The sequence below is a fragment of the Halorubrum pallidum genome, assembly GCF_055380345.1.
The window spans coordinates 999,743-1,108,343 of sequence record NZ_AP043945.1 but is presented as its reverse complement, the minus strand read 5'-3'; the positions used below and the strand labels follow the sequence as shown (position 1 = coordinate 1,108,343).

Annotated in this window: 113 protein-coding genes and 1 tRNA gene (2 of these 114 cut by a window edge); 48 read left to right on the top strand and 66 right to left on the bottom strand. The window is 68.1% G+C overall.

Going from position 1 to position 108,601, the window contains the following annotated elements; genetic code table 11:
• Positions 1-821, bottom strand: the 5' portion of a protein-coding gene (locus tag ACZ45C_RS07310; protein WP_460559729.1) for an MFS transporter. Its footprint begins 517 nt before the window's first position; only the first 821 of its 1,338 coding nucleotides appear in the window; the start codon lies at positions 819-821; its stop codon lies beyond the left edge, outside the window.
• 334 nt (positions 822-1,155) lie between these two features.
• Here ACZ45C_RS07310 and ACZ45C_RS07305 point away from each other — a divergent pair, with 334 nt between their 5' ends.
• From ACZ45C_RS07305 to ACZ45C_RS07285, 5 genes are all read left to right on the top strand, one after another.
• Entirely contained in the window at positions 1,156-1,668 is a 513-nt protein-coding gene (locus ACZ45C_RS07305) for a universal stress protein (RefSeq protein ID WP_460559731.1), read from the top strand.
• A gap of 103 nt (positions 1,669-1,771) precedes the next feature.
• Positions 1,772-2,842 carry an NAD(P)/FAD-dependent oxidoreductase gene (locus ACZ45C_RS07300; RefSeq protein ID WP_460559733.1) on the top strand — a complete coding sequence of 357 codons (1,071 nt, stop codon included), beginning with the start codon at positions 1,772-1,774 and terminating at the stop codon, positions 2,840-2,842.
• 106 nt (positions 2,843-2,948) lie between these two features.
• The gene (locus tag ACZ45C_RS07295) at positions 2,949-3,869 is read left to right on the top strand and encodes a DNA adenine methylase (protein ID WP_460559735.1); all 921 of its coding nucleotides are present in this window, start codon (positions 2,949-2,951) and stop codon (positions 3,867-3,869) included.
• Positions 3,870-3,930: 61 nt separating this feature from the next.
• A complete protein-coding gene (locus ACZ45C_RS07290) occupies positions 3,931-4,380 on the top strand; it encodes a universal stress protein (protein ID WP_460559738.1) in 450 nt (149 codons plus the stop codon).
• Positions 4,380-5,192, top strand: coding sequence for a DUF63 family protein (locus ACZ45C_RS07285; RefSeq protein WP_460559740.1), 813 nt, complete (start codon positions 4,380-4,382; stop codon positions 5,190-5,192). The genes ACZ45C_RS07290 and ACZ45C_RS07285 overlap by 1 nt, the downstream gene beginning before the upstream one ends.
• A gap of 135 nt (positions 5,193-5,327) precedes the next feature.
• Here the strand turns inward: ACZ45C_RS07285 and ACZ45C_RS07280 are convergent, their stop codons facing one another.
• From ACZ45C_RS07280 to ACZ45C_RS07270, 3 genes are all read right to left on the bottom strand, one after another.
• Entirely contained in the window at positions 5,328-5,909 is a 582-nt protein-coding gene (locus ACZ45C_RS07280; RefSeq protein WP_460559742.1) for a DUF2150 family protein, read from the bottom strand.
• A 93-nt stretch (positions 5,910-6,002) separates the two neighbouring features.
• A complete protein-coding gene (locus ACZ45C_RS07275) occupies positions 6,003-6,851 on the bottom strand; it encodes a TatD family hydrolase (protein WP_460559744.1) in 849 nt (282 codons plus the stop codon).
• Between the two features lie 212 nt (positions 6,852-7,063).
• Positions 7,064-7,993, bottom strand: coding sequence for a PLP-dependent cysteine synthase family protein (locus ACZ45C_RS07270; RefSeq protein WP_460559746.1), 930 nt, complete (start codon positions 7,991-7,993; stop codon positions 7,064-7,066).
• A 110-nt stretch (positions 7,994-8,103) separates the two neighbouring features.
• On the opposite strand from ACZ45C_RS07270, the gene ACZ45C_RS07265 reads away from it, so the two are divergent.
• The 4 genes from ACZ45C_RS07265 (at position 8,104) to ACZ45C_RS07250 (ending at position 10,519) form a co-directional block, all read left to right on the top strand.
• Positions 8,104-8,487, top strand: coding sequence for a TlpA family protein disulfide reductase (locus ACZ45C_RS07265; protein WP_460559748.1), 384 nt, complete (start codon positions 8,104-8,106; stop codon positions 8,485-8,487).
• 45 nt (positions 8,488-8,532) lie between these two features.
• Positions 8,533-9,810: an amidohydrolase gene (locus ACZ45C_RS07260; protein ID WP_460559750.1), complete on the top strand. Its 1,278-nt coding sequence runs from the start codon at positions 8,533-8,535 to the stop codon at positions 9,808-9,810.
• Between the two features lie 81 nt (positions 9,811-9,891).
• Positions 9,892-10,170: a winged helix-turn-helix domain-containing protein gene (locus ACZ45C_RS07255; protein ID WP_460559752.1), complete on the top strand. Its 279-nt coding sequence runs from the start codon at positions 9,892-9,894 to the stop codon at positions 10,168-10,170.
• A gap of 46 nt (positions 10,171-10,216) precedes the next feature.
• Positions 10,217-10,519, top strand: a complete 303-nt coding sequence (locus ACZ45C_RS07250; RefSeq protein WP_460559754.1) for a DUF8036 family membrane protein — start codon at positions 10,217-10,219, stop codon at positions 10,517-10,519.
• Positions 10,520-10,544: 25 nt separating this feature from the next.
• Here the strand turns inward: ACZ45C_RS07250 and ACZ45C_RS07245 are convergent, their stop codons facing one another.
• From ACZ45C_RS07245 to ACZ45C_RS07230, 4 genes are all read right to left on the bottom strand, one after another.
• A complete protein-coding gene (locus ACZ45C_RS07245; RefSeq protein WP_460559756.1) occupies positions 10,545-11,915 on the bottom strand; it encodes a geranylgeranyl reductase family protein in 1,371 nt (456 codons plus the stop codon).
• A 295-nt stretch (positions 11,916-12,210) separates the two neighbouring features.
• A complete protein-coding gene (locus ACZ45C_RS07240) occupies positions 12,211-12,669 on the bottom strand; it encodes a hypothetical protein (protein ID WP_460559758.1) in 459 nt (152 codons plus the stop codon).
• Positions 12,670-12,752: 83 nt separating this feature from the next.
• Positions 12,753-14,627 (bottom strand): DEAD/DEAH box helicase, encoded by a 1,875-nt coding sequence (locus tag ACZ45C_RS07235; RefSeq protein WP_460559760.1) that lies wholly within the window; start codon positions 14,625-14,627, stop codon positions 12,753-12,755.
• An 89-nt stretch (positions 14,628-14,716) separates the two neighbouring features.
• Positions 14,717-15,472 carry a hypothetical protein gene (locus tag ACZ45C_RS07230; RefSeq protein ID WP_460559762.1) on the bottom strand — a complete coding sequence of 252 codons (756 nt, stop codon included), beginning with the start codon at positions 15,470-15,472 and terminating at the stop codon, positions 14,717-14,719.
• Between the two features lie 144 nt (positions 15,473-15,616).
• On the opposite strand from ACZ45C_RS07230, the gene ACZ45C_RS07225 reads away from it, so the two are divergent.
• Positions 15,617-15,967: a DUF5518 domain-containing protein gene (locus ACZ45C_RS07225; RefSeq protein ID WP_460559764.1), complete on the top strand. Its 351-nt coding sequence runs from the start codon at positions 15,617-15,619 to the stop codon at positions 15,965-15,967.
• A 68-nt stretch (positions 15,968-16,035) separates the two neighbouring features.
• Entirely contained in the window at positions 16,036-16,986 is a 951-nt protein-coding gene (locus tag ACZ45C_RS07220) for an aminopeptidase (protein ID WP_460559766.1), read from the top strand.
• Positions 16,987-17,023: 37 nt separating this feature from the next.
• Here the strand turns inward: ACZ45C_RS07220 and ACZ45C_RS07215 are convergent, their stop codons facing one another.
• Positions 17,024-18,016, bottom strand: coding sequence for an HVO_0234 family beta-propeller protein (locus tag ACZ45C_RS07215; protein WP_460559768.1), 993 nt, complete (start codon positions 18,014-18,016; stop codon positions 17,024-17,026).
• Positions 18,017-18,135: 119 nt separating this feature from the next.
• Between ACZ45C_RS07215 and ACZ45C_RS07210 the strand changes: the two genes are divergently transcribed.
• A complete protein-coding gene (locus tag ACZ45C_RS07210) occupies positions 18,136-19,119 on the top strand; it encodes a nucleoside recognition protein (protein WP_460559770.1) in 984 nt (327 codons plus the stop codon).
• Between the two features lie 43 nt (positions 19,120-19,162).
• Here ACZ45C_RS07210 and ACZ45C_RS07205 read toward each other — a convergent pair whose 3' ends face one another.
• Both ACZ45C_RS07205 and ACZ45C_RS07200 read right to left on the bottom strand, forming a co-directional pair.
• Complete coding sequence (locus ACZ45C_RS07205) at positions 19,163-20,383, bottom strand: DUF418 domain-containing protein (protein WP_460559772.1); 1,221 nt, start codon at positions 20,381-20,383, stop codon at positions 19,163-19,165.
• Between the two features lie 501 nt (positions 20,384-20,884).
• Positions 20,885-21,415, bottom strand: coding sequence for a DUF192 domain-containing protein (locus ACZ45C_RS07200; RefSeq protein WP_460559774.1), 531 nt, complete (start codon positions 21,413-21,415; stop codon positions 20,885-20,887).
• Positions 21,416-21,566: 151 nt separating this feature from the next.
• On the opposite strand from ACZ45C_RS07200, the gene ACZ45C_RS07195 reads away from it, so the two are divergent.
• Genes ACZ45C_RS07195 through ACZ45C_RS07180 form a run of 4 tightly spaced genes read left to right on the top strand, consistent with a single transcriptional unit; the run spans position 21,567 to position 24,092 of the window.
• Complete coding sequence (locus tag ACZ45C_RS07195) at positions 21,567-22,154, top strand: hypothetical protein (protein WP_460559776.1); 588 nt, start codon at positions 21,567-21,569, stop codon at positions 22,152-22,154.
• On the top strand, positions 22,151-23,035 hold the full coding sequence (locus ACZ45C_RS07190; RefSeq protein ID WP_460559778.1) for an RNA methyltransferase: 885 nt from the start codon (positions 22,151-22,153) through the stop codon (positions 23,033-23,035). The genes ACZ45C_RS07195 and ACZ45C_RS07190 overlap by 4 nt, the downstream gene beginning before the upstream one ends.
• 5 nt (positions 23,036-23,040) lie before the next feature.
• Positions 23,041-23,724, top strand: a complete 684-nt coding sequence (locus tag ACZ45C_RS07185; RefSeq protein ID WP_460559780.1) for an AzlC family ABC transporter permease — start codon at positions 23,041-23,043, stop codon at positions 23,722-23,724.
• Positions 23,721-24,092: an AzlD domain-containing protein gene (locus ACZ45C_RS07180; protein WP_460559782.1), complete on the top strand. Its 372-nt coding sequence runs from the start codon at positions 23,721-23,723 to the stop codon at positions 24,090-24,092. Before ACZ45C_RS07185 ends, ACZ45C_RS07180 begins: the two co-directional genes overlap by 4 nt.
• Before the next feature lie 19 nt (positions 24,093-24,111).
• On the opposite strand, the gene ACZ45C_RS07175 is transcribed toward ACZ45C_RS07180, so the two are convergent.
• From ACZ45C_RS07175 to ACZ45C_RS07165, 3 genes are all read right to left on the bottom strand, one after another.
• Positions 24,112-24,480 carry a DUF8147 domain-containing protein gene (locus ACZ45C_RS07175; protein ID WP_460559784.1) on the bottom strand — a complete coding sequence of 123 codons (369 nt, stop codon included), beginning with the start codon at positions 24,478-24,480 and terminating at the stop codon, positions 24,112-24,114.
• A gap of 120 nt (positions 24,481-24,600) precedes the next feature.
• Complete coding sequence (locus ACZ45C_RS07170) at positions 24,601-24,933, bottom strand: DUF8066 domain-containing protein (RefSeq protein ID WP_460559786.1); 333 nt, start codon at positions 24,931-24,933, stop codon at positions 24,601-24,603.
• Positions 24,934-24,999: 66 nt separating this feature from the next.
• Entirely contained in the window at positions 25,000-26,931 is a 1,932-nt protein-coding gene (locus ACZ45C_RS07165) for an aldehyde ferredoxin oxidoreductase family protein (RefSeq protein ID WP_460560658.1), read from the bottom strand.
• A gap of 206 nt (positions 26,932-27,137) precedes the next feature.
• Between ACZ45C_RS07165 and ACZ45C_RS07160 the strand changes: the two genes are divergently transcribed.
• The 3 genes from ACZ45C_RS07160 (at position 27,138) to ACZ45C_RS07150 (ending at position 29,127) form a co-directional block, all read left to right on the top strand.
• Positions 27,138-27,614, top strand: coding sequence for a VanZ family protein (locus ACZ45C_RS07160; RefSeq protein WP_460560660.1), 477 nt, complete (start codon positions 27,138-27,140; stop codon positions 27,612-27,614).
• A 37-nt stretch (positions 27,615-27,651) separates the two neighbouring features.
• Entirely contained in the window at positions 27,652-28,746 is a 1,095-nt protein-coding gene (locus ACZ45C_RS07155) for an archaeosine biosynthesis radical SAM protein RaSEA (RefSeq protein WP_460559788.1), read from the top strand.
• Positions 28,747-28,923: 177 nt separating this feature from the next.
• Positions 28,924-29,127: a DUF8106 domain-containing protein gene (locus ACZ45C_RS07150; RefSeq protein ID WP_464374335.1), complete on the top strand. Its 204-nt coding sequence runs from the start codon at positions 28,924-28,926 to the stop codon at positions 29,125-29,127.
• 30 nt (positions 29,128-29,157) lie between these two features.
• On the opposite strand, the gene ACZ45C_RS07145 is transcribed toward ACZ45C_RS07150, so the two are convergent.
• Positions 29,158-29,970, bottom strand: a complete 813-nt coding sequence (locus tag ACZ45C_RS07145; protein WP_460559792.1) for a 5-formyltetrahydrofolate cyclo-ligase — start codon at positions 29,968-29,970, stop codon at positions 29,158-29,160.
• Between the two features lie 283 nt (positions 29,971-30,253).
• Between ACZ45C_RS07145 and ACZ45C_RS07140 the strand changes: the two genes are divergently transcribed.
• From ACZ45C_RS07140 to ACZ45C_RS07130, 3 genes are all read left to right on the top strand, one after another.
• Positions 30,254-30,871 carry a GNAT family N-acetyltransferase gene (locus tag ACZ45C_RS07140; protein WP_460559794.1) on the top strand — a complete coding sequence of 206 codons (618 nt, stop codon included), beginning with the start codon at positions 30,254-30,256 and terminating at the stop codon, positions 30,869-30,871.
• Between the two features lie 72 nt (positions 30,872-30,943).
• Positions 30,944-33,349, top strand: coding sequence for a DEAD/DEAH box helicase (locus tag ACZ45C_RS07135; RefSeq protein ID WP_460559796.1), 2,406 nt, complete (start codon positions 30,944-30,946; stop codon positions 33,347-33,349).
• Positions 33,350-33,469: 120 nt separating this feature from the next.
• Positions 33,470-34,981: a cryptochrome/photolyase family protein gene (locus tag ACZ45C_RS07130; RefSeq protein WP_460559798.1), complete on the top strand. Its 1,512-nt coding sequence runs from the start codon at positions 33,470-33,472 to the stop codon at positions 34,979-34,981.
• Between the two features lie 53 nt (positions 34,982-35,034).
• Here the strand turns inward: ACZ45C_RS07130 and ACZ45C_RS07125 are convergent, their stop codons facing one another.
• Positions 35,035-35,196: a hypothetical protein gene (locus ACZ45C_RS07125; protein ID WP_460559800.1), complete on the bottom strand. Its 162-nt coding sequence runs from the start codon at positions 35,194-35,196 to the stop codon at positions 35,035-35,037.
• Positions 35,197-35,371: 175 nt separating this feature from the next.
• Between ACZ45C_RS07125 and ACZ45C_RS07120 the strand changes: the two genes are divergently transcribed.
• A complete protein-coding gene (locus ACZ45C_RS07120; protein WP_460559802.1) occupies positions 35,372-36,472 on the top strand; it encodes an NADH:flavin oxidoreductase/NADH oxidase in 1,101 nt (366 codons plus the stop codon).
• 148 nt (positions 36,473-36,620) lie between these two features.
• Positions 36,621-37,514, top strand: coding sequence for a DUF7547 family protein (locus tag ACZ45C_RS07115; protein ID WP_460559804.1), 894 nt, complete (start codon positions 36,621-36,623; stop codon positions 37,512-37,514).
• A 31-nt stretch (positions 37,515-37,545) separates the two neighbouring features.
• Here ACZ45C_RS07115 and ACZ45C_RS07110 read toward each other — a convergent pair whose 3' ends face one another.
• The 3 genes from ACZ45C_RS07110 to ACZ45C_RS07100 form a co-directional block, all read right to left on the bottom strand.
• Positions 37,546-38,295, bottom strand: a complete 750-nt coding sequence (locus ACZ45C_RS07110; RefSeq protein WP_460559806.1) for a sugar phosphate isomerase/epimerase family protein — start codon at positions 38,293-38,295, stop codon at positions 37,546-37,548.
• 85 nt (positions 38,296-38,380) lie between these two features.
• Positions 38,381-39,454: a methionine synthase gene (locus ACZ45C_RS07105; RefSeq protein ID WP_460559808.1), complete on the bottom strand. Its 1,074-nt coding sequence runs from the start codon at positions 39,452-39,454 to the stop codon at positions 38,381-38,383.
• A complete protein-coding gene (locus tag ACZ45C_RS07100) occupies positions 39,454-40,470 on the bottom strand; it encodes a 5-methyltetrahydropteroyltriglutamate--homocysteine methyltransferase (protein ID WP_460559810.1) in 1,017 nt (338 codons plus the stop codon). Before ACZ45C_RS07100 ends, ACZ45C_RS07105 begins: the two co-directional genes overlap by 1 nt.
• A gap of 111 nt (positions 40,471-40,581) precedes the next feature.
• Between ACZ45C_RS07100 and ACZ45C_RS07095 the strand changes: the two genes are divergently transcribed.
• Entirely contained in the window at positions 40,582-41,496 is a 915-nt protein-coding gene (locus tag ACZ45C_RS07095) for an ABC transporter substrate-binding protein (RefSeq protein ID WP_460559812.1), read from the top strand.
• Between the two features lie 7 nt (positions 41,497-41,503).
• On the opposite strand, the gene ACZ45C_RS07090 is transcribed toward ACZ45C_RS07095, so the two are convergent.
• The 8 genes from ACZ45C_RS07090 to ACZ45C_RS07055 form a co-directional block, all read right to left on the bottom strand.
• Entirely contained in the window at positions 41,504-42,088 is a 585-nt protein-coding gene (locus ACZ45C_RS07090; RefSeq protein WP_460560661.1) for a HemK2/MTQ2 family protein methyltransferase, read from the bottom strand.
• A complete protein-coding gene (locus ACZ45C_RS07085; protein WP_460559814.1) occupies positions 42,076-43,308 on the bottom strand; it encodes a mechanosensitive ion channel family protein in 1,233 nt (410 codons plus the stop codon). Before ACZ45C_RS07085 ends, ACZ45C_RS07090 begins: the two co-directional genes overlap by 13 nt.
• A 6-nt stretch (positions 43,309-43,314) precedes the next feature.
• Complete coding sequence (locus ACZ45C_RS07080; RefSeq protein WP_460559816.1) at positions 43,315-44,220, bottom strand: 16S ribosomal RNA methyltransferase A; 906 nt, start codon at positions 44,218-44,220, stop codon at positions 43,315-43,317.
• Positions 44,221-44,315: 95 nt separating this feature from the next.
• A complete protein-coding gene (locus ACZ45C_RS07075; RefSeq protein ID WP_460559818.1) occupies positions 44,316-44,903 on the bottom strand; it encodes a DUF655 domain-containing protein in 588 nt (195 codons plus the stop codon).
• A 144-nt stretch (positions 44,904-45,047) separates the two neighbouring features.
• The gene (locus tag ACZ45C_RS07070; protein ID WP_460559820.1) at positions 45,048-46,106 is read right to left on the bottom strand and encodes a deoxyhypusine synthase; all 1,059 of its coding nucleotides are present in this window, start codon (positions 46,104-46,106) and stop codon (positions 45,048-45,050) included.
• 42 nt (positions 46,107-46,148) lie between these two features.
• Positions 46,149-46,430: a ubiquitin-like small modifier protein 1 gene (locus ACZ45C_RS07065; RefSeq protein ID WP_460559822.1), complete on the bottom strand. Its 282-nt coding sequence runs from the start codon at positions 46,428-46,430 to the stop codon at positions 46,149-46,151.
• 23 nt (positions 46,431-46,453) lie between these two features.
• Positions 46,454-47,722: a cation:proton antiporter regulatory subunit gene (locus tag ACZ45C_RS07060; protein WP_460559824.1), complete on the bottom strand. Its 1,269-nt coding sequence runs from the start codon at positions 47,720-47,722 to the stop codon at positions 46,454-46,456.
• Positions 47,719-48,990 (bottom strand): potassium channel family protein, encoded by a 1,272-nt coding sequence (locus tag ACZ45C_RS07055; RefSeq protein ID WP_460559826.1) that lies wholly within the window; start codon positions 48,988-48,990, stop codon positions 47,719-47,721. Before ACZ45C_RS07055 ends, ACZ45C_RS07060 begins: the two co-directional genes overlap by 4 nt.
• A 130-nt stretch (positions 48,991-49,120) precedes the next feature.
• On the opposite strand from ACZ45C_RS07055, the gene ACZ45C_RS07050 reads away from it, so the two are divergent.
• A complete protein-coding gene (locus ACZ45C_RS07050) occupies positions 49,121-50,320 on the top strand; it encodes an NAD-binding protein (protein WP_460559828.1) in 1,200 nt (399 codons plus the stop codon).
• A gap of 24 nt (positions 50,321-50,344) precedes the next feature.
• On the opposite strand, the gene ACZ45C_RS07045 is transcribed toward ACZ45C_RS07050, so the two are convergent.
• The 6 genes from ACZ45C_RS07045 to sdhC form a co-directional block, all read right to left on the bottom strand.
• Complete coding sequence (locus ACZ45C_RS07045; RefSeq protein ID WP_460559830.1) at positions 50,345-50,980, bottom strand: uracil-DNA glycosylase; 636 nt, start codon at positions 50,978-50,980, stop codon at positions 50,345-50,347.
• A gap of 75 nt (positions 50,981-51,055) precedes the next feature.
• Complete coding sequence (locus ACZ45C_RS07040) at positions 51,056-51,280, bottom strand: TrmB family transcriptional regulator (protein WP_460559832.1); 225 nt, start codon at positions 51,278-51,280, stop codon at positions 51,056-51,058.
• Between the two features lie 213 nt (positions 51,281-51,493).
• The gene (locus ACZ45C_RS07035; protein ID WP_460559834.1) at positions 51,494-53,323 is read right to left on the bottom strand and encodes an FAD-binding protein; all 1,830 of its coding nucleotides are present in this window, start codon (positions 53,321-53,323) and stop codon (positions 51,494-51,496) included.
• Positions 53,324-53,376: 53 nt separating this feature from the next.
• Positions 53,377-54,267 (bottom strand): succinate dehydrogenase/fumarate reductase iron-sulfur subunit, encoded by an 891-nt coding sequence (locus tag ACZ45C_RS07030; protein WP_460559836.1) that lies wholly within the window; start codon positions 54,265-54,267, stop codon positions 53,377-53,379.
• Between the two features lie 4 nt (positions 54,268-54,271).
• On the bottom strand, positions 54,272-54,646 hold the full coding sequence (locus ACZ45C_RS07025) for a succinate dehydrogenase/fumarate reductase transmembrane subunit (RefSeq protein WP_460559838.1): 375 nt from the start codon (positions 54,644-54,646) through the stop codon (positions 54,272-54,274).
• Position 54,647: 1 nt separating this feature from the next.
• Entirely contained in the window at positions 54,648-55,073 is a 426-nt protein-coding gene (sdhC, locus tag ACZ45C_RS07020; RefSeq protein WP_460559840.1) for a succinate dehydrogenase, cytochrome b556 subunit, read from the bottom strand.
• A gap of 147 nt (positions 55,074-55,220) precedes the next feature.
• On the opposite strand from sdhC, the gene ACZ45C_RS07015 reads away from it, so the two are divergent.
• From ACZ45C_RS07015 to ACZ45C_RS07005, 3 genes are all read left to right on the top strand, one after another.
• Positions 55,221-55,415 carry a cold-shock protein gene (locus ACZ45C_RS07015; RefSeq protein WP_004046659.1) on the top strand — a complete coding sequence of 65 codons (195 nt, stop codon included), beginning with the start codon at positions 55,221-55,223 and terminating at the stop codon, positions 55,413-55,415.
• Positions 55,416-55,649: 234 nt separating this feature from the next.
• The gene (locus ACZ45C_RS07010) at positions 55,650-56,126 is read left to right on the top strand and encodes a 50S ribosomal protein L11 (RefSeq protein WP_460559842.1); all 477 of its coding nucleotides are present in this window, start codon (positions 55,650-55,652) and stop codon (positions 56,124-56,126) included.
• Between the two features lie 164 nt (positions 56,127-56,290).
• Positions 56,291-56,578 carry a transcriptional regulator gene (locus ACZ45C_RS07005; protein ID WP_460559844.1) on the top strand — a complete coding sequence of 96 codons (288 nt, stop codon included), beginning with the start codon at positions 56,291-56,293 and terminating at the stop codon, positions 56,576-56,578.
• Between the two features lie 28 nt (positions 56,579-56,606).
• Here ACZ45C_RS07005 and ACZ45C_RS07000 read toward each other — a convergent pair whose 3' ends face one another.
• Positions 56,607-57,056, bottom strand: a complete 450-nt coding sequence (locus ACZ45C_RS07000) for a universal stress protein (RefSeq protein ID WP_460559846.1) — start codon at positions 57,054-57,056, stop codon at positions 56,607-56,609.
• Positions 57,057-57,189: 133 nt separating this feature from the next.
• Positions 57,190-59,058 (bottom strand): ATP-binding protein, encoded by a 1,869-nt coding sequence (locus tag ACZ45C_RS06995; RefSeq protein WP_460559848.1) that lies wholly within the window; start codon positions 59,056-59,058, stop codon positions 57,190-57,192.
• A 106-nt stretch (positions 59,059-59,164) separates the two neighbouring features.
• Here ACZ45C_RS06995 and ACZ45C_RS06990 point away from each other — a divergent pair, with 106 nt between their 5' ends.
• Positions 59,165-59,500 carry a DUF7113 family protein gene (locus ACZ45C_RS06990; protein WP_460559850.1) on the top strand — a complete coding sequence of 112 codons (336 nt, stop codon included), beginning with the start codon at positions 59,165-59,167 and terminating at the stop codon, positions 59,498-59,500.
• Between the two features lie 497 nt (positions 59,501-59,997).
• Here the strand turns inward: ACZ45C_RS06990 and ACZ45C_RS06985 are convergent, their stop codons facing one another.
• The 5 genes from ACZ45C_RS06985 to ACZ45C_RS06965 form a co-directional block, all read right to left on the bottom strand.
• On the bottom strand, positions 59,998-60,231 hold the full coding sequence (locus ACZ45C_RS06985) for a YgaP family membrane protein (RefSeq protein ID WP_460559852.1): 234 nt from the start codon (positions 60,229-60,231) through the stop codon (positions 59,998-60,000).
• Between the two features lie 135 nt (positions 60,232-60,366).
• Positions 60,367-61,239 carry a sulfurtransferase gene (locus ACZ45C_RS06980; RefSeq protein ID WP_460559854.1) on the bottom strand — a complete coding sequence of 291 codons (873 nt, stop codon included), beginning with the start codon at positions 61,237-61,239 and terminating at the stop codon, positions 60,367-60,369.
• A gap of 140 nt (positions 61,240-61,379) precedes the next feature.
• Entirely contained in the window at positions 61,380-61,805 is a 426-nt protein-coding gene (locus ACZ45C_RS06975) for a universal stress protein (RefSeq protein WP_460559856.1), read from the bottom strand.
• A gap of 139 nt (positions 61,806-61,944) precedes the next feature.
• Positions 61,945-63,240, bottom strand: a complete 1,296-nt coding sequence (locus tag ACZ45C_RS06970) for an ornithine cyclodeaminase, nickel-pincer nucleotide-dependent (protein ID WP_460559858.1) — start codon at positions 63,238-63,240, stop codon at positions 61,945-61,947.
• Between the two features lie 80 nt (positions 63,241-63,320).
• Positions 63,321-65,153 (bottom strand): site-2 protease family protein, encoded by a 1,833-nt coding sequence (locus tag ACZ45C_RS06965; RefSeq protein ID WP_460559860.1) that lies wholly within the window; start codon positions 65,151-65,153, stop codon positions 63,321-63,323.
• A gap of 169 nt (positions 65,154-65,322) precedes the next feature.
• Here ACZ45C_RS06965 and ACZ45C_RS06960 point away from each other — a divergent pair, with 169 nt between their 5' ends.
• Positions 65,323-65,562: a hypothetical protein gene (locus tag ACZ45C_RS06960; RefSeq protein ID WP_460559862.1), complete on the top strand. Its 240-nt coding sequence runs from the start codon at positions 65,323-65,325 to the stop codon at positions 65,560-65,562.
• A gap of 10 nt (positions 65,563-65,572) precedes the next feature.
• Here the strand turns inward: ACZ45C_RS06960 and ACZ45C_RS06955 are convergent, their stop codons facing one another.
• The 4 genes from ACZ45C_RS06955 to ACZ45C_RS06940 form a co-directional block, all read right to left on the bottom strand.
• Positions 65,573-67,270, bottom strand: coding sequence for a methyl-accepting chemotaxis protein (locus ACZ45C_RS06955; RefSeq protein ID WP_460560663.1), 1,698 nt, complete (start codon positions 67,268-67,270; stop codon positions 65,573-65,575).
• A gap of 288 nt (positions 67,271-67,558) precedes the next feature.
• The gene (locus tag ACZ45C_RS06950; RefSeq protein ID WP_460559864.1) at positions 67,559-68,542 is read right to left on the bottom strand and encodes a 5,10-methylenetetrahydromethanopterin reductase; all 984 of its coding nucleotides are present in this window, start codon (positions 68,540-68,542) and stop codon (positions 67,559-67,561) included.
• A gap of 3 nt (positions 68,543-68,545) precedes the next feature.
• Positions 68,546-69,301 (bottom strand): coenzyme F420-0:L-glutamate ligase, encoded by a 756-nt coding sequence (locus tag ACZ45C_RS06945; RefSeq protein ID WP_460559866.1) that lies wholly within the window; start codon positions 69,299-69,301, stop codon positions 68,546-68,548.
• Positions 69,302-69,404: 103 nt separating this feature from the next.
• Entirely contained in the window at positions 69,405-71,690 is a 2,286-nt protein-coding gene (locus tag ACZ45C_RS06940; RefSeq protein WP_460559868.1) for an AAA family ATPase, read from the bottom strand.
• Positions 71,691-71,802: 112 nt separating this feature from the next.
• Between ACZ45C_RS06940 and endA the strand changes: the two genes are divergently transcribed.
• From endA to ACZ45C_RS06915, 5 genes are all read left to right on the top strand, one after another.
• Positions 71,803-72,999 carry a tRNA-intron lyase gene (endA, locus tag ACZ45C_RS06935; RefSeq protein ID WP_460559870.1) on the top strand — a complete coding sequence of 399 codons (1,197 nt, stop codon included), beginning with the start codon at positions 71,803-71,805 and terminating at the stop codon, positions 72,997-72,999.
• Between the two features lie 76 nt (positions 73,000-73,075).
• A complete protein-coding gene (locus ACZ45C_RS06930) occupies positions 73,076-73,678 on the top strand; it encodes an LURP-one-related/scramblase family protein (protein ID WP_460559872.1) in 603 nt (200 codons plus the stop codon).
• Between the two features lie 94 nt (positions 73,679-73,772).
• On the top strand, positions 73,773-73,982 hold the full coding sequence (locus ACZ45C_RS06925) for a hypothetical protein (protein WP_460559874.1): 210 nt from the start codon (positions 73,773-73,775) through the stop codon (positions 73,980-73,982).
• A gap of 96 nt (positions 73,983-74,078) precedes the next feature.
• Complete coding sequence (locus tag ACZ45C_RS06920; protein ID WP_460559876.1) at positions 74,079-74,528, top strand: universal stress protein; 450 nt, start codon at positions 74,079-74,081, stop codon at positions 74,526-74,528.
• Positions 74,529-74,631: 103 nt separating this feature from the next.
• Positions 74,632-76,011: a DEAD/DEAH box helicase gene (locus ACZ45C_RS06915; protein WP_460559878.1), complete on the top strand. Its 1,380-nt coding sequence runs from the start codon at positions 74,632-74,634 to the stop codon at positions 76,009-76,011.
• 33 nt (positions 76,012-76,044) lie between these two features.
• Here the strand turns inward: ACZ45C_RS06915 and udk are convergent, their stop codons facing one another.
• On the bottom strand, positions 76,045-76,743 hold the full coding sequence (udk, locus tag ACZ45C_RS06910; protein ID WP_460559880.1) for a uridine kinase: 699 nt from the start codon (positions 76,741-76,743) through the stop codon (positions 76,045-76,047).
• Positions 76,744-76,869: 126 nt separating this feature from the next.
• Between udk and ACZ45C_RS06905 the strand changes: the two genes are divergently transcribed.
• The 3 genes from ACZ45C_RS06905 to ACZ45C_RS06895 all read left to right on the top strand — a co-directional run bounded on the left by ACZ45C_RS06905 (position 76,870) and on the right by ACZ45C_RS06895 (position 78,401).
• Positions 76,870-77,505 (top strand): CBS domain-containing protein, encoded by a 636-nt coding sequence (locus ACZ45C_RS06905; protein ID WP_460559882.1) that lies wholly within the window; start codon positions 76,870-76,872, stop codon positions 77,503-77,505.
• An 87-nt stretch (positions 77,506-77,592) separates the two neighbouring features.
• A complete protein-coding gene (locus ACZ45C_RS06900; RefSeq protein WP_460559884.1) occupies positions 77,593-78,147 on the top strand; it encodes a GNAT family N-acetyltransferase in 555 nt (184 codons plus the stop codon).
• Between the two features lie 180 nt (positions 78,148-78,327).
• A tRNA-Thr gene (locus ACZ45C_RS06895) sits at positions 78,328-78,401 on the top strand.
• Positions 78,402-78,429: 28 nt separating this feature from the next.
• Here the strand turns inward: ACZ45C_RS06895 and ACZ45C_RS06890 are convergent.
• The 3 genes from ACZ45C_RS06890 to ACZ45C_RS06880 all read right to left on the bottom strand — a co-directional run bounded on the left by ACZ45C_RS06890 (position 78,430) and on the right by ACZ45C_RS06880 (position 79,907).
• On the bottom strand, positions 78,430-79,131 hold the full coding sequence (locus ACZ45C_RS06890; RefSeq protein WP_460559886.1) for a helix-turn-helix domain-containing protein: 702 nt from the start codon (positions 79,129-79,131) through the stop codon (positions 78,430-78,432).
• A 99-nt stretch (positions 79,132-79,230) separates the two neighbouring features.
• Entirely contained in the window at positions 79,231-79,509 is a 279-nt protein-coding gene (locus tag ACZ45C_RS06885) for a DUF7521 family protein (protein WP_460559887.1), read from the bottom strand.
• Positions 79,506-79,907, bottom strand: a complete 402-nt coding sequence (locus ACZ45C_RS06880) for an ArsR/SmtB family transcription factor (RefSeq protein WP_460559888.1) — start codon at positions 79,905-79,907, stop codon at positions 79,506-79,508. The genes ACZ45C_RS06885 and ACZ45C_RS06880 overlap by 4 nt, the downstream gene beginning before the upstream one ends.
• A 106-nt stretch (positions 79,908-80,013) precedes the next feature.
• On the opposite strand from ACZ45C_RS06880, the gene ACZ45C_RS06875 reads away from it, so the two are divergent.
• The 3 genes from ACZ45C_RS06875 (at position 80,014) to rnhB (ending at position 82,893) form a co-directional block, all read left to right on the top strand.
• Positions 80,014-81,648, top strand: coding sequence for a potassium channel family protein (locus tag ACZ45C_RS06875; protein WP_460559889.1), 1,635 nt, complete (start codon positions 80,014-80,016; stop codon positions 81,646-81,648).
• 95 nt (positions 81,649-81,743) lie between these two features.
• Positions 81,744-82,115 carry a 30S ribosomal protein S8e gene (locus ACZ45C_RS06870; protein WP_460559890.1) on the top strand — a complete coding sequence of 124 codons (372 nt, stop codon included), beginning with the start codon at positions 81,744-81,746 and terminating at the stop codon, positions 82,113-82,115.
• Between the two features lie 61 nt (positions 82,116-82,176).
• The gene (gene rnhB, locus ACZ45C_RS06865) at positions 82,177-82,893 is read left to right on the top strand and encodes a ribonuclease HII (RefSeq protein ID WP_460559891.1); all 717 of its coding nucleotides are present in this window, start codon (positions 82,177-82,179) and stop codon (positions 82,891-82,893) included.
• Between the two features lie 12 nt (positions 82,894-82,905).
• Here rnhB and ACZ45C_RS06860 read toward each other — a convergent pair whose 3' ends face one another.
• From ACZ45C_RS06860 to ACZ45C_RS06835, 6 genes are all read right to left on the bottom strand, one after another.
• Complete coding sequence (locus tag ACZ45C_RS06860; protein ID WP_460559892.1) at positions 82,906-83,610, bottom strand: TMEM165/GDT1 family protein; 705 nt, start codon at positions 83,608-83,610, stop codon at positions 82,906-82,908.
• Positions 83,607-84,305, bottom strand: a complete 699-nt coding sequence (locus ACZ45C_RS06855; protein WP_460559893.1) for a metal-dependent transcriptional regulator — start codon at positions 84,303-84,305, stop codon at positions 83,607-83,609. Before ACZ45C_RS06855 ends, ACZ45C_RS06860 begins: the two co-directional genes overlap by 4 nt.
• A 326-nt stretch (positions 84,306-84,631) precedes the next feature.
• Positions 84,632-86,233, bottom strand: coding sequence for a preprotein translocase subunit SecD (locus tag ACZ45C_RS06850; protein ID WP_460559894.1), 1,602 nt, complete (start codon positions 86,231-86,233; stop codon positions 84,632-84,634).
• On the bottom strand, positions 86,233-87,114 hold the full coding sequence (gene secF, locus ACZ45C_RS06845; protein ID WP_460559895.1) for a protein translocase subunit SecF: 882 nt from the start codon (positions 87,112-87,114) through the stop codon (positions 86,233-86,235). The genes ACZ45C_RS06850 and secF overlap by 1 nt, the downstream gene beginning before the upstream one ends.
• 100 nt (positions 87,115-87,214) lie before the next feature.
• Entirely contained in the window at positions 87,215-87,739 is a 525-nt protein-coding gene (locus tag ACZ45C_RS06840) for a DUF5812 family protein (protein ID WP_460559896.1), read from the bottom strand.
• Between the two features lie 60 nt (positions 87,740-87,799).
• Positions 87,800-88,354 carry a hypothetical protein gene (locus ACZ45C_RS06835; protein ID WP_460559897.1) on the bottom strand — a complete coding sequence of 185 codons (555 nt, stop codon included), beginning with the start codon at positions 88,352-88,354 and terminating at the stop codon, positions 87,800-87,802.
• A 124-nt stretch (positions 88,355-88,478) separates the two neighbouring features.
• On the opposite strand from ACZ45C_RS06835, the gene ACZ45C_RS06830 reads away from it, so the two are divergent.
• Positions 88,479-89,135: an undecaprenyl diphosphate synthase family protein gene (locus ACZ45C_RS06830; protein WP_460559898.1), complete on the top strand. Its 657-nt coding sequence runs from the start codon at positions 88,479-88,481 to the stop codon at positions 89,133-89,135.
• 48 nt (positions 89,136-89,183) lie between these two features.
• On the opposite strand, the gene ACZ45C_RS06825 is transcribed toward ACZ45C_RS06830, so the two are convergent.
• The 6 genes from ACZ45C_RS06825 to ACZ45C_RS06800 all read right to left on the bottom strand — a co-directional run bounded on the left by ACZ45C_RS06825 (position 89,184) and on the right by ACZ45C_RS06800 (position 94,598).
• Positions 89,184-90,350, bottom strand: a complete 1,167-nt coding sequence (locus tag ACZ45C_RS06825) for an inorganic phosphate transporter (RefSeq protein ID WP_460559900.1) — start codon at positions 90,348-90,350, stop codon at positions 89,184-89,186.
• Between the two features lie 71 nt (positions 90,351-90,421).
• Positions 90,422-91,552 carry an ATP-NAD kinase family protein gene (locus tag ACZ45C_RS06820; protein WP_460559902.1) on the bottom strand — a complete coding sequence of 377 codons (1,131 nt, stop codon included), beginning with the start codon at positions 91,550-91,552 and terminating at the stop codon, positions 90,422-90,424.
• A gap of 292 nt (positions 91,553-91,844) precedes the next feature.
• Positions 91,845-92,537 carry a competence/damage-inducible protein A gene (locus ACZ45C_RS06815; protein ID WP_460559904.1) on the bottom strand — a complete coding sequence of 231 codons (693 nt, stop codon included), beginning with the start codon at positions 92,535-92,537 and terminating at the stop codon, positions 91,845-91,847.
• 62 nt (positions 92,538-92,599) lie between these two features.
• Positions 92,600-93,364: a DUF5803 family protein gene (locus ACZ45C_RS06810; RefSeq protein WP_460559906.1), complete on the bottom strand. Its 765-nt coding sequence runs from the start codon at positions 93,362-93,364 to the stop codon at positions 92,600-92,602.
• Between the two features lie 14 nt (positions 93,365-93,378).
• Positions 93,379-94,074, bottom strand: coding sequence for a DUF2110 family protein (locus ACZ45C_RS06805; RefSeq protein WP_460559908.1), 696 nt, complete (start codon positions 94,072-94,074; stop codon positions 93,379-93,381).
• Positions 94,074-94,598 carry a transcription factor gene (locus ACZ45C_RS06800; protein ID WP_460559910.1) on the bottom strand — a complete coding sequence of 175 codons (525 nt, stop codon included), beginning with the start codon at positions 94,596-94,598 and terminating at the stop codon, positions 94,074-94,076. Before ACZ45C_RS06800 ends, ACZ45C_RS06805 begins: the two co-directional genes overlap by 1 nt.
• A gap of 183 nt (positions 94,599-94,781) precedes the next feature.
• On the opposite strand from ACZ45C_RS06800, the gene ACZ45C_RS06795 reads away from it, so the two are divergent.
• Positions 94,782-95,759, top strand: coding sequence for a hypothetical protein (locus ACZ45C_RS06795; protein ID WP_460559912.1), 978 nt, complete (start codon positions 94,782-94,784; stop codon positions 95,757-95,759).
• An 82-nt stretch (positions 95,760-95,841) separates the two neighbouring features.
• On the opposite strand, the gene ACZ45C_RS06790 is transcribed toward ACZ45C_RS06795, so the two are convergent.
• Positions 95,842-97,386: a PAS domain-containing protein gene (locus tag ACZ45C_RS06790; protein WP_460559914.1), complete on the bottom strand. Its 1,545-nt coding sequence runs from the start codon at positions 97,384-97,386 to the stop codon at positions 95,842-95,844.
• A 74-nt stretch (positions 97,387-97,460) separates the two neighbouring features.
• Between ACZ45C_RS06790 and ACZ45C_RS06785 the strand changes: the two genes are divergently transcribed.
• A complete protein-coding gene (locus ACZ45C_RS06785) occupies positions 97,461-98,942 on the top strand; it encodes an ATPase domain-containing protein (RefSeq protein ID WP_460559916.1) in 1,482 nt (493 codons plus the stop codon).
• 9 nt (positions 98,943-98,951) lie between these two features.
• Here ACZ45C_RS06785 and ACZ45C_RS06780 read toward each other — a convergent pair whose 3' ends face one another.
• A complete protein-coding gene (locus ACZ45C_RS06780; protein ID WP_460559918.1) occupies positions 98,952-99,617 on the bottom strand; it encodes a tRNA (cytidine(56)-2'-O)-methyltransferase in 666 nt (221 codons plus the stop codon).
• Positions 99,618-99,838: 221 nt separating this feature from the next.
• Between ACZ45C_RS06780 and ACZ45C_RS06775 the strand changes: the two genes are divergently transcribed.
• Entirely contained in the window at positions 99,839-100,930 is a 1,092-nt protein-coding gene (locus ACZ45C_RS06775) for a phosphoribosylaminoimidazolesuccinocarboxamide synthase (protein WP_460559920.1), read from the top strand.
• A gap of 283 nt (positions 100,931-101,213) precedes the next feature.
• Here the strand turns inward: ACZ45C_RS06775 and ACZ45C_RS06770 are convergent, their stop codons facing one another.
• Positions 101,214-101,660, bottom strand: coding sequence for an FKBP-type peptidyl-prolyl cis-trans isomerase (locus ACZ45C_RS06770; protein WP_460560665.1), 447 nt, complete (start codon positions 101,658-101,660; stop codon positions 101,214-101,216).
• 279 nt (positions 101,661-101,939) lie between these two features.
• Here ACZ45C_RS06770 and ACZ45C_RS06765 point away from each other — a divergent pair, with 279 nt between their 5' ends.
• Positions 101,940-102,560 (top strand): class I SAM-dependent methyltransferase, encoded by a 621-nt coding sequence (locus tag ACZ45C_RS06765; protein ID WP_460559922.1) that lies wholly within the window; start codon positions 101,940-101,942, stop codon positions 102,558-102,560.
• 277 nt (positions 102,561-102,837) lie between these two features.
• Here the strand turns inward: ACZ45C_RS06765 and ACZ45C_RS06760 are convergent, their stop codons facing one another.
• From ACZ45C_RS06760 to ACZ45C_RS06750, 3 genes are all read right to left on the bottom strand, one after another.
• Positions 102,838-103,272, bottom strand: a complete 435-nt coding sequence (locus tag ACZ45C_RS06760; protein WP_460559924.1) for a helix-turn-helix domain-containing protein — start codon at positions 103,270-103,272, stop codon at positions 102,838-102,840.
• A 1,146-nt stretch (positions 103,273-104,418) separates the two neighbouring features.
• Complete coding sequence (locus ACZ45C_RS06755; RefSeq protein WP_460559926.1) at positions 104,419-107,112, bottom strand: AAA domain-containing protein; 2,694 nt, start codon at positions 107,110-107,112, stop codon at positions 104,419-104,421.
• A gap of 116 nt (positions 107,113-107,228) precedes the next feature.
• Complete coding sequence (locus ACZ45C_RS06750) at positions 107,229-108,140, bottom strand: 1,4-dihydroxy-2-naphthoyl-CoA synthase (RefSeq protein ID WP_460559928.1); 912 nt, start codon at positions 108,138-108,140, stop codon at positions 107,229-107,231.
• 226 nt (positions 108,141-108,366) lie between these two features.
• Here ACZ45C_RS06750 and ACZ45C_RS06745 point away from each other — a divergent pair, with 226 nt between their 5' ends.
• Positions 108,367-108,601, top strand: the start of a protein-coding gene (locus tag ACZ45C_RS06745; RefSeq protein ID WP_460559930.1) for an ABC transporter substrate-binding protein. 794 nt of this gene lie beyond the right edge of the window; the window shows 235 of its 1,029 coding nt (coding positions 1-235); its start codon is at positions 108,367-108,369; the stop codon falls past the right edge of the window.

Sequence of the window (108,601 nt, the reverse complement as noted above, 5' to 3'; positions counted from 1 at the left end):
TTGGCGGTGACGATGAGGTCGGCTCCGGCGGTCGCGATGAACATCGCGTACAGGAGCCAGAACTGCCACGTCGAGAGCATCTCTCGGGTGCCGTAGTCGCGCCCGCGGAGCGACGCCGCCAGCCCGCTGTCGTCGTCCGCCTCTGCGGCCGGCTCGTCGGAGGCTCTCTCTTCCGGGATATCGGCCTCGTCGTCGTCCAACCAGTCGTCCGGCGGGTCTCGCAGGAGGTACGCGCCGACGAGCGTCACGAGGAGGATAGCGATTCCGATGTTCCGGAGCACGTCGGCGTAGGCTCCCATGGTCGCGTTCGCGCGGACGTACGGGACCACGAGCGCGCTCCCGCCCGCGAACGCCATCGTCCCGATGCCGGTCGTGAGCCCGGTGCGGTCGGGGAACCACTTGACGGCGGTGTTGACCGCGACCGTGTAGACGATTCCGACGCCGACGGCTCCGATCGAGTACAGCAGGTACAGCTGCCAGACCGCGGTCGCGTACGCGAGTCCGAGGTACCCGCCTCCGGCGAGCACCGCGGCGAGGAACGTCAACGCGCCCGGCCCGTGGCGATCGCGCCACTTCCCCGCCGGGAACTGCGAGAGCGACTGGAAGACGACGTAAAACGAGAACACCGCCCCGAGCGCCGGCAGCGCGATGTCGAGATTCGCCGCCAGCGGCTGTTCGATCGACGACCACACGTACTGATACGGGCTCACCGCGGCCATCATCCCCGCCGCGGCGAGGATCTGCCACCACCGCGAGAAGCCGAGCGTGTCGGCCGCGCGACGCGCGTAGTCGACGCCCCCGTCGGTCTCTTCGTCAGCCATCGGTTCGGTCCGTCGCGTCGGTGGTGTGTGTCGATGTCATGTGACTCCTCGTGCGATGATCCGCGTCGTACCAGTACAAACCGACTCGCCAGTTAAAACGCGCCGTTGCAGTCGTTCTTGCCGTCGCGGTCACGATCGGGGTTCCGTTCACCGAATCGCGCGTATCTCTCGCAATCGTCGAATAATATCTGTGAGGAGTTCCGCACAAGCACCGGTTAGGACATAGATAATGATAATCGTTTATCCTGTCGAAAATCGTTAAGAGGCGTCCGATCGTACGCGTATTCGAGAGAAACCGGCGCTCGCGGATCGGCGAGGCCGGCATTGAGAACCCATGTCAGCCGACACAGATGCGTCCGATTCGACGAACAGCTCTTCGACCGTCACGCGCTCGTCCGTACCCGCGCCGTCCGGATCGGGAGCGGCCGGGCCGCTCTTCGAGCGCGTTCTCGTCGTCACCACAGACACCGACGCCGGTCGTGCCGCGGTCGACGCAGGCGTCGAGATCGCGGCCGCCCACGGCGCGAACGTCGACGCGTTGTACGTCGTCGACACCACCGAGCACTGGGACATGGCGGTCGAGCGATACGAGCGTGAGGGGGAGACGCTCGTCGAGGACGCCGAGTCCCGCGGCGCGGACGCCGGCGTCGACGTGGAGAAGTGGTTCCGGTACGGGACCGCACATCGGGAGGTGCTCGATTTCGCCGCCGCACACGACGCCGATCTGATCGTCGTCGGCTCCGCGCGTCGGACCGGCTTCGATCGGCTCGTCCATCCGGAGACGCTCCCGGTGCGAGTACAGCGCGGGGCGTCCGCGCCCGTGCTGATCGTGGGTGCGGACGACTGAGACGGTCCGAAATCGAGACGACACCGTTTGCTCGCGAGACCACGACATCGCGGATGCGCGCGCCGACGCCACCGATTAAGTGAGTGTGTCACGTACTGAAGGCGTGACCGAAATCGGTATCGTCGGAGCGGGAGCGGGCGCGGCGGCCGCGGCGTTCGTCTTGGCGGACGGGGCCCCCGACGCCGACGTGACGGTGATCGAGAAGTCAGGCGGACTCTGCGGCCGCGCGGCTACCCGCCGACACGGGGAACTGACCTACGACTACGGCGCGAACTACCTGAAGGCCGACGACGAGCGCGTCGTCGATTTGGTCACGGAGACGCTCGACGACGAGGGGCTCGTCGACGTCGACGAGCCGGTGTACACCTTCGACGCCGACGGTGCGGTGTCGCCCGGACGCGACGCCGACGAGCGGAAGTGGAGCTACCGACGGGGGCTCACCCAGATCGCCAAGCGGCTGTTCGCGCGGACGGACGCGACCGTTCACCGACGCACCCGCGTGGAGACGGTTCGACGAGTCGGAGGCGACAACACGGCCGCCGCCGGCGACGCCGGCGGGCGCTGGGAACTGGTCGACGCGGCCGGAGAGACGTGGGGGCCGTTCGACCGGCTCCTGTTGAACCCTCCGGCACCGCAGACCGCGGATCTCCTGCGGACCGCGGAGTGGGAGTCGTCGATCCGCGAGTCGCTCCTCGACGCCGTTTCCGCCGTCGAGTACAGGACGATATGGACCGCGGTGGCGCGCTACCCGTTCGAGATCGACGCGCCCTACTACGGGCTGGTCAACGTCGACAAGGATCACGCCGTCGGCTGGATCTCACGCGAGGAGTGCAAGGCGGGGCACGTCCCCGACGGCGAGACGCTGCTCGTCGTGCAGGCGAACGACGACTGGTCTCGCGCACACTACGACCGCGATCCGGAGGAAAACGCCTCCGCGCTCGCTGAACACGCGGCCGCGATCGTCGGCGACGACCGACTCGCCGACCCCGACTGGACGGACACGCAGGGGTGGCGCTACGCGCTGCCCGAGTCCGGGGTCGACACCGATCCGGTCGACGCGGCGCGCGAAACGGGACTGTACCTCCTCGGCGACTGGGTCGCGGGCGAAGCGCGGCTACACGCGGCGATCGCGAACGGGCTCGACGTCGGCGAGCGCGTCGCCACCGATCTGTGACCCGCTGTCGACGGTCGGTGACCCGATTCGCGGCGTCGGTCACTCGCGAGACGCGTCGGCTCGCCCGAGACGTTTATCCGCGCCCGTCGGCGATTCCCGACATCGCATGGCCGAGCCGATTCTGAAGTGGGCGGGCGGCAAGCGGCAGCTGCTCGACGAGCTGTACGCTCGGTTTCCGTCCGACTTCGGCCGCTACCACGAGCCGTTTCTCGGCGGCGGCGCGGTCTTCTTCGATCTCGAATCCGGGGACGCGACCGTCAACGACGCGAATCCGCGGCTCGTGAACTTCTACGAACAGGTCCGCGACCGACCGGACGCGCTCGTCGAGCGGCTGACGTCGTTCGACGACCCCGAGAGCGACCCGGACCCCGACCTCCCGTACGCCGAGGAGACGGCGCGGGGTCGCTCCGTCGAGAGCTACTACTACCAGCAGCGCGCGCGGTTCAACCGAAGGCCGTACGAGGGCGAGTTCGACCCGCTTTCGGAGGCCGCACTCCTGTTGTACCTCAATCGGACCTGCTACAACGGGCTCTACCGCGAGAACGCGGACGGCGGGTTCAACGTACCCGTGGGCCGGTACGCGAATCCGAACTGGGTGCAACGCGACCGGATCCGAGAAGCGAGCCGCGTGCTGGCGGACGCGTCGCTCCGCAACGACGACTTCGCGTACGTCCTCGACGTCGCCGACGCGGGAGATCTGGTTTATTTCGATCCGCCCTACGAGCCGATGAGCGCGACCGCGAACTTCAACGAGTACAGCGCAGAGGGGTTCGACCGCGCGGACCAGACGCGACTGCTCGACGTCGCGAGCGAACTCGACGCCGCCGGGGTGTCGGTCGTGGTGAGCAACAGCGGCGTGATGTACGATCCGTACGCCGAGGCGGGGTTCCACGTCGACGTCGAAGACGCCACCCGCGCCATCAACAGCGACGGGGAGAACCGCGACGCGGTCGACGAGATCGTCGCGACGAACGTGCCGGAAAGCGACCGTCAGCCGGACGGACAGCGCGGACTGTCCGAGTTCTGATCCGCGGAGCAGTCGACCGCATGGGGCGGGCTTTTTCACCACCCGTGACGACGACTCGGGTATGACCGATCTCGACATCGACCTCGTCCTCGTGCCGGTGGACGGCAGCGAGGAGTCACACGAGGCGGTCGACTACGCGATCGCGGTCGCCGCCGAGTACGGCGCGAGCGTCCACGCCCTGTACGTGCTCGACGAGGACGTGGTCCGCGCGATAGACCACGGCGTCGTCGACGAGGCCGACGTGGCCGACGACACGGAGGCGTTCACGGACTCCGTCGCCCGCCGGGCCGAGTCCGCCGGCGTTCCTCACAGCAACTCCATCGCGTACGGGTTCTCGATGAGCATGAAGACCGTCCACCCGGGCAGCGTCGTCCTCGACACCGCCGAGGAACTCGACTCCGACTTCATCGTCGTCCCGCGGGAACCGGTCTCCGGCGACCCCGGCGAGGTGCTCGGGAAGGCGGCCGAGTACGTCCTCCTGTACGCGAGCCAGCCCGTCCTCTCCGTCTGATGGACGGCCTTCCGTTCGTACCCGCGGGGACGACGCTCCCGCCGCTACCGCACCTGTTCGCCGTCTCGCTCGCGGTCGTCGCGGTCCTGATCGGACTCCGCCGTCGCCGCCCGGGGGTCACGGACCGACACGTGCTCGCGCTCGCCCCGTGGATGGCGCTCGGTTCCGCCGCACACGTGTTGTACGTCGTCGACGCGCTCCCGTCCGCCCTCGCTCCGTTCGCCGGATCGCCGACCGTCTACCTCACCGTGGGCGCGCTCGCGGGCGCGACGTGGCTCGCGAGCGCCGCGATCCGCCCGAACCGCGTGCCGACCGCCCTCGCCGCGAGCGGCGCGTGCCTCCTCGTCCCGATCGTCGCGGTCGCGCTCGCGACCGGCGTGTCGCCCGACGGCGCGTTCTGGTCCGGCGCGTCGCTGGCGCTGACGCTCCCGATCGCGGGCGCCGCGTGGGTCGGACTGATCCGCCTCCGGCCCGAGGCGGCGATCACCGGGAGCGTCGGCGCGTTCGCGGTGTTCGGCCACGCGCTCGACGGCGTCTCGACCGCGATCGGCACGACGCAACTCGGCTTCGGGGAACGGACGCCCGTCTCGCGGCTCCTGCTCGAACTCGGCGGGATCCCACCGGTGCCCGTCCTCGGCGAGGGGTGGCTGTTCCTGCTCGTCAAACTCGTCGTCGCGAGCGTCGTGACGTGGCTGTTCGCGGCGTACATCCGTGAGACGCCGGCCGAGGGGTATCTGCTCTTGGGGTTCGTTGCGTCCGTGGGACTCGGTCCCGCGGCGCACAACCTGCTGTTGTTCGCAGTCGCGGCGTGACGCGGCGACTCGGGCATCTGGGGAAGAATATCGGTAGCAAACGGCGCAGCGAGAATCGTAACGCGGTCGGAGACTGATGTGTGCGGCCCGTCCGAGGGCGCGGCGTCGCCGTGACGGCCCGGTCGAATGAGCGACTCAGTCCTCTTCTTCGACGACTTCCGGGTCCTCGATGGCCGACTGCAGCGAGTCGAGCCCGTTGACCCACTCGGAGACGAGCCCGTACTCCAGGTCCTCGACGAGATCGATGTCGAGCGACTCGCCGTCGACGATCCGGGTGCCGGCCTGCACGACGTAGCCGAGGGCGGCGTCGATGTCCTCTTCGGCCTCGGCGTCGGCGGCCGCGCGAACGAACTCGCTCACGTCGCCCTCGACGACGCCGCCGACGACGTACTCCTCGGCCGCGTAGAAGACGGGGACGAGCGAGGTCTGGACGCCGTCGATCAGCATGACCTTGTCCTCGTCGTCGAACGAGACCTCCGCGAGGACGATCTCGCGGATGTCGTGGATCTCGGAGACTGCACGGTCCTCGTCGATGCGGCCGTCGTCGTACGCCGCGAGCACCTTCACGACGGCGATCGCCGCGTCGTCTTGCAGGTTCAAGAGGAGTCGCGCCGAGTCCTCGTTTTCGGGGTCGAGTTCCTCCTCTTCGAGCCTGTCGAGCCAGTTCTGCCAGCGTTCGTCGGTATAGAACGTTTCGACGGCGTCATCGTCGGTCATACCCCGTACGTTGCCCGGATTACTCAAATGCCTTTCCTATCGATCGCCGCGCGAGATGGCGTCACACCCGCTTGACGGCGGAATTTCGGATGCTCACTCCAGCGCGGCTTCGGTGTCGATCCCGTACACTGCGGCGGGGGTCTCGACATGCGCGCGCCGGACTGCCCCGTCGTATCCCCGGTCGAGGAGCCACCGGACGCGGCGCGGGACGGTCTTCGGCCCGAGCACCATTCCGGGGCGGTCGGGGTCGTCGACGAAGTCAGTCTCCATCAGGAAGGGCTCGCCCGACTCCGCGGCCCGTTCGAGGCGGTCCTTGTCGCTCATCACGCTCGGTGTCGGCCCCGCGAGACGTCCCGCGGCGTAGTGTTTCACGACGCGTCCGGGGTCCATTCCCGCCGCCTCCGCGACGTTGGCGAGATCGGTCAAGTCCTCCGCGGCTTCGGTGTGGAGCTGCACGGCGCAGTCGCGCTCGGCCCCCAGCTCGAACGCGCGTCTCGTCACCGCGTTCGAGGCCTCCCAGATCGCGTCGCTCACGTCGTAGTGCGGTCGCCCGGACTTGAGCGCGAGCGCCTCGCCGTCGGCGACGAACTCGCTCGCGACCTCCAGCCCGCCCTGCATGAGATCGCGGGCCTCCGCGGGCGTGAACCCCCGCTCGTCGACGAGTCGGTCGATCAGTCCGGGGTGGACGCCGAGGATGGGCCACGCCCGGCCCGGAAGCGCGTCGGTCGCACGATCCACCGCGTCGATCGTCTCCTCGAAGACGGGTCGGAAGTCGTCGGGCTCGTCGGGCTCGACGCCGAGGAGCCACGAGGGCTTGTTCACCACGAGCAGGTGAGTGCCGCCGAGTCGGGCGAACTCCTCGACGGCGTCGATCCCGCGGCCGTGACGCGGGTCGAGGTGGAGGTGATTGTCGAGAACCGGAGTGTCCAAGTCGTCGGGCATGTGCGGGAGTCGGACCTGGTGGGAGTTATATACACCGGCCCCGAGCGCGGCCGAGACGACCGAAGAGACTGGTGTCGCTACAGCGGGACAGAGAGGGGCGCGGCGTCGTCCAGATTCGGCCACTCGCCCACCGAAAGTGGCCGACCGCCGTCGACGGAACCACTACCGCGACGAGCGCGTACGGTCACGTGGGGAACCGACCGTCGCGGGCGTCACTCCGCCGACGGCTCGTCGAAGGTGCCGGCCGTGAGGTACCGTTCGCCGCTGTCCCAGAAGACGGTGACGACGAGCGGTTCCTCTCCGGCGAACGCGCCGGACTCGCGGAGTTCGGCGGCGACGGCTTTGGCCGCGAGGTTCGAGGCCCCGGAAGACTGTCCGACGAGTATCCCTTCCTCGCGCGCGATCCGCCGGCACTCGGCTTCAGCGTCCTCGATATCGACCGTGTGGACCTCGTCGAGGAGGTCGGTGTCGAGGTTCGGCGAGACGAATCCGGGACCCATCCCCTGAAAGTCGTCGACGCCCGGCTCTCCGCCGGAGAGGACGGCGTTGTCGCTCGGCTCGACCGCGTCGATCCGCACGTCGGGGACCGCCTCGCGGAGGCGTCGACCGATCCCCGATATCGTGCCGCCGGTGCCGACGCCGGCGACGAACGCGTCGACGGTGCGTTCGTCGACCTGATCGAGAATCTCCGGACCGGTAGTCTCGTAGTGGGAGCGGGGGTTAGCGGGGTTCTCGAACTGTCGGAGCTGGACCATCCCCGCCTCTTGCTCCAGTTCGTCGGCTCGATCCTTCGCCGCGGAAATGTCGCCGTCGACGAGTTCGACGCTTGCGCCATACGCGCGCATGAGTCGGCGGCGTTCGATCGACTTCCCCTCGGGGATGACGAGCGTCACGTCGTATCCCTTCACCGCACCGACCACCGCCAGCCCGATCCCGGTGTTGCCGGAGGTGGGCTCGACGATGCCGTCGCCCGGCTTCAGTTCGCCGGCCTCCTCGGCCGCCTCCACCATGTACAGCGCGGGGCGGTCCTTCGCGGAGCCGCCCGGGTTGCGCGATTCGAGCTTCGCGGCGACAGTCGTCTCCGGCGGTGAGTCGACTCGCACGAGCGGCGACCCGAGCCCGTCGAGAACGTCGTCGTTCATTACTCGATCGAAGGCGGCCGACGCTCAAATGCCCGGCGGACTCCGGCAAGCGACGCGCCGTGGTTGCCACCGGCGCGTCGTTTACAAGCGACGGCGACGTACCGAGGGACATGACGCTCGAAACGCTCTCGCCCGGTGACGCGGACGTCGAGGAGATCGACCGATCAGTACTAGACGCGCTCGCGGCCGACGACTACCGGTTCAAGGTGTGGGGCGGCGACTGGTGTGGCGACTGTCAGCGACAGCTTCCGGCGTTCGCCGCGGCGCTCGACGCCGCCGGCGTCCCCGCCGACCGGATCGAGGACTTCCCGGTGACGAAGGGGCCGGACGGGAAGGAGGGCCCGCAGGTGGAGGCGTACGGTATCGACCGTATTCCGACGGTCGTCGTCGAGACCGCAGGCGGCGAGGAGGTCGCCCGGTTTATCGAGGAGGCCGAGGGGTCGATCGCCGAGGAACTCGCGAGACAGATCACCGACGCGACCGCCTCGCAGTAACGTGTCTCACTCGCGTTGCACGTCGATCGGTGGCGTCCGACCCGTATGAGCCCCCTCGACGATGCGTATCGCGCGTTTCGCCGCGACCTCCACCGCCGTCCCGAGCCCGCGTGGTGCGAGTTCTACACGACGGCGCGAATCGTCTCGGCGCTGCGTGAACGCGACCTGACCGACCTGCACGTCGGCCCTGACGCCCTCTCTATCGACGACCGGATGAACGTCCCCGACGCCGACGAACTCGCGGACTGGGAAGCGCGTGCCCGCGAAGCGGGGGCGGACCCGACGGTCGTCGATCGGCTGTCGGGCGGGTACACCGGCTGCGTCGCCGTCGCAGAGCGCGGCGACGGACCCGTGGTCGGACTCCGCGTCGACATCGACGCGCTCCCGATCGACGAGTCCGCCGATCCCGGCCACGCCCCCGCGAACGAGGGGTTCCGATCGGAGAACGAGGGGTACATGCACGCGTGCGGCCACGACGCCCACGCGACGATGGGGCTCGCGACGCTCGACGCCGTCCTCGAGTCCGACTTCGCGGGCACCCTGAAGGTGTTCTTCCAGCCCGGCGAAGAACAGGTCGCCGGCGGCCGCCCGATGGCCGAGTCCGGCCACCTCGATGACGTCGACTACCTCTTCGCGGTCCACGTCGGCCTCGACCACCCGTCCGGCGAGGTCGTCTGCGGGATCGACGGGTTCCTCGCGGTGCGTCACTTCCTCGCGGAGTTCACGGGCGAGTCGGCGCACGCCGGCGCGCGCCCCGAGACGGGCCGAAACGCGGTACAGGCCATGGCGGCGGCGGTCCAGAACCTCTACGCGATCCCCCGGCACGCGGACGGCCCGACACGGGTGAACGCCGGACTGGTCGGCGGCGGTACGGCGACGAACGTCATTCCGGAGGAGTCGTACATCGAAGGCGAAGTCCGCGGGGCGACGACGGAACTGGCCGAGTACGCGTCCGAACGCGCCGACCGAATCCTCACGTCGGCCGCCGCGATGCACGACTGCGACGTCGAGGTCGCCACGAAGGGCGAGGCTCCGAGCGCGAAAAGCGACGACGCGCTCGCGGACGTGGTAGGGGCGGTCGCCGCCGACGTCGACGGCGTCACGTCGGTCCTCGACCGCGACCGTCTCGGCGGCTCCGAGGACGCAACCTACCTCATGCAGCGGGTGCAAGGCCGCGGCGGACTCGCCTGTTACGTCGGCGTCGGGACGGACCATCCGGGTGGACATCACACGGGCACGTTCGACGTGGTCGAAGACGACATCGCGGTCGGCGTCGACGTGCTCTCCGGTGCGATACGTCGGGCCGCAGAGACGCGCCCCTGATCCGGCGTACCGGCGTGTTCCGACGTCGACTCATCCGCTCCGTCGGTAGGTTTAGGCGTCGCGAGCCCCTTTCGTTCGGGCATGGAGGCCGTCCTCTGGTACGTGCTCACCGGGACTCGCGGCGGCCCGAATCGGGTCCGGATTCTTCGGGCGATCGACGAGCGCCCGCGGAACGCGAACCAGCTGGCAGACCGGCTCGATTTGGACTACACGACGGTGCGACACCACTTGGACGTGCTTCGCGATCACGACGTGGTGAAACGCACCGGCGACGGCTATGGAACGGTGTACTACCCCACCGAAAGAACCCAGCGCCACTGGGACTTAGTCGAGGAGATCGCGGAGGGGCGACCGCTATGAGCGACCCCGCTGCGATCGATCTGTCGCGTCGGAGGCGAGCATCTCGATGCCCTGGATAGACGTCGCGCGGGTCAGCGTCGCTCTCAACGTCGCGATGCTGTTCGCGCTCACGTGGATCTGGGCACGCAACTACCTCGCGATCCGCTCGAAACACGCCGCCGGTCTGGCGGTGTTCGGCGCGCTCCTGCTCGCGCAGAACGCGATCTCCGTGTACATCTACTCGTTTCACCCGGTGTTGGCCGGTTGGTTCGCCACCGACATGCCGTCGCTCGCGTGGCGGGCGAACATCGTCGTCCACGTGCTTCAGACGCTCGCGCTCGCGTTCCTGTTGTGGGTGACGTGGGACTGACGACGCCACCCGGACCGACCGTTTGCTAGTACTTCGCGTCCGCGCCTGTCGTCTCGTACACGCGGTCCATGATCGCGTCGCGCTCGCTCGTCCAGTTCGCCATCGCGGCGGGGCTCGTCGGGTAGGAGTCGTACTGATCGAGCAGCTCGTCCGCGAGCGACTTCGTCTGATAGAAGTTCCGAATGGTCCCCCAGTAGCCGAAGCTCCGAACCGCGGCCTTCACTTTCAGCCCGAACGACATGGACGTCGACCCCTCGTACAGCGCCTCCGCGAGCTTCTCGCCCGGAAGCGCCGCGAGCAGCCCCATCAGGTCGTCGACATCGACCGCGGTCGAGAGCACGTTGTACACGTCGAGACCGGCGTACCGGCCGCCGAAGTGGTCCATGACGCGCGTGTTGTACCGCCAGAGGTTCTCCTCGCTCACGTCTCCGTCGGAAACCGCTTTCACCGCCTGTTCGCCGGCGTACTTGCCCGCGTACGCCGCGCCGGCGATGCCGCCGCCGGTCGTCGGGTTGACGTGCCCCGCGGCGTCGCCGACCGCCATGTATCCCGGTGCGACCGCGGAGTCGTACGGGCGGCGAGTCGGGAGCGCCGCGCCGAGCTTGTCTCGGACCTCCGCGCCCTCGAACTCGGGACGGTTCCGGAGGTCGCGTTTCAGCGCCTCGACCAGCTGCATCGGCTCCTCGTTCATCTGGAAGCCGAGTCCGACGTTGATCTCGGTCGCGGTCCGCGGGAAGTACCAGAGGTAGCCCGCCGCGCGGTCGGTCGCCTTGAACACCAAGGCGTCGTCCCACTCCACCGGCTCCGGCACCTCGACGATCTCGCGGTAGGCCGAACAGAACTGCGAGTACCGCACGTTCGTGTCGAACGTCGTCTCCTCGAAGTCGGCTTTGTCCTGTAGCAGCGACAGCGACCCGGCACCGTCGATGACGATGTCCGCCTCGTACGTCCGCTGATCGCCGTTCCGGTTGGCTCGCAGACCGGTGACGCGACCGCTCTCGGTCTGGATCACGTCGTTGATCACGGTGTCGTAGTGGAAGTCGACGCCCGCGTTCCCCGCGCCATCGATGATCCGCCGGCCGTACTCCCAGCGATCGATGACGGCGAGTTCGCCGGGGACGGGGATCTCGAGGACCGTGTCCTCCTGTGGGATCTCGAAGCGCCCGTGGTCGACCCCCGTGTTGGTGAACGCCGGTTCGAGCTGCGATTTCGGGATCGCTTCCGGGAAGGCGTCCGCGCCCTTCAGCGCGTCGCCGCAGGCGATGTGTCCCGCCTCCTCGGCGTCTTTCCGCTCGACGATCACGACGTCGAGCCCCTCGTTCGCGATCGTCGCGGCGGCATAACAGCCGGCGGTACCGGCACCGGCCACGACGACGTCGTACTCGTCGATGCTCATACCACGTGCGTGGTCGCCCCGGTGGCAAAACTCTTTGTTCCCGATTCGGTCGCTTCGACAGCGACAGTGGACTCCGTCGGCGTCGCTCTCTCGCTCTCTGTGTTGTCTCACGCCCCCGATCTGTGACTCCTCGCTGGCCGACCTCTCCTCGCTGGCCGACCTCTCCTCGCTGGCCGACCTCTCCTCGCTGGCCGACCTCTCCTCGCTGGCCGACCTCTCCTCGCTGGCCGACCTCTCCTCGCTGGCCGACCTCTCCTCACTGGCCGACCTCTCACCGCGAGCGGTTCCGATCGACTCACAAGATTCCGACCAGACCGAACAGCGCGTCGAGCAGATCGATCAGCCGCCCGGTCGACGCTCCCGCGACGCCGGTCGCATCCGAGCCGCCGAGGGGCTCACCGGTCGCCGCGAACCGCTCGATCCGTCTCGCCTCTCGCTGCCACACGAACCGCCCGAGCGCCCAACTCGATCCGGCGAACGCGAGCATTGCGAGCAGCCGCGAGATCGTGAGGAGCTTCAACAACAGGGGGACGAGGAGCACGAACGCCGCTCCCGCGACGAGGGCCGTGACGGCCGTCTGCAGTTCCGCCCCGTCGGTCCCGATGTCGACGACCCCGCCGGCCGAGAGGACCACGAACCCGCCGACTGCGGCCGCGAGCACTCCCCAGACGCCCACCGCCAGGAGTCGAACGTTGCCGTCGTAGCCGCTGTTGGCCGCGTCCGACACGTCGTCGTGGACCCACGGATTGCGCATGGGTCGTCTCTGTCTCCCCGACATATAGAGTTCGTTACAGGTATTTGAAATGCGAGCCGCGCGTGTGAGATTCGGTGTTCGGTCTACTCCGCGACGTTCGTCTCCCGAACGCGAACGCCCTTGCGCGCGAGGTGTCGCATCTGCCGCTGGGCGAACTCCTCCTCGCTCGACCCGCGAGTCGCGAGCACGTAGACGAGCGCAGATCCCGAGGGTCGCATGGTGCGTCCGGCGCGCTGTGAGCCCTGTCGCCGGGAGCCGCCCAGCCCGCTGGCGACGACCGCCAGTCCGGCGTTCGGAAGGTCGATGCCCTCGTCGCCGACGCGGGAGACGACGAGCGCGTCGAGGTCGTCGTCGCCGTCCCCTCGGAACCGCCGGAACAGTTCCCGCCGTTCGCGGTGAGGCGTCTCGCCGCTGACGAAGGGGACGCCGAGCGCGTCGGCGATCGCCTCGCCCTGGTCGAGATACTCGACGAAGACGAGAGCGTTCGCGTCGCGATGCGTCGCGAGCAGCGACCGGATCTCGTCGATCTTCGACGGGTTCTCGGCGGCGAGACGACGGCGCTCGCGACCGTCGGCGGCGGCGTACTCGTCTTGTGCGAAACCGTCGCGCCACGGGACGTATCGGATCTCGACTTCGGGCTCCTGCACGAAACCGGCGTCGAAGAGCGCGTCCCAGTCCGCGCCGATCGGCTGACCGATCAGGGTGTAGATCTCCTCTTCGCTGCCGGATTCGCGAACCGGAGTCGCCGAGAGCCCGAGCCGGTGTTTGCTCTGGAGTTCGGCCGATCGCGAGAACACCGGAGCGGTGACGTGGTGCGCTTCGTCGAAGCAGATCAACCCCCACTTCCGGGAGTCGAACAGGCTCCGGTGCCGGTCCATCCCGGCGATCTGATAGGTCGCGATCGTGATCGGTCGGATCTCCTTCGTCCCCCCGTGGTACACCCCCACGTCGTCGGGGTCGACGGTGGAGTGTGTCAAAAGCTCCTCGCGCCACTGACTCGCCAGTTCGCGGGACGGAACCAGTATCAGCGTCTCGCCACCGACGGCGGCGATCGTCGCGATGGCGGCGACGGTCTTGCCGGAGCCCGGGGGTCCGACGTACACGCCCGATCGGCGGTCGAGAAACGTCTCTACCCACGTCTCTTGGTAGTCCCTGAGGTCGGTCGTGAGATCGATGTCAACCGGGTCTCCGGTCTCCAAGTCCCGGTCGTCCTCGACGGGGTAGCCGGCGTCGTAGAGGGTTCGTTTCACCGCGGCGACGGCGTCCTCGTTGACCCACGCCTCCGTCTCGGAAATCGGCGCGCGAAGGTGGTCGTCGGCGAGGTGCTGATCGGCCACGTTTCCCATCAGGTTCTCGTTCGCGGCCGCCAGGACGACGTAGCCGTCCTCGTGGGTGTACAGCCGGAAGCGGTGTGCTCGCCGCCACTGGTCGCGAATCCAGTCTTCGAGGTGCTCGTACCGCCGGGGAAGCACGGACCGGAGGCTCGCGATCAGCGCGTCGGCGTCCTCGAACGGCGCGGCCCACACGTCCTCCTGTCGGATCCGATAGAGGTACCCGCGGGTGCCGGGTTCGGTGCCCGTCGTGTCGACGAGGTACGCGAACTGCGAGAGTCGCGCGCGAGTGAGCTGCGTCGGGCGGTCGACGACGACCTCCCGGCGGCTCGGAAAGACGACCACGCGCTCGCGGGACGCCAACGCGCCCCAGTCACTCGGGTAGAACACGACCGGGTCCGCCTCGACGTCGATCCGGTCGACGTCCCCGTGGTCGACGAGCGCGGCGAGGGCGTCGCGGGCGGCCGCCTGCGTGGTACCCAGCCGTCGCGAGACCTCGCTCGCGGTCGCGATCGGTCGCTCCTCGGCTTCGAGCGCCTCGTGGAACCGATCGAGCGAGAGGCCGTCGGAGGTGTCGTCACTGGTGGGTGAATCGTCGCCGGCGTCGTCGCCGGTGTCGTCGGTCATCGCCGCCGCTTCGGCCGCGAGGCGGAAAGGGGTAGCGTCACCGGCCGGGTCGGAGACGGGTCGGGCGTGCACGGCGGCGGCTCTCCCGCCTACTGTCCCGACGTCCCGTCTCGACACCGACGAGACGTGATCGCCTCCTTCGAACGGAACCGACAGCCGCAGGCGGTACAGCGGACGAACGGGTCGCCGGGATCGGTTTCGAGGCGGTGGTCGCCGACCTCGAAGGGACGCGTCACGACGCGCGGGCGGATCCGGTCCGGAATGGGCGACTCGGCTGACTCGCTCAGTGCGGCCCGCACGGCGATGGTGTCGACGTCGACCGCGTCCCAGCGGGGAGCGGCGAGGGCTGCCTCGCGGTCCGCCACCTCGGTCCAACCGGTGACGACGACCGGGGAGTTCGTCTCGGTGTCTCCCACGACGACCACGAACCGGATCCCGCCGTCGACGAGCGCGAACCGCCAGCCGTCGGTGCGGTTCCAGCGAAGCTGTCCGCGGCGGATCGCGTCGCTCACGGTTCGCGTCGACACGTACCGGCCCGGCTGTTCGAGCCGCTCGCGAAAGTGATCGGTCAACGCGTACAGCCCCGGGTCCCGCAGCGGCGGGTCCTCGGGAGTCCGAGCGACGGTGTCTCCGGCTGCCTCGCCGGTCTCGGCCAGTCGGTGATCGCCGGGATACGGGTAAGAACGAGACCGACGCCGCTCGGATGCGCCCGGCCGCGAGCGCGACTTCGAGTCGCCGTGCCGCGAGTCGGGAGTCGCGGGAGCGGCCGTGGATGCGGTCCACCGATCCGTCGATCCGGGCTCGAGGGGCTCTGCGTCCCCCGACCCGCCCTGTCGGGATGCCACTGAGTGTCCGTACAGAGCGTGCTCTTAAGTGTGTTACGGCGACGCACGAACTTCGCTCCGTCGCCGCGGAGGCGGCGCGCTCCGATGTCGTCCCGCGACCGCCCGCCCGCAAGACGTATCCCGTCGCCGCGAGTCCGGAGGGACATGGACACGGACAACACCCTCCTCAACGCGGTCATCGGCGCTGTCGCGACGATCGGCCTCTCATTTCTCGGCGTCTCGCCCGTGATCGGCGGCGCGCTCGCAGCGTACCTCGAAGGCGGCGAGACCGGCGACGGGATCCGGATCGGTGCGCTCTCCGGGCTGATCGCCTCGCTCCCGGTTGCCGTGATTCTCGCCGTCGCGCTCGTCTTCCTCCCGCTGACCGGCGATATCGGCGTCGCCATCGGCGGCTTCGTCCTCGTGCTCGCGATCGTCGCGATCGCCGTCGGGTACACCGTCGCGCTGAGCGCGCTCGGCGGTCTCCTCGGTGCGTATCTGAAAACGAACACGTAGTCGCGCGCAGTCGACGACACCGCATACCGATGGCAAGGACTAACGCCGACGGTCACCGAATCGGGCGTATGCCAGCGGATCTCTCAGACGCCGCGGAGACCGCCGTCGAACAGTGTCTGAACGTCGCCGCAGACGAGTCCGTCGTCGTGGTCACCGACGACCGACGCGAGGCGATCGGCGAGGCGCTGTACGCGGCCGCGGCCGCCGTCACCGACGACGCGACGATCCTCCGGTATCCCCCAGCCGATCAGCACGGGACCGAACCGCCCGCGCCGGTCGCGGCCGCGATGGCCGAAAGCGACGTCTTCCTCGCACCCACCACGAAGAGCCTCAGTCACACGCGCGCTCGGGGCGCGGCCTGTGACGCCGGCTCGCGCGGAGCGACGCTCCCCGGCATCACGGAGGACGTGTTCACGACCGGACTCGACGCCGACTACGCCGCTATCGACGCCGCCTGCGACGAGATGCTGGCGCAGGTCGCCGACGCCGCGGAGGTTCGGGTCACCTCACCCGCGGGCACCGACATCACCTTCGGCATCGGAGACCGCGAGTGGCTCGCCGATACCGGGATCGTCCACGAGCCCGGCGACTTCTCGAACCTCCCGGCCGGAGAGGTGTTCGTCGCCCCCGAGACGGCGACCGGGACGTTCGTCGTGGACGGGACGATGATGCCGCACGGTCTGCTCGACGCGGAGCAAGAACTGCGATTCGAGGTGGAAGACGGTCTCGTCACGGCGATCGACGACGACGCGGTCCGGGCCGACGTCGAGGCCGCCGCCGAGTCGGTCGGCGACGCCGCCTACACCGTCGCGGAACTCGGAATCGGCACCAACGTCGGCGTCGAAGCGCTGGTCGGCTCGGTCCTCCTAGACGAGAAGGCTGGCGGCACCGTCCACATCGCGATCGGCGACAACGCGGGGATCGGCGGCGGCACCGACGCGCCGATTCACCTCGACGGGATCCTCCGCGATCCGACCGTCTACGCCGACGGCGACGAGGTCGACCTACCGACCGCCTGATCGGACCGCTGTCACGACGCCGTGCGAGCGATTCCCGTCACTCCCGTATCGCGAGCGCGACGCCCGCCGCGTCGCGGACGCCGATCACCTGGTGTCGCCAGCCGTCGCCGGCGTCGACGCAGAGCGTGCCGGCCGCCGTGACCGCGACGGCGACGCCGGGGCCGTATCCGAGCTCGACCGCCTCCTCGTCGACCGGGAGGGCGGCCTCGTGCCACGCGTCTCGGTCCCAGCTGTCGCCCTCGGCGGACCCCGCGGAACCGCGTGACCCGTCGGCGTCGGAGTCGCCACGGTCGCGAACGAGCAGGTCGCCGTCGACGACAGCGGTGGCGTGTCCGTCGCCGTCGGCCGCGACAGCCGTCGCGTCGCCCGTCTCGACCGTCATCCAGCCGTTTCCGAGCCAGTAGAGCCCGGCCGCGGTCGCGGCGAGCGGCATCCCCGTCCCCGCCACGTCGCGGGCGTCGTCGAGCCCGACCGACGCGAGCGAGTACCCCGCGGCGGCGGAGTCGCCGGTGACGCGATACACCCCGTCCGCGGCCGCGACGAGCGGCCCGTCGATCGCGCGCGGCTCGGGGACCTCACCGATCCGCGTCGCGGTCGCGGTGACCGCCGCGTCGGAACCGCCGTCTCCGGCGCCTGCGTCCGCCGGAACCTCGACCGCGACGCGGTCGATACCGCCGTCCGCCGCGGCGACGAGGAACGCGTCGTCACCGCCGAGCGCACTCTCGTCGACGCCGAGGGCGACCGCCGACTCGTCGGTGACGGTGTCGAAATCGATCTCGTCGCCGACGGGGGAGACGCGGAGCCCCTCGGGAGACGCGACGCCGAGGAGGGTCGGAGCGTCCTCCCGCAGGAGGACGGCGACGTCGGCGGCGGACTCGCGTGCGACCATGTCGAACGCGCCGATCTTGTCGGCCGAGAACGCGACCCTGACGACCCCGGTCGCGGTCGCGACGTACGCGTCCGTTCGCTCCGCGTTCCCGGCGTACACGCGCTTTTCTTCGATCGAGATGTCGTCTTCCGCGGGCGCCATTGCCGAGGGGTTCGGCGGGGGGATGCATAAGCCCCGCGCGGGCGGCCTCTCGCCGCGCTTCCGGCAGGCGATTCGAACGTTCCGATGCCCATTTGACCGGCGACCGCGTGGGTTCGCCCGTGCAATCGGTCGTCGCCGAACTCATCGCCCTCCTCGTCGAGACCGCCCCGCGAGTGGCGCGGATCTCGGTGTTCATCGCCGCGGGCGTCTTCGCCGCGAACGTCGCCGTCGCGTTCGGCCTCGTCCGGTACGTCGCCGGGCTCTCCGGGCGTCTCACCCGCCCCGCGAACCTCCCGAACGAGGTCGGTACCGCGATCTTGACCACCGCGGTGTCGACGACGGCGGGCTACGCGACGCTCGCGGAGTACCGCGAGTCGGGGCTGCTCGACGACCGCGCGACGCTCGTGGCCGTGGTCATCAACACGTTCTTCGGGTTCGTCCAGCACGTGTTCACCTACTACGTTCCGGTGTTGATCCCGATCCTCGGCACCGAAGTCGGTGCGGTGTACGTCTCCGCGCGCGCCGGGATCGCGCTCGCTATCACGGTCACCGGGGTGCTGCTGGGCGGCCTGTTGCTCTCCGAGCGTAACGTGGATCGCGCGGCGCTCGCGGACGTCGACGCCAGCGGGCCCGAGGCGGACGACCGCGGCGCGCGCGAGCGCGTCAGCGCCGCGGCCGAGAAGTCGTGGTCGACGCTCCGCCGGATCGTGCCGCGGCTCGCGGTCGTGTACGTCCTCGTGATCGGGCTCGTCACCCACTACGACGTCGAGGCGCTGACGAGCGTCGCCGAGCCGATCACCGGCGTGCTCGGCCTTCCCGGCGAAGCCGTTCCCGTCATCGCCGTCTACACGCTCGATACGACTGCCGGTGCCGTGACGCTGACCGGGACGGATCCGGGGACGTTCACGACTCGAACCGCGGTGGCGACGCTGCTCATCGGCGGAATCCTGTCGTTCGCCGTCTCGACGTTCCGGCGGTCGATCCCCTTCCAGTACGGGATCTGGGGCGCCGAGTTCGGCACGAAGGTGATCGTCGTCAACACCGCGTTGAAGCTGCTTTTCATCTCGCTCACCGTCGCGCTGCTGCTCGCTCCGGTGTGGTGACCGCCGGTCGGCGCGGTGTGACACGCCGCCCGTGGTCGACTACCTACTCCGACTTCCGGATCGGCTGTCTCTCGCCGTAGGTGAGCGTCCGCCAGACCCACTCGACGGGACCGAACCGATAGCGGCGCAGCCACAACACGGAGAGGGCGATCTGGACCGCCCACACGACGAGCACGAGCGCGTACTGCTCGACGCGGTTCACGGAGCCGAACAGCCCGAGTCCGTGCCCGTAGAATAGTGTGGTCGCGATCACGGTCTGGAGCAGGTAGTTCGTGAACGCGGTCCGGCCGACCGCGGCGAGCGCGTTCGTCACCGGGCCGTCTGGCCGTCGCCGGACGTAGAGGGTGACTGCTCCGAGGTAGCCGCCCGCGAGGAGGAGGCTCCCGACGTAGTTGAACTGCCGCCAGTACAGCGCCGCGTCGGCGCTCCAGTTGTTGGCCTCGACGTAGGCGACGCCGGCGACGACGAGGGCGACGCCGCCGACGCCGAGGCCGACGAGCCGGCGATAGAGCCGGTCGGACCGCTCGCCGGTCAACACGCCGTTCCGATACAGCGCCATGCCGAGCAGCATGACGCCGCCGATCCGCCAGAAGCTCGATCCGATGAAGCCGGTGGTCTGTCGCTGGAATGTAGAGGAGACGCGGTGGCTCATCTGCTCGATCCAGCCGCTCCGGTACGTCGCGACCTCCTGTCTGATCGCCGCCTCGGGCGGTGTCCACTGTCCGGCGATCGCCTCGCCGCCGACGGTGACCGCGGCGAAAAGCTCTAAGAGGGGAACGAACGCGAGGAAGACCGCGGCGAGCCCGGCGAGCCGCTTCGCGTCCCAGTCGCGGAGCGTGACGATGAACAGTCCGGTGAGCCCGTACGCGACGAGGATGTCGCCGTACCAGAGGAGATACGCGTGCGCGAGTCCGATCGCGACGAGGATCGCGGTCCGGCGGTAGTGGAGCCGCACCGCGTCTTGTCCCTTCTCTTGTTTGCTCTCGACGAACAGCAGGACGCCCGCGCCGAACAGCGCCGAGAAGAGCGTGATGAACTTCGACTGGGCGAACACGTGGCCGACGAACCACGCCCAGTAGTTCGCGCCGGTGAACTCGCCGTAGACGGTCGAATCGGCGTAGATGTTCGGGTTGAGGAGCGTCTGCTCCGGCATCGCGAACACCCAGACGTTGATGAGGAAGATGCCGAGCAGGGCGAAGCCTCTGAGCGCGTCGAGGCTGACGATCCGTTCGGAGGGTGGCGTCGGTCCGGCGTCGCGTGTCACGGGTTGGCTCGGAGGAGGACCCACAGGACCGAATAGGTTCTGGTAGCAGGGACGGGATCGTCTGTCGGCCGATCCGTCGAACAACAGCTCTCCGATGAGATCACACGAACCGCCGATCACAGAGGAACAAGGGGGAAGCCCACGATTTCAGTCGTGGGCTACTGACGAGCGCGACCTCCCTCGACCAGCAATCGCATAAATGACATTGCCTGTCATGCAGCAGTGGTCTGGTGCCGGAACGCGACGGTGGTCTCGTGAGCAACCGTATCGGCGGCGAGCCGAGGGGTGTACGCGATCGGAGGGATCGGCGCCGATGACGCGCGAGTGCCCCGAGTGCGGCCGCCTCGTCGACGACTTCGTGAACGGGAATCGGTGTCCGAACTGCCGCGCGGTCACGTTCTCCGATGTGAACCCGGAGGTGTGAGATTACGATGGGGTGCGGTCCCGAAGTGAGCCGAGCGAGTCCGCGCGGCGACGACACGCCGTGTCGAACCCGCGTCCCTACAGATCGAACGCCAGCGAGTCCCCGGTCTCGACGCCGTTCCGTTCCGTCCACTCGTAGGGAACTTCGAGCACGTACTGCCCCGATCCGGGATACCGCTGATCGTTCCCGTCTTCGTTCGGTCCCGGCTCGGGCGCGTTATGGATCCGAATCACCTCCCGGTCGCCGTCGACGTAGACGATGTCGATCCCGAAGTCCATCTCGCGCATGACGTACGTCAGGCTCTCGCGGGGGGCGTCGTAGACGAACAGCATTCCGGCGTTCTCGGGGAGCGAGTCGGCGTCGCTGAGGCCCAGACGCCGCTTGTCGCTCGTGACCGCGATCGCGGCCGTCACCGTTCCGCGCGCGTCGCCCTCGGAGCCGGTCACCGACACGCGCGTCGCCTCGTAGTCGGCGTACGGACCGACGGGCCAGTCGGGTGCCTCGTCGCTCTCGGCGGTCTCGTCTCTCGCCGGAGGCGTTCCGGCACATCCCGCGAGCCCGCCGAGCGAGGCGGCACCGACCGCGGTCAGGTATCCCCGGCGTCGCATTGGCCTGACCGACGCGTCGCGCGCGTAAATGTCTCACGAGGATATCTCACACGCCGCGAGGTACGAGAGCGAGGCGTGGCTCTCGCACGCGAACCCGGTCGTCCGTTCCCGGAAGGACGCGCTTTTATCGCCGCCTCGCGTACGTTCACGCATGGCGAAAGTGAGCATCGGCCTCCGCGGATGGCGGTTCGATGAAGACGAGATATTCTCCGGCGACGAGGAGCTGAAGCCCCTCGACGAGATCCCCGAGGAGCCCCGCGAGCGGCTCCTCAGGCTCGTCGCCCTCGTCGAAGAGCCGTGCGACGTCTGTTATCTCGACTACGGCGAAGAGGAGGTTCACCGGTGTAACCAAGCCGAGATCGTGTACGGCGAGCCCAAAGGCGAGGTGCTGTTGTGTCCCGAACACGAGCCGGACTTCATCTACTGGTTCCGCGAGGCGGACGGGAGCGAGCACGCCGGCGACCTGGAGTTCGGCGACCGGTTCCACGAGTGGGTCGCCGCCGGCAACGAGGCTCCCGAGGGATACGGGTCCGTCGAGCACGTGGAGGAGGACCCGGACGGCCTCCCGGATCTGCCCGACCAACAGGACATCCAAGAACGCGTCGAGCAGGGGTTCGAGGGCGAACGGATCGACATCCGCGAACTCGCCGGCGAGACCGACGACGAGGACGAACTGAACGAAGACGAACTCGCCGACTCGGACGTCGATCTCTCGACCGACTACCCGTCAAACCGATGAGCGGGTCGGAAGCGGACCGCAACGGGGCTGACGAGGGTGAAAGCGGTGGGGGGACCGAGACGGATCACAGCGGGAGCGACGACGCCGCGACGGGCCGAGACGACACGCCCGCGCGTCGAAAGCCCGTCGTGGTCGTCGTCGAACCGGAGACGCCGGGCAACGTCGGCACCATCGCCCGGGCGATGAAGAACTTCGGCCTCGACGACCTCAAGCTCGTGAACTCTCCGGAGTTGCGCGAGGACGGCGAGGCCTACGGGTTCGCGGGCCACGCCCGCGAGGACGTGCTTCCGAACGCCGACGAGGTGACCTTCGATGAGGTCGTCGCGAACTACCACACCGTCGGCACCACGGCGATCACCGGCGAGGACGACCGGAGCCACGAGCGGTTCCCGTTCAAGACGCCGGTCGAACTCAGGGAGTCGCTGAAGACCGTCGACGCTCCAACCGCGATCGTGTTCGGTCGGGAGGGCCGCGGGCTCAACAACGAGGAACTGTCGCGGCTCGACGAGGTGTGCTCGATCCCCGCGGACGACGACTATCCGGTCCTCAACCTCGGGCAGGCCGCGACGGTGCTGTTGTACGAGCTTCGCGAACTCACCGTCGCGGAGACGCAGTTGCCCGACGCCGACGTGGTCCGCGCGCCGGAGGCCGACGTGGAGCGCTTCCACGGCTACTTCGACGAGTTCCTCGCGTCGACCGGCCAGCGCGAGCACGTGCGCGAGCGGAACGCGCTCCTGATGCGCCGGCTGCTCGGTCGGGCACACCCCACCGAACGGGAGATCCACTCGCTGCTCGGCACGTTCCGCAAGGCGAACACGAAACTGGAGCACGCGGACCACCTCGCCGCGAAGTACGACGAGCCGGTGTATCCGAGGGAGTGAGACAGATGGACCCGCTTCACGACGACCTCCTCGCGGGCGTGCGAGACGTCTCGCCGCTCATGCTCGGGATCGTTCCCTTCGCGCTCGTCGCCGGAATCGCCGCCGTCGATGCGGGACTCGGGCTCGCAGAGGCGATGGGGATGTCCGTGATAGTGTTCGCCGGCGCGTCACAGCTGGCCGCCCTCGATCTCATCGGCTCGGGCGCGCCGCTCGCGGTCGTGATCGGTACGGCGGTAGTGATCAACCTCCGGATGGTGATGTATTCGGCGTCGATCGCCCCCCATTTCGCCCGGTACGCCCGCCGGACGCGGGCGTTCCTCGCGTACCTCCTCACCGATCAGGCGTACGCGCTCTCCGTCGCGGAGTTCGGTGAGAACGACGAGCGGAGCCGGTCCCGGTACTACCTCGGCGCGGCCGCGTCTCTGTGGGTCGTGTGGCAGATCGGAACGATCGTCGGCGTCGTGGTCGGAGCGGGCGTCCCCGACGCGTGGGGGCTCACCTTCGCGGTTCCGCTGGTGTTCCTCGCGCTGCTCGTTCCGGCGATGAAGGACCGACCGACCACCGCCGCGGGCGCGGCCGGCGGCGCGGTCGCCGTCGTCGCGGCCGGCCTCCCGCTCAACCTCGGACTGCTCGCGGGAGCCGTCACCGGCATCGTCGCCGGGCTGCTGACGGAGGTGCGAGAGCGATGACGGGAGCCGGTGTCGCGCTCGCGCAGAGCGTCTTCGGCGGCTCCTCCGGCGTGTGGCTCGCGATCGTGGTCATCGGCGTCGCAACGTACGGCTTCCGGCTCTCATTTATCCACCTGTTCGGTCGGATCGACGAGGTGCCGCCGTCGGTGAAGCGCCCGCTTCGGTACGTCCCGCCGGCGGTGCTCGCGGCGCTCGTGTTGCCCGACTTCGTGACGCTGGAGTCGTCGCTCGTCGAGACGCTCGTCGACGAGCAGCTGATCGCGGGTGCGGTCGCCGGCGCGGTCGCGTGGCGCACGGAGAACGTGTTCGCGACGATCACGGTCGGAATGGTCGTGTTGTGGCTGTTCCGCTTCGTCGTGTTCGCGTAGGACCGCCAGAGCGCCTCACTCAATCGAACCGGTCCGGATACCGCACGGCAACGGCGAAGACGACGAGGCCACAGACCCCGGCGACGACGACTGCCCGCCGGACCGAGACGAGCCCGCGGGCCGGCGGCACCGCGTACGACACCGCGGCGACGGTGAGGAGCGCGTAGCCGACAGACGACCAGCCGAGCAGCGCGGGTCGGACGGGTGGCGCGTTCCAAAGCCAGACCCACGCGGCGACGCCCGCAGCGACGCCGACGGCGATTCCGACGGGGAGTCCGACGAGCGCGGAGAACTCGATCCGAGACGCGAGCGCGGTCGTGAGGACGGCGCTCACGAGGAGGAACGTCGTCAGTGCGGTGCCGATCGCCGCGACGGGTCGGGCGTTCATGTGCGAGCCGTCGACGGGCAAAGACTTAAAAATCGAACCGGATCGGCGACGCTGCGGGGAGCGTCTATCGCCTCGCAACGGCGTAGGAGGCGGTGAGCCGCCGAGTGAGCGGCCGACCGGCTATCGCTCGCGTTCGGTCGCTCGGTCCGCCGACCGCTCCCGCGTTCGCGAAGCCGCTCGATCGACGGGTCGGTCGGACCGCGACGGCTCCTCGACGGCGCGCTCCCGCGCCGCGGCGATTCGCTGGGCGGCGTCGGCGATCGAGTCGAGGGCGGCGAACGTCCGGTACGTCAGGTACAGTCCGACGGTGAGCCCGAGTCCGACGATCACGCCGAAGAGGAACTGCGAGACGATCACGAGGAAGTAGACGACGACGAGCGCGGCGACGGCGGCGACGGTCGCGCCGGCCGGCGTCCGGAGGGCTTCGGAGGGTGACAGCGGATCGTGCGTCATACGCGGCGCTATCGACGGAACGAACCTAAAAATGGTGGAACGAGCGGTCGAGCGCGACGGGACGGCTCAGTCGTCGGCGGGGGCCGCGGAGTCGCCGGCAGAGACGCCGGTGCCGGGACCGACGTCGATGTCGAGGTCCGCGAGCTTCTCGTCGGGAACGACGCCGTCGACCCAGCCGCGGGTGTCGTAGTACTCCGCTTTCATCTGGTCGAGTTCGACCAGTTCGCCCTCGCTGGCACCCGTTCCGGGGATGGCGTCCGGGTGCCCCTCGACGAAGCGGTTCGGAAGCGTGTCGTCCGCGCCGTCGAAGCCGGCGAGGTTGTTGAAGTACCGTTCGAGGTTGTACACGCGCTCGCCGGCCTCGAACAGTTCGTCTTCGGTGACGTCGCGGCCGGTCATGCCGTTGTACTGGAGCACGTACTCCTCGATCCCCTCCGCGAACGCGCTGAACTTGCAGATGTCGAATGAGTCGGAGACAGCGTGCAGGTTCTGGAAGGTGGCGGTGAGTTCGCCCTTCCCCTCCCACTCGTACGGATCGACCTTCTCCGGGATCCCGAGGATCTCGGCCGCCGGCGTGTACCCGCGCAGGTGACACGCGCCCCGATTGGAGGTCGCGTACGCGATCCCCATCCCCTTCATGCAGCGCGGGTCGTAGGCGGCTATCGTCTGGCCCTTGACCGAGAGCTTGTTGCCGTGGGCGTCTTTCGCGTCGGCGACGCGCTCCGGTCCCTCCGCGAGGAGGTCGCCGAGGTCCGACGAGCGGTTGCCGATCTCGTCGAGCAGGTCGATCATCGCCTCGGAGTCGCCCCAGTCGATGTGACCGACGCCGTCGAGTTTGCCCTCCTCGCTCATCTCCATCGCCATCGCCATCATGTTGCCCGACTCGATCGTGTCGATACCCAGATCGTTACACCGCTGGAGCATCAGCGCGATCTCGTCGCGGTCGGAGTGGCCGGAGTTTGGACCGAGCGCCCACGCGGACTCGTACTCGTACGACTCCGTGCGGACGTTCATGTCCTGCCCTTTGTGCGTGACGTCGACCTCGACTTCCTTCTTACACGCGACCGGACAGGAGTGACACGTCGGCTCGTCGACGAGGATGTTCTCGCGGACGTTCTCCCCAGAAACGCGCTCGGCGTCGATGTCGGCTCCCTCGGCGTCGTGGTACTCGCCCGTCGAGGTGTACCTCGCGTTCTTCGTCGGCAGCCCGTCCATCTCGTCGGTCGCGTTCATCAGGACGTTGGTGCCGTACATCGAGAGCCCGCCCTCGTTGGGGGCGGTCACGTCCGACTCCCGGATGACCTCCATCGCCTGCTGATACCCCTCCTGGAACGTCTCCGGATCGGCGGGCTTCGGCATGTCGGTACCTCCCTTCACGACGACCGCTTTCACGTTCTTCGCGCCCATCACGGCACCCGTACCGCCGCGGCCAGACGCGCGATCGTCCTCGTTCATCACGCAGGCGTAGCGGACGCCGTTCTCGCCGCCCTGTCCGATCGTCATCACGGAGAGGTTCTTGCCGATCGACCCGTCGACCTCCTCGCCGAGTGCGTCGACCGTGTCGTGGACCCCCTGTCCCCAGAGGTGAGAAGCGTCGCGTACCTCGACTTCCCCGTCCTCGACGAAGAGGTAGACGGGGTCGTCGCTCTCGCCGTCCAGCAAGATGCCGTCGAGCCCGGCCCACTTGAGCCGCGCGCCGGACCAGCCGCCGTGGTGAGAGTCGGTGACAGTCCCGGTCAGCGGGGACTTCGTCACCAACGCGATGCGGCCGCTCATCACTGTCTGGGTCCCCGTGAGCGGACCCGTCATGAACGCGAGCCGGTTGTCCGGGCCCATCGGGTCGACGTCCGGACCCGCCTCGAAGACGTACTTCACGCCGAGCCCGCGCGCGCCGATGTATTTTTCCGCGTCCTCGTCGTCGATCCCCTGATAGTTGACCTCGTCAGCACCGAGGTCGACCTGTGCCACTCGGTCGCGGTAGCCGCCCATTTCAGTCATGTAATGTTCTACCATTATATTAGGGCCGTATCGTGTTAGGTGTTGATTCGCAAAAGTAACCGGAACCTATTACGCATCCAGATCCGTTATCGGGTGGATTCGCTCCGAACCGGGTGGCCGCGTCCAGCGATTTTGACGGGTCGGCGCGTGTGGCACGGGAGATACCGAGAGTTAACCCGATCCGGATCGAGACGTGACACGTGTGGATGAACGGTCGCGATCCTTGGGCCCTCGTCGCCGCGGCCGCGGCGGCCATCCTCCTCGTATCGCTCCTCCCAGTGCCGGATCTCGCGTTCGGCGGCGCACCGGGTGGTGGCGGCACTGCCGACCCGCTCCCGACGTGGGTGAGCCTCACCACGCCGTTCCACCTCGTTGGATACGCGGTACTCGGTGCGCTCGCGGCTCGCGCGGCGCGGTCGTCGCCGGCGATCGGCCGGCTCCGACGGGCGGACGCCGACGGGACCGGCCACAGACGCACTGGCGGGTCGGCCGGAACCGTCGTCGCAGCCGCGGTCGGAATCGCCGTCGCGACCGCGGTCGGGTTCGGCGTGGAACTCGCGCAGTCGACGATCCCGTGGCGATCGTTCGCGTGGATCGACGCCGGCGTAAACGCGATCGGCGCGGTCGGCGGTGCGAGCGGCTACGCGATCCGGCAGGCCGTGTCGAGAGTCGGACGGCCATGACGACACCGATTTACGCGGCGGGATGCTGTTGTCGATAATGAGTCAGCCGAGCCCCGGTGCCTACGAGCAGGGGCGCGGGATGGACGCGCACAACGCCGTGATGCGCGACATCCGCGCCGAGCGCTCGGAGACGTACGACCCGACGGAGCCGACCCGCGTGTGGATCGACGAGGACAACACCCCCGACGGGGTCGTGAACTCTCTCACGATCATCTTGAACACCGGCGGCTGTCGCTGGGCCCGCGCCGGCGGCTGCACGATGTGCGGCTACGTCGCAGAGTCGGTCGAGGGCGGCAGCGTCGCCCACGAGGACCTGATGACCCAGATCGACGCGTGCCTCGACCACGAGGGCGAGGAGGCCGACGAGCCGGCCGAGCTAATCAAGATCTACACCTCCGGCTCCTTCCTCGACGAGCGCGAGGTGCCGGCGGAGACTCGACGAGCGATCGCGGAGACGTTCGCGGACCGCGAGCGCATCGTCGTCGAGTCGCTTCCGGACTTCGTCGACCGCGAGAAGATCGCCGACTTCGCCGAGCACGGGATCGCGACCGACGTGGCGGTCGGGCTGGAGACCGCGACCGACCGCGTCCGTCACGACTGCGTGAACAAGTACTTCGCGTTCGCCGACTTCGAGGACGCATGCGCCGAGGCGGTCGCAGCCGACGCGGACTTCTCGGCCGACGTGGGGATCAAGGCGTACCTCCTCATGAAGCCGCCGTTCCTCGCGGAGCCGGAGGCCGCCGCCGACATGATCGACTCGATCCGGCGCTGTGCCGACGTCGACGGGTGTCACACCGTCTCGATGAACCCGACCAACGTCCAGCGGTACACGATGGTCGACGAACTGTTCTTCGAGGGCGGCTACCGGCCGCCGTGGCTCTGGTCGGTCGCGCACGTCCTCGACGAGACCGCCGACGTCGACGCCATCGTCGTCTCCGACCCGGTCGGACACGGCTCCGATCGGGGCGCGCACAACTGCGGCGAGTGCGACGACCGCGTCCAGACCGCGATCAAGGATTTCGACCGCAGACAGGACCCGAGCGTCTTCGAACAGGTCTCCTGCGAGTGCGAAGCGACGTGGGATCTGGTGATGGACGAAGAGACCAGCTATAACATGCCGCTCGCGCGCTGAGACGGCGACGCGGCGTTCTCGGCTCGGACGCACCCGCCGTCGCCCTTCGGCGATCGTGTTGTTTCATATCTGATCAATTATATCCGTGTTCGAGGAGTATGTGATCTATATATACCGATATATGCGGATCGATCAGGTCGGACAAGACCCTTATACGTCGGGATACTCCGTCTAGACATGAATGCAGTCGCCAGCGGTCACCGGTCGTCCCGCCGGAAGTCGGTCCTCTTCTGTGCGGAGTGCAGCTTCGAGAGCGCCCTGAGCGAGGGTTGGCTCGTCGTCAGCGACGGCGACGAGCGAACGATCGTCTGCCCGGAGTGCGGTCACGTCGCCGACCACCGGCCCGCGCGGTCCGCGCCGGTATCACAGTGCGCAGACTGAGTTCCGCCGGGTAGCGGGTCGGCAGTCCTCTTATTTGGTGTCCGTCGGTGAACGCTCCGCCAGCACCGGTATCGCGTCGATCGTCTCCTCGTCCAGCGCGTTCCAGTCGATCCCGACCGGTCGGGAGTGGGGCGTCTCCGTCCGGATCGTTCGCTTCGGCGTCGCGATCAGGTCGAGCGGTACGTCGTGTGCGTCCGGCTCCGGAAGGCCGTCGTTGTTCTCTCTCCCGTCGACGGTGCCTGCGACCGCCGATTCGGGACCGTCGAGAACCGACAGCTCGTGGACCGTCGTCGCGACCGTCGTGTCGTCGCCGACGGCGTCCAGTTCGCTGAGGACGCCCCACTCCAAGTCGCTGTACCCCTCACCCTTCCCGATCCGCGCGCCGTCGGTCGTGACGCCGACGGACCCCGAGACCACGAGGTCGACGCGGGGGACCGCCCCGGGCGCGACGGGCGTCCCGTGCGTCGAGATGCCGGAAACGGTCGTGGCGTCGTCGACGGTGGGTGCACCCCCCTTCGCATCCGCCGTATCGCCGTCGCTCTCGACGGCGAGGTCCGCGGGATCGATCCGGAGGAACGGGTCGGCGTCGCACAGCCGCGGCTGTGCGACGTAGAGCGTCTTCCCGGCTCGGAGCGCGGCCCGCCGCACGGGCAGTTGCGGCGCGTCGGGGTTGCACTTCAGCGTCTCGGCGGCCGCCCACTCCGATGTCGCGGTCAGTCGCTCGCACGCCGCGTCCGCCCCGGCGAAGTTCGGGATCCGATCGTGTGGGGGAAACGGGAACCGGCCCTGATCGCCCTCGTCGAACGCGTCCCAGACGGCCTCGCGGACGGCCTGTTTGTCCATGTCCGGGGATGCGCCGGAAGCGACATATACGCGGCGTTGCCGGGCTCCGCTCTCGCAGTTTCCCCTCCCGAGTTCCGTGTCGCACCGTCCTCACGCCTCCCCAGCCTCGCGGTTCGGGGCCCCCTCCGGTCGCCCTCTCACCGTGTCCAGCGAGAACGGAGATTCTCTGGCAGCCGGCGGCTCCGTCGCCGGCGACGCCACCGCACCGACTCTCCCGGAGCGTGTTCTCACGACCTGAAAGACGGTTCGGTCCTATACCTTCCTGGGGCGTGAACGCACGGCCATGACCGCCGAATCCACCGACGCCGTCTGTGGGGGCTGGGACGGGAGCGAGTGCGAGGGGACGGTCCACTGTCCGCCGCGCTGCCCGCGATTCGTGGACAAACGCGGCGCGCGTTGGACAGTTCGCCCGGCCGTGCCCGAGGACCTCGCACCGCTCGCCGAGATGTACGAGGGGTTCGACCGCGAGGACCGCGCACAGGGGCTGCCCCCGGTCGTCCGCCGCCAGCGGGCAGAGTGGATCGAGTCGATGCTGGCGGAGGGGACCAATGTCGTCGCCGAGCGCGACGGCGCGGTGCTCGGCCACGCGCTGTACACGCCGAGCGACGACGCAACGCCCGAACTCGCCGTCTTCGTCCACCCCACTGCGCAGGACCGCGGGATCGGGACAGAGCTGTGCAGACACGTGATCGCGAACGCCGCCGCGGCCGACCGTAACGCCATCGAACTCCACGTCGAGATCGGAAACCGGATCGCCCGCAGCGTCTACCGTTCCGTCGGGTTCCGGGTCGCCGAGCGACGCGGCGACCTGCGGATGGAGCTTCCTCTCTGTGACCCGGTCGCGACCGCGGTTCGGTTGCCGCCGCTCGCCCGTGAGGGACCGGCCGAGCCGTCTGGCTGACGCTCGCCGGTAGCCCCGGCGATCCCGCTGACCGCAACCGTTAGGCGCGACCACCCCGTAGATTACGTAACCGTGGATGACGCCGTCGAGTGGCTGCGCGACCGCCCGTTCTACGAGGGACAGATCGCAGAGCACCGCCGGCTGCCGGCGCGCGATCCCACCTATCGCGACATCGACCTCGAGCCGCGGATGGCCGACGCGCTCTCGAAGGAGGGGATCGACCGTCTCTATCGTCATCAGGCCGACGCGATCGAGGCGGTCCGCGACGGCGACGACGTCGTGCTCGCGACCGAGACGGCGAGCGGGAAGTCGCTCGCGTACGCCGTCCCCGCCTTCGAGGCCGCGATGGCTCGCGGCGGTCGAACCCTGTACATCGGCCCCCAGAACGCGCTGATCGCGGACCAAGAAGAGTCGCTGTCGGAGCTGGCTCGGGGGCTCGGCTTCGGAAGCCGGGTGTCGGTCGACTCCTACACCGGGCGGCTCACCCAAAACGAGAAGCGCGCGGTGCGCGACCGCGAGCCGACCGTGTTGCTGTCGAATCCCGACATGCTCCACTACGCGTTGTTGCCGCACGCGGGACGGCTCTGGGAGTGGCTCTTCGCCTCGCTCGAATACGTCGTGATCGATGAGGTCCACAGCTACCGCGGCGTGTTCGGCTCGCAGGTCGCGTTGACCGTGCGGCGACTCGCGCGGACCTGCGAGCGGTTCGACGCCGACCCGCAGTTCGTCTGCTGTTCCGCGACGATCAACAACCCCCTCGAGCACGTCGCGACGGTGACCGGCCGCGACCCCGACGGGATAACGCTCGTCGACGGGGACGCGTCGGGGCGCGGGCCGCGCGACTGGGTCTTATGGAACCCGCCGGAGTACGACGACGACTGGGCCGAGCGCGGCAGCGGCCGCCGCCGGTCGAGCCACACCGAGACAAAGCGGCTCTTCTGTGACCTCGTGGCCGCGGGCGCGCAGACGCTCGCGTTCACCCGGGCGCGACAGACCGCGGAGCAGTACGCGACCGACAGCGCGAGTGACCTCCGCGAGCGGGGCCGCGGCGACCTCGCCGCCCGCGTGGGAGCGTATCAGGCCGCGCTGCCCGACGACCGCCGCCGCGAGATCGAAGCTGCCCTCCACGCGGGCGACCTCCGCGGCGTCTGGTCGACGAGCGCGCTGGAACTCGGCGTCGACGTGGGCGGGCTCGACGCCGTGCTCTTGGACGGCTACCCCGGGACGCGGATGTCGGCACACCAGCGCGCGGGGCGCGCCGGGCGGGGGGACGACCCCGCCCTCGTCGTGATGGTCGGCGGCGAAGACCAACTCGACCAGTACCTCATGTCTCACCCCGCCGACTTCTTCGAAGCACCGCCAGAAGACGCGATCTGCGACCCCGAAAACGACCAGCTCCTCCCTCGGCACGTCGCCTGCGCGGCCGACGAACACTGGCTCTCCCCGGGCGACGACCGCGTCTTCGGCGAATCGTTCCCCGGCGTGGTCGGATCGCTGACGGACGAGGGGACGCTCGACCGCCGGGAGACGGCTCAGGGGCTCCGCTGGGTCCACGCCGGCTCGTCGAGCCCGCAGCAGGCCGTGAACCTGCGGACCGCCGAGGAGCGAGAGGTCTCGCTCCTCGACAAGTCGAGCGGCGAGACGATCGCGACGCTCGGATTCGCCGACGCCCTGCGGGACGCCCACCCCGGCGCGATCTACCACCAGCAGGGCCGCACCTACGAGGTGGTCGATCTCGATCTGGACCGGAACGTCGCCGAGCTACGGGGGTCGTGGGCGGACTACTACACGCGCGTGCTCTCGGAGAAGGACGTCGTCGTGAACGCGGACCTCGCGGAGCGCGACCTCTCCGCCCGCCCCGACGTGCCGGTCCGGTTCGCGGACGTCACCGTCACCGAACGGATCACGGGGTTCGTCCGGAGGGACGCGGCGACCGGCGATTCGCTCGGCGAATCGGCGCTCGACCTCCCGGAGACGACTCTCCGGACGAAGGCGCTTTACTTTCCCGTCCCCGGGGACGTCGAAGCCGAGATGCGGGCGATAGGCGAGCGAGCCGCGGCTGCCGACGGCGGTGAGCGTTCCGCCACCGACCACGACGGCGCGCCCCGCGGCGACCACGCGTTCAACGGCGGGATCCACGCCGCCGAACACGGAATTATTTCGCTTTTCCCCTTCCACCTGCTGTGCGACCGCGCCGACGTGGGCGGGATATCGACTCCACACCACACGCACACCGGCGGTCCCGCGGTGTTCGTCTACGACGGATACCCGGGCGGCGTCGGACTCACGCGTCGGGGGCACGGGCGCATCGAGGAACTGATGCGTCGGACCGCGCGGCTCGTCGCCGGGTGCGACTGCGAGGGCGGCTGTCCGGCCTGCGTCCAGTCGCCGCACTGCGGGAACGCCAACGAGCCGCTGGCGAAGGCCCCGGCCGTCCACCTGCTGCAGTCGCTGACCGGAGTCGATGCGAGGGAGTGAGCGTCCCCGAGCGAATCGAACGCTGGTACCCGGTTCGGACGCGGTCGGTTCGTTCCCGTCGACGTCGGTTCCGCTCGGCGGTCCCGGTGGTTTCACGGGAGACGCGCCGCTGTAGATCCTATGGAGCTGTTCTGGCACCGACGGGATCTGCGGATCGCCGACAACGTCGGACTCGCGGCCGCGGCCGATCGGTGCGGAGCCGACGACGGGGTCGCGGGGGTGTTCGTCTTCGACGACGACGTGCTCGCACACGCGAGCGACGTTCGCGTGCGTCGACTCCTCGACGGACTCGCAGCGTTGCGGGCGGACTACCGCGACCGCGGCGGCGACCTCCTCGTCGCCCGCGGCGACCCCGCCACCGTCCTACCGAGCGTCGCCGACGCCCTCGACGCCGAGCGAGTCGTCTGGAACCGCGACTACTCCGGCCTTGCGCGGGAGCGAGACGCCGCGGTCTGCCGGGCCCTCGACGACGCCGGAATCGACCGCGAGGCCCACCACGACGCGGTGTTGCACGCGCCGGGATCGATCCGGACCAACGCCGGCGACCCGTACTCGGTGTACACGTACTACTGGAAGAAGTGGACCGACCGCGAGACCGACCCGCCGGCGCCGACGCCCGACGCGGCCGATCTCGCCGATACGGCGGCGCTGCGGACGGCTATCGGCTCCGAGCGGTCGGACGACGCTCGTGCCGACGGCGGATCCGCGCTCGGCCGCGTCGCGGTCGGCGGCCTGCCCGCACCCGCGGATCTGGGGTTTTCCGAGCCGGACGCGGGCGTCGGGCCGGTGGGTACCGAGGCGGCCCGCGGTCGGCTCGACGCGTTCCTCTCGGAGCCGGTGTTCGCGTACGAGGCGGATCGGGACTACCCCGCTCGCGAGTCGACCTCCCGCATGTCCGCGTTCCTGAAGTACGGCGAGATCGGGGTGAGGGAGGTGTACGACGCGACCGAGCGCGCGCTGGAGACCGCGGCGTCAGACGACCGCCCCGAATCCCACGCGGAGAGCGTCGAAGAGTTCCAACAGCAACTCGCGTGGCGGGAGTTCTACGCGCAGGTGTTGTTTCACAACCCCGAGGTGGTGACGGAGAACTACAAGGCGTACGAGGAGGCGATCGCGTGGCGAGACGACCCCGAGGAGATCGCGGCGTGGAAGCGCGGTGAGACGGGGTATCCCATCGTCGACGCCGGGATGCGACAGCTTCGCGCGGAGGCGTTCATGCACAACCGCGTACGGATGATCGTCGCCTCCTTCCTGACGAAGGACCTCCTCGCCGACTGGCGGCGCGGCTACGATCACTTCCGCGAGACGCTGGCGGACCACGACACCGCCAACGACAACGGCGGGTGGCAGTGGGCGGCCTCCACGGGGACCGACGCGCAGCCTTACTTCCGCATCTTCAACCCGATGACACAGGGCGAGCGGTACGACCCCGACGCGGAGTACATCGCGGAGTACGTCCCCGAGTTACGGGGAGTCGACGCCGAACTCGTCCACGAGTGGCACGAACTGTCGCCCGCACAGCGCGCGGACGCCGCGCCCGAGTACCCCGCACCGATCGTCGACCACTCGGAGCGGCGAGAAAAGGCATTGGCGATGTACAAGCGAGCGCGCGGCGAAGATCCGGAAGCGTAGCGATCGCCGAGGAGTGCCGCTGTGAACGCCCTTGGCGGTTCGCTGGTAGTTCGTCAGCGGTCGAGCGTGACCGTGAGATCGGTCGCGATCCACGCGTCCGTGTTTCCCTGCTCCGTGAAAACGGTCCGATCGGGCGAACAGCGACTCGCCGCGACGATCGGTCGCTCGTCTGTCGGCTCGTCGCAACCGCGTTCGATCCGGTCCCCAGTGCTCATTACCGAACCGTCGGCGACCTGCGTGGAAATAGGTTTCGGTCGGCCTAAATCGTGAGGGAGTGTGACGAGTACGAGGGTGACCGGTGTCGAGGCGTGCCTCATGTAGTCGCTTCGGAAGCAGCCATTCACCGCCGTGATCGGAGCATATTACCCGGTACTAGTCGTTCGATACTCCATGACCGAGTCGCTGTTCACGCCGCTCTCGCTGCGCGGGACCGAGTTTCGGAACCGGGTGATGATGTCCCCGATGTGTCAGTACTCAGCGGACGAGGGGTTCGCGGACGACTGGCATCGGGTCCACCTCGGCAGCCGCGCCGTCGGAGGGGCGGGAGTCGTGATGACCGAAGCGACCGCCGTCGAGCCGCGCGGCCGTATCACTCCCGGCTGTCTCGGGATCTGGTCTGATGAGCACGCGGAAGCGATCGCGCCGACGGTCGAGTTCGTCCGATCACAGGGGGCGACGCCGGGAATCCAACTGGCTCACGCCGGCCGGAAGGGCTCACACCAACCCCCGGCCGAGGGCGGTGCCCCGATCCCCGCGGACCGCGAGCGAGGCTGGGAGACGGTGTCCGCGACCGACGCGTCGTATCCGGATTCGGACGCTGCCGAGGACGAGTTGGCGGCGACCCGCCGGCTGGACGGCGAGGGGATCGACGAGGTGATCGACGCGTTTGCGGCCGCTGCGGAGCGCTCGCGCGAAATCGGCTTCGAGGTCGCGGAGGTCCACGCGGCCCACGGCTACCTGCTCCACCAGTTCCTCTCGCCGGTCACCAACGACCGCGACGACGAGTACGGCGGGAGCTTCGAGAACCGCACCCGGTTCCTCCGTGAGGTCGTCACGGCCGTCCGCGAGGTGTGGCCCGAGGACAAGCCCGTCTTCGTCCGGATCTCCGCGACCGACTGGCTCCCCGAGCGCGACTCGTGGGACGTGGACGACTCCGTGCGGCTGGCCCCCGTGCTCGCCGAGGCGGGCGCCGACCTGATCGATGTCTCTGGCGGCGGGATCCACCCGGATCAGCAGCTTCCGGGCGCGGGGCCGGGGTATCAGGTGCCGTACGCCGAGGCGATCCGCGAGGGGACCGACGTGCCGGTCGCCGCGGTCGGAAAGATCACGGAACCGACCCACGCAGACGCCCTCGTCCGGAACGAGCGGGCCGACCTCGTCGCGCTCGGCCGCGAGATGCTCCGACACCCGTACTGGCCGCTGGAGGCCGCCCACGAGCTTGGCGCGGACGTAGAGTGGCCGGTGCAGTACCGACGCGGGCGCTTCGACTGAGGGTATCTCGGCCATTCGGCCGAAGTGCCGTCACCCACGCCGGTCGGGCTCTGATACCACACCGGCCGAAGTGCCGTCACCCACACCGGTCGGGCTCCGGTATCCACGCCCGCCGGGCTTTTTATCTGCGGATCGCCTACGACGCGGTATGAGTTCCCGCGACGACCGACGCGACGACGATCTCGAGGAGCGGCTCGACGAGCTTGAGGGCGTGTTGAGCGAGCTCCGCCGCGACCTCCGTGAGACCGAGCGGGACCGCCGCGGCCCTCCGCGACCGCCTCGGCTCTCCGAACTCGTTCGATTCACCGAGCGGTATACCATCCCGACGCTGATCGCCCTCCTCGAAACGACGATCAAGTCGCTCGAACTGGTACAAGGGACGCTCCGGCTCGCCGACCCCAGCCGGAGCCTCGACGAGGCGGGCTCGGCGACCGATCGCCTCGGCGACGTGCGAGACGGCGCGAGCGCCGGGCTCTCTCGGTCGCTCTCGGAGCTACGCACGGCGCTCACAGAGGCCGATCTCCCGGAGGAAGCCGCCTCGCGGTCGATCATCGAGGACGCGCGCGACCTCACGGCGGAGATCGAAGCGCGGATCGACGAGGGGCGCCGCGAGGCCGACGCAGTCCGGCGCGGGCGACGCGATCAACGCGATGGGCGGAACGACGACAGACGAGACGAAACTCGAACCACCAGCGAAGCGACCGACGACGACGGCGACGACCGCGGCGTCCGGATCGACGTGACTGACCCGGATGCAGACCACGAGGACGGATCCGGCGGGAACGGAGAGTCGGTCGAGCCGGACGAGCCGGACGACGATCCCGCGCCCGAGGTCGACGTCGAGTCGGAGCTGGATTCGATCAAGCGCCAGTTCGGCGACGACGAGGGGGGTGAGCCGGACGAAGGGGGTGAGCCGGACGAGAGGGACGAGCCGGACGAGGCGCGGGATACCGGTCAGCCGGGGGGAAACGATCCGGTCGACGACGTGGCGGACGATTCCGAACCGTCCGCCGGAGACGACGACGACCGCGACTCGGCCTGATCGCCGCGCCGCCCACCCGCCGCCGGGATTCTCAAAAACCGGTGCCGAGCCGCTCTGCGACCCGTTCGGCCGAGTCGAGGAGGAGCGTCTCGTCGTCGGTGAACACCTCTAAGGCGACGGTGCCGTCGAACTCGGGGAGGTGCGTCTCCACGATTTCGTAGTCGACCTCGCCCGCGCCGATCGGGAGGTGGGTGTCACCGCGGCGGCGAACGTCGTGACAGTGGAGGTGCGAGATCCGGTCGCCGTGGCGGCGGAGGAACCGCTGTACCGCCTTGTTGCCGCCCTCCATGTACGCGTGCCCCACATCGAAGCAGATCGGGGTGTCGGTCTCCTCGGCGATCTCCGCGAGCACGGACAGCTGGAGCCCCTCGTGTTGGTGGCCGACGTTCTCGACGACGACCTCCACGCCCGCGTCGCGGCCGGCGTCGGCGACGCGGCGGAGCTGGTTGGCTGCGACCTCGCGGAACGCCACGTCGTCGCGGTCGGCGGAAGTGGCATGGAGGACGGCCTTCGACGCGCCGAGGTCGCCGGCCGCCTCCAATAGGCGGCGCTGGTACGCGACGATCGCGTCGTTGATCTCGGGAGCGTAACTGGCGAGTCGCTGACTGTACGGCAGGTGAACGCACAGGTCCCGACCGGCGAGCGCGTCACTCAGGCGCTCGCGGTCGATCTCGCCCGGCACGAGCGTCGGTTCGCCGACGCCGAGTTCGCAGAAGTCGAACTGCCCGGACGACGCAGCGAGTCGGTCGAGATCGTCGCCGACGGTGATTCCGACGTCCATGTCGGTGGTGGGTGCGGTGGCTTTGTATAAATGATGCCGCCGGTTCAGTACGATCAGTGCCCAAATAAAATTCAACAGCGCCGTTTCAGTCGTCCGCGAGCGGGTTATCGAGGTCGATCTCGCCGGAGTCGATCTCGGCTTCGACCTCGCGGACCGCGGTGACCATGTTCTCGGTCTTGCCGTACGCGATGTCGCGCGGGAGCAGCTTCAGCCCGCAGTCGGGCGAGATGGTGAGCTTCTCCGGCGGGACGACGCGGAGGCCCTGCCGGATGTTCGCTTTGATCTCTTCGACCGGCTCGATCTCGGCTGTGTGCGCGTCGACGACGCCGAGCGCGAGATCGGGCTCGAACTCGGGATCGGTGAACGTCGGGATCTGTTCGTACTCGCCGTTACACAGCTCCACGTCGAACTCGTCGATCGGGTAGTCGTTGATCTCGGGGTAGATCCGCGAGTAGTCGCCGTAACAGACGTGGAGCCCGATGCGGACCTCCTCGTCGATGCCGCTCACGATGCGTTCGAGGGCCTCGCCGACGATGGCGTGGTCTTCGGGCGTCGTCGCCAGCGCGGGCTCGTCGATCTGGATGTAGCGCGCGCCGGCCTCGACGAGCTTCTCGACCTCCTCGTTCACGAGGTCCGCCAGGTCGTAGACGAGCTCCTCGGTCGAGGGGTACGCCTCGTTGAACGCCCAGAAGCCGAGGGTGTACGGTCCGGTGATCGGGACTTTCACGGGCTTTTCGGCGACGTTCGAGGTGAACTCGAACTCGTCGACGAGCCACGGCTCGTCGTACTCGACTTCCTCGACGACCGAGGGCTTGTCGAAGTAGTTGTGACCCCACACCTTCACGGGACCGTTGAACTCGTAGCCGTCGATGCGGTCGGCGAAGAACTCGACCATCTCGTTGCGGCGCATCTCGCCGTCGACGATCGTGTCGAGCCCCGCGCGTTCGTGCTCGTGGGTGATGAGCCGACAGGCGTCGTCGTGTGCCTCCTCCAAGTCCGACTCGTCGAACTTCGAGTCGGCGTCGTCGACCAGCTCGTCCGCGCGATTCAGCCACTTGGGCTTCGGGTACGAGCCGACGACGGTCGAGAGGAGGAACGCGTCGTTCGGGTGGTCGTTCGGGCGGAACTGTTCGCGGTTTGCAGACGGGTTTCGGACCATTACTCGAGCACCTCAGAGGTGGCGGCGAGGGCGGATAGCTTCGCGCGGTACTTGTTCGCGGGCAGGTAGAACAGCTCGGTGTTCGGCGTCAGGTACGTCCGGTCGAACCCCTCTGCCGGGATCTGCGACTCGAACCACTCGACGCGCTCGGCGATCGTCTCCGGTTCCTCGACGAGCGTGTTCTGCCCGTCGACGAGTCCGAGCGATAGCGAGTCGGTCGAGCCGAACTCCTGGACGTTGTAGACGGTGTCGTCGCGGTCGCCGGCGACCAGATCGAGGCCGAGTGCGTCCGCGCCCGCCTCGTCGACGAGGTGCGCGTACAGCTTCTCGTCGAGCGCGCCGTAAGAGGTCTGGACGACCACGTCGGCGTCCGTCGCGTCGGCGACCGTCGCGATCGCGTCCGTCGCGGTCGACTCCTCGCCCTCAGCGGGCGGGTTCGTGACGAGCGACGGTTCGAGGAGGAACAGCGTCTCGTGGGCGGGGAACGCCTCGACCTCGCCGGCCAAAAAGTCGGCAATCGCGGCCTGAAAGTCGGCCTCGTCGCCGTAGTGCTCGTCGGTCGCGAGGTCCGCGAGCGAGTACGGGCCGGGGAGCGTCGCCGCGAGCGACGCGTCCGCGGCGCCGTCGGCGTCCGCGAGCAGGTCGGTCGCCCGCTCCAGTTCGCGGGCCACGTCGCCGGAGAAGTCGAGATCGTCGACGACCCGCGGGTCGCGGTAGAAGTTGTTGTTGTCGTAGTACCGGACGATTCCGCCGGTCTCGACGCTGTCGTGCACCGTCAGCGGGTGCGCGATCATGTCGTCCCAGCGCCCCTGCCCCTCGACGACGCGGTCGAGGCCGGCGTCCAACTGGTCGTCGACGTACTCGGCGCGCACCTCGGCGTACTCCTCGACGATCGCCTCGCTCTCGTCGCCGCTCAGGAGGTCGCCCTTCTGATGTCCCTTGAGGTCGGAGAGCGTCTCTTTCGCCCAGTCCGGGAGCGGATACAACCCCGGCGTGGCCGCGACTCGTTCAGTCATCACCGTTGGTTCGGTATGCCGGTGTATAATATTTGCTAATGTATTTTATGCCCTGTGGTTATTGCCCGCGGCGGACCGAACGGTTAAGCCGTCCGTCGGGAATCGATCCCCATGACCGTCGTCTCCCTGTTTCCCTCCGCGACCGAGCTGGCGGCCGCGCTCGGCGCGACGCCCGCCGCGGTCTCCCACCAGTGCGATCATCCGCCGGCGGTCGAGGACCGCCCCAGGCTCACCGGACTTGTCCGCGACCTCGACGCCGACCCCGCGGAACTCGATCGGATCGCGGCCCACGACGACACCTACTACCTCGACGGCGACCGGCTCGCCGCAGCCGACCCGGACGCGGTTCTCACGCAGGGCGTCTGCGCGGTCTGCGCGCTCGACGCCGGGCTCGCCCGCCGGGCGGTCGAGCGGCTCGGTCTCGACGCGGCGGTGCTCGACGTCCACGCCGACGACCTCGACGACGTCCTCGCGAACGTCGAGCGCGTCGGCGAGGCGGTGGGGCGCCCGGCGGCCGCGGCCGCGCTCCGTGACGGCCTCGACGCCCGGATCGAGACCGTCGCCGACGCGGTCCCGTCGGGCGGCGCCCTCCCCCGCGTCGCCGTCCTCGACTGGGCCGACCCGCTCCGCCACGCCGGCCTCTGGGTCCCCGACCTCGTTCGGATCGCCGGCGGGGAGACCGGTCTCGTCGGATCCGGCGAGCGCTCGCGGAAGATCGATCCGGACGAACTGCGCGCCTTCGACCCTGAGGTCCTCGTGGTCGGGCCCTGTAGTGCCGACGTCGACGAGGCCGAGCGCGCGGCCCTCGACCTGCTCGACCGCGACCCCCTCGACGACGTGGCGGCGGTGCGCGACGGTCGGGTGTACGCGATGGACGGCACCGCCTACCTGAACCGCCACAGTCACCGCGTCGTCGACACGCTGGAGGCGCTAGCGACCGTGATCCGTCCGGATAAGTCCGAGGAAACCGGAGAGAAGGTGCGGCGCGTCGATACGGAACCGGTCGGAGCCGCAAATCCCCGGTAACACCGCCTCACTCCCGCCGCAGCGCCAACACCGTGAGCGTCTCGAACGGGAACGACTCCTCGACGACGACCTCGTGGTCGAACCCGGCCGCGTCGACCAGCGCGAGCACCTCGTCGTAACCGGTCAGCGATGAGACGAGAAGCAGGACGACGCCGCCGGATGCGAGCACGCGTCCCACGTCGTCGAGGAACGGCTCGATGAGTTCGCGGCCCGACTCGCCGCCGGAGAGCGCGTGCTCCATCCAGTCGTCCCACTCGTTGTCCGGATCGGTCGGGAGGTACGGCGGGTTGAAACACACCGTGTCGAACGCGTCCGCGCGGAACGGCGTGAGGAGGTCGGCGACGACGACCTCGACGCCGCGCTCGCGGGCCTCTCGCGCCGCGTGCGGGTTGAGGTCGCTGCCGACCACGTCGAGGCCGCTCTCCTCGGCGATCTGCGCCGCGACCCATCCCGACCCAGTCCCCACCTCCAGCACGCGCCCCTGCGCCTCCGCGAGCGCCGCCTCCGCGAGCAGTCCCGAGTCCTCGGCCGGCTGGTAGACGACGGCGTCGTCGTGCCCGCGCCGCTCGGCGAGGTCGGTCACCGGTCGGATCCCCCGTCGTTTCCGTCGGCAGTGTCGCGGCCGTTCGTGCCGTCTTCGCCTCCGTCGTTCGCGCCGACTTCGCCATCCGTGTCGCTTCCGTCGCCTGCACCGTCGCCGTCCCGAACCGCCGCCCGACCTTCGACTGAGGCGTCGAGCTGCGGGCCGGACGCGCCCTCGGCGCGCGCCGAGAGCGTCTGCTGCGGGAAGGGGATCACGACGCCCTCCTCCTCTAAGGCGGACTTCATCGCGCTCATCGCGGCGGTCTGCGTGCGCCACCGCTTCCGCATGCTCGGGTTGCGGATCCAGTAGCGGAGTCCGAGCACGACCGCGGAGTCCGCGAAGCGCTTCGTCACGGCGTTCGGCTCCGGCATCTCGGCGACGTCCTCCACGCCGGCGACCGCGTCTTCGATTATCTCCGCTGCGCGGTCGACATCCGTGTCGTAGTCGACGCCGACCTCGATTTCGATCCGCAGGCGATTCCGGCGCGATCGGTCGACGATCGAGCCGGCGCGCACGTCGTCGTTCGGCAGCGTGATCATCTCGCCGTCGAACGAGCGGAGCCGCGTGCTCATGATCGATATCTCCGTGACGGTGCCCTCGTGGTCGCCAACCTCGACCCAGTCGCCGACTTCGAACGGCCGGGAGAACATCAGCACGAACCCGGCCAACACCGCACCGAGAGTCTGTCGAGCCGCCATTCCGACCACGATCCCCAAGAATCCCGCGCCGACGAGGAGCCCGCCGACGTTGTCGGTGAACAGACCGACGACCACGAGGATCGCGGCCGTGTACACCGAAAGCTGCGTGAGCCGGAGGATCACCTCCTGCTGATGGTCTGAGACGGATGCACTCTCGGCCGCGACCTCGCGGATGACGCCGCCGAGGAAGTCCGTGACTGCGTACGCGACGGCGAGCAACACCACCGCGAGCACGACGTTCGACAGCTGGTCTGCGATCGCCGCCGACCGAACGGCTTCGAGGAGCGCCCCGCTCCGGTCCCACACCCCGATGAGCGCGATCGCCCCGGCCGCCGTGACGCCGGCGACGCTCGTCGACAACAGCAGTCGGCGGGTCGACGAAAGCTCGTCGTCACGCCGCTTCAGCCGACGGGTGAGATACCGCGCGGCGAGCACGACTGCGACGATCAGCGCCGACACCGCGAACCGCTCGACGTTGCCCGCGAGGACGCTCTGCGGATCGGTCGCGAGTCCGGAGATACCGACCGTCATCCGCCCTCACACCTCCGTCGGCGATCCGCGCTCGCGGGCCAGTTCCGCCAGCGCGGCGAACGCTGCCGGCTCCAGGCTACCGGGTCGCTGTCGGAGCAGGTCCTCGTCGGCGGCGTCGACGACCGATTCGGGCTCGTCCAGCCCGGAGATGTGCCCGGTGTTGCGGATCGCGTTCCGGACCGTCTTGCGGCGCTGGGTGAAAAGCGCCTTGACGAACCGGAGGAAGAACGCCTCGTCGCCGACGGCGTAGTCGGGATCGCGCGGCGCACACCGGACGACTGCGCTCTCGACGGCCGGCTGCGGGTCGAACGCCTCCTTCGGGACGCGCTCGACGATCTCAACCTCGGCGTAGTGTTGCGCGGAGACGGAGAGCCTGCCGTACGCCGACTCGCCCGCGGACGCGACCATCCGGTCCGCGAACTCCGCCTGAAACATCAGCACGAGCGGTTTCTTCTCGGGGAGAAGCCGGAAGGCGATCTCGGAGGAGACGCCGTACGGGAGGTTGGCGACGCAGGCGGTGAACGGCGGCAGGTCGACGTCGAGCGCGTCGCCGTCGACGACGTCGAGGAGGTCGTCGTCCACGGCGCTCGAGAACTCCTCGCGGAGGAAGTCGGCGAAGGTCGCGTCGCGTTCGATCACCGAGAGGAATCCGGGCTCTGAGTCGGGGCCGTCACCGCGAGCGACCACGGCGAGCAGGCGGTCGGTGAGCGCGCCCGCCCCGCCGCCGATCTCCAGTAGATGACTGGTGTCGGCGTCGTCCGGGAGGTACGTCGGGATCCGATCGAGGACCCGATCGTCGACGAGGAAGTGCTGGTCGCGGTCGGGGTTCGCTCGCTCCCCGGCGCGCCGGGCGAGGGCGTCGGGGTCACGGTCCCCGTAGGCATCCTCCGGTCCCGCCGATGTGTCGGTCATGGCCGCGTTACTCCGCGGCTCCGGGTAAAAGTCCCGTTTCGGGCCGTCGGGTGGTCCGTCTCCGGGGGATCGCCGCGGTCCGTCTCCGATCCGACTCACTCCTCGGTGCCGACGAACGTCCGGTACTTCAGGTCGTCCTCGCGGATCTCTTCGACGATCCGCTCGACTACCACCTCGCGGGGTCGGTGGAGACCCGAGACCCGCTCTGAGACCTCCTCGAAGGTCTCGAACGGTCCGCGCTTCCGCTCGTCGAGCAGGTTGTTTCGCAGTTTCTTACCGATACCGGGAAGGAGGTTGAGCCGGTGGAGCCGGAGCGTGATCGGCCCGGCCTCGTTGTAGAAGTCGACGAACCGCCGCTCGTCGGCGTCGACGATGTCGTCAACCGCGTACTCGACCTCCGCGGCCGCGTTCCGTGTGAGGTCGTCGAACTCGACCTCGCGGTAACGGCCGACCGACGGCCCGTCGAGGTCGATCCGATCGCTCACGGAGGCGTCCGCCGACTCCGAGAGCGTGAGTTCGTACAGCCGGAAGGCGTCCGTTCCGAGCCCGTACGCGACCGGTTTCTTCCGGTGTGCCGGGCGGTCGTCGTCCGGACGCCCGTTCGGCAACACGTCGAGGAGGACGACGGTCGGTCCGGGGTTGCCGTCCCGCGTCTCGGGCGCGTCGGTATCGGAGTCGCTCATACGCGTCGGTGGCTCCGAACGGGCAAAAAACCGCTGGCGGTCGGACGGGCGATCGGAGACGCGATCGCACGCATGAACGGGGACGCGACGACGACGCTCACCGCGTCCGCGATGGGGCCGGCAGCCGCCCGATCCGGCCGGCAGTCACTCGATACGTTCGCGAGCGGCCGCGACGAGCATCGGCAGCATGACCGTCGCGTCGCCGTACACGGATGCGTTTCTCGCGTCTTTCTCCAGTTTCCCCCATGACCGGGCCTCCTCCAGCGTCGCGCCCGAGAGCCCGCCCGTCGCCTCGGGGTCCATCGTGATCTGGACCGCGTAGTCGTACGCCCGCGGGGTGACGAGCATCGTCTGCAGGGTGAAGTTCTTCGGGACGCCGCCGCCGACGAGCAGGCAGCCGGCGTCGGCGGCGTCGAACGCGAGGTCGGTCAGTTCCGTCATGTCGGCCAAGGCGTCGAGTGTGAAGTCGGCGGTCTGCGCGTACATCCACGCCTGCAGTCCGAGCACGGAGTCCTGCACGGCGGGACAGTAGATCGGCACGTCACACTCGTAGGCCGCAGCGGCGATGCCCGGTCCCTCCTCGACATCGTCACGCTCGTTGACTGCGGCGTTGGCACGGCCCAGTTCCCGGGTGAGATCCGCGATAGAGACGGACGCGTCACCTTCGAGCGCCGGGAACACTTCCTCGCGCAGGTGCCCTTCGAACGCCGCGAAGTGCTCCTGCGGGAGGTAGACGTTATAGATGCGGTCGACTCCCTCGTCTCGAAGCCCCTCGTCGTGTTCGCGCGCGGTCTTTTCGGGGTCGTGAGTGCGTCCGTGGTGGTGTTTTCCGCCGATGGCTTCGATGGCGTCGTGCGTGAGGTTCGCGCCCGTCGTCACCAGCGCGTCGACGTAGCCGTCGCGGACGAGGTCGGCGACGATCCGGCGCATCCCTGCGGGGACCATCGCCCCCGCGAGCGAGCAGAACACGGTGCAGTCCTCGTTCGCGAACATCTCCGCGAGCACGTCGCCGGCTTCGTTGACCGACGCAGCGCCGATCCCGGCGTCGCCGTACCCGTCGACGAGCTCGCCGACGGTCATCCCCGCCGTCGCGCGGGTGTGCCCGACCGGATCGTCGCGGAACTCCTCTCGATGGGGATCGTCGCGATTCTCGGCGGCGTCGCTACCGCTCTCCGCGTCGCGCCCGTCGTCGCTGTCGCTCATGGGTCCGAGTGGGTCGGGTGACCGCTTGAAACGACCGATCCGTCAGTCGGCTCGGCCGCCGCTAACGGGGGGGAAAAGCGCCAGTTCGTCTCCCGCTTCGAGGGTCGTCGCCAGTCCGTCGTCGTGGGTGACGCTCCGGCCGTTTCGGAGGAGGTTGATGTGGTCCGCGAGTTCGCCGTCCTCGATCACGCGCTCTCGGAGGGCGGGGTGTGAGTCGAGCAGGTCGTCGAGCGCGTCGCCGACCGTGTCGCCCGGCTCCGCGTCCACCGCGATCGCGCGGTCGCCAGCGATCTCCGCGAGGTCTGCGAACAGATTCCACTCCATATCGGACACCGCGTGCGGACGCCTCAAGAGCGTTGCGTCCCGTCCCCCGCCGTGTCGCCGGCGTCGCCGTCATCGGTGTCTGAACCGCCGTCGTCGCCGTCTCCGGACCCCTTGGCGTCGGCTTCGATCCGGCGGAGCACGTCTGGGCGCCCGACGAGATACACGTGATCTCCGGGGGCGAACGCGTACGATCGCGGCGGGATCGGCTGGACGGTGCCCGCCGCGGGCCGGACCGCGGCGACGACCGTCTCGACGTCGCCCACGGCGCGTCCGGCGAGCGGGCTGTCGGCCTCGACGGTGACCGCCCCCATCGTCTCGTCGGCGGTACGCAGCAGCGACGCGAACTCGCGGTCCGCCTGCGGTTCCGCCGGGAGCGTCACGAGTCGGTATCCGGTCTCGTCGACCAGCTTCTCCGCGTCGGACTCGTCGAGCGCGACGGTCACCGCGTCGCCGGCGACGCCGCGCAGTTCGCCCGTCGCGAGTCGCTTCGGCTCCGATTCCGTCCCCCACACCTGCACCGTGTCACCGGCCGTGGCGTTGTTCGGCGGGTCCGCAGCGACGGCGATAGCGGCCGATCCCGGAGCGAGCGTCGGACCGAGTCCGGCCGCTCGGGAGCCGACCGCGAAGTACTCGACGACGCCGTCGGCCGCGACGTCGACGTCGACGTATCCCACGCCGTACTCGCTTTTGATCCGCGAGACGAGACGCTCTCTGAGTTCTCCGGCGGTGAGCCGCCTGGGGAACAGCAGCGTCTTTTCGGCGAGTTCGGTCTTTTTCTCGGTCGTGACGGGGTCGTACGTGTCGATGTCCTCGATGTCGTCCGCCCGCGGCAGGGTGACGGCCGTGAACCGACCGACCGCTCGGACGACGCCGCTCAGTTCTCCCTCCAGCTGCCTGGCACCCGAGAGCGCGAACACGTCGACCGCGAGCCGATCGCCGGCGTACCGGCCGACCGGGGCCGTGACCGCCGCCACTCCGAGGGCGATGACGTTGAAGAACGCGCTCTCCGGCTCGAACAGCGTCGGACTCTCCCCGGCGGCTATCGCGCCGAGCGAGGTCGTGTTGAGGTACAGCGCCACGACGGCGACGCCGAGCAGCGCTGTGACCCCCTCGGGGATCGCGTCCCGGAAGTACCACCGGTACGTCAGGGCGGCCGCGCCGGCGACGAGCGCGGCGAGGACAGCGAACGTCACCAGCGCGGCGGCGGCCTGTCGCGGGCGGGCGAACCCCACCTCGATGACGGGACCGTCGACGACGAGGACGGCGAGCCACGACGCGACCGGGTCACTCATCGCGCGACCTCCGCGAACCGATCGAGGGCGTCCCTGCTGCCCACGACGAACAGGTCGTCGTCGGCCGACAGGGACTGCGATCCGCTCGGGGCGACCGTCCACGAGTCGTGACGCGCCGCGAGGACGGCCACGCCGTACGTCTCGCGGATCTCGAGTTCGCCGATCGTGTGTCCGTCGAGCGGGCCTCCGGCGACGACGGACACCTTGCGGAACCGCTTTCCCGCGCGGCGGAGCAGACTCGTCAGCTCGTACTCCCGCCGAGTGCCACGGGAGAGCACGAGCACGCGCCCGCGGTCGGCGTCCACGAGCTTCGTCGCCGCCGAGCGATCGACGGCGATCGTCACGCGCCCCTCGCCGCCGGTCGTCGTCGGGGCGGCCGCCGGGACCGGTGCCGGCGTCGCGGCGGGCGGCGCTCCCCCGTCGGTCCGCGCGTCGTCGCGTTCGCCGTCGCCCTCGTCCCCGTGGGGGGTCGTCGCACGTGTCGACTTCGCCATGTCGACCGCCCCGCTGGAGCGCGCCGCGAGCACCGTTCCCTCGACCGTGAGGTCGGGAGCGACCACGCGAACGAGGTCGCCCCGGGCGATTCCGGTCGGGACGAACGCCGGAACCGACACGGCGCGTTTTCCCGCGGGCACGCGCTTCGAGAGCGCGCCGGTGGGCGGTGCGGCGGCGACCGTCGCGCGGGCCTGCTCGTCGATCCGAACGGCCACGTCCGCGAGGTCGAACTCGGTCTGGAGCCGTTCGGCGAGCCGGTCTTCCAACTCGACGAGCGGGAGGTCCGCCGGAAACGCCCAGTCGCCCTCGACGATCTCGTGGCGAGTCTCGGCCGGCAGCGGCGGATACCCTTCCATGTCGCTCACCTCGCCCGCGATCTCGACGGTGACGCGGCCGCGGCCGCCGACAAGCTCGATCACGTCGGACGAGAGCGTGCGGTCCCGGAGCTGCTGGAGGGAGATCCGCTTCGGGACGCTGGCTCCGAGTTTGTCCCCCTGCGCGTGGGCGTACAGAGAGAGCATCAGGACGACGACGATCGCCGTGAGCAGCGCGGGCGCGTGTTCCGACGATCGGATCGTCTCGTCGTTGAGCGCGAGAAGCCCGCCGTTGATACCCGCGATGGCGAGCGAGAGAACGACGACTCCGAGCCCGGGGATCGTCACGTCGGTGACGTACTTGAAGATGAATCCCAAGACGCCGGCCACCAGCGCGGGAACGATACCCGTGATGGCCCCGAGGTAGATTCCGAAGAGGATCTCGACGGGAAGTGCCATATCGACCCAACCGACGCGGCCGTTAAACGTGTGTCGGCGCGAGCGGATCGAGTGTTGCCTCGCGCGCCGTCGTGCCGACCCGACGAACGCGGCTCGCGGAACTTAAGTCCGGCCTCGGCGATGGGCGAACATGGAGCTGACCCGGGACTGGGTGACCGTGCGCGCGTCCATCGCGTTGACGTTCGCGGTCGCGCTGCTGTCGATCCTCGCCGGGCTCGCTCAGATCGGCGGGGTCGGCGTGGACGGACCGCTCGCCCCGTACGTCCCGGATGTCGTCCGGCAGACGGTGGGGTTCACCGGGACTATCACCGGGTTCTCGATGCTCGGAAGCGGGTTCGCACTGAAAAACGGCTACCGCGTCGGTTGGTACTCGACTGCGGTACTGCTCCCGCTGACGGCGGTACAGGGGCTGATGCAGGCCTCGGTGCTCTCGTTCCCGCTCGTCGCTCTGTCGGTGCTCTCGGTGCCGGCGCTCGTGATCAATCGCGGGCGGTTCGACCGGTCGTACTCCCCGTCACCGACGCAACTCGCCGCGGGCGCGGCGCTCGTGAGCGCCGTCGCGTACGGGACGATCGGCTCTTACGCGCTGCGCGACGACTTCGAAGGGATCGAGACGATCGTCGACGCGTTCTACTTCACCGTCGTCACCGCCTCTACCGTCGGATACGGCGACGTTCACCCCGGCGCGGGACCCGAGTCCGACATCGCACAGCTGTTCGTGCTCTCCTCGCTCGTGATGAACGTCGCCGCGTTCGCGGTGGCGCTCGGTGTCCTGCTCACGCCCGCAATCGAGGCGCAGCTCTCCAAGGCACTCGGAAAGATGACTGACAAACAGATAGACCTCCTCGACGACCACGTCCTCGTGTTGGGGTACGGGGACCTGACGGAACCGATACTCGAAGAACTCACCGAGCGCGGCGGCGTCGAGTACGCAGTGGTGACGACCGACGAGACCGCGGCTCGACGGCTTGCAGACCGGGAGATACCGGTGTCGACCGCGGACCCGAGCGACGTCGAGCCCCTCGAACGGGTCAACATCTCGGGCGCTCGCGCGGTCGTCGTCGCGACCGAGGACGACGCCCGCGACGCGCTCGCCATCCTCACCGCGCGACAGCTCAACCCCGACGTCAGAATCGTCGCAGCCGCGACTCAACGAGAGAACGTCAACAAGCTCAGGCGCGCGGGCGCAGACCAAGTCATCTCGCCGACGACGCTCGGCGGACACATCCTCATCGACTGCGCGTTCGGTGCCGACAGCGAGGACGCGACGACGGATCTGCTCGGAGACGCGATCGACGACAGAGAGGAACGTGACGGCCAGTCGAGCTAACGCACGCACCCGTCTCCGCGCTTTCTACCGACTCTGTCGTCCCTTCGTCTGTCGGTAGTCTCGGCTCAGAACGTTCTGACGAAGATGCGTCACGAACGCGTCGATCTCGTCGTCAGACAGTTCGGTCGGGCGTTTCATCGGCACCAACTCGAATCCCCGACCGCGGATCGTCGTCGCGTGTTCGGCCTCGACGTCGAAGGAGTCCGGCCGGCGGGTCGTGTACTCGACCGCCAGCTCCCGAAGCGGTCGCTCGCCGACCGGGACGATGATCTGCGGGTTGATCATGCGGATCTCGGCGTTCACGAACGGTTCGCAGGTGTCCACCTCGCGGTCAGTCGGTCCGCGATCCGGGTGATGACACCGCGTGAGCGTCGTGAAAAAGACGTTCTGCACGTCGGGTTCGGTCGCGTCCGGCGGCGATCGGACGAACCCGAGATCGGAGAAGATCGACTGGACGACCTCGCCGCCGCCCGCGCCGGTGAACGGGACGCCGTTGGTCTCGGCGGCCGCCGTCGGTCGCGTCCCGACCACGAGGAACTCCGCGCCCACGTCGCCGTATCCGTGTACGACGCGGTCGCGTGCGTCGCACAGCTCGGGACAGTTCTCGCACGCCTCGTCCATCCCGAACGGGTTCCGGAACTCCTGTTGGTTCGCGTCCACGCTCGTTCTGCGTTCTCGGCCCTCCTAAACGCTCCGCTGGAGGGGCAGATATCGATCCGACAGGCGGTCGGGAAGCTAGTTCAGCGCGTAGGTGTCGCCCTCGCAATCGACCATACCCTCCTGCCGGAGGGTCTTGAGGATGCTGTACAGCGAGAGCTTCTTCATGCCGAGCGAGTCGCCCATCTCCGAGATCGTCGCGTCGCCGTTCGTCGTCAGGTACAGGTACACGAGCTTCGCACGGGGGGACTGCAGATCCGTCGGGAGTGCCGAAGCCGCGCGGGCCGGTTCTGTCTTCATCATCTTACTCGACACAAAACGTTCGACGATAATAAATCCCCTATTCAACGATCGTCGAACTACTGTGAGCGAGAGATATCTGGCGTGTCCGCCCCAGAGAGCGCAGATCGCAGATCGGACTTGAGCAGAGAACACACCTGTCGGTACGTGTTCGGACGCGGAATTTCGACCGACGACGCAGAAGGAACCGTGATGGATCGAGGTCGACCGTGACAGTCAGTACGAGCGGTTCTTGGGCTCGTACTCTTTGTTCTCGCCTTCGAGAATGACCGGCTTGTACCAGAGTTCGGGCTCGCCGTCGTTCCACGAGACAAGCGTGTGTTTCAGCCAGTTCTCGTCGTCACGGATCTGGTTCTCCTTGCGCCAGTGCGCGCCGCGGAACTCCCGACGCGCGAGCGCGCCCATCGTGAGCGCCTCGGCGATGTCGAGGATGTTCCGGGTCTCCATCGTGTGGATGAGGTCCGTGTTGAACGTCCGCGAGGGGTCGGAGACGGCGACGTCTTGGTACTGCTCGCGGGCCTCTCGGAGGTCGCCGAGCGTCTCTTTGAGACCCGGCTCCTCGCGGAACACATTGACGTTGTCCGTCATCGTCTTCTGGACCTTCGAGCGGATCTCCGCGTGGTTGCGGCCGCTCCGCGAGAGGAGCGTCTCGATGCGCTCCTGCGCGCGGTCGACCGCGGCCGTGAGGACGCCGTCCGCGTCCGCCGTTACGGCACCGCCGTCGGCAGCGGCGGGACCGCGTCCGCCCGTTTCGCCGACTTCGACCTCGAACTCGTAGTCCGCGGGCTCCCACTCGCCGGACCTGCCGGTCTCGATCTCGGGTTCGCCCATGTCTTCGCCGGCCGCGTGTCGACCCGCGCGCTTGCCGAAGACGATGAGTTCGGGTAGCGCGTTGCCGCCGAGGCGGTTCGCGCCGTGAACGGACGCGCAGGCGCACTCCCCGGCCGCGTAGAGCCCGTCGATGACGGTCTCTCCGTGCTCGTTCGTCTCGATGCCTCCCATCGCGTAGTGCTGGCCGGGCTTGACCGGCATCGGCTCCGTGAGCCCGTCCGCGCCCTCGAAGTCCTCCGCGAGGTGCAGGATGTTCTCAAGGCGGTCAAGAATGCGCTCCTCGCCGAGGTGGCGCATGTCGAGGTGGACGTATTCGTCTTCGATCCCGCGGCCCTCGTTGACCTCGGTCAGTTCAGCGCGGGAGACCACGTCACGAGAGGCGAGCTCGCCGTCGTTGTTGGCGTAGCCGTGTTCGAACATGAACCGCTCGCCCTCGCTGTTATAGAGTATTCCACCCTCACCGCGGACACCCTCGGAGATCAGAACGCCGGTGGACGGGAGCGTCGTCGGATGGAACTGGATGAACTCCATGTCCTCCATCGGGACGCCGGCACGGTACGCCATCGCGACGCCGTCACCGGTGTTCGCGACCGCGTTGGTGGTGTGATCGAACACCTGTCCCATCCCGCCGGTCGCGAGGATGACGCCGTTCTCGGCGCGGAAGCCGCTGACCTCGCCGGTCTGAATGTCGTAGCCGACGACGCCGTGACAGGTCCGGTCGGCCGGATCGTCCTCGTCTGTGACTGCCAGATCCATCACGTGCCACTCGTCGTACACCGTGATACCGCGTTTGACCACCTGCTCGTACATCGTGTGGAGCATCTGGTGACCGGTCTCCGCGCCGGCGTACGTCGTCCGGGGGAACGAGAGCCCGCCGAACGGCCGCTGTGAGACGCGTCCGTCCTCTTCCCGCGAGAAGGGCATCCCCCAGTGTTCGAGCCTGATGACCTCTTCGGGGCTCTCTCGACAGAGCGCCTCGACCGCCGGCGCGTCGCCGAGGTAGTCCGACCCCTTCATGGTGTCGTACGCGTGGTCCTCCCACGAGTCGGCGTCGCGCAGCGCCGCGTTGATGCCTCCCTCGGCCGCTCCCGTGTGAGAGCGGACCGGGTGGAGTTTCGAGACCATGGCCACGTCGGCCCCCGCTTCCTGTGCCGCGATCGCCGCTCGGAGTCCGGCCCCTCCAGCGCCGACCACGATGACGTCGTGTTCGTACATTGGTAATATGATCAGTGGTTAGTTGTGGAGTCCCTTGAGCGTGTCTCCCGGTGTCACCAGAACTTCAGGTTATTCTTGACCGCTTCGCGTTTCAGCTCCTGGATGTGCTCGGTCAGCGGGATGTCTTTCGGACAGACCTCCGTGCAGGAGAACTGCGTCTGGCACCGCCAGACGCCGTGTTCCTGCTCGATGATCTCCAGTCGCTTCTGTTTGATATCCTCGCCCTCGCGCTCGTCCATGGCGAACCGGTACGCCTTGTTGATCGCGGCGGGACCGAGGTACTCGTTGTCGCCGGCAGCGATGTTACACGAGGACATACACGCGCTACACCAGATACACCGGGTCGACATCTTCACCTTCTCGCGGTTCTCCCGCGTCTGCCGCTGTTCTTCGAGCTCGCCGTCGGGGAATTCGTTCGTCTGGAAGTACGGCTCGACGGCCTCCATCTGCTCGTAGAAGTGCTCCATGTCGACGACTAAGTCCTTTCGCACGTCCGCGTGCGGGAGCGGCTCGACGCGGATCGGCTGTTCGAGATCGGCTATCTGGGTCTTGCACGCGAGCTTCTGTCCCCCGTTGACGAACATCGCGTCGGAGCCGCAGACGGCCTGCCGGCAGGAGTGCCGGAACGTGAGCGAGGAGTCGTACGTGTCCCGCGAGTACATCAGCGCGTCGAGGACGGTCATCCCCTTCGTGAACGGGACGTGGAACGTGTCGAATCGCGGCTCCTGTTTCCCCTCCACCTCGGGGTCGTACCGGAACACCTTCAGCTCGACAGTCTCGTCGTCGGCTGCGGCCTTCTCGGCCTCCTCGGCCTGTCTGCGCTCGCGCTCTTCCGCCGCCCGCCGACGCTTTTCGGTACGCCGCTCGTCGCCCTTCGAGGCGGTCTCGGGTTCTGTCTCCGTCTCGCTCGATTCTTCGGTCTGTTGTGGTATCTGCGTACTCATTGTCTTACAAGAGCGGGAAGCCGCCAGCCCACGCGTTCGCGGTTCGAATCCCCTGGAACACCAACACGACGCTCGCGGCGACGAGCGTCCACTTGACAGCAGTCCGCTTGGTGCCGGTCAGTCCCTGGTTGACGAGCGCGTTGTACACGCCGTTGACGCCGTGGAACGTCGCCGTCACGAGGAACAGGATCATAAGCGAGTAGTAGCTCAGCGTCTCCATCCGTGCCGAACTCGCGAGGAACGAGACTTCGTCCGCGTGGTGGACGAAGTGGAGCAGGAAGAAGTGAAACGCCAACACGACGAGCAGGAACGCCGCCGTGACGCGCTGAAGCAGCCACATCCGGCCACCGGACTGGAACGAAGAGTAGCGCTCGGCCATCTCAGAACGCACCTCCGATGAACGTCGGCACCGACGCGACGGTTATCGCTCCCGTCAAGATCAGCGAGGCGTAGAAGCTCTTGTCCTGCGCGTCGAGCCCGACGCCCAGATCGACGAGGAGGAGACGCGCGCCGTTGAGCATGTGGAAGACGGCGACGGCGAGGAGACCGACTTCGAGAATCCGCACCAACAGCAGTCCCTCCAGACTGACGATCGTCTGGGTGTACACGTCTTCGCCCGCCATCAGCACGGCCTCGCTCGCGCCTGATGCCGGGATTCCGGTACTCAACACGGCGATGTGGGTGAACAGGTAGCCGATAAGCACCCACCCCGTGAACTTGTGAAAGATCCACGCCCACATTCCGGCCTCGAACTCCCGCCAGCGGCTGAAGTCCTCGATGAGGCCTCGATTGTACGACTGACTCATACCTAACGGTTCCGAACCGGGGTCGTATAGTAGTTACTAACACGGCGGACTGCGGCGAATTCCCCGCAGCGCTCCCATGCCTACCGTTGACACGCTCGATGTGCTCGCGGAAGGCTTTTATGTGGTCCGCTCGCCAGTACAGACGCAATGGCGAAAGGCGAAGTTGACTTCTTCAACGACACTGGCGGCTACGGATTTATCGAGACTGACGACGCGGACGAGGACGTGTTCTTCCACATGGAGGACGTCGGCGGCCCGGACCTAGAGGAAGGTCAGGAAGTCGAGTTCGACATCGAAGAAGCGGACAAGGGCCCGCGCGCAACGAACGTCACCCGTCTGTAACCGCTGACGACGGCGTTCGACAGGTTGTATCGGCTTTTCGATTGTTCTATCCTCGCGAGCGGCAGCTGAACGGTGGCCGGAGACGCGCGAGCGGTGCAGCCGGCCGCGAGCGTGCGCACTAGCAGCGGGCGGAACGCGGACCGACGACAGGCCGGACGACCGGCGTGTGCGAACCGCTATCGCCCGCTGCCCGAAAGAACAACCGTTAAAAGTCGTCACCGGGTTCGTACGGACATGGCTGGAACTATCGAAGCGCTCGTCCCCGGCGGGCAGGCCAACCCCGGCCCGCCGCTCGGTCCCGAGCTCGGACCGACCCCGGTGGACGTACAGGACGTCGTGTCCCAGATCAACGAAGAGACCGCCGCGTTCGACGGGATGGAAGTCCCCGTCACGATCGAGTACGAGGACGACGGCTCGTTCACGATCGAGGTCGGCGTCCCGCCGACGGCGGAGCTTATCAAAGACGAGGCCGGCTTCGAGACCGGCTCCGGTGAGCCGCAGAAGGACTTCGTCGCGGACATGACGGTCGAACAGGTGAAGAAGGTCGCAGAGCAGAAATCGAGCGACCTGCTCGCCTACGACACGAAAAACGCCGCCAAGGAAGTCGGCGGCACCTGCGCCTCCCTCGGCGTCACCATCGACGGCGAGGACGCCCGGACGTTCGACGACCGCGTCGACGCCGGCGACTACGACGACGTTCTCGACGCGTAGTTCCTCGTTCGCCGCGGCTTTTCGGCGGATTTCTGCTCGGTGACTCCGCGTAGTGACGGCTCCGGTGACAGTTTCGCTCGCTGGACGTCCGCTTTCGACACCGCCGACGGCGTGTCGGCATCGGCCCCACCGGCTTTTTGTTCACCACGCGCCGAGTCGCTGTCATGCCCGATCTCAATCCCGTCGCGAAGCGGATCCACAACGTCCAGCCTCGACCGGTGCGGTTGGAACTCGCCGACGGCGAGGTCGGAGTCTTCGAGTTCACCTCGACGGAGTTCTTCCAGCGGGAGTTCCGCGGCGAGGGCGCTCGGACAGACGAAGACGCGGAGGCCGACTTCCGGCTGATCTCCTCGGAGGACTACGAGCGGATCCTGCTCGGTCGGTCCGGCCCCGGCGACGACGACTGGTCGATGGTCGGCGAGGTCGTCGCCGCCGAGCGAGCCGAGGACTGAACCGAAGTACCGCCGGCGACAGTAAGACTCACCGCACGACCGTGACCGGCATCTCCGCGCGTCGGACGACACCCTCGGCGACGCTCCCGAGAAGCACCCGCGAGAGCCCGGTCCGCCCCTGACTCGCGAGGACGACGTGGTCGAACGGCGCAGGCTCCGCGTCGTCGCCGACCGCCTTCTCGCCGTTGGCGACGGCGAGGATGGTCGCGGTCGGTCGGCCGACCTCCAGTCTCGTGTCGACCGCGCGGTCGACGGCGTCGGTCGCCTCCCGGAGAATTCGCTCGCCGCGCTGCGTGGCGCTGTCGTACCACTGGTCGACCGCGCCGGGAAACCCCCCCTCAGCGCCGGTCGTCGAGTCCGCGGGGTTGATGACGTGTAGCGCCGTCAGGTCGGCGTCCGGCCACTCGGTCGCCGCGAACGTCAGCGCCTCGACCGCCTCAGCCGATCCGTCGACCGCCACGAGGATTCGCTTGACCATGTCGACGCTTCGGCCGGTCGCCTCAAAAAGGGTGTCGGCGGCTCCGGGCGTCCGGCAATTCGGCGGGGCGTGATCCGGTACTCCGCGTCGTACCGGCCGCGTCGACGCCGGCGATTTGACGGGTCGCCTCTCGTCATCCGTGACGAGTCACGCACGTCGAGAGGCCGATCAGCTCCACCGGTTCGGAGTTGTCCGGCGAGTAGACGACCATCTGTCCCTTCTCCATGTACGGTACCTTCCCGGCGAGATTCGAGGGTATGTTCACGCTCTGGATAGCATCCTCGTCGCCGAGGTTGAGCACGACCTTCGTGTTCACCTGCTTGAACACCGACTCCGCGATGTCCTGCGGGTCCTGCGTGATCAAGAAGAGGCCGAGACGCTCCTTTCGTCCCTGCTTTGCCGCTTCGGTGAACGTCTGTACGACCTTCCGCGCCTGCACGTTGTCCGCGTCGGAGAGGAAGTTATGGGCTTCGTCCATCCCGATGAGAAGCGGCGTCTCCTCGATTCGGTCGCTGTCGGGATCGTTCGAGAGCTTGTCGTCGACGAGCAGCCCCGCGACCGCGAGCACGACGATCTCCTTCTGTCGCGACGTGGGCAGGTGGTAGGTCGGTATCACGGAGAGCCCGCCGGGTCGGACGAGCGTGTGGTCCAGGTCCGTGATCGGCTTCGCGTCCTGATCGAACACGCCGCCGGGGACCCCGCGCACACGCCGTTTCACGGCGTCGAACGTCGCCTCGTGGACCCGGCCGCTCTCGTCGAGTTCCTCCTTGAGCGCCGGGTCGTCGAGGTACGAGAGGAACTGGCTGTACGTTCCCGAGTCGCCGTAGTCGCGGAAGAATCGATTGAGGAGAGTCAAAAGCGCGGGGTACTGGTTCTCGTTGAGCCCGGACCCGGCGACGAGCCACGGCATATCTCGCGCGAGCGAGAAGGGGATCGTGAACTCGACGCGCTCGGCGCGGTGGCCCTCGCCGGGATACGTCGCGTTCGCGACTCTGGGTACGAGGGCGACGGAGTCGTCGTGACCGCCGTGAGCGATCCCTTCGCGCTCCAGCCGACGGGCGGTGTCGGCGTCGATCGCGGGGTTGTCGTCGTGCATCTGCGCGTACTCGTCTTGGGGGTCGAACTGGACGACCGCCATCTGCGACTCCCGGCCGTCGCCGGTCGGGTAGGTGCGGTCGGCGTCGAGGTACTGTCGGAGGACGTTCTTCGAGGCGTGCGTCTTCCCGGAGCCCGTCCCCCCGGCGACGAGCGTGTGCCGGAACGCGAGCGGGTCGCCGTCGGCGTAGTCGTCTTTTACCCGGTAGTCGACCGTGGGAGGCTCCGCGGCCGTCCGCACCTTCTCGCCGCCGACGGAGAGGTGCCCGAGGAAGACCCCCTCGTCGGGGATTTTGAGCCCGGTCTTGATCTCGGCGTCGTCGGCCGCCTCCTCGACTATCGCGCCGGGCTTCGGAACCCGGTCCGTCATCCGGCGTTTCATGTCGTCGCCGTCGCCGTATATCACCGACATCGGCTCCAGTTCGGCCATGAACTTGTAGTCGCGCTCGGTGAAGTCGTCCCGGCGCATCTGTCGGCGCGCGTGGATCTCTGTCGCGTCGTCGGACTGGAACTCCTGTGCGTACTCCAGTCCCGTGATCCGACAGAACAGGCGCTCGCCGTCCGGATACGGAACCAGCAGGTACGTCCCGAGCCTGACCGCCTCGCGGTTGCCCGTCGTGACGAACGCCCGCAGCGTCGTCTCGTCGTCCTCCTCGGCGACCCGAAGGCCCTGCGAGACGGAGACGACGCCGAGGCCGCGGTCGGTGCCGCTCGGCGCGACGTCGTAGGCCGCGAACGGGTCGGCGTCCGTGTCGGTATCGTCCTCGGTGGCGTCGGTCTCCGCATCCCCGTCGGAATCGGGATCCGCGCCGTCGTCACCGCCGGACGACGAGCCGGCGTCGGTATCCCGCGGCGACACCGACTCGTCGCCGTCGTCCGCGAACTCGGTGAAGTCCTCCAGCGTCATGTGACACCCACTGCCGGCCACGCCGAAAGCGTTTCCGCTGCCGTCGCGGCCGCCGTGCGGTTTCGGAGCGCGGGTCCCTTTTCAGGCTCGGGACCGTACCGAGGGCATGATACTCGTTCGCGGCAGCGGCGGCGGGACCGACCTCACCGGGACGGTGTTCGAGCGGGGCGAAGACCCGCCGACGTACAAGGGCGCGCCCGACGAGGACGCGCCGTACGTCTGGGTGTGCGACTCCTTTTATCAGGTCGAAAGCGGCGGGTCCGCGCTGCGCGTCGACGGCGAGGAGATCCGAGTCGCCTTCGAGGAGCCGATGCCGCGCGGTTTCGACACCAAGTCCGCGGCGATCGACGCGGCGAAAGAACACGTCAGGACGCAGTTCGCCCGGATCGGTGTCGATCTGGACAGCGTCGCGATCGAGGTCACGAAAGCGGACCCCGCGTGAATCGGCTGCGCGCGCCACCGGGCTTCGTCTGCGATCGCGTGTGATGCGCCGAGCCGGCGATCAACTACGCGAGTGTCTCGGTATGACATGTCTCGTAGATGCGAAGAGACTCGCATGTAGCTGAAATGACACCGCTCTCTGCCACTTATATGTCTTTGCTCACCAAGCAGTATCTACTGGTTGCTGTATGGGGTATGTTCTCTTGGCTTCCAACCGACACTTGTCAGAGGTAGTTGGAAGTTCACTCCCCCCCTTGCCCCACCCTCTTTGGACTACGGAGACTCTCGGCGAGTTCGACGCTCGATCGTGCTCAACATCGGTGATCGATGGAACCTGAATCGTCCCAGAAACCACTGCGTTGTGAGATCGGTCGGGTGTCGGAGTCAGGCGGAGCGTTTTCGAACACCTCTATCACGACGGCGTAGCCGTCGCCATCCACGTCGGTCGCACCCCAGACGAAGACCCTCCCACTCGCTGGCGTCGTTTCGATCGGCTGCTCAGCGCGACTCGCCCGCGGACGCGGGGCACGTATCGACGCCGAGCAGGGAGTAGAGTCCACACGTCCCGGTCGCGGCAGTGCCGAGCAGCGCGAGCGCGGCGACACCGAAGACGAGCGCGGCGACGCCGGGCAGCGGAGTGGCGTTGGCGAGCGTCGCCAGCGAAACGGCTCCGAGGACGGCACCGAGAGAGATTCTGACGCGCTTGTCCGTCGATCCGACGTTCTGGTTCATACGACACAATACAGCACACAACCGTAAATACGTTTGCACCGGGGTCACGCGGAGAGTCGCGGCCGCTGGCCAGGTCCATCGGCGTCGCAAAAAAGCGATCGTCCGCGAAGTGAGTCGCGCGTCGCGCAGTCGAGGTTATTCGCCCGTCTCGATCGGCGCGCCGACGAGGTTGCCCCACTCGGTCCACGAGCCGTCGTAGTTCTGAACGTCGTCGTAACCGAGGAGTTCGTGCAGGAGGAACCACTCGATCGACGAGCGCTCGCCGACGCGGCAGTAGGTGATCGTCGACTCGTTGCCGTCGACGCCGGCGTCGGCGTACAGCTCACGCAGTTCGTCCGCGCTCTTGAACGTCCCGTCCTCGTTCAGAGTGGTCCCGATCGGCACACTGCTCGCACCGGGGATGTGGCCGCCGCGCTGGGCGGTCTCCATGAGTCCCTCGGGCGCGATGACCTCGCCGGAGAACTCCTCGGGCGAGCGCACATCGACCATCGGGAGTCCGTCCTCGATCGCGTTGTCGATGTCGTCTTTGTACGCGCGGACGCTCTCGAATGGGCCGCGGGCCTCGTACTCACGCGGCGTGAAGTCGGGCTCGTCGGTCGAGAGCGGGTAGTCGTTGGCGACCCAGTAGCCCTTTCCGCCGTCGATCACGCGCACGTCCTTGTGACCGTAGTACTTGTAGATCCAGTAGCCGAACAGCGCGAACCAGTTCGGAACGCGACCGCCGCCGTACACGACGATGGTCGCGTCGGCGTCGATGCCGGCCTCTCCGTTCCGCTCCGCGAACTTCTCCTTCGAGACGATGTCGCGCTCGGTCTCGTCGGTGAAGACCTCGTCCCACGGGAAGTTCAGCGCACCGGGGATGTGGCCCTCTTCGTAGGGCGTGTAGTCCGAGTCGTCCGTGACGGTCGGGTTGTTGATCTCGACCAGTCGGAAGTCCGAGTCGTCGTCCTGGAACGCCTCGAGGTTGTCTTCGACCCAGTCCGCCGTGACGAGTGCGTCGTCTGTCATCGAGTACCCCTACGATCCCCACGGCCTTTGAACGACCGGTAATGGTGGTCGTTGCCGCCGGCTGTGACGCACCCCATCTCCATCGAAAGTGCCGAAAAATGGGACTTCGGAGACTCTCTCTCCATTTTCACCGACGTTCGTTACCGAATCACCGTCACGGGAACGTCGGCCTTGTCGACGACGCTTTTGGCGACGCTGCCGACGACCTGCTCGCGCTCCTCGGTGAGCCCGCGGTGACCGACGTAGATGGCGTCGACTGGATTCTCGTCCGCGTAGTCGGTGACCGCCGTGGCCGGTCGCCCGGTGAGAAGCTGCGTCTCGACGTCTATCGGCTCGTCACCGACGGCAGCCTCCGCGACCGAGCGGGCGTTCGTGAGGACGTCCTCGCCCGTCTCGACGGCCGCCTCCTCTCCGGGGAGGACGATCGTCCCGTCGACCAGCTCCGACTCCGGCGTCAACACGTGGACGATCTCCAGCGTCTCGTAGAACGCGACCGCCTGCCGGGCCGCGTATCTGACGGCCTCGTCGCCCTCCGTCGATCCGTCGGTCGCGACCAGATAGCTCATGTGCGGGGATGGGGTCGGGAGCTACTAACTCCTGTCGGGCGTTCTCGCGCGGCGGAGACTCCGAGTGGGGCAGTTTGGAGGCGCGTCCCGCCCGAGTCGCGGGCGTCGGGTGAGACTCAGGCATCGTTCGGGGTGAGATTCAGGCGTCGTCCGCCGTGTCTGCGCGCGCGCTCTCACTCTCCGCTGCGCCCTCCAACACGTACTCCGCGAGCGTGGGGACGAACGTCCCGATGTCGGTGACCATCCCGACCGCCTGCGCCGAGCCGCGGTCGAGGAGCTGCGTGACGGTCGCGGGGTTGATATCGACGCAGACGGTCTTCGTCGTCGACGGGAGGCAGTTCCCGACCGCGACGGAGTGAAGCAGCGTCGCGAGCATGAGCACGATGTCGGCCTCGTGGGCCTGCTCGCGGATCGCGTTCTGCGCCTCGATCGCGTCGGTGATCGTGTCCGGCAGCGGGCCGTCGTCGCGGATCGACCCCGCGAGCACGGTGTCCACGTCGTTCTCGACGCACTGGTACATCACTCCGTCCGTGATGATCCCCTCGTCGACGGCGGCGGCGATCCCGCCGGCGCGGATGATCTCGGAGATCGTCCATATGTGGTGTTTGTGCCCCTTCCGCGGGTGTTCGAGCGTCTCGACGTTCATGCCGAGCGAGGTCCCGTACAGCGACCGCTCCAAGTCGTGCGTGGCGAAGCCGTTGCCGGCCGAGAGCGCGTCGACGTACCCGGCTTCGACGAGGTCTGCGAGCGCGTCGCCCGCGCCAGAGTGGATCACCGCGGGGCCGGCGACGACCATCACGTTCCCGCCGGTCTCGTTCACCTCTCGCAGTTCTTCGGCGACCTCTCGAATCGTGGACTCCGAGGGGCGCTCGGCGGAGACTCCACCCTGCATGAATCCGAACGCGCCGCCGCCGCTCCGGGGGCGCTCCGGCGGACGGACGCGGATTCCGGACCGGTCGGTCGCGACGAGATCGCCCTTTTCGACCGCGTTGAGGACCTTCGTGTACGCCCGCGGGCGGTCGGAACCGCCCTCTCGGCTCTCCTCGCCGGGTTCCACCACCAGCGCGCAGTCCATCTCGATGCGCTCGACCTCGATCCACTCGCCGTCGTACAGCACCTCGGTCGGGTGGTTCGTGGTGGTGTAGAAGTTCGGCGGCACGACCCTGTCGGCCGGAGCGGCGACGAGTTCGACGTCGCTCGGATTTTCGAGGACCGCGCCGTTCTGGTGCAGTTCGTGGAGGATAGCCCGCAGCGTCTCCGCGTCGTCGGCCGTGACGGTCAGACGACAGTACGACACCTCTGTCTCGTGTTTCCCCACGTCGAACTCCTCCACGTCGAAGGAGCCGCCCAGATCCATCACCGCGCCGAAGCAGCGCTGGAGCGTGCCGCTGTCGATGATGTGGCCCTCCAGTTCGACGGTTCGCGAGTGGGTCATACGGCCTCGTTTCGCCCCAGAGAGAAACCGGTTTCCCCATCGGCAGCGTCACGGGTCCGTCCGGACCGCACCGAGTCCGCTCAGGCCAGTCCGAGCGCCGTGAGGATCTGGTTGCCGAAGATCATCGCGACCAGTCCGGCGAGCATGACCAGTCCCGAGGAGACCGTGATCGTTCGGACCGCGGCGTGGCGGTTCGAGATGGGCGTCCGGCTGACGACCGCCTCGGCGACCATCCGTAGGATCCGCCCGCCGTCGAGGGGGAACGCGGGGAGGCAGTTGAACAGCGCGAGCTGGACGTTGATCCACCCGGTCCAGAACAGCACGTTGGCCAGCAGGAACGTCCCGCCGCCGAGGACCGCGAACGCGCCGTCGACGACGTAGAAGTTGGTCAGGTGACCGGTGAACCCGGCGAAGTTGTACGGGAGCCCGAACAGACTCCCGAGCGGGAGCAGCAGCGCGACGAACGCGAGACCGAGCGGGGAGTCGTTCAGCCCGCCGATCGGGACGCCGTCGGCCCCGGCCTCGCCGCCGTCGCCGCCGAGCAGTTCGAGGTACGCGCCCGCCGGGTACTCGGAGACGCCGAAGTCGTCGAGCGCGAGTCCGCTCGCGCCGGGGAACACCGAGACGCCGATGAAGCCGCCCTCGCGGTTCGGATGCGGGTCGAGTTCGACGTCGTAGCGCTCGCGGTCGCCGTCGCCGTCGTACGCGACAACCTCTACGGTCTCGCCGGGGTCGCGCTCCGAGAGCACCGCCGAGAGCGCGCCGTCGTCGTGGACTCGCTCGCCGTCAATGGCGACGACGGTCAGCGGTTCGCCGACCGCCGCGCCCGCCTCGTCGATTGGACCGCCCTCCTGGACCGCGATCGCGTACGCGCCGATCGGGATTTCGGCGGTCACGGGGTCGCTCCCGTTGCTCGCCGCGACCGTCACGGTGGCGCGCTCGGCGTCGCCGACGGCGCCGACGAAGGCTTGCTCGGTCGCCACCGACTGCCCGTTCACCGACTCGACCGCAAGCGGCTCGCGATCGACGGTGACTCCGAGCGGGTTCCCGCCGGCGGTGCCGACGATCTGTAGCGCCCGGTCCACCTCGACGGTCCGTTCGCCGTCCCCGTCGTCTGCGGTCACCGTGACCGTCTCCCCGGCGTCGGCGAGCGCGGCCTCGAACTCGTCAGCGGTGTCGACCGGCGTTCCGGCGACCTCGACCAGCCGGTCGCCCTGCGCGAGGTCGGCCGCGGCCGCCGGAGATCCCGGATTCACCTCGCCGACGGCGTAGCCGGGGGCCGGCGAGACGGCACCGACGACGGGGCCGAAAAGCAGCGCGAACGCGAGGATAGTCACGACCGTGTTGGCGGTGACGCCCGCGGCGAACATCCGGGAGCGAGCGCCCCGAGAGGCCTCCTGTGTCGCCTCCTCGTCGGGCTCGACGAACGCGCCCACGGGCAACAGCGCGAAGAACACGAGCCCCATCGACTCGATGTCGATCCCCTCGACGCGACAGAGGAGCCCGTGTGCGCCCTCGTGAACGACCATCGCGATCGCGAGGCCGGCGACGATCTCCGGGGCGACGGACAGCGGGAGGAACTCGTTGACGCCGGGGATGATGAGGAAGTTCTGCGGCTGTTGGATCGCGGCCGGCTGGGCGGTGTCGAGCGTCGTTCGCGCGGAGTTGATGATGAGGACGAACGATCCGACCATCGCGACGAGCGCGCCGCCGAGTCCGAGGTTCGCGATCACCCGCCAGAACCGCTTCGGACGGGCGAGTCTGTCGAGAAATATCCGCCCGCGGAGGGTGCGAAGCGTCAGTACTGGGCCGGAAACGCGGATCGAGTCGGGGAGCACTCCGCGGTTGTCGAGCCACAGCATGGCCGCGGAGTACGCGAGGATCCCCGCGAGGACCCAAAACAGCGTGTTCATGCCGAGGTGATCCGTGTCGGCCGGGTGTAAGGCGTTCGGTTATCGGAACCGCAGTCGAGAGACGCGGTCGACGGTGGGTCTCTCCGGCGTCGCGACCGCGAGCAGAAGTCCCCGACGAGATTCGGCCGCGAACTCAACACCCAAGTACCCGGCGGATCAAGCGGGGTCCATGATGGCGCTCGTGGACTTCGTCTCCCGGCTCGTCGGCGACGTCGGGCGGTTCGTGGACATCTTCCTGAACGACCTGATCCTCGGTGCCGGCGACCCGGTCTCGGCGCTCCTCGTCGTCGTCGGGCAGGTGCTCCTCATCTCGTCTGTGGCCGTGTTCGGGTACGCCGCGGTCGGCGCGCTCCTCCGCGAGATCGGCGTCACGCTCCCGTCACTCGGCGGCCGCGGACCGGCGGAATAACGGCCCGAGTTCAGTCGTCGGCGTCGGCGGGCGCCGATCCGCGGATCGAGGCGGACGCGTGCGAGCCGTCCCCCGCTGCCGGCACCTCGAACCCGTCGAGCGTCTCCTGCAGCTCGTCCGACTGGTCGGAGAGCGCGTGGACGCGGCGGGTAACCTCGGAGACGGTCGCCGTCTGTTCTTCGGCCGCCGCCGCCACGTTCTCCGATTCGGTGGCGGTCTGTCGGCTGACTGTCGCGATCTCGTCGATCATGTCGACGACCTCCTGTGTCGTCCGCGCCTGGTCGTCCGTCGCGTCGCTTATCTCTTGGACCGTCTCGTCGACCGTCGTCACGTCCTCGACGACCTCCTCGAACTCGCGGAGCGTCTCCTCTATCGTCTCGACCGACGCGGACACCTGCGCCTCCATCGCGTCCACGTCGCGGGCGGTCCCCGCCGACGCCTCCTGCACCCCGTCGATCCGCCCGGAGATCTCGGCCGCCTCGGCGCGGGTCTCCTCGGCGAGCGCCTTGACCTCGTCCGCGACGACCGCGAAGCCGTCGCCGGAGCCGTCCGCGCGGGCCGCCTCGATGGAGGCGTTCAGCGCCAGCAGGTTGGTCTCCTCGGCGATGTCGTCGATCACGGCGGCGATCTCGTCGATCTCGCCGACCCGGTCGACGAGGTCCGCCACCGCGGTCGCGGTCTCGCCGATCCGGGCTTCGAGCGTCTCCAGTTCCTCGATCGCCTCGGCCGCCTCCTCGCGGCCCGCCCGTCCGCGGTCGGCTGCGTTGCGGGCGGTCCGGGCCGCGTCGTCCGCCGACGCCGCGATCTCTTCGACCGTCGCCGAGAGGGTGCTCATCTCGCCGGAGACGGACTCCAGCTGCGCCGTCTGATCGGCCGCGCCGTCCGAGATCTCCTGGACCGACCGCGCCACCTCGTCGCTCGCGTCGTCGACCTCGTCCATGCTCGCGCGCACCTCGTCGCTCGCGTCCGCCACGTCGCCAGTGAACGACTGGACCTCGCCGACGGTACCGCCGAGCGTGACGACGAGCCGGTTGTAGTTCTCGACGAGTTCGGCGTAGCGGTCCTCGCTCGTCGCCAGCGCGTCGGCGTCGATCGTCGCCGTGAGATCGCCGTCGCGGGCGCGTTCGGTGGCGTCGTCGAACGCGTCGACGAGCGACTCTAACTCCGTCGTGTACGATTCGAGGTTGGTCGCCATGAGCGAGAGCGACTCGCCGAACGTCCCCGGCACGTCCTCGTCGAGCGCGGGGTCGTCGAACGACTGGTCGGCGAGCGCCTCCGCCTGCGCCGAGACGGTCGAGAGGTACGCCTGCACCTCGGTAAACGAGTTCACGAGGTTGCCGATCTCGTCCGGCTGGTCGCCGCCGACGAGCGCGATGCCGTCCGCCGCGGCGTCGCCTTCGCCACCAGTGGTGTCGTCGACGCCGGCGTCGCCTCCCCCCGATTCGAGCGCGTGCACGTCGCCCGCCGCGACCGCGTCGGCCCCGGTTTCGAGCCGCCGTATCGGCGCGACGAAGTCGCGTCGAACGATGAGGAGCGTGTTGTAGATCGCAACGACCGCGCCCACGAAGAGCCCGCCGGAGACGACGTACAGCGCGGTCCCGGAGAGCGCGAACGGGGCGAGGAAGATCCCGACGGTGACGAGGAACTGGATCCCGACCGCCGCGACGACCTTCCGCTCTATCGACTCGCCGACTCCGAGGAGGTCCATGGTCCGCCACAGCGCGGATTCGTATCGTCCGTGGAGCCCCCGGCGTCGGTGTCGTGTGGTCGACATACCACAGACTCCGAAAACACGGGTAATGAATGTCGTGGCGGATTTCTCAGGATCGATTCTCGATTCCCGAGCGGCGAGAATCCCCTTCGGTTCGCGAGAGCGGTTCCGAGCCGATTGAGTTTCGCTGAGTTCCTCTCCGCCCTGAAGGGCGTCACCAGAACGCTCTGCGTTCTGGTTACCCGCCAGACGCAGTCTGGTGACGAGGCTTCCGCTTGCTCTCCGTCAGAACGCCCCGTCGACCGCCTCGGCGGCGAGGTCGACGGCGGCCTCCAGGTCGGGGCCGAGCGGCGACCCGACCACGAGGCCGTCGGCGTGCTCGGCGAGCGACTCGGCGCGCTCGCGAACCGTCTCCGGCGTGCCGGCCATACAGAACGCGTCGATCATCGCGGGGGTCACGCGCTCGAAGGCGGCGGAGAACTCGCCCGCGGAGACGCGCTCGCCGATCGCCGCGGCGGCGTCGGGGTCGATCCCGTGGCGGTCAAGCACGGGCGGGGCCGCGCCCCCGGCGATGAACGCGACCGGCGGGCGGGCGGCCTCGCGGGCGGCCGCCTCCTCTTCGGCGACGGACACCGCGGCGTACGCGACGAGGTCGAAGTCGCCGCGGTGCTCGGGCCGATCGGCGAGCCCGTCGGCGACCTGATCGCGGGCCCACGCCAAATCCTTCGGGTGCGAGCCGTTGAACAGCAGGCCGTCGGCGTGTTTCGCCGCCATCCGGCACATGTGCGGTCCCTCGCCGCCGACGTGGACCGGGATGGCCGCGCCCTGCGGCGGCTCGTAGTTGAGTCCGGCCCCGCTGGCGTCGAAGGTCCCGTCGTGGTCGACGCGCTCGCCGGCCCACAGCTTCTGGGCCGTCTTGAACGCCTCCAGCACGGGTCGGAGTCCGCGCTGGTCTGCGAGCCCGAGGTTCCGGAGCGTCGAGGGGTCGCCGGGGCCGAGACCGAAGACGGCGCGCCCCCCCGACAGCTCGTCGAGGGTGGCGACCCGCGAGGCGAGCGTCACCGGGTGGGTCTCGTAGGGGTTGGCGACGCCCGGCCCGAGCCGGACCGAGTCCGTGGCGGTCGCGAGCTGCGAGAGGAACGCCCACGGGTCGCGGTTGTTGTAGTGACACGTCGAGTAGACGGCGTCGTAGCCGGCGTCCTCGGCGCGGACGCCGAGGTCGACGAGGCGGTGCAGATCGTGTTCCGGGGTGAGTTCGATACCGAGCATGTGTTACTCCTCGTAGCGCCACTCGCGCAGCGCCTGTCGAACGAAGTCGCCGTCGACCTCGCGGAAGTGGCTGTCCGAGCCGGCGTGGTCGCCGAACGCCCAGTCACGGACGACGACGACCGGGGTGCCGCCCGCGCCCTCGCCGGCGACGAGGTTGGCGGCGGCGGCCAGTTCGTCGATCACGTTCTGGACGGTGACGCCCATCTCGCGGCCGTCGCGGTCGCGCTCGCCGCGCCAGTCGCGGCTCGCCGGGAGGCCGTCCCAGCCGATCGCGACGCCGCGTTGACCGTGGCGGAACGGCCGACCGCAGGTGTCGCTGACGATTACGCGGTCGGCTGCCAGTCCCTCCCGAAGTCGCGCGGCGCTCTCCGAAGGCCGCTCGGGGAGGAGAAGCAGGTCGCCGTCGGGGACGTTCGACCGGTCGATACCGGCGTTGACGCCGACGTGTCCGAACCGCGTCGCGGTGAGGAGGAACGGTGCCTCCGTGATCAGCTCCGTCGACTCCTCGATGACGGCCTGTGCGAACCGCGGGTCCTTCTCGTCGCCGGAGATCTCGGCGAGCCGGTCGGCCACCTCGGTCGCTCTCGGGCTCGCCGGGAAGTCGTCGAGGTCGAAGACCCGCCCCTCGGCCTTGGAGACGACGGTGCTGGCGACGACGACGACGTCGTCCGCGCGGAGGTCGACGCGCTCGTCGATCATGGCCGCGAGGTCGTCTCCCTCCCGGATCTCCGGGAGGTCTGGCACCGCGAACAGCTCCATACGCGTCACTGCGCGCCGGCGAGGAAAAACCCCGCCGGTACCGGGACGGTTTGACGGTAGTCGGCGGGGGACCGACGCGTCGGCGGGTCGGTCAAAGCGGTGCTCACGACCGCGCGCCGTCCGCCGGCCGAACCGACGCCAGCGCCGCCGCGAAGTCCGCGTCCGTGATCGCGACGTCGTCGGCGTGATCGTTCGCGGCCGCGCCGTGCTCGTCGGCGACGCGCTCGATGGCGACGAGCGCCGCCTCCCGACAGAGCGCCGCGATCTCAGCGCCGGAGTAGCCCTCGGTCTCGTCGGCGAGCGCGTCGAGGTCGACGCCGTCGACGAGCGGTTTGTTCCGGGTGTGGACCGACAGTATCTTCCGCCGCGCGTCTCGGTCCGGATCCGGTACCTCGACGTGCGTCTCCAATCGTCCCGGTCGGAGGAGCGCCGGATCGAGCGCGTTCCGCCGATTCGTCGCCGCGAGTACGACGAGGTTCGGATTGTCGCTCGCGCGGTCCAACTCCGTGAGCAGCTGTGAGACCACGCGCTCACCGACCCCGGGGCCGTCGCCGCCCGCGCCGTCGCGATCGGCCGCGATCGCGTCTATCTCGTCGAAGAAGACGATCGCGGGTGCCGCCTGTCGCGCGCGGTCGAACAGGTCTCGGACCGCCTTCTCGGACTCGCCGACGTACCGATCGAGCAGTTCGGGGCCGGCGACCTGAATGAAGTTGACGCCGCTCTCGCCCGCGATCGCCCGCGCCAGCAGCGTCTTGCCGGTGCCCGGCGGGCCGTGTAACAGGACGCCCGTCGGCGGATCGGTGGCGGCGGCCTCGAACAGCGGCCCGTACGTGAGCGGCCACGTCACCGCCCGCTCCAGCCGCGCTTTGGCGTCGTCGAGCCCGCCCACGTCGGAGAAGTCTGTCGTCGGCTGCTCGGCGACGTACTCGCGCATCGCGCTCGGTTCGACAGCGGCGTGGGCCGCCTCGAAGTCGGCCTTCGTCACGGTCACGTCGTCGAGGGCGGTCGCGTCCGTCGTCCGGGCGCGCCGCAGCGCGGTCATGGCCGCCTCCTGTGCGAGCCCCTCGATGTCGGCGCCCACGAAGCCGTGCGTCCGGCTCGCGATCCGGTCGAGGTCCACGTCGTCCGCCAGCGGCATCCGGCGGGTGTGAACATCGAGGATCTGCCGGCGGCCGGCCTCGCCAGGCACGCCGATCTCGATCTCGCGGTCGAACCGACCCCCGCGGCGGAGCGCCGGATCGAGGGTGTCGACGCGGTTCGTCGCGCCGATGACGATCACGTCTCCGCGGGCGTCCAGCCCGTCCATGAGCGAGAGCAACTGGCCGACGACGCGGTTCTCCACGTCGCCCCCGTCGTCGCGCTTCCCCGCGATGGAGTCTATCTCGTCGAAGAAGACGATCGCCGGCGCGTCCTCGGTCGCGCGCTCGAAGACGTCGCGGAGCCGCTCTTCGCTCTCGCCCTTGTACTTCGACATGATCTCCGGGCCGTCGACCGTGATGAACGTCGCGTCGACCTCGTTGGCCACCGCGCGCGCGATGAGCGTCTTCCCGGTTCCCGGCGGCCCGTGAAGTAAGACGCCCCTCGGCGGGTCGACGCCGAGCCGGGTGAACACCTCCGGCTCGGAGAGGGGCAACTCGATCGTCTCGCGGACCAGCTCCATCTCCTCGTCGAGTCCGCCGATGTCCTCGTACGTCGCGCCCGCGGTGTGCTCGGCCGGGGGCGCGGGTCCGTCTCCCGTCGGCCGGCCGTCGCCTCCGGACGGAGCGGTCTGATCGCGGGAGTGATCGGGGCGGTCGCCCCCCGCGGACGCGTCTCGGGGCTCCCGGTCGGCGCTCACGTCCGCCTCGTGATCGGGATGGCCGGCGGCCCCGTCGCCCTCGACGTCGCCGTACGTCACCGAGACGTCGGTCCGGTTCGTCACGCGGACCGTTCCATCGGGGGTCGACTCCGCGACCACGAACCGGATCCCGCCGAGCCGCTCGACGTGGACGGCCTCGCCGACGGTGACGGGGCGGTCGCGGAGGTCGCGGGCGAGCGCGCGCTCAACCACCTCGCGGCTCACGTCGACGTCGGCGAGTTCGGCGGGCGCGGCGAGCACGACGCGGCGGGCGTCCTCGACGTCGACGGCCGCGACCGTGACGGTGTCGCCGACCTTCACGCCGGCGTTCGCGCGCGTGTCCGCGTCGATGAGGACGGAGCCGTCGGCGGCGTCCGGCCCGCCGGGCCACACCTTCGCGACGGCGGCGCGGTCGCCGCGTATCTCGACGGTGTCGCCGCTGAGGAGGCCGAGCCGCTGCCGGGCGGATTCGGGGAGCCGAGCGATACCCCGGCCCGCGTCCCGCTTCTCGGCGGCGCGGACGGTGAGCCGGAGTCCGGCTGTCTCGTTCATATCTCTCCTCCGGCCGCGGCACGCTTATTTCTGTTCGAGTTCCGAGCGTCGGAGGCGCGCCGTCCGACCGCCGACCGCAACCGCCTTCCCTCCGCCGCTCCCGCTGTCGACCATGCAACCGACAGGGCACCTCCGCGGCGACGCCGTGCACGTCGGGGGGGACGCCCGCCAGCGATTCTACGACTCTCGGGGGTACGGTCGGCCGCTGGAGGGGAACGAAATCGCGCTCTCGCGCGTCGAGGCCGCGCATCTCCTCTTTCGCGGCGACCTGTCCGGGATCTCGCTCACCGCTGACGCCGATCCGGTCGGATTCGAGCGGTTCTTCGTCGAGAGCGCGGCCGCCGCCGACCGGTTCGCGGTGCGGTATCTGGTCTACGCCGACCTCCGCGACCGCGGCTTCTACCTCTCGCCCGCCAGCGAGCCGTGGCCCGGCGGGGACGCCCCCGTCGCCGACGCGGTCGATTTCGTGGCCTACGAGCGCGGGTCGACGCCGGACACCGGGAACGTGAAGTATCCGGTCCAGATCGTCGGCGAGCGCGAGTCGGTCCCGGCGTCGGGGCTCGCAGGGCGCACGCTCGCGGTCGTCGACGAGGAGTCGGACATCACCTACTTCGCGGCGGAGCGCGGAGCGCTCGCCGGCTCGACCGAGTACGCGCCCGCGAGCCGAGCGACCGGCGTGCTCCTCGCCGACCGCGTCGTCGTCTGGGACGCGCCGCCGGATCTCTACGATCGGGGGTTCTACGGACAGCCGCTCACGGGGCGTGCGGCCGCGATAGACGGCGCGCTCCAGCTCTCGCTCGTCGAGGCCGCGGCGCTTGCGGCCGACGACCGGCTGTCGCTCTCGGCGTCGACGGACGCCGCGGGCGACGCCGGAGGGGACGGCGCGGAGTCGGACGACACCGCAGACGGGACGGCTTCCGACGACCCGGCGGCAGCGATCGTCGCCCGCGGCCGCGACGTTGAGGGCGAGCGGTTCGACCGTCGACTCGCGGTGTATCGGTCGCTGCGCGAGGCCGACGCGGTCCCGAAGACCGGATTCAAGTTCGGGGCCGACTTCCGGACGTACCTCGACGTGGAGACCGTCGACGACCTCCCGCACTCCGAGCACCTCGTGCGCGTCGTCGAGCCGGATCACCGCTTTTCACCGCGAGAACTCTCGCTCGACGTGCGCCTCGCGGGTGGCGTCCGCAAGGAGATGGTGTTCGCGCTGACGACGGTCAGCGGCGATGACGGCGGAAAAGAATTCGACGGCGACGGGGTCGGCGACGCCGACGTGGAGTGTCTCTCGATCGGTCGGTTGACCCCGTGAGCCGACGGGGCGGGAGCGAGTCGGTCCCACCCCGGCGAGCGGAACCGTTTTCTGACACCTGATCGTCTTATCGGCCATGACAGATCCCTCCGCGTTCGGCACGGAATCGACCGCCTACGACATCTCCACGGTCGCGCTCGACGGCGACCGGTACGAGGTGAAACAATCGGCGATCCGAAACAAGTACACCGTCCGCGATGGCACCGGCAGCGTCGTCTTGCGCGGGAAACAGAAGCTGTTCAAGCTGAAAGAGGAGTTCCCGTTCGTCACCGGCGACGGCGAGGACGCGTTCACGGTGAAGGCGGGCGGGATCATGGACGTCGCGGGCAACTACGCGATCAGGGACGCGGGCACGGGCGAGGAGGTCGTCGTACTCGACGAGGAGTTCTCGCTTTTCGTCGAGAACTGGACGGTTCGGGACCCCGACACGGGAGCGCCGCTGGCGACCATCCGGTCGAAGAACAAACTGCTCTCGGCGCTCCGGCACCTCGTCGGCCTCGCGAACCTCGTCCCGAACAAGTACGAGATCGTCGACGCCGACGGCGGGCACGTGGGCGACATCGAGGGGAAGTTCTCGCTGCGAGACGCCTACACGGTCACCATCGACGACGCGAGCGACGTCCCGAAGGAGGCGGTCGTCGCCGCCGCGTGCATCCTCGACGCCTTGGAAAATAAGTAGGATTGCCCGCCGCGGTGGCGTTGGGGCCGCGTCGGCCGGACCGCCGCCGGTGGGAGAAGAAAGAGCTATACAGAAACGGATCGAGCCTTCGCCCATGGTGTTGCCCGAGACGTTCGACCGGTCGCTGGCGGCCCGCCAGTCGGCCGTGTACCTCGTGGCGTTCTGTGCGGTCTTCGCGGCCGTCTCGTACGCCACCGACGGGAGCGTTCTCCTCGGCGTTGGTACCGGATTCGTCATGGCGTCCGTCGTGATCGCGTATTACGTGTGGAACGGGGAACTCGGCGTACCCGGGGACGCGGACTGATCGCAGAAAAACGGGGATATCGGCCGTCGTCGGTACCGTGGTGGCGACGTGAGAACCGTCGACCGATTTATTCGCGAGGAAAGAGAACTGCCAGCTATGTACGATCGAATCCTACTTCCGACGGACGGCAGCGAAGGTGTCGACCGCGCGATCGACCACGCGATCGACGCCGCGAATCGGTACGACGCGACGCTACACGTGCTGTACGTCGTCGACAGCGGCGTGGTCAACGCGTACTCCGGCGACGAGTTCGTCGACGGCTCGGAGGGGGCCCAAGAGACGCTCGAAGAGCGCGGCCGCGAGGCGCTCGACACGGTGGCCGATCACGCCGGAGACGCGGGCGTCGAGACGGTCACGGACCTCGTGTACGGTGACCCACACGAGGAGATACTCCGGTACATCGACGGGAACGACATCGATCTGACGGTGATGGGGTCGAAGACGCGGTCGGGGAACTACCGGCGGATGCTCGGCTCCGTCACCGAGCGCGTCTCGCGGCAGTCGACCGCACCCGTGAGCATCGTGAAGACGACCGTCGCGGAGTGAGGCGGTCGCCCGACGACGCGGCCCCGCCCAGTCGTCGCGGCGTGGCCCCGCCCAGTCGATCCCGAACGGTGCGTCTTTGTGAGTCGGCCGGCAACGGTCACCGATGACCGTCCGGCTCACCTACGAGGACGGGACGATCCGGGTCGAAGCGAACGCGGACGCCCCCGACCCGCTTCCCCCGCTTCCGGGCGTCGAGGCCGACCCCCGCTCGGAGACCGGTCGCGCGCCGGCGTACCGCTACGCTGCGATCCGGCGAGCGCTCGCGGTGGCCGGCGTGAGCGTCGACGACCGCGTGCTCGACGAGAGCGATCGAGCCGCCGAAACCGCAGGACTCGACGGGGGGCTCTCGACCGAATACGAACTCCGAGAGTATCAGCGCGCGGCGCTCGACGCGTGGCACGACGCGGACGACCGCGGCGTGCTCGAACTCCCGACCGGCGCGGGAAAGACCGTGATCGCGCTCCGCGCCATGGTCGACCTCGGCGTTCCGACGCTGGTCGTCGTCCCCACCGTCGACCTCCTCGACCAGTGGCAACGGGAACTGGAGGCGGAGTTCGACGTGCCGATCGGTCGGTTCGGCGGCGGCGAGCAGCGACAGGAGGCGATCACGGTGTCGACGTACGACTCCGCGTATCTGAAGGCGGACGGCGTGGGCGACGCGTTCGAGTTCGTCGTCTTCGACGAGGTCCATCACCTCGGCGGCGAGGGGTACCGCGACGTCGCGCGGCTGCTCGCCGCGCCCGCGCGTCTCGGACTGACGGCGACCTTCGAGCGCCCCGACGGGGCTCACGAGACGGTCGCGGAACTGATCGGTGACCGCGTCTACGCGCTCGACGTGGACGATCTCGCCGGTGACCACCTCGCCCCCTACGACATTCGCCGGATCGAAGTCGATCTGACGCCCGAAGAGCGCGAGCGCTACGACGAGAAGCAGGGCACGTTCGTCGAGTACGTGCGCGAGGCGGGAATCACGTTCACGAGCGGGAGCGACTACCGAGAGCTGGTCAAGCGGTCGGGGAACGACCCGGCCGCCCGCGAGGCGCTGTTGGCGAAACAGGCGGCCCGTGAGATCATGATGAACGCGGAGGGGAAAACGGAGCGGCTCGGATCGATCCTCGACCGCCACCGCGACGACCGCGTGATCGTGTTCACCGCGCACACCGACCTGGTCTACCGCCTCTCCGAGCGGTTCCTCCTCCCGGCGATCACGGCCGAGACGAGCGCGGCGGAGCGGCGGGAGACGCTGGAACGGTTCCGCGACGGGACCTACAGCCGGGTCGTCGCGGCCAACGTGCTCGACGAGGGCGTCGACGTGCCCGACGCGAACGTCGCCGTCGTCCTCTCGGGGTCGGGAAGCGAGCGAGAGTTCACACAGCGGCTCGGACGCGTCCTCCGGCCGAAGACGGACGGCGGACGAGCGATCCTCTACGAGGTCGTCAGCGCGGAGACCGCAGAAGAGCGGGTCGCGAGCCGGCGGAGATAGCCGCCGAAGCGGTGAGTGAGAAGGCCGGGACGATCAGCCGTCACCGTCGATGCCGAGCGAGCGCTTCTCGTCGATCTCCGCTTCGAGGCTCCCGCGTTCCCAGCTTCTGACCGCGTCGCCGTCGACCTCCGCGCGGAGCTTCTCCTTCAGGAGGTTCACCGCGACGCTGTTCGCACCCTCGGGGATGATCAGGTCGGCGTGTTTCTTCGACGGCTCGATGAACTGCTCGTGCATCGGCTTCACCGTCGAGAGGTACTGGTCGATGACGCCCTCCAGGTCGCGTCCGCGATCGATCACGTCCCGCCGGATACGTCGGAGGATGCGGACGTCGGCGTCGGTCTCGACGAACAGACGGAGATCCATCATCTCGTTCATCTCCTCGTCGTACAGCGCGAGGATCCCCTCGAGTACGATCACGTCTGTCGGCTCGACGGTGACGCGCTCAGCTTTTCGGTTGTGAACCTCGAAGTCGTACTGGGGCATCTCGACGGACTGTCCGTCGAGCAGCGATTCGAGGTGCCCACGGAGCAGGTCCCACTCGAACGCCGACGGGTGGTCGTAGTTCACCGACTGACGCTCCTCGAAATCGAGGTGCGTGAGGTCTTCGTAGTAGTTGTCGAGCGGGATGCGAGTGACGCTGTCGCCGAGGTCGCGAGTGACGAGCCGGGACACCGTCGTCTTGCCCGCGCCCGTTCCCCCCGCGATCCCGATCACGAACGAGGGTACGCACATATCCGCGTTCGGACGCCGGTGGGTTTGAAGCCTCCTTTTTCGACACTCCAACCGGCCAGATTCGCTCCGGGTTCGTATAACGGTACCGGGGGCAGTTTTTAGCCGCTCGGGAGATAGTCACGTCGTATGCGAACAGACACCACGGTTCGAGACGTGATGCATCGGGAGTTCCTCGGCGCGAGCGAAGCGGACTCGCTCGCGGCGGCGGCCGACCTCATGGTCACGGAGGCGACCGACTGCCTCGTCGTCGTCCGGGGCGGCGAGCCGGTCGGCCGCCTCGCGTGCCGCGAGGCGCTCGGCGTGCTGCTCGACGCGGAGTCGGAGACGGCGGACGGCGAATCGGCCGCGGACCAATCGATCGGCTCCGTGATGGGGCCGCCGCTGCCGACCGTCGCGCCGGACGACGCGCTCGCGGCCGTCGAGGAGCGACTCGTCGCGGAGGGAGTCGACCGCGTCGTGGCGGTCGACGAGGGCGAGGCGGTCGGCGTCGTCACCGCCGGCGACGTGCTCGCCGCGAGCACGCCGCGGACCGACGACGGCGCGCGAGCGAGTGCGGTCGGCGAGGAGCCGAGGGGCGGAATCCACCGCTCGGACGTGCAGTCGCCCGACGCGGACGGCGGGATCGACCGCGCCGTCGACGCGTCGTCCACCGACGCCGACGGGTCGCCGACGCAGGGGGTGTGCGAGGCCTGCGGCGCGCTGGTCCCGGACCTCGTCACCGCCAACGGACAGGCGGTCTGCCCGGAGTGCCGAGAGGCGTGAGCCGGCGACGCGATCGGGAACGGGTGTGTCCCGTCGCTCGTTCCGTCGTCGACACTCTCAACACGCGCCACGGCGAACCAGAGGGAGATGGCCGACAGCGACCGGGTCCGGGTGGTCCCCGCGACCACCGACGACGTCGATTCGGTAACCGACCTGTGGGTCGCACTCGCCGCGGGACAGCGGCGCCACGGGGCCACCTTGCGCGCCGAGGCGAACCGCGGAGCGGTCCGGGAGTGGGTCGCGCGCGCCGCCGTCACCGGAGAGCTGCTGGTCGCTCGCGACGACGACGAACTCGTCGGATTCGTCGGGTTCGCGCTGGACCGCGGCGAGTACGAGCGCGAGCGAACGCGCGGGACGGTGAGCAACCTGTTCGTCGTTCCCGAGCGGCGCGGCGACGGGATCGGCAGCGATCTGCTGGAGGCGGCGGAACGGGAGTTGTGTGACACCGGCGCGGACGCGGTCGCGCTGGAGGCGCTCGCGGCCAACGACCGCGCCCGCGAGTTTTACGCCGACAAGGGATACGAGCCGCACCGCGTCGAATTGACAAAATCGCTGCGGGCGACCGACGGCGACGAGACGACCGACGGTGACGAGACGAGCGATTCTGACAGTGACTTCTCGGCGGATTCAGAGGAGTCGTAACGAACGATCTGCGGCAGCCGAAACGGACTGAACCGTACCGGCCGAAACGGACCGAACCGTACCGGCCGAAACGGACCGAACCGTACCGGCCGAGACGAGTCGAACCGTGCGGGCGGAGCGGGTCGAGACGTTCGCGGAAAACGACACGCACACATAGGTGGACCGAGTACGCCAGCCTGCGCCAGGGGAGCATGGGTGGTTCATGCACTCGACTTGTAATCGAGACTTCCGGGGTTCAACTCCCTGCCCTGGCTTGACGCTTCGTGCTGGCGACCGTGCGCCTCAAAGCGCCTGCAGATCGGCCAGACACTCGTCGAGGTCTTTCGTGGAAGTCGCGAGCGAGAACTGGTCGACGCGCGCGAGGTCGGCGGCGTGCTCCCAGAGTTCGCCGTCTTCGATCCCGTGGAGGACGACCGCGTTGGGCGTGGGGCTCACGACGCGCATGGCGACGAGCGGCGACTCGCCGCGAGTGACGCCCGTAAACACCAGCGCGCGGTTTGTCGACTGACCGTACAGACGATAGAACTCCTCGCTCGACAGCCGCGTGATGGCCTCGATGGAGTTGATCACCGTGTGGCCGTTCACGTGATCCTGATCGCCGCGTGCGACTTCAGTGGCACCCATCGCGTCGTAGAACGTGTCGAGTGACACGGCCGTCGAGTACTCGCGGAGGTCGTGGACGATATCGCTTTCGAACCCCGCCGAGAGCACGCGAGCGTACTGGCGGAGCCGCCCCCCGCCGCGCTGCTCGTCGATGTCGAGGAGCCCGTCGACGGTGCGCCGCACGACGCCGATCCCGGGGCTCTCACGGCGGCCGCTCTCGTAGTCGGATATCACCGACGAGGAGACGTCGAGCTGGTCGGCGAGTTCGGTCTGAGAGACGTCAAAATCGGTCCGCCACTTCCGGAGCGTCGCTCCGGGGTCGTCGCTGAGCGTGATTTCGCCGGCGATCCGGCGGGAGAGCTCTTCGCGTGCGTCGCTCATTACTCAGTTCGACGGTCGAATGGCGCAAAAGGCTACCGAAACGAGGTATCGACGGACACGAAGGCGAAACGGAGAGCGATCGAGCGGTCGACTCCGGCGTCACTCAACGTACAGCGAGTAGACGATGACGCCGAATCCGACGGCCGTCAGCAGGCTGTTGATCGCGATCCCGACGGCGAGGTCGGCACCGATGATCTGGTGAGACACGCCGCCGACGAGCGCGCCGACGGTGACGATACCGAAGCCGAGTCCGAGCGCGCGAAGCGACCGGTCGCCGGTCCGTCCGTACGCGCGGAGCGCGTAGTAGGTGATGCTGCCACCGAGCGCGAGGATGGCGGTCTTTGCGACGATGATGAGCAGGTCGATGTGCGTAGTCATGTTTCCTCTCGTAGCTCCGACCACAGGTCGGCCAGGCGTTCGTCCCGGCTGCGCTCCGGGCGCGTGAACGACACGTCGAACTCGCGGCACTCCGCGTCGCCGTCGTCTCCGTCGGACGAGACGGAGACCGTCACGGTCTCGAACGCGATCGAGTAGCGCGTCGTGTGTTGACCGTCACGGCGAATGTCAGTCGACTCTTCGAGGAGCGAGGCCTCCGTGAGCTGCTCTAGCTTGCGGTAGGTCGTCGACAGCGGGATATCGCATTCCTCTGAGAGTTCGCTCGCGGTCTTCGGTTCGGAAAGCGCCGTGACGATCCGCCGCGCGGCGTCGTCGGCCAGCGCGTCGAGTACCTCGTCGACCGACGGAGGGGCCCGCTCGAGCGGCGGATTCCGCACCATGCGTTTCCCTCATCACCCCCGAATCTTAAACCCTCGACGTTCCGTCACGGAGAGAGCGGGAACGCACACAGCCCGTTTTAGTGGGTGGGTTCCGTACGGCGATTCGATGGACTCGTGGAAGCGTCGCGTCGTCGGGTACTCCGCGTTCGTCGTCGTCGTCTTGATCGCCACTGGCTTCGCCTATCGATGGGGGATGCGGGTGTACGAGAACGACCCGCGCACGCTCGTCGAGTCGCTCCGGTTCTCCGTCGAGATGTTCACCACGACCGGATTCGGCGGCGACGCCCCGTGGGAGAGCCAGCAGATGAACGCGTTCATCGCCGTGATGGACCTCGTCGGCATGGTGCTTCTCATCGGGGCGTTGCCCGTCGTCGTGACGCCGCTCCTCGAAGAGGCGTTCTCGACGACCGTCCCGAGAGCGGTCGACGACGGCCTCGAGAATCACGTCGTAGTCTGTGCCGACACCTCCCGTTCCGACGCGCTGCTCGACGAGTTCGCCTCCGAGGCGATTCCGTACGCCGTGGTCGAGCCCGACCCCGACCGCGCGGTGGCGTTATACGAGGCGGACCACGACGTGATCCGCGCCGATCCCGAATCAACCGAAGGGCTCGAGCGCGCGAATCTGACGGCTGCCCGTGCGCTCGTCACCGACGTCTCCGATCAGGTCGACGCGAGCATCGTTCTCGCTGCAAAAGAGCTTTCTCCGGAGATTCGCGTCATCAGCGTCGTCGAGAATCGCGACCGCGAGAGGTACCACAGGCTCGCCGGTGCGGACGAGGTGCTCTCTCCGCGCTCGCTGCTCGGTGAGAGCCTCGCGTCGAAGGTGATGACGGCGGTCCAGACCGATCTCGACGAGGCGGTCCCGATCGGCGACTCGCTTCGTCTCGCGGAGATTTCGATACACCACGGTAGCGGGCTCGCCGGCACGACGCTCGCAAACAGCGGTATCGGGGCTCGAACCGGCGTCAACGTGATCGGCGCGTGGTTCAACGGCGAGTTCGAGGCCGCGCCCCCGCCGGACTCGGAGCTGTCGGCGGGGACCGTGCTCCTGGTCTCCGGACGCGAGGACCAACTCGAACGGCTCGTCGACCTGAGCAACTCGTCGACCCGCCGGTTCGGGGCCGGCGAGACCGTCGTCGTCGGCTACGGGCAGGTCGGGCGGGCGGTCACGTCCGCCCTGACTGACGCCGGAATTCCGGTGACGGTCATCGACGAGGAGGACGTGGACGGCGTCGACGTGGTCGGGGACGCGACCGATCCGGAGACGCTCGCCGCCGCCGGGATCGAAGACGCGCAGACGGCCGTGCTCGCGCTCCCGGACGACACGGTGGCGGAGTTCACGACGCTCGTGGCCCGCGATCTAGCACCGAACGTGGAGATTCTCGCGCGGGCCGAAGAGAGCGGGAGCGTCCCGAAGATGCACCGCGCGGGTGCCGACTACGTGCTCGCGCTCGCGACGGTGACCGGGCGGCTATGCGCGTCGCGCGTCCTCGAAGACCGGGACGTGCTCTCGCTCGACACGCACGTGGAGGTGATACAGAGCGCGGCACCGCAGTTGTCCGGACAGACCGTCGCCGAGGCGAACGTGCGCGAGGCGACCGGCTGTACCGTCATCGCGATCGAGCGGGACGCGGAGACGATCACCGACATCGGCCCCGAAACGCGGTTTTCGCCCGGAGACGACCTCGTCGTCGTCGGGACCGGAGACGGGATTCGCGCGTTCGAGCGACAGTTCACGTGACGACGCTCCGGTTCTCGCGGTGTCGGCGGTGAGACGGGGCGTGTAGCCCGGAGCGAGTCGAACGCTTCAAGTATTCGCTGGCTGTTCGTACCTGTATGAAAGACCAGGGACGCTCCACGCGCAAGCGGACGGGCGGCCGACTCAAGCCCGCCTCGAACAAGAAGCGCCACCAGCTCGGTCGCGAGCCCGCCGAGACGACCGTCGGCGAAACGCGAGTCCAGTACATCGACTCGCGCGGCACTGAAACGAAGGTCCGCGCGCTCTCGACGAACGTCGCACAGGTCGCCGACGACGGAACGGTCAGCGAGGCCGAGATCGAGAACGTCGTCGAGAACCCCTCGAACGTCAACTACGCCCGTCGGAACATCGTCACGAAGGGCGCGATCATCGAGACGTCCGCCGGCCGCGCTCGCGTCACGTCGCGTCCCGGCCAGACCGGGCAGGTCAACGCCGTCCTCATCGAGTAACGACGCCTCGCCGCCGACGGCTTTCTGAACGTATTTATCCCCCAGCGACGACCATCAACGTGTGTACCTCGGCGTCGACGAAGCCGGTAAGGGGCCCGTGCTCGGACCGATGGTGGCCGCGGCGGTACTCGCGGATCCCGAACGCCTGCCGGAGACCGTCGACGACTCGAAACGACTCTCTCCCGACCGACGCGAGGCGATCGACGCCGAGATCGCGGCGCTCGACACGGTCGCGATCGGCGTCTCGTTCGTCGACCCGGCCGAGATCGACCGGCCCGACACCGACATGAACACGCTCACCGTCGAGGGACAGGCCCGTGCAGTGCGTCTCGCGCTCTCCGGGTCCGTCGCGGCCGATATCGACGGTCCGGTGCGCGTCGTCGCCGACGCGGGCGACACTGACGAGGAGAGGTTCGGTCGGCGGCTCGAGGAGTTCGTTCGCCGAGAACCCGACGAGACCGAGAGGGCAGACGACCTCGGGCCGCTTCCGTCGATCGACGTGACGGCCTCGCACGGGGCCGACGCGGACGATCCGATGGTCGCCGCCGCGAGCGTCGTCGCGAAGGTGACCCGCGACGACCGGATGGACGCGATCGACGCGTCATACGACGCGTACGGCGATCTCGGAAGCGGCTATCCGAGCGACCCCGCGACGCGGACGTTCCTTCGCGAGTACGTCGCGGACCACGGCGACGTGCCGGACTGCGCTCGCCGGTCGTGGTCGACGTGTGAGGACGTGTTGGCCGCCGAGGCGCAGTCGGCGCTCGACGAGTTTTAACCGGAAAGAAATTCAGAACAGCCCGGACGCGAGTCCGCCGACCCCGCCGATGAACGCGTCCCAGACCGAGAATCCGGTGACCACCGAGAGCACGGTGTCGGCACCGAAAAAGGCGAACAAAAGCGCGGACCCGAAGTGAGCGAGCCGCATGTCGAACCGGCCGGCGAACGTCGAGAACAGGTACGCGTTCGCGAGGCTCACCGGAATGATGGCGAACATCTCGCCGACCCAGATCGCGGAGGTCGCGCCGTACTGCACCGCGAGCCCGATGGTGACCAGCTGCGTCTTGTCGCCGAACTCGCCGGTTGCGGTCAACAGGAAGATGGGGAAAAAGCCGCCGAACGACTCCGAGTAGCGGTCGAGTCCGCCGGGCAACGACAGGTCGTCGAACGCCGCGAGCCCCCCGTCGGTTCGCTCGGCGTCGCCGAATCCCGACTCGCGAGCTGGTGCGGACCGGTACAGCAGGATCGCGAAGGCGAAGAACAACGCGGCGGTCACCGCGTCGAGCGCGACCGGGGGCAGCGCGGACTGGAGCGCGCGTCCGAACGCGATCTCGACGGCGGTCCACCCGGCGAACGCCGACCCCGCGGCCGCGACGACGACCTTGGGGTCGTAGCGCGTCGCGAGCCCGGCGATCATCAGCTGGACCTTCTCGCCCGGGAGCACCGCCAACTGGGCGGCGAAGGCGATAACGACGATCTCCGCGTACCCCGTCATGCGCCTCCCGCCTCCACACCGTCCTCCGTCGCCTCCGGAGTCCGCGCGACGTGGACACACTCGGCGACCGCCTCGGGCAGGTCGTGTTCGGACTCGTCTTCGGTCCTGACTGTCACCATGCCGAACGACGTGACGTCGACGATCTCGACGGTCGTCTCCGGAGTGATTCCCGCGTCGAAGAGGAACTCCAGAACGTCTCGGTCGCGGTCGCTCACCCGGGCGACCGTCGCCCGCGACCCGGGTTCGAGCGACGCGAGCACCGTCGTTCCGTTCGTCTCCGGCGAGGACAGGTCCGCCGGGGGGATCGGATCGCCGTGCGGGTCGGCGGTCGGGTAATCGAGCGTGCGCTCCACGCGCCGAGTGAACTCCTCGCTGACGTGGTGTTCGAGCGCGTCGGCCTCGTCGTGGACCTCGCTCGGATCGTATCCCAGCTGTTCGGAGAGGAACGCCTCGATGAGCCGGTGTCGGCGGACGACTTCGAGCGCGGCCACCTCGCCGGCCGGCGTGAGTTCCGCGCCCGCGTACTTCTCGCGGATGAGGAGTCCGCGGTCGGAAAGCGTTTCGAGCATGCTCGTGACGGTTGCCGGGGCCTTCCCGAGCGCCTCCGCGATCGCCGAGGTCGAGACGGGCGGCCCGGTCCGCGACTCGATCCGGTAGATCGCCTTAAGGTAATCTTCGACAGTGTCGGTCGGCATACCTGATTTAGATCGGTCTAAATTAATAGTTTGTCGGTTCGTTACTTCAGATCGAGAGTGATAGATACCCGTTCGACAGTCGGTACTGGAGCGGCGACTCATCGCAGAGCAGCGAACGCTCCCGGAGCGGCGATCCTGACGAAGTGACGGTTCCAGACGGCGGTTTGTCGGTGATGAGTGATCGGGCAAGACGACAGAAAACGTCTCAGAAACGGCGGATGCGAGGTAAAAACGACGGCCGGCGTCAATACGAGATGTGGGCGGGCCGGCGCGCCGGCGGAGCGTTCCTCAGACGCGGGCGGGGTCGCCGCGCTCTCGGCGTTTTCTCACCGGATCGTGAGCAGCCGGCGCAGGATGTCCCCGTAGGCGGGACGGGTGATCAACACGCCGATCAGCACGCCGAGGATGGTGAAGATCGCGAACCCGGAGAGGTCACCGAGCGAGAGCACCATGAGCGGCGACATGGCGACGATGGTCGTCGCGGCGGCCGCGCCGATCACCCAGAACGCGCGGCGGAACCGGGAGTCGAACACCGTCCGAGAGTTCACCTCGCCCTCGCTCATCACCTCGTCGGCGATGATGACGAGGTCGTCCACGCCGGTCCCGACCACGGCGATGAACCCGGCGATCACCGCGAGTTCGAGCGGATAGCTCAACAGCGCCGCGAACCCGAGGAGCGCGTACACCTCGGCGAGCGCGGTCACGATCATCGGCAGCGCCACCGCGGGCTCGCGGTAGCGGAGGAACACCATGCCCGCGACTGCGAACACCGCGAGGATCCCCGTCACCAGCGAGTAGTTCTTGTAGTTTTCACCCTGTGCGGCCGAGATGGTACTCGACGTGCCCTGTCCGCTGATGTCCAGTTCCGCGGGCAGCGCGCCGGCGCGCAGGTTGACCGAGATGGTCTCCGCGGTGCCGAAGTCGCCGGTCGTCAGCTGGAAACTGCCGGTGTCGGCCCACTCGCCGCTCGCCATGCTGGCGGCGAGACCGGGGTCCATCCCGAAGGAGTTGACGACCTCACCGTCGACGGTGAGGAGGAGACACGGGTTGTCGTTCCCGATCTCGCCCGTCTCCTGATTGTACTCACACCGATCGGTCTCCGTCTGATACGCCGACTGGAACCCGCGGTCGGCGACCGCCTGCTGGAACCCCGCCGCCGGTGACTGGTCGCCGTCGGTCGCGGTGTTCCGCACTGTGACCGGGACGTACGACTGCGTCGTCCCCTCGCGCTGCGTGGCCGTGCCGATGTTCTCGAAGTCGTCTTGGATCAACACCGCTTCTTGGACTGCTGTGCCGTTGTCGGTGGGATACGCGATGTCGATCTGGACCGTCCCGCGCTCTTGGAGAAGCGAGACCACGTCCTCTCGGCCCTCGCCGGGCACCTCGACGAGCATGAAGTACCGGCCGGTGATCGACTGGACCTGCTGGACGCTGCCGCCCGAGAGGCCCGCCTCGTTGATCTTGCCTTGGATGATCTCCTGTGCGAGATTGCGCGTTTCAGGGGTCACGCCCGGCCGAACATCCTCGTACCCGTACCCCGCCGCGTCCATCGCTGCGCGGAACTGGTCTTCGCTCACGGAGGCGTCGGTGACCTCGACCTGCCGCGCGTCGTCTTCGACGTACGTCCCCACGTTGCGAGCGCCGGTGTCGTCGAGTTCCGCGGCGACCGCTTCTTCGACCTCTACCGGCGTGTCGCCGCCAAAGTCAACGCCGGTCGCGGTGTAACCGAGGAGCGGGGCGCGGACGCGCGTCCCGCCGGCCAGATCGAGCCCGTACTGGAGGTTCGTGATCCCCTGTTGGGCCTCGCTGGCGTTCTCGCCCGGCGTGGTCTGCGGGCCGAACTGCGGCGCGAAAAGCGCCACGGTCGCGCCGAGCACGACGACGATCAGGAGCAGAATGCGCCAGTTCTTCTTGATCGGTTCGAGCATTACCGGTTCACCCCCTCGAACTTGTACCAGCGAAGCAGCGAGACGTTGAGCAGGTACGTGTTCATCAGGTCGGCACAGAGGCCGACGGCGAGGATGATCCCGATGTTCCGGAGGAGGTCGACGCCGAACAGCGCCGCGACGATCGCCATGACGATCATCGCCGCCATCGACGTGAGCGTCATCGTCACCCCGGTCCGCATCGCGCGGCTCACCGACTCGTAGAAGTCGCCGGTCCGGCGCAGCACGGAGTTGTTCAACAGGATATCCGAGTCGACGCTGTATCCGATGATCATAAGCAACGCCGCGATCGTGCCGAGCGTCATCTGGATCCCGAGCAGGTTCATCACCGCGATGGGGATCACGAGATCGGAGAACGCGGAGGCGACGACCGCGATGGAGGGGACGAACGTCCGGAACAGCGCGAACACGAGCACGCTCATCCCGAGGAACGCGAGCCCGACGCCGAAGATGGCGGTGCGTGCCGTGTCGCTGGCGAAGCTCGGCGAGACCTGATCGACCGCCTCCGTCGAGAGCCCCGCCTCGTCCGCCTGCGTCGAGAGGTCGTTCGCGAGCCCCTCGGGGTCGTCGTCGGCCGCGCGGAAGGTAACGACGTACACGTCGTCCGCGGGGATCGACCGGACGGAGTCCGGCTGTCGGTCGAATGCGGTTTCGATTTGCTGTTCCACGTCGTCGCCGTCGTCGGCGATCCGGAGCTCCACGCCGCCCGTGAACTCCAACCCGAGGTTCGCCGGCGCGCCGGTGACGAGGTACCACCCGCCGATGATCGCGAGCGCGAGGACGAGGACCGCGAGCGGGACCGCCACGAGCTGCCGGTTAGAGTACTCGGTGTAGTGTATCTCCGGTACCTCGATCGCTACCATAGTCACCGATTCCCGCGCGGGTTTGAATAAGCCTTCTCACTCGGGCGCGGTCGACGGCGTCTGGGGTGTCTCAGGCGCGGAAGCAACCGCTCTCCGGGACTCACGGGAGGTATCGCACGCTGACGACGCCGGGCTCCGACCGGATCTCGACGCGGTTCACGCCCAGCCGGGCCGCGCGCGCGAGCGTTCCCTCACGGTCCGCGAGCACGTCGTCGACCGCGTCCCGCGTGTCCTCGTCTGGCGGCGTCAGCACGTGGACTTCCCCGACGCCGGCACGGGGCTCGCGAGCCAGTTCACCGGTCGGCGTCTCCGCCGCGAGGTCGCGCTCGTGGACCGTCGGCGGCTCCTCGCTCTCCGCCATCGAGAGGCTCCGTCTCTCGGCCACCTCGACCACCCGATACGTCACCTCCATCGGGGGGTCCGGCGCGACCGTCGCCTCGATCGCGTCCCCCTCGTCGAGTCCGGGGTTCGAACTCAGCGTGTGGACCTGTCCGTCGTGGACGTCTTTCAGCACCGCCGAGTCGGCCTCGACGTGCGTGACGAGGAACGTGCTCTCCTTGCCGGCGGCCGCGTCGGCGTCACCGTTCCGCTCCGACTCGTCTCCGCGTGCCGTCTCGTCGGTCATTGACCGCCCGTACGCTGCCGAGGCCCTTCGGGGTTTCGAGCCGCGGACGACTGCCGACCGCTACTCCGGGGCCGCGTCGGTCTCACTGGCGTCGCCGACGTCTGAATCCGAACTGCCGCGGAGCCGGAAGTGGAGCGCGAACACGAGCGCGCCGGCCGCGACGGGAGGGACGACAGCCGCCGGTCGAGGCAGCGCATAGAGGGCGCTCAACACGACCGACTCCGTCGGATCTCGCAGGTCGGCCGGCGCGGAGATGATCATCGCGACGTACAGCGACGCCAGAAAGCAGAACCCGCCGTAGGCCAGCTTGCGGTCGTAGCCGTCGCGGACCGGGTCGCCCCGTCGGTGTCGACGGGCAACGAAAAGCAGCGGGGCGAGGAGCGGCGCGACCGCGGTGAACCCGGCGACCACGAACAGCGACCGCGTGAACAGGAACGTCCCGCTCTCGACGCCGACGGTCTCGCCCATCCACACGACGAGCCCGAGCGTGACCACGAGCGCGATGAACCCGGCCGACAGCGCCCCGACGACGCCATACAGTCGCATGGTCCACGACTCGGTGTGACGGATCGCGTAGGGGATCGCGCCGAACACGCCGCGATAGCTGTCTGCCATCGCGCACGCTACGGGCGACGGCGAATTAAACCCCTCGTCGTCTGGGCGATCGCCGCGACGCGGACGGGCCCCACCGCCGCTCCGACGCCGACGATTTATATCCGACCGACGGGATCGGTTCCACGTGGGACTGTACGACAGGTACCTCGCCGTCCGTCAGCGCCTCCACGACGGCGATCCGCCGTCACACGTCGCGATAGTCATCACCGAGCGCGACCTGCTCGCCGACGGCGCGTTCGACACGCTCGCCGACGCGCTCCGGTGGGCGTTCGAGTACGGCGCGACGCGCGTCACCGTCTCGGTGTCCGTGCTCGACGAGTCCGTCGTGCCCGCGATCACGCGAGAGATCCGACGGCTCGACACGCCGGAGCCGCTCGTCGTCCGGGGGCCGGAGGACGCCGTCGAGTCCGGCCCGGATTCCTCCGACGACACCGACACGTCACCCACCGATCCCGAGGACGCTCCGGTCCGGGCGACGGTGGGACTCGGCGGAAAAGCCGAGTTCGCGGCCGCGGTCCGCGAACTCGCCGAGGACGTGGCCGCCGGGGCCGTCGATCCGGCCGCGATCGACGCCGACGACGTCTCGGACCGACTCGTGTTCCCCGAAGAGCCGGACCTCCTCATCAAGACCGGCGCGGAGCGGCTCTCCGACTTCGCCATCTGGCAGTCGGTGTACGCGGAACTGTACTTCACAGACGTGAACTGGCGGGACTTCAGGCGGCGCGACTACCTCCGAGCGGTCTTGGAGTATCAAGACCGGCAGCGGCGGTTCGGGCGGTGAGTCGGGGACGCAGATTGGGTCTCTCCCTCTTCGCCGGGACGACGGATGTCACCAGACGAACCGGAACAGAAGCGTGAACGTCACGAGCGCGCCGACCGTCGAGAGGAGCGGCACGACGTTCTGCATCAGGACGACGCGCGCGCTCGTCGTGGGGTTGAACAGGTCGGCCGCGGAGGGGATGTCGGACGGGTCTCCCTCGCCTATCGAGGGCATCTCGTCGGCCGTCAGCGCGCCGACCGAGACGGTCGGTTCCTTCTCGCCGCGGAGCCCCTGCCGGACCGTCACGGTGCGGGTCGCGCGACCCCACCCGAGCCCGACGATCGACATCGTCGCGATGATCACGAACGACGCCGGGATGCCCACGGCGGAGAGGGTAATGACGATCCCCGAGGAGACGCAGGCGACGACGATGGCGGCGGTGAGCGGCAGATCGGTGATGTCGTTCCCGAGCGTGTCGAGCGTCCGCCGGGCGATCGTGAACGCGCCGACCGCGACCGCGGCGCTCCCGAGGAGGATCATCGGCTCCATCTCGACGCCGTCGAGCGCGACGAGCGGCGCGATGGCGTTCGCGATGTTCGACGTGCCCGAGGAGAAGGCCATCAGACAGCCGATAGCGATGACGACCGCGCCGCCGACGAGTTCGCGGCGGGTCGTGTTGGGGCCCGGAACGGGGCGCGGGATCGCTCCGGAGCGGTCGAGTTCGAACAGCGCGCCGTCGGTGCTCTCGATCGCGACCCACTTGTCTATCGCCGGGTAGAAGTAGCGACCGACGACACCGGAGACCCAGAAGCCGATGATCGGGGCGACGATCCACCAGATCGCGATCTCGCCCATCACCGCCAGATCGAGCGTCCCGGTCGCCAGCCCGAGCCCGGCTATCGCGCCCACCGCCGTCATCGACGTCGACGCCGGAACGCCGGCGAAGTTCCCGACGAACAGCGCGCCGCCGATGAAAAACAGGACGACGATGCTCGTCTCCAGCGTGAACACGTTCCCGCCCGTCACGAGGTCCTCGCCGAGCGTCGTCACGACCCGCTGCCCGAGCGTCCCCGCACCGACGAAGAAGAACACGGACATCAGCGCCGCCGCGCCCGCTTTCGAGATCACGTTCGCACCGACCGCCGGGCCGAAGGCGGGGCCGGTCGTCGCTCCGCCGATGTTGTACCCGACGAACGCCGCGACCACCAATCCGACGAGAAGCAGAACCTCGACCATATACGCGAACACACGACCCACGGTGGGTTAAACGAACAGGTTCGCGCGTCTCACGGACGTCGGCAGACGCCTCAAGCGATCTTCATCATCCGCGTCTCGAACTTCCCGACGCGGACGCGGACCCACCCGGCCAGCTCGGCGTCGAGTTCCGGGTCGTCCGTGTCCACGCGAAGCGTGCGCACGTCGTCGAGTTTCGACCGAGAGGCGACGATACGAACCTCACAGCGCTCGATGACGGCGGGCGATAGCTGCGGGTTTCCCCGCCCGAAGACGAACCCCTGTCCGCCGATGGGCGAGACGACGATCACGTTCTCCTCGCCGAGCCGATCGAGGATCTCGGACTCCGTCGCGTCGCGGGCCACGACCTCGCCGTCGCGCCAGACGTCGACCCCGATCGGCGACGGGTCGAATCCCAGCTCGGCTTTGATCGCGCCGACGGTCGATCCCGGCCCGAGCACGAAGGTGACGCCGTCGCCGTCGCGGGCGCGGACGTCGTCGGCGACGCCCTCGGCCAGCGACTCGACGGTGCCGCTCGCGGTCTGTTTCGACGACTGGAGGTCGTCGGTGACGGGGACGGCCGCGACCGCCCGCAGCTCCGGGCGGACCTCGCCCTCGCGATAGGCGTCCTCGTCGATGTCCATCACCTCGCGCCGCTCCGTCCGGGAGAACGTCGCCGCGATCTCCGCGGCGTCCTCCGGCGAGACCGCGAACACCGACGAGTACACCTTGACGCCGGCCGGGACGCCGAGCATCGGCACGCCGGTGCCGTCGAGCGCGGCCGCCACGTCCGTCGCGGTACCGTCGCCGCCGACGAAGACGACGAGGTCGACGGGGGCGTCGCTCGCGTCTCCGGCGTCGAGTCCCGCCTCGCCTTCGCGTCCGGCGAACGCGCGGACGACGCGCGCGGTGTGGTCCGCGGTCGTCTCGGTCGGCTCCGGGGCGTCGCCCTCGAACGGGTCGACGACGCGCACCGGATCGAAGCCCGCCTCGCGGACCAGCCGCTCTCCCATCGGGTCGGCGGCGGTCGAGACGCGAGCCTCGGGGGCGACCGCCGCGAGGCGACCGAGCGCCCGTCGCGCTCGCTCCGGCGCGCGCGGCGTCGCGCCGCGATCGACCGCCTCCGCGACCTTCCCGTCGGTGCCCTTGAGTCCGACGCGACCGCCCATGCCGGCGATCGGGTTCATCACGAAGCCGACGTGCATACCCGACCTTCCGACGGGTGGAACTTAAGCGAGGCGCGTCGTCCGCGCGGTCGCGGCCGGCGCTCTCGATCCGCAGTCCACGTGGAGAATGGCGAAGATCAATACTTAAGACGCCCCCAGAACAATCCGGACCCATGCTACTCGAAGCCGCCGTGACCGAACCGCTGCCGATCGACGCGACCGCGACCGCGGTGCTCGTCGCGAGTCTCGTCGTCACCGCCGTCTGGCTCGTGTACCTCTTCCGGTGAGTCGCGGGGCACACGTCACGTCCGGTCGACGGACGACCCACCCCTCACGCCGAGTCGACCAGCGTCGACCGCGTTCGGATCCACTCGGCGGCCCGCTCGGCCTCGTCCGCGCTCGGCGACGTGATCTTCACTCGCACGCTCTCGCCGGGGTACGATCCCACGCTCACGTCGAACTGTTCCTGTAGCGCCGTGAACCTCGCCAGCAGCGCGCTCTCCGGCTCGTCGACCTCGACGACGACCGTGTGGGTCGGCGTCCCCTCGAACTCGTCGGCGACGGACTCGAACATCGCCTTCATCTCTCGGGGAACGCCCGGAAGGACGTACACCGACTCGACGACGGCACCGGGCGCGACGCCCGCACCGTTTTCGAGCGGCCGACAGTCCGCGGGCAGGTGCGTCGTCTCCGCCGCGAGGTCGTCGGCGCTGTACCCCTGTTCGGCGAGCCACCCGGCGGCCCGCTCGTTCGCTTCGAGGCCGCGACCGAAGGCGGCCGCGACGGCGTCCATGGTCACGTCGTCGTGCGTCGGCCCGAGTCCGCCGGTGACGATGACGGCGTCGTACTCGGCGTGATACTCGTTGACGACTCTCGCTATCTCGCCGACCTCGTCCGGGACGACGGTCACTCGGCGAACTCGCACTCCGCGGGCGTCGAGCCTGTCACAGAGCCACGTCGCGTTCGTGTTCTCGGTGTCGCCGACGAGGAGTTCGTCCCCGACGGTGACGATTGCGGCGTCCATACCCGCCCAAGGCGGGCGGGATAGAAAAGGACGCGGCCGGCGGGAGGCGCTGCGCCGCAGACCTACTCGTCGTCCTCGTACACGCCCAGACCCAGTTCCCGCCGTCGCTCGCGGAGGGATTCGAGCTGTCGGCGGAAGTAGAGCGTCCCGACGATCGCGGCGAGGGTCGCGACGACGAGGATCACGCCGAAGACGAGGAGGTCGGTCTCGCGGTACGACTGGACCACGACGGAGCCGCTCGTCACGTCCTCCCAGACGATGCGGTCGCGGTCACCGACCGTCTCGACCTCGTAGTCGCGCGGTGCAACGTGGCCGACGACCGGGAACTCAGTGCTGAATCCCGGCGGCAGCGTCACCGCGTACGACCCCTCGACGTAGGTGAGCGTGGTGAACCGCCGCGGCGACCCGGTGGCCGAAAACGCCATCTGCCCGCCGCCCAGCCCGTCACCGAACCGGATCCACGTCTCGTCCGGCGTCCGATCGACCTCGCCGCCGCGGGCGCGGAATTCGGTGCCGTTCAACACCTCGCCGTCGGTCGTTCGATACCGGAACGCCTCGAACTCCAGCGGCTGGTCGCCCGCGTACGGCGTCTGCCGGTACAATCGGACCTCCTCCACGTCGGAGACATCGTAGACGGCCGCGTATTGCGTCCCCGTCGAGAGGGTGAAAGAGGCGTCGCGGTCCGTCGCGAAGTCGTACTCGGTCGACGGCTCGGAGTCGAGGGTCGCGTTCGCGACGTCGCCGCCGTCGTTGACGTAGGTGAGACAGCCGGCGCTGACGGCGAGCAATGCGACGACGGCGACCGCGAGCGCGAAACGTCGGTTCACGAGGTCAGGTCACCTCAGACGACACACCGCATCTCCGCCGGGAGATACGAACCGATCGCGGCCAAAAGCCCCGGCGGGTCCGTGTTCTCGGTACAGACGATGCTCTGTTCTAAGAGGCCGAGCCGCTCGACCGTGACGATGTCTTGGGCGTGGCCCGCGCGGTTCACGGTCGCGCGCACCTCTCCGCGAGTCGCCGAGTTGACGTTCACGCGGCCGTTCCCGCGCTGCCAGTCGTACAGGCGGTCGCGCTCGGCGTCTGCGAGCCGGTTCGGCTCCGCGTCCGGGTCGCCGATGTCGCCGCCGTAGACGAACGACAGCGGGAGGTGTTGAACCAGCCCGAACCGCTCGACGACCTGCTCGGGCGAGCCGACGCCGAGACCGATCTCGGCGGCTGGAACGACGATCTCCACGCCGGCGTCGAGCACGAATCCGTCTTCGTCCCACGATTCGAGGGTGCCGACGTACGTCTCGCCGGCGACGAGCCCCTCGTCGTGCGCGACGATCTCTCCCCACGTCTCCGTGAGGACGTTGCGGGCGACCTCGGCGTCCTCACCGGTCACGTCCACCTGCACGAAGCCGTCGTCGCGGACGCCGACCTGCCAATCGACGTGGAGTTCGCCGACGTCGTTGGCGACGAGAGAGCGCATACCGTCGAGCGCGCGGTCGCGGGCGTCGCCCGTGACGTAGCACTTGGTTGCGAGGACGACCATCAGCCGGTCACGTCCACGTTGAGTTCCTCACGGAGTTCCTCGAGACGGCGACCCATCGCCTCGCGGAGCCGGTCGTTGTCCATCGCCTCGACGGGGGAGCCGCACTCCGGACACTCGAATCCGAAGTCCATCGCCTCGCCGAACTCGAAGCGGATCGAGCACACCTCACAGAGGTAGAACTCGTGGGTGCGCTCGTACTCCTCGCGATCCTCTAAGGCGTCGAGAAGCCGGTACATCTCCTCTTGGAGGTTCTCCGGGATGTTATCGTAGTGGAACGTCCAGAGGTACGTGAGCCACCCTGAGTCCTCGTCGCGCACCCGTCGGTAGGTCGCCAGGTCGTTCTCGTACAGGATGAACAGCGCGCGGCGGACGTCGTTGAGTTCGAGACCCAACTCCTCGGCCAGCTCCTCGTCGGTGACCTCGCCGTCGGGCGGCGCGGCCGCGACCGGCATCCCCGTCGGCCCCACCAGCTCGTGGAGGTACTTTTGGATGACGGGGTCGTTCAGTAAATCCTCAAAAGCCATTGGGTGAAAGTGGTGGAGGAATCGGGTTAAAAGCTCCGAAAGACCCACCAGCTGCCGGCGAGGCCGTCGTCGCTGCCCCCGCGACTCGTCTCCGCGACCCGTTCCCGCGATCCGTCGCGCGTACCCCGACCGGTCCGCTGGCTCCGGCAAAGCTTTAGGTCGGCTGTGTCACCACTCGTGCGTATGGCTTCGAGACGCGGCGGAGCACAGGATCGGCGCGGACGTCGGGCGGTCGGGGCAGTCGCATTTCTCGCGGTCCCCGTCGTGCTCGCCGCGCTCCCGCTCGTCCCGCTCGCTGCCCTGATCGGTCCCGCGGGACTCGGGATCGCCGGTCCGGGTGCCGGCGGCGGACTCCTCGTCGCCGTCGTCGTCGGACTCGGCGGCTCCGGGCTTCTCGGTCCGATCCTCGTCGACCGCCGTATCTCGGGGCTCCCCGAAGCGGAACTCGACGACCGTCCGGCCGATTTCGTCGCCGATCGGGTGTCGACGCTCGCCGACGAGGTCGGCGTCGACGCTCCCGCGGTCACCGTCGTCCGCGCCGACGCCGCCAACGTCGCCGTCGCGGACGGCTACCGAGGCTCTCGGCTCGTCGTCTCGACGCGGCTGCTCTCGCTCCCGAGGGCCGACCGCGACGCCGCCCTCAGACACGCGTTGGTTCGGCTTCGAACCCGCGAGCCGCTGCTCGTGACCGCCGTCCTCCCCGCCGTGGCGGTCGTCGAGACGGTGGCGCTCCTCGCGACGCTTCTCGTCGGCCGTCGAGACGAGCGGACGGCCGCGGACCGACGGGTGAATCGGATCCACGGCTACGAGCCCGACCGCGATCGAGTCCCCTCGTGGGCGTACACGGTCGCCGGGGTCCTGTGCTGGGTGCTGCTGTCTCCCGCGTGGGTCCCCGCCGCCGTCGGCGACAGGTTCACGGTCGCCGACGGACGCCGTCACGCGGACGCCGCGGTGGCGCGCCTCGGGACCGACGAGCGCGACGGACTCGGAAACGCGGTCGCGTTCGCCAGCGACGCCGCTGGCGCGGCCGACTGGCCGCCGCTCCTCGACCGGCTCTCGTTCGTCTCGATGGCCGACGGAGAAACCGGTCGAGTCAGGGGAACGAGCCGACAGGAAGCTCGTATCAGGCTCGCCCGGCTCCGATCGAAGCAGGCGCTGTAGTCAACAGCTGCTCAATACGCACCTCGCAGCGATCAGCTGTTTCGGCCGAGTGTGTGTCTGAGAACGAGGGGAAATCGGGACGTCACGGGTCCGTCGGCACCTCGAGTCGGAGGAGCGTTCCCGTCTCGTCGGTGGTCACGGTGAACTCCCCGCCGGCCCTGTTCACGACCCAGTACATGAGCCAGATCCCCAGCCGGTCGGCGTGGGTCAGCGAGGTCTCTCCCGCTTCGAGCACGTGCGTTTCGTGGTCCGGGATTCCCGGCCCGTCGTCTTCGATCTCCACGCCGATCCATCCGTCCGGGAGCCGTTCGACCTGGATCTCCACGGTCGGTTCAGTCGCGTCGTTGTGTTTGACGGCGTTCTCGACGCCCTCCTCGATCGCGGTCACCAGTCCGACGACGCTCACGGGGATCGGGTCGTCGTCTGGCAGCACCAGCACGACGGTCGCGTTCGGATAGCGGCTGTTCGTCCGGTTCCGAACCTCGATCAGGTGTTCTCGTAGGTCGGTCGGCTCCGCGGAGTCGCCTTCCGAGAGCGTCCCGTCGATCTTCTGGACCGCCCTGGCGATGCCCATGAGGTCGGCCGCCGTATCGGCGATCACGTCGAGCGAGTGCAGTGCCTTCTCGCCCTCGACATCGGAGCGAAGGAGGTCGGCGTACCCCTCGATGAGGTTCATCTTGTTTCGGAGGTTGTGATTAAGCACCCGACCCATCACCTCCAAACGGCGCTCTCGGATCTTCCGCTCGGTGATGTCTGTCTGGAACCCCACGTAGTGTGTCACCGCGTCGGATTCGTCGCGGAGCGGCGCGATCGAGAGCCGGTTCCAGAACTTCTGCCCGTTCGCGCGGTAGTTCAGGATATCGACGGCGATCGGGCGCTCGGCGTCGATCGCCTCCCGAAGGGTCTCCCGCGTCTCATCGTCGGTGTCCTCTCCCTGAAGGAACCGACAGTCCTTGCCGAGCATCTCCGGACCGTAGCCGGTGAGCTGTTCGAACCCCTCGTTGCAGTACACGAGCGGGTTCGACTCCCGCCGCGCCGTCGCGAGAGTGATCCCGACCGGAGCCTCGTCCATAGCCCGCTCTTTCAGCCGGAGTTCGTCGACGGTCTCCGAGAGCCGACGCGAGGTGGTCCGCCGCTGGATCAGGTTGTCGATCCGGGCGACGAGCGCGCGCCGTTTCACCGGTAGCTCGATCACGTCGTCGACGCGGTTCCAGGCGTCCGCCGGGACGTCGGCGGAGCGACCGCCGAGGAGGAGCGCGAACGGCACGAACACGGGATCGGCGGTCGCTCGCCGCGTCGCGATCGCGTCGCCGACGCGGTCGAACCCCGGTCCGTCGAGGACACAGCAGTCGAACTCGCGGTCGAGCGCCCCCGTCTCGGTCGCAGTGTCGACGCGGTATCGCTCGCCGAGTGCGTCGGCAACCAAGTCGCGGTCGCGTCCGGGGCACATGAGCAACAGGACGCGTGCGGTGTCATCGGGTTCCGAGGGGTCGCGGTCACCGGTCAGTCCGCGAGACGCCGCCGCGCCGCGAGGACACGAGTCCCGGTCGACGTCGGAATCACCGTCGATCGCCTCGGTTGCACCGGGCTCGTCGGCGGCGGAGATAGCCTCGGAGTCGGAGCCCATTTCTCTTCAGCAGTGGTTCCACGCTCACTAAGAATTATGGATTTATATGGTCCCTCGCGTTGTAGTGTGACAGAATGGCACCGTCGCTATCCGACCGGCTGTCGACCGGAATCGCCGGCCTCGACGAGATCCTCTCTGGCGGACTGATACCGGAGCGCAGTTACATGATACGGGGGCAGGCGGGCAGCGGGAAGACGATCCTCAGCCTGCACTTCCTGACGGCCGGGCTCGACGCGGGAGAGACGGGCCTGTTCATCAACCTCGAGGAGGACGTGAGCGACCTAAAGGCGAACGCCGAGTCGCTCGGATTCGACACGTCGGCGATCGAGGTTCTCGATCTGAGTCCGAGCGCGGACGTTTTCACGGACGACCAGTCGTACGAGGTGTTCGCGCCCGAGGAGGTCGAACGGGAGCCGCTCACCGACGAGATCGTCGAGGGCGTGACCGAGACCGAACCGGACCGAGTCGTGGTCGACCCGCTGACGCAGTTCCGATTCCTGCTGTCCGACGACTACCAGTTCCGGAAGCAGGTCGTCGGATTCATGCGCTTTCTGAAGGGTCAGAACGCCACCGTGATGTTCACCGTTCAGGACACCGACGGGCTACCGACCGACGATCTGGAGTTCATCACGGACGGGACGATCCGGTTGGGAGCCGAAGATTACGGAAAGACGATCGACGTCCCGAAGTTCCGCGGATCGTCGACCCAGAGCGGTGATCACGCCTACCGAGTCACCGACGCTGGGATCGAGGTGTACCCGGCGCTCCAACCCGGCGAACACACGGGCGAGTACAAGTTCGAACAGATATCCTCGGGTGTCCCAGAGGTCGACGAGCTGCTCAACGGTGGGATCGAACGAGGCACCGTCAGCATCGTCAGCGGTCCGACCGGCGTGGGGAAGACGACCCTGAGCACGCAGTTCATGAAGGAGGCCGCGGGTCGGGGCGAGCGCTCCGTCATCTACCTGTTCGAGGAGACCGAAGAGACGTTTCTCACGCGGTCGAGGGCGGTGAACATCCCCGTCGACGAGATGATCGAGAAGGGGGCCCTGCAGGTGAACGAGGTGGAGGCGCTAGAGCGGTCGCCACAGGAGTTCGCGCGGATGGTCCGCGAGGAGGTAGAAGATCGCGGCGCGGACATCGTGATGGTCGACGGGATCTCCGGCTACCGGCTGACGCTGCGCGGCGCGGACGGGATGATGCTCCAGCAGATGCACGCGCTCGGGCGCTACCTCAAGAACATGGGCGTGACGGGGATCTTCGTCGACGAGACCCGGAACATCACGGGCGAGTTCCAGGCGACGGTCGAGAACATCAGCTACCTCGCCGACAACATCATCTTCCTCCGTCACCTGGAGGTGCAAGGCGAGATGCGGAAGGCGCTCGGCGTGTTGAAAAAGCGGACCAGCGACTTCGAGCGGACGATCCGCGAGTTCCAGATCACGCGCCACGGGATCAAGGTGGGCGAGCCGATGTCGGGGATGCGAGGGATTCTGAGCGGCACGCCGGAGCTCGTCGATGACGGACGGAGAAGCGACGACGGCGGCCGCGAGTAGGTCGGCCGCTCACTCGGCGCTGCGGGCGTCGCCGGCGTCGCGCGGCTCGTCACCGCCGGCGACCGCGTCGTCCTCGGCGGAGCCGTCGGCGTCACGCGCCTCGTCGACCCCGTTCGCGTCGACCACCGTCTTCCCGGTCGCCTCGGGCACGACCCGGCGGTCCGCGTCGGCCCAGTCGCGTTCCAGCTCCGCCCCCTCGAACAGCCTGTCGAGGAAGACGGCGAGCCCGGCGACCTCGGAGTGGGGCTGGTTCGTCACGCCCACGTTGTAGTCGGCGCGCTCGTAGAGCGCCCACGGAACCTTCTCGCCGCCGACGACGACGAGGAGGTCCCGCGGTTCCGACCCACCCTCTCCCGCGGCGTCGATCCCGACCGCCTCACGGACGTCGGCTTCGACGTCTTGTACGCGCTCGCCGTACATGGTGAGATGGACGACGACGCCGTCCCAGCGCCGGACGATCGCGTTCTGGTCCTCGTGCAGTTCGACGTCGAAGGGGCCACCGAATCGGGTGGTGATGTCCCGCACTGTCTCCGCCGACTGTCCGGCGTTGTCGGGGAATATCACCCGGTCCGCGCCGAGCGCCCGGGCGGTGAGTCCGACGTGCGTCGTCATCCGGTCGTCGCGTCCCGGCCGGTGGCCGTACCGGAGGACGACGACCTCGCGCGCCTCGTGCATATCCGAAGCGTGCGCGGCGACGAGTGTGGTCCTTTCGATGCGGCCGCGTTTTCGATGATCGATCGCGCCAGCGATGCGTCGGCTGTGCGATAGCGCGATCGGCGGCAGATGGTCACGGACGCGCCAGAGTACTGCACATTCGTGGATCGCTCAGGGGGTCGCAGCCGAGAGGTGACCACGTGAATGAAAGATTCATGGGGGAGGCGGTCGCCGGGTACCGTATGACGAGCGTCAAGGAGTTCTGCGTCGACGAGCCAGCCACCGCCGACGCCACCGGACGGGGACGGTTCGTCTTCACGGACGCGTACTCGGTGTTCGACTGGGGACAAATGCCCGACGCGATCCCGCACAAGGGCGCGAGTCTCTGTACGATGGGCGCGTTCAACTTCGAGCGACTGGAAGACGAGGGGATCGCGACTCATTACCGCGGCGTCGTCGACCCGAACGGCGCGGGGAGATCCGAGGACGGGTCTGACGACGGCGACGGAGACGAGCCCGCGGTCGTTCCTCTCGACGAGGCGACCGCGCCGCCGACGGAGATGGCGATCGATCTCACGCAGGTTCCGGATCTCCCGTACGAGGGCCCCAACGCGGGCTACGACTACGACGCCTTTCACGAGGCGGGCGGAGACAACTACCTCGTCCCGCTCGAAGTGGTGTTCCGGAACCGCGTCCCGGTCGGCTCCAGTCTCCGGAGGCGAGCGGCGCCGAGCGACTTCGGGCTCGACGCGATCGCGGGCCCGGACGGAGAGTGGCCTGACGAGCCGGTCGACCTGCCGGAGCCCGTGGTGGAGTTCTCCACGAAGTACGAGGAGCAGGACCGGTACCTGACCCGAGCGGAGGCCGACCGGATCGCGGGCGCGGCGGACGTCGAAGCGCTGGAATCGCTCGCGCGCGACGTGAACCGCGTCGTTACCGAACTCGCCGAGGCGGCCGGCTTCGTACACGAGGACGGCAAGATCGAGTGCCTCTACGCCGACGGGGAGCTTCGGGTCGCAGACGTGGTCGGGACCTTCGACGAGAACCGCTTTTCGTACGGCGGACGCGGGGTCTCGAAGGAGGTCGTCCGTCAGTGGTACAAGGCGAACGACCCCGGCTGGGTCGAGGCCGTGACGGAGGCGAAGGCCGCGGTCGACGGCCGCGAGATCGACGACTGGCGCGAACTCTGTGAAGAGTCGCCCGACCCGCTTCCCGACGCCGTCGTTGAGGCCGTCTCGGTCATGTACGCCGCCGGCACCAATGTCTACACCGGTCGCGAGTGGTTCGACGTGCCAAACATCGAGACGGCGCTTTCGGCGGTCGACGATCGCTGACGTCGCGAACGGAAGCCCGTCCGTGCACGGTGGATCTGAGCGACAGCAAGGCTCGGCAGTCCACCTCAGTGTCACGGGAGCGGCATCGCAGTCACCGTCCAGCGAACCGGCGGCGAACAGCTGTACCAGAACGCCTCCGCCGGTCGAGACGACGCGCAGAGCGCGCCACGAAAACATCAAGCGGCGCTCTCGGGAGACACTCCGTCAGGAGTTCCTCGGAATCGACATGGACGACACCTTCAAGAACCGAGGCGCGTAGCGCGAGGGAGTAGGGTGGGGTAGCTTACTCGATGTCGATGATTTCGACGTCGAACGTCAGGGTTTCCCCGGCGAGGCGAGGGTTGAAATCCACACGGACGACCTCCTCGTCGACGTGGATGACCTCGCCGTGGCTGCCGTTTTGAGCCTCGAGGTAGGAGCCCTCTTCGGGCGTCTGGCCGCCGAGCATCTCTCGGAGTTCGGCGGTTTCGAACTCCTCAACACGGTCGTCACTGGGCTCGCCGTAGGCCTTCTCTGGTGGGATCGTCAGCGTTTCTGTCTCTCCGGCTTCGAGACCGATAAGCCCCTCTTCCATTCCCTCGATGACCTGTTCGTCCCCGACGTCGACCGTCAGCGGTGCATACTCTCGGTCGGGCTGAGCCTCAGCGAGACCCGTCTCCTCGGCGATAGCTTTTCTAGACGTGTCGAACACTGTTTCGTCGTCGAGCCGACCCGTGTACTCAAGCGTCACAGAATCGCCAGTTTCTATCGTCATACGAACACGAGAAGTGCCACACGGAAAGTCTATTGCATCGATTGTGAACACCCTATCCGATTTCTGCGAGGTCCGAGGAAACGTTGTCAAACATATCTGGAATAGTACCATTTTGTTATTCCATAATATGTCTGTTATAATTAGCGGAATTCCGTCCCCATGTCTCGTGTCGGGATCGGAGTCGTCGGAGTCACAGACGATTTGCAGTCAGACGCTGTTCGACGGCGTTTTACGTTTCCGCGGAGGGTCCTACACGTGGATCCAGATACCGTCCGAAACACGTGGACAGACCGGGCGGGCGAATACTCACCGGGGTACTACGCGTATTACGGTCCGAACGAGACGAGTGAGGTGATACGTGACACCCTCAGCGAGCACCTCAACCACGACGCAGCCATCCTCGAACTCGGCTGTGGATCGGGTCGTCACCTTGCACACCTCGCCGATCACGGCTTCGAGAATCTCTCGGGCGTCGACATCAACGCAGAGGCGTTCGATACGATGCGGGAGGCCTATCCCGAACTCGCCGCCGATGGGACGTTTCACTGCGGTTCGATAGAAGACATCATCGAGGAGTTCGACGACGGACAGTTCGACGCGGTTTATTCGGTCGAAACGCTACAACACCTGCATCCCGACGTCGAGTGGGTCTTCGAAGACGTAGCTCGGATCACGGACACCGTCCTCGTCACTGCAGAGATTGAAGAGCCAGTACACGAGTCATCGTCGTCCGACCCCGACGTGAACTACGTCGACAGCGACACCCCCCTATACTACCGGGATTGGAACGGCATCTTCACCGCGTTAGATCTGGTCGAGATCGACGTCTTCCGCGGTGATAGAGACACCACGCGAACCTTTCGCGTATCCGGATAGCCGCTGATTCCGGCTCCGAAAGACACGGATATCAACTGGATGTCGTTCGTCTAGGATCAACCACGAGATACAACTGAGACGCTCGTCGTTGGCCCGGATCGACTTCCGATCGATCGCAACGCGATCCGTGCTTTCGCTGCCAGCCGTCTAGACGTCGCCGGTTGGTGCCTGATTGAGAACATCGACTCTGCGTTCCATCAAAAACGTCGTATCTCAATAATATAGTTGAATCTGATAATTTAAGAGTGATCAACATTTTTCACGATCTCGCGAGACGTCAGTTCTCGATCCGCGTCTGAAGTTTGTCCGTCTGATACCCGCTTCCGACGGCGTCGCTCCCGCGGACCTTGTACAAGTTGATCCCCTTGCCGTGCTGTTCTGTGAAGAGGTTCGCGTACTCGCCGGTCGTCTCCGCGAGTTCCTCGACCTCCTCCTTACCGTAGCGGTACAGGATGTTGCGGTTTCGAACGTACTCGCCGGAGAGAAGTAACTGCAGGCCGAGTTCGTACTGATCGCCGGTCTTGACGACGAAATCCGTCTCCTGAAGCGTCGCTAGGTAGTGATACGTCGAACTCTTCGACATCCCGAGGTGAGTGGACAGCTCTGTGACACCGGCACCGTCGAGCGTCTCGAGTGCTTTGATTATCCGAGCGGTCCGCTCCACCGTTTTCAGCATACGCGGCGATTCGGTCTCGTTCGATTCGGTCGTCATGGTCTCACACATAGCATGACACCACTTAACTGTTCACATACTGCGAACGAATGACGGGACTTTTTCGGATAGAGACCATATCCACCAGATCATATGTAGGAATAGGATGTATTCAGACAGTTTAATGACCGATCATTCAATTCTCTTCGAACCGCGCCGCCGCGGAACGAGATCGGTCCGATAGTCTGTTTTCGAAATGGGAACGAGAGAGTCGCTCAACGAGCGACCTCCATTACAGACATACATTTGTCATCCTAATCGGACACGGTCACTCTCACGGCAACGTTTTTTGTAACGAGTCGAGCGAGACCGGTCGATCCGTCGCCACGAACGACGGTCCTCGCGAACGCGTGGAGTGGCGACTGAGACCGAGCGATTGCGACCGCGTTCCGCGATGGCTGGATCCTCCGACTATAACAGTCTACTATCGATCATTTCTATATTCTTATCTACTTTCTATGAATTTGGAGGCCCTCGGTCTCCGGGAGTTTTTGTATGGAATATATTACGTATCGACGGGCTGGCCTCCACTCACCGATCATCGCGGTACGACGCCGGGAGGGTCCAATACGGAACGTCCACTGGCGTGGCTCTTGTGCGGCGACTAATGTGAACCACCGGTCCGTGATCCCGACGTGATTTGAACCAACACCGGTTCGATCCGGAGATCTGGATCCTGCCGATCTTGCGTCGATCAACGATCGAAGGCAGAGAGTGTGTCCTACTCACTCACTTCGCTCGGGATCTCCGAACACAGCGATTAAGCCCGCATTCCGAGGACGTGTCCATCTCGAATACTACGTCTTTTCCAAAGAGTGCTCCGTTCTTCGAGGCGTTCGCCGTCGGCGGGCGATCTGTCGCTCGTGTCGGCGTGCGCGAGACACGGATCTCGCAGATGGAGAAACGACACCGCGGTCGGTGATGACACTTGGCGTTCGACCTCCCGTCCATATCCGCTTATATATCAATTTCAAATACTATCTGTGTTTCCGATATATTCTTGTTTGGATCCGGTATACAGACGGAACGGGCCGAGTGCTCCGAGGCTCGCTTTCGGAGGTCTGTCGGTCCGTGTTCACGACACCGAGCGATAGGAGGTCGGTCGACGCTCCGTCGTCGCAACGAGCCGCCCCGCGGGTCCCGGGGTCACGCCCGCGCCCAGTCGAGCATACGGGCGTAGAAGGGATCCGAGGCGAGCGCGTCCGCGTCGCCGACGAGCGTCAGTTGCTTTTTCGCCCGGGTGAGAGCGACGTTCATCCGGCGGTGGTCCTCGAATATCGGCCCGTCGAGGTCGCCGGTCGCGACCAGCGAGACCACGATCACCTCCTTCGAGGACCCCTGAAAGCGGTCGACGGTGTCGACGGTGACGTCGGTTCGGCGGCCGATCTCCGCGACCTGCGCGCGAAACGGCGCGATCACGCCAATGTCGTCCGGGTCGACGCCAGCGGCGACGTAGGCGTCGACGATCCCCGCAACGCGTTCGGCCTCGCGGACGTTCCGGTTCCCGTCGCGCTCGCCGTCGGGATCGACGAAGCTCACGCCACCGGTCAACTCAGGGGTGAGCGCGTCGGGGTCGACGCCGAGGTCGCGAAGGGTCTGGCCGGCCACTTCGGGGGTCGCCGGGCGGAGCGCGCCGTCGTAGAACTCGACGGACGCGAACGCCTGTATGCGCTGGCTCATCCGGTACTGGCGGTCGAGCATGACGCTCGCGTCCGGGTACGTCTCGATGAGCCGCTGAAAGAGGGAGGTCCGGAGGTCGTTCTCCGCGCGCACGACGGGGGGAAGCTGCTCGTGGTCGCCGACGAGCACGAACCGGTCGGCGAGGGAGATCGCGGCGTGCGTCCCCGGTTCCGTGAGCTGGGAGGCCTCGTCGACCAAGGCCACGTCGAACTCACACTCGCGCATGACGCGGGAGCCGCAGGCCGCGGTGGTGGCGGCGACCACGGGCGCGTCTCGCAGCTCAGCGGCCTTCTCGTTCGGGTCGCCGCGCTGGACGAGCCGCACGTCCTGCATGTCGCCGCGGACGCCGGTCTCAGTCCCAACGCGCAACACGTCGCCGAACCCCTGATCGCGGAGCGCTTCGAGGGCGTTGTCGACCGCGCGGTTGGTGAACGCCGACAGCAGCACCCGGTTCCCCTCGGCGACCAAGGCGCGGATCGCCCGCGCGATCGTGTACGTCTTCCCGGTGCCCGGCGGGCCGTGGATCAGCGCTAGGTCCTCGGCGTCGACGGCCAGTTCGACGGCGTCGTTCTGAGCCGCGTTGTTGTCGATGTAGGCGTCGGGGGCGTCGGCGGGTCGATCGGCCGGCACCCGGAACAACGGCTCGCGCCGACCGAACAGCACGTCCTTGCGCCGCTCGCTCCCCTTCAAGATCGCGTCGTGGAGCGCGGTGAGCGAACGGTCGACGGATATCTCGGAGGGGTACACGTCGAGCCGCCGGAGGTCGACCGGCTCGTCGGTCTCGACGACGACCTCGGTGCCCAGTTCGACGATCCGACCGAGTTCGGCGTGGCCGGCCACGGGGTCGCCGTCGCTCGCGAGCGCCACGTCGCCCTCGCGGAGCTTGGAAACGGCGTCGCCCGTCTTTCGGGCGCGAAGCTCCCAGCGGGCGTCATCGATCTCGGTTCGTCCGATCGGTTCCAAGTCGATCAGCGCGCGGTCGTCCGCGGCGCGCTCCTCCGGAGACTGCTCCCAGAGCTTTCGGTACTCGGCGTGGGTCTCGCGGCGCTCCTCCTCGATGGCGGTGTAAAACCGATCGAAGTAATCGCGCTCTTCGTCGGGGACTGGCGTGCCGATCTGTCCGGCCTTCGACTCCTGGTCGAGGCGTCCGGAGACGACCATGCAGGCGTCCTGTTCGAAGCAGTAGCTGCAGTTCGCGTCCGCCTCGTAGCCCGTCGGAACCGTCGGTCGCTCTCCGGGGTCGTTGAGCGCGCGCCACTCCATCGCGGCGAGCGCGTTGCGCTCGCGGACGACGAACTCCAGGAAGCCCCGCCCGACCGTGAACTCCTTGGCCGGCGCGAGGTCCCCGGTCTCCTCGGTGCGCTCTACGGCGGTGTTCTTCGTGTACAACAGGGTGCCGATGTCGGGGTCGACGCCGCGTTCGTTCAACATGAGCGCGTAACAGGCCGCCTGGACCTTGTCTTGGAACCGCGGCTCACGCTTAGTGTTCTTCCCGGTCTTCAGTTCGACCGGCGTCCCGCGCCGGAGCGCGTCGGCCCGTCCCTTCAGCCCGAACGTGGGCGAGATGAGGGTGAACTCCGATCGCCACGTGTCCTCGTCGTCGAGGGTTCCCTGCGCGAGCCATCCCTCGATCGCGGCCGCGTTTCGCCGCACCTCGTCTTCGACTTCCGTGGGATCGTACCCAAGCAGGCCGAGTTCGAGGCCTGCCTCTTCGACGCGATCGACGACCGATCCCTCCAAGTCCATCCCGCGAAGCAGGTCGCCGAACACCTCGTGGACGATGGTCCCCTTGACGACCGGGTAGTTGAGCGGGATCCCGGAGAGCTTGTTCAGATAATACATCCGCGGACACTGCACCCACGACCGGATCCCGGTCACGTCGACGAGGAAGTCGGGTTCGAGCACGACCCACGAGTCGCCCGTGGTCGCGTAGCCCGTCTCGCCCCCAAACTCGTCTTCCTCGGCGTCGGTGACGAGCAGTTCCATCCCCGTCTCGGCGTGCGCTGCCGTCTCGGTCCACTTCCCCCACAGCGTCACGTCGACGGGGTCGCCCGCGCCGCGGTCGGGGCGGATCCGGACCTCGCGGAGGTCGCGCTCGCCGTACGACGTCGACACCGTCCGCGTCTCTCCGACGGCGCAGATCGGCCCCCGAACGTTCACGGTCGCCATCCGCGACGACACCGAAAAACGCTGTCGGTGGGGGCGGCGGCCGCGTCGCGGGCGCATCGGAGAGATCCCGGCCGACCGGCGGTGCGTTAGCGTAGTGCGCGTCGCATTCAGTAGTGCCAGGGGTAGTCGCGGAACGCGGGCTCGCGTCCTTCGAGGAAGGCGTCTCTCCCTTCTCGGGCCTCGTCCGTCATGTATGCCAGTCGGGTCGCCTCGCCGGAGAACACCTGTTGGCCGACCATCCCGTCGTCGGTCATGTTGAACGCGTACTTCAGCATGCGCATTGCGGTCGGGGACTTCTTCGTCATCTCGTCGGCCCACTCGATCGCGGCGGTTTCGAGGTCTTCGTGCGGAACGGCCTCGTTCACCATCCCCATCTCTTCGGCCTCCTCCGCGGAGTAGGTCTTCCCGCGGAAGAACACCTCTCGCGCCTTCTTCTGGCCGATCTGTTTCGCCAAGTAGGCGGAGCCGAACCCGCCGTCGAAGGAGGCCACGTCGGGGTCCGTCTGAAGGAACTTCGCGTGTTCGTCGCTGGCGAGCGTGAGGTCGCAGATCACGTGCAGCGAGTGGCCGCCGCCGACCGCCCAGCCGGGGACGACCGCGACCACGGGCTTCGGCATGAACCGGATCAGCCGCTGCACTTCGAGGATGTGGAGTCGGCCCGCGCGCGCCTCGCGGACCAGCGGGTCGTCCTCTTCGCCCGCTTCGTCGTCGTCTCGGTACTCGTAACCGGAGCCTCCTCGCACCGACTGGTCGCCCCCCGAACAGAACGCCCAGCCGCCGTCTTTTTCCGAGGGGCCGTTACCGGTGAGGAGCACGCAGCCCACGTCCGCCTGCTTTCGCGCGTGGTCGAGCGCGGCGTACAGCTCGTCGACGGTACCGGGGCGGAAGGCGTTTCGGACCTCGGGCCGGTCGAACGCGATCCGGACGACCGGCACGTCGACGCCGCGATGGTAGGTAATGTCGTCGAACTCGTCTGTGATTTCTTCCCACGCGTCAGGGTCGAATGTCTCCGAGACCATACCCGCCCGTCGGCCGCCGGGCCCATAAACGACGGCGAGTCGCCGTCCGCACGCAGCGGAGGCGCAAGTATTACAGGTATCAGAGACGCATATATCAGACGATACCGCGGGTAGACTCGTCAGATAGCATCATCGAAGTGCGTATCGGCGTATCTTCGCTGTCACCGAACTCCGCCGTTCTTGCTGGTGACGCGGGGGTGTTGACCGCAGACCTCGTTGTGAAGGTATGTACGAAGAACACGCGTCGACCTCCCGGCGGTCCGTGCTTGCGGCCGCGGGCGGGGCGGCGACCGTCGGCGTCGCCGGCTGTCTCGGCGGCGGAGGCGGTGGCGGGCTGAACGAAGTGACGGTCGCACACATGCCTATCTATCCCGATCTCCAGTGGTACGTGATGGAAGGAGAGGGGTATTTCGCCGAGATCGACGCCGATATCACGGGCGAGGAGTTCACCGACGGGCCGG

What these genes read in the sequence shown, in the direction of transcription:
- ACZ45C_RS07245 (WP_460559756.1), bottom strand. Translation starts at nt 11,915, where the DNA reads ATGAGCATCGACGAGTACGACGTCGTCGTGGCCGGTGCCGGTACCGCC.
- ACZ45C_RS07235 (WP_460559760.1), bottom strand. Translation starts at nt 14,627, where the DNA reads ATGACCGACGACACCGGCGACGACGCCGGCGACGATTCACCCACCAGT.
- ACZ45C_RS07215 (WP_460559768.1), bottom strand. Translation starts at nt 18,016, where the DNA reads ATGGCGCCCGCGGAAGACGACATCTCGATCGAAGAAAAGCGCGTGTAC.
- ACZ45C_RS06975 (WP_460559856.1), bottom strand. Translation starts at nt 61,805, where the DNA reads ATGAGCTATCTGGTCGCGACCGACGGATCGACGGAGGGCGACGAGGCC.
- ACZ45C_RS06760 (WP_460559924.1), bottom strand. Translation starts at nt 103,272, where the DNA reads ATGACGACCGAATCGAACGAGACCGAATCGCCGCGTATGCTGAAAACG.
- ACZ45C_RS07185 (WP_460559780.1), top strand. Translation starts at nt 23,041, where the DNA reads ATGGACCCGCTTCACGACGACCTCCTCGCGGGCGTGCGAGACGTCTCG.
- ACZ45C_RS06820 (WP_460559902.1), bottom strand. Translation starts at nt 91,552, where the DNA reads ATGCACGTCGGCTTCGTGATGAACCCGATCGCCGGCATGGGCGGTCGC.
- ACZ45C_RS07070 (WP_460559820.1), bottom strand. Translation starts at nt 46,106, where the DNA reads ATGAGCGACAGCGACGACGGGCGCGACGCGGAGAGCGGTAGCGACGCC.
- ACZ45C_RS06940 (WP_460559868.1), bottom strand. Translation starts at nt 71,690, where the DNA reads ATGAACGAGACAGCCGGACTCCGGCTCACCGTCCGCGCCGCCGAGAAG.
- ACZ45C_RS07165 (WP_460560658.1), bottom strand. Translation starts at nt 26,931, where the DNA reads ATGACTGAAATGGGCGGCTACCGCGACCGAGTGGCACAGGTCGACCTC.
- ACZ45C_RS07190 (WP_460559778.1), top strand. Translation starts at nt 22,151, where the DNA reads ATGAGCGGGTCGGAAGCGGACCGCAACGGGGCTGACGAGGGTGAAAGC.
- ACZ45C_RS06920 (WP_460559876.1), top strand. Translation starts at nt 74,079, where the DNA reads ATGTACGATCGAATCCTACTTCCGACGGACGGCAGCGAAGGTGTCGAC.
- ACZ45C_RS06890 (WP_460559886.1), bottom strand. Translation starts at nt 79,131, where the DNA reads ATGAGCGACGCACGCGAAGAGCTCTCCCGCCGGATCGCCGGCGAAATC.
- ACZ45C_RS07240 (WP_460559758.1), bottom strand. Translation starts at nt 12,669, where the DNA reads ATGCGCAATCCGTGGGTCCACGACGACGTGTCGGACGCGGCCAACAGC.
- ACZ45C_RS07035 (WP_460559834.1), bottom strand. Translation starts at nt 53,323, where the DNA reads ATGTACGAACACGACGTCATCGTGGTCGGCGCTGGAGGGGCCGGACTC.
- ACZ45C_RS07040 (WP_460559832.1), bottom strand. Translation starts at nt 51,280, where the DNA reads ATGATGAAGACAGAACCGGCCCGCGCGGCTTCGGCACTCCCGACGGAT.
- ACZ45C_RS07150 (WP_464374335.1), top strand. Translation starts at nt 28,924, where the DNA reads ATGAATGCAGTCGCCAGCGGTCACCGGTCGTCCCGCCGGAAGTCGGTC.
- ACZ45C_RS06875 (WP_460559889.1), top strand. Translation starts at nt 80,014, where the DNA reads ATGGACTCGTGGAAGCGTCGCGTCGTCGGGTACTCCGCGTTCGTCGTC.
- ACZ45C_RS07025 (WP_460559838.1), bottom strand. Translation starts at nt 54,646, where the DNA reads ATGGCCGAGCGCTACTCTTCGTTCCAGTCCGGTGGCCGGATGTGGCTG.
- ACZ45C_RS06970 (WP_460559858.1), bottom strand. Translation starts at nt 63,240, where the DNA reads ATGACCCACTCGCGAACCGTCGAACTGGAGGGCCACATCATCGACAGC.
- ACZ45C_RS06780 (WP_460559918.1), bottom strand. Translation starts at nt 99,617, where the DNA reads ATGCACGAGGCGCGCGAGGTCGTCGTCCTCCGGTACGGCCACCGGCCG.
- ACZ45C_RS07075 (WP_460559818.1), bottom strand. Translation starts at nt 44,903, where the DNA reads ATGAGCGACTCCGATACCGACGCGCCCGAGACGCGGGACGGCAACCCC.
- ACZ45C_RS07050 (WP_460559828.1), top strand. Translation starts at nt 49,121, where the DNA reads ATGGAGCTGACCCGGGACTGGGTGACCGTGCGCGCGTCCATCGCGTTG.
- ACZ45C_RS07080 (WP_460559816.1), bottom strand. Translation starts at nt 44,220, where the DNA reads ATGACCGACACATCGGCGGGACCGGAGGATGCCTACGGGGACCGTGAC.
- ACZ45C_RS07200 (WP_460559774.1), bottom strand. Translation starts at nt 21,415, where the DNA reads ATGCGACGCCGGGGATACCTGACCGCGGTCGGTGCCGCCTCGCTCGGC.
- ACZ45C_RS06850 (WP_460559894.1), bottom strand. Translation starts at nt 86,233, where the DNA reads ATGCTCGAACCGATCAAGAAGAACTGGCGCATTCTGCTCCTGATCGTC.
- ACZ45C_RS06955 (WP_460560663.1), bottom strand. Translation starts at nt 67,270, where the DNA reads ATGGACCTCCTCGGAGTCGGCGAGTCGATAGAGCGGAAGGTCGTCGCG.
- ACZ45C_RS06800 (WP_460559910.1), bottom strand. Translation starts at nt 94,598, where the DNA reads ATGGCTTTTGAGGATTTACTGAACGACCCCGTCATCCAAAAGTACCTC.
- ACZ45C_RS07100 (WP_460559810.1), bottom strand. Translation starts at nt 40,470, where the DNA reads ATGACTGAACGAGTCGCGGCCACGCCGGGGTTGTATCCGCTCCCGGAC.
- ACZ45C_RS07290 (WP_460559738.1), top strand. Translation starts at nt 3,931, where the DNA reads ATGACCGATCTCGACATCGACCTCGTCCTCGTGCCGGTGGACGGCAGC.
- ACZ45C_RS06835 (WP_460559897.1), bottom strand. Translation starts at nt 88,354, where the DNA reads ATGGCAGACAGCTATCGCGGCGTGTTCGGCGCGATCCCCTACGCGATC.
- ACZ45C_RS06885 (WP_460559887.1), bottom strand. Translation starts at nt 79,509, where the DNA reads ATGACTACGCACATCGACCTGCTCATCATCGTCGCAAAGACCGCCATC.
- ACZ45C_RS07170 (WP_460559786.1), bottom strand. Translation starts at nt 24,933, where the DNA reads ATGACGCACGATCCGCTGTCACCCTCCGAAGCCCTCCGGACGCCGGCC.
- ACZ45C_RS07225 (WP_460559764.1), top strand. Translation starts at nt 15,617, where the DNA reads ATGGACACGGACAACACCCTCCTCAACGCGGTCATCGGCGCTGTCGCG.
- ACZ45C_RS07055 (WP_460559826.1), bottom strand. Translation starts at nt 48,990, where the DNA reads ATGGCACTTCCCGTCGAGATCCTCTTCGGAATCTACCTCGGGGCCATC.
- ACZ45C_RS07140 (WP_460559794.1), top strand. Translation starts at nt 30,254, where the DNA reads ATGACCGCCGAATCCACCGACGCCGTCTGTGGGGGCTGGGACGGGAGC.
- ACZ45C_RS07220 (WP_460559766.1), top strand. Translation starts at nt 16,036, where the DNA reads ATGCCAGCGGATCTCTCAGACGCCGCGGAGACCGCCGTCGAACAGTGT.
- ACZ45C_RS06860 (WP_460559892.1), bottom strand. Translation starts at nt 83,610, where the DNA reads ATGACGGGGTACGCGGAGATCGTCGTTATCGCCTTCGCCGCCCAGTTG.
- ACZ45C_RS06815 (WP_460559904.1), bottom strand. Translation starts at nt 92,537, where the DNA reads ATGGACGCCGCAATCGTCACCGTCGGGGACGAACTCCTCGTCGGCGAC.
- ACZ45C_RS07060 (WP_460559824.1), bottom strand. Translation starts at nt 47,722, where the DNA reads ATGAGTGACCCGGTCGCGTCGTGGCTCGCCGTCCTCGTCGTCGACGGT.
- ACZ45C_RS06945 (WP_460559866.1), bottom strand. Translation starts at nt 69,301, where the DNA reads ATGGAGCTGTTCGCGGTGCCAGACCTCCCGGAGATCCGGGAGGGAGAC.
- ACZ45C_RS07275 (WP_460559744.1), bottom strand. Translation starts at nt 6,851, where the DNA reads ATGCCCGACGACTTGGACACTCCGGTTCTCGACAATCACCTCCACCTC.
- ACZ45C_RS06905 (WP_460559882.1), top strand. Translation starts at nt 76,870, where the DNA reads ATGCGAACAGACACCACGGTTCGAGACGTGATGCATCGGGAGTTCCTC.
- ACZ45C_RS06775 (WP_460559920.1), top strand. Translation starts at nt 99,839, where the DNA reads ATGACGAGCGTCAAGGAGTTCTGCGTCGACGAGCCAGCCACCGCCGAC.
- ACZ45C_RS07280 (WP_460559742.1), bottom strand. Translation starts at nt 5,909, where the DNA reads ATGACCGACGATGACGCCGTCGAAACGTTCTATACCGACGAACGCTGG.
- sdhC (WP_460559840.1), bottom strand. Translation starts at nt 55,073, where the DNA reads ATGAGTCAGTCGTACAATCGAGGCCTCATCGAGGACTTCAGCCGCTGG.
- ACZ45C_RS07125 (WP_460559800.1), bottom strand. Translation starts at nt 35,196, where the DNA reads ATGAGCACTGGGGACCGGATCGAACGCGGTTGCGACGAGCCGACAGAC.
- ACZ45C_RS07000 (WP_460559846.1), bottom strand. Translation starts at nt 57,056, where the DNA reads ATGGTCAAGCGAATCCTCGTGGCGGTCGACGGATCGGCTGAGGCGGTC.
- ACZ45C_RS07260 (WP_460559750.1), top strand. Translation starts at nt 8,533, where the DNA reads ATGAGCCCCCTCGACGATGCGTATCGCGCGTTTCGCCGCGACCTCCAC.
- ACZ45C_RS07155 (WP_460559788.1), top strand. Translation starts at nt 27,652, where the DNA reads ATGAGTCAGCCGAGCCCCGGTGCCTACGAGCAGGGGCGCGGGATGGAC.
- ACZ45C_RS06980 (WP_460559854.1), bottom strand. Translation starts at nt 61,239, where the DNA reads ATGACAGACGACGCACTCGTCACGGCGGACTGGGTCGAAGACAACCTC.
- ACZ45C_RS07255 (WP_460559752.1), top strand. Translation starts at nt 9,892, where the DNA reads ATGGAGGCCGTCCTCTGGTACGTGCTCACCGGGACTCGCGGCGGCCCG.
- ACZ45C_RS06785 (WP_460559916.1), top strand. Translation starts at nt 97,461, where the DNA reads ATGGCACCGTCGCTATCCGACCGGCTGTCGACCGGAATCGCCGGCCTC.
- ACZ45C_RS07305 (WP_460559731.1), top strand. Translation starts at nt 1,156, where the DNA reads ATGTCAGCCGACACAGATGCGTCCGATTCGACGAACAGCTCTTCGACC.
- ACZ45C_RS06840 (WP_460559896.1), bottom strand. Translation starts at nt 87,739, where the DNA reads ATGACCGACGAGACGGCACGCGGAGACGAGTCGGAGCGGAACGGTGAC.
- ACZ45C_RS07005 (WP_460559844.1), top strand. Translation starts at nt 56,291, where the DNA reads ATGCCCGATCTCAATCCCGTCGCGAAGCGGATCCACAACGTCCAGCCT.
- ACZ45C_RS06880 (WP_460559888.1), bottom strand. Translation starts at nt 79,907, where the DNA reads ATGGTGCGGAATCCGCCGCTCGAGCGGGCCCCTCCGTCGGTCGACGAG.
- ACZ45C_RS06855 (WP_460559893.1), bottom strand. Translation starts at nt 84,305, where the DNA reads ATGCCGACCGACACTGTCGAAGATTACCTTAAGGCGATCTACCGGATC.
- secF (WP_460559895.1), bottom strand. Translation starts at nt 87,114, where the DNA reads ATGGTAGCGATCGAGGTACCGGAGATACACTACACCGAGTACTCTAAC.
- ACZ45C_RS06960 (WP_460559862.1), top strand. Translation starts at nt 65,323, where the DNA reads ATGATGGCGCTCGTGGACTTCGTCTCCCGGCTCGTCGGCGACGTCGGG.
- ACZ45C_RS07265 (WP_460559748.1), top strand. Translation starts at nt 8,104, where the DNA reads ATGACGCTCGAAACGCTCTCGCCCGGTGACGCGGACGTCGAGGAGATC.
- ACZ45C_RS07250 (WP_460559754.1), top strand. Translation starts at nt 10,217, where the DNA reads ATGCCCTGGATAGACGTCGCGCGGGTCAGCGTCGCTCTCAACGTCGCG.
- ACZ45C_RS07120 (WP_460559802.1), top strand. Translation starts at nt 35,372, where the DNA reads ATGACCGAGTCGCTGTTCACGCCGCTCTCGCTGCGCGGGACCGAGTTT.
- udk (WP_460559880.1), bottom strand. Translation starts at nt 76,743, where the DNA reads ATGTGCGTACCCTCGTTCGTGATCGGGATCGCGGGGGGAACGGGCGCG.
- ACZ45C_RS07160 (WP_460560660.1), top strand. Translation starts at nt 27,138, where the DNA reads ATGAACGGTCGCGATCCTTGGGCCCTCGTCGCCGCGGCCGCGGCGGCC.
- ACZ45C_RS07270 (WP_460559746.1), bottom strand. Translation starts at nt 7,993, where the DNA reads ATGAACGACGACGTTCTCGACGGGCTCGGGTCGCCGCTCGTGCGAGTC.
- ACZ45C_RS06915 (WP_460559878.1), top strand. Translation starts at nt 74,632, where the DNA reads ATGACCGTCCGGCTCACCTACGAGGACGGGACGATCCGGGTCGAAGCG.
- ACZ45C_RS06930 (WP_460559872.1), top strand. Translation starts at nt 73,076, where the DNA reads ATGACAGATCCCTCCGCGTTCGGCACGGAATCGACCGCCTACGACATC.
- ACZ45C_RS06995 (WP_460559848.1), bottom strand. Translation starts at nt 59,058, where the DNA reads ATGACGCTGGAGGACTTCACCGAGTTCGCGGACGACGGCGACGAGTCG.
- ACZ45C_RS06900 (WP_460559884.1), top strand. Translation starts at nt 77,593, where the DNA reads ATGGCCGACAGCGACCGGGTCCGGGTGGTCCCCGCGACCACCGACGAC.
- ACZ45C_RS06795 (WP_460559912.1), top strand. Translation starts at nt 94,782, where the DNA reads ATGGCTTCGAGACGCGGCGGAGCACAGGATCGGCGCGGACGTCGGGCG.
- ACZ45C_RS07010 (WP_460559842.1), top strand. Translation starts at nt 55,650, where the DNA reads ATGGCTGGAACTATCGAAGCGCTCGTCCCCGGCGGGCAGGCCAACCCC.
- endA (WP_460559870.1), top strand. Translation starts at nt 71,803, where the DNA reads ATGCAACCGACAGGGCACCTCCGCGGCGACGCCGTGCACGTCGGGGGG.
- ACZ45C_RS06805 (WP_460559908.1), bottom strand. Translation starts at nt 94,074, where the DNA reads ATGGTCGTCCTCGCAACCAAGTGCTACGTCACGGGCGACGCCCGCGAC.
- ACZ45C_RS07145 (WP_460559792.1), bottom strand. Translation starts at nt 29,970, where the DNA reads ATGGACAAACAGGCCGTCCGCGAGGCCGTCTGGGACGCGTTCGACGAG.
- ACZ45C_RS07015 (WP_004046659.1), top strand. Translation starts at nt 55,221, where the DNA reads ATGGCGAAAGGCGAAGTTGACTTCTTCAACGACACTGGCGGCTACGGA.
- ACZ45C_RS07095 (WP_460559812.1), top strand. Translation starts at nt 40,582, where the DNA reads ATGACCGTCGTCTCCCTGTTTCCCTCCGCGACCGAGCTGGCGGCCGCG.
- ACZ45C_RS07285 (WP_460559740.1), top strand. Translation starts at nt 4,380, where the DNA reads ATGGACGGCCTTCCGTTCGTACCCGCGGGGACGACGCTCCCGCCGCTA.
- ACZ45C_RS06790 (WP_460559914.1), bottom strand. Translation starts at nt 97,386, where the DNA reads ATGGGCTCCGACTCCGAGGCTATCTCCGCCGCCGACGAGCCCGGTGCA.
- ACZ45C_RS07105 (WP_460559808.1), bottom strand. Translation starts at nt 39,454, where the DNA reads ATGGTCCGAAACCCGTCTGCAAACCGCGAACAGTTCCGCCCGAACGAC.
- ACZ45C_RS06750 (WP_460559928.1), bottom strand. Translation starts at nt 108,140, where the DNA reads ATGGTCTCGGAGACATTCGACCCTGACGCGTGGGAAGAAATCACAGAC.
- ACZ45C_RS06870 (WP_460559890.1), top strand. Translation starts at nt 81,744, where the DNA reads ATGAAAGACCAGGGACGCTCCACGCGCAAGCGGACGGGCGGCCGACTC.
- ACZ45C_RS07085 (WP_460559814.1), bottom strand. Translation starts at nt 43,308, where the DNA reads ATGACGGTCGGTATCTCCGGACTCGCGACCGATCCGCAGAGCGTCCTC.
- ACZ45C_RS06985 (WP_460559852.1), bottom strand. Translation starts at nt 60,231, where the DNA reads ATGAACCAGAACGTCGGATCGACGGACAAGCGCGTCAGAATCTCTCTC.
- ACZ45C_RS06825 (WP_460559900.1), bottom strand. Translation starts at nt 90,350, where the DNA reads ATGGTCGAGGTTCTGCTTCTCGTCGGATTGGTGGTCGCGGCGTTCGTC.
- ACZ45C_RS07175 (WP_460559784.1), bottom strand. Translation starts at nt 24,480, where the DNA reads ATGAACGCCCGACCCGTCGCGGCGATCGGCACCGCACTGACGACGTTC.
- ACZ45C_RS06965 (WP_460559860.1), bottom strand. Translation starts at nt 65,153, where the DNA reads ATGAACACGCTGTTTTGGGTCCTCGCGGGGATCCTCGCGTACTCCGCG.
- ACZ45C_RS07130 (WP_460559798.1), top strand. Translation starts at nt 33,470, where the DNA reads ATGGAGCTGTTCTGGCACCGACGGGATCTGCGGATCGCCGACAACGTC.
- ACZ45C_RS07065 (WP_460559822.1), bottom strand. Translation starts at nt 46,430, where the DNA reads ATGGAGTGGAATCTGTTCGCAGACCTCGCGGAGATCGCTGGCGACCGC.
- ACZ45C_RS06990 (WP_460559850.1), top strand. Translation starts at nt 59,165, where the DNA reads ATGATACTCGTTCGCGGCAGCGGCGGCGGGACCGACCTCACCGGGACG.
- ACZ45C_RS06950 (WP_460559864.1), bottom strand. Translation starts at nt 68,542, where the DNA reads ATGCTCGGTATCGAACTCACCCCGGAACACGATCTGCACCGCCTCGTC.
- ACZ45C_RS07115 (WP_460559804.1), top strand. Translation starts at nt 36,621, where the DNA reads ATGAGTTCCCGCGACGACCGACGCGACGACGATCTCGAGGAGCGGCTC.
- ACZ45C_RS07195 (WP_460559776.1), top strand. Translation starts at nt 21,567, where the DNA reads ATGGCGAAAGTGAGCATCGGCCTCCGCGGATGGCGGTTCGATGAAGAC.
- ACZ45C_RS07180 (WP_460559782.1), top strand. Translation starts at nt 23,721, where the DNA reads ATGACGGGAGCCGGTGTCGCGCTCGCGCAGAGCGTCTTCGGCGGCTCC.
- ACZ45C_RS07030 (WP_460559836.1), bottom strand. Translation starts at nt 54,267, where the DNA reads ATGAGTACGCAGATACCACAACAGACCGAAGAATCGAGCGAGACGGAG.
- ACZ45C_RS07110 (WP_460559806.1), bottom strand. Translation starts at nt 38,295, where the DNA reads ATGGACGTCGGAATCACCGTCGGCGACGATCTCGACCGACTCGCTGCG.
- ACZ45C_RS07295 (WP_460559735.1), top strand. Translation starts at nt 2,949, where the DNA reads ATGGCCGAGCCGATTCTGAAGTGGGCGGGCGGCAAGCGGCAGCTGCTC.
- ACZ45C_RS06925 (WP_460559874.1), top strand. Translation starts at nt 73,773, where the DNA reads ATGGTGTTGCCCGAGACGTTCGACCGGTCGCTGGCGGCCCGCCAGTCG.